The 115,343-nt window shown below is 39.3% G+C and carries 104 protein-coding genes and 1 tRNA gene (2 of these 105 running past the window's edge); 45 read left to right on the top strand and 60 right to left on the bottom strand.

Features of this window, described 5'->3' with window-relative positions:
* Positions 1 to 1,381, bottom strand: partial view of a RagB/SusD family nutrient uptake outer membrane protein gene (locus tag E4661_RS06300; RefSeq protein WP_136465976.1) — the 5' portion only. It extends 248 nt beyond the left edge of the window; only the first 1,381 of its 1,629 coding nucleotides appear in the window; it begins with the start codon at positions 1,379 to 1,381; its stop codon lies off the left edge, out of view.
* A gap of 18 nt (positions 1,382 to 1,399) precedes the next feature.
* Positions 1,400 to 4,558 (bottom strand): SusC/RagA family TonB-linked outer membrane protein, encoded by a 3,159-nt coding sequence (locus E4661_RS06295; protein WP_136465975.1) that lies wholly within the window; start codon positions 4,556 to 4,558, stop codon positions 1,400 to 1,402.
* A 381-nt stretch (positions 4,559 to 4,939) separates the two neighbouring features.
* On the opposite strand from E4661_RS06295, the gene E4661_RS06290 reads away from it, so the two are divergent.
* From E4661_RS06290 to E4661_RS06280, 3 genes are all read left to right on the top strand, one after another.
* Positions 4,940 to 5,959, top strand: coding sequence for a LacI family DNA-binding transcriptional regulator (locus E4661_RS06290; RefSeq protein ID WP_136466035.1), 1,020 nt, complete (start codon positions 4,940 to 4,942; stop codon positions 5,957 to 5,959).
* 62 nt (positions 5,960 to 6,021) lie between these two features.
* Positions 6,022 to 8,328 carry a glycoside hydrolase family 65 protein gene (locus E4661_RS06285; RefSeq protein ID WP_136465974.1) on the top strand — a complete coding sequence of 769 codons (2,307 nt, stop codon included), beginning with the start codon at positions 6,022 to 6,024 and terminating at the stop codon, positions 8,326 to 8,328.
* Between the two features lie 85 nt (positions 8,329 to 8,413).
* Positions 8,414 to 10,192, top strand: a complete 1,779-nt coding sequence (locus E4661_RS06280) for an alpha-amylase family protein (RefSeq protein WP_136465973.1) — start codon at positions 8,414 to 8,416, stop codon at positions 10,190 to 10,192.
* Positions 10,193 to 10,243: 51 nt separating this feature from the next.
* On the opposite strand, the gene E4661_RS06275 is transcribed toward E4661_RS06280, so the two are convergent.
* Positions 10,244 to 10,666: a hypothetical protein gene (locus E4661_RS06275; protein ID WP_136465972.1), complete on the bottom strand. Its 423-nt coding sequence runs from the start codon at positions 10,664 to 10,666 to the stop codon at positions 10,244 to 10,246.
* Positions 10,667 to 10,854: 188 nt separating this feature from the next.
* Between E4661_RS06275 and E4661_RS06270 the strand changes: the two genes are divergently transcribed.
* Positions 10,855 to 11,604, top strand: coding sequence for a glycerophosphodiester phosphodiesterase (locus E4661_RS06270; RefSeq protein ID WP_136465971.1), 750 nt, complete (start codon positions 10,855 to 10,857; stop codon positions 11,602 to 11,604).
* A complete protein-coding gene (locus E4661_RS06265; RefSeq protein WP_136465970.1) occupies positions 11,604 to 12,881 on the top strand; it encodes a BaiN/RdsA family NAD(P)/FAD-dependent oxidoreductase in 1,278 nt (425 codons plus the stop codon). Before E4661_RS06270 ends, E4661_RS06265 begins: the two co-directional genes overlap by 1 nt.
* Here the strand turns inward: E4661_RS06265 and E4661_RS06260 are convergent.
* Together E4661_RS06260 and glpK are read right to left on the bottom strand one after the other, a co-directional pair.
* Positions 12,878 to 13,606 carry an MIP/aquaporin family protein gene (locus E4661_RS06260; protein ID WP_136465969.1) on the bottom strand — a complete coding sequence of 243 codons (729 nt, stop codon included), beginning with the start codon at positions 13,604 to 13,606 and terminating at the stop codon, positions 12,878 to 12,880. The genes E4661_RS06265 and E4661_RS06260 overlap by 4 nt on opposite strands.
* Before the next feature lie 13 nt (positions 13,607 to 13,619).
* A complete protein-coding gene (gene glpK / locus E4661_RS06255) occupies positions 13,620 to 15,116 on the bottom strand; it encodes a glycerol kinase GlpK (protein ID WP_136465968.1) in 1,497 nt (498 codons plus the stop codon).
* A gap of 72 nt (positions 15,117 to 15,188) precedes the next feature.
* On the opposite strand from glpK, the gene E4661_RS06250 reads away from it, so the two are divergent.
* A complete protein-coding gene (locus tag E4661_RS06250) occupies positions 15,189 to 15,722 on the top strand; it encodes a DUF1697 domain-containing protein (RefSeq protein ID WP_136465967.1) in 534 nt (177 codons plus the stop codon).
* A 10-nt stretch (positions 15,723 to 15,732) separates the two neighbouring features.
* On the opposite strand, the gene E4661_RS06245 is transcribed toward E4661_RS06250, so the two are convergent.
* On the bottom strand, positions 15,733 to 16,209 hold the full coding sequence (locus E4661_RS06245) for a TspO/MBR family protein (RefSeq protein WP_136466034.1): 477 nt from the start codon (positions 16,207 to 16,209) through the stop codon (positions 15,733 to 15,735).
* 94 nt (positions 16,210 to 16,303) lie between these two features.
* On the opposite strand from E4661_RS06245, the gene mvaD reads away from it, so the two are divergent.
* The 4 genes from mvaD (at position 16,304) to E4661_RS06225 (ending at position 20,269) form a co-directional block, all read left to right on the top strand.
* On the top strand, positions 16,304 to 17,398 hold the full coding sequence (gene mvaD, locus E4661_RS06240; RefSeq protein ID WP_136465966.1) for a diphosphomevalonate decarboxylase: 1,095 nt from the start codon (positions 16,304 to 16,306) through the stop codon (positions 17,396 to 17,398).
* Positions 17,399 to 17,462: 64 nt separating this feature from the next.
* The gene (locus tag E4661_RS06235) at positions 17,463 to 18,401 is read left to right on the top strand and encodes a mevalonate kinase family protein (protein WP_136465965.1); all 939 of its coding nucleotides are present in this window, start codon (positions 17,463 to 17,465) and stop codon (positions 18,399 to 18,401) included.
* A gap of 9 nt (positions 18,402 to 18,410) precedes the next feature.
* Entirely contained in the window at positions 18,411 to 19,316 is a 906-nt protein-coding gene (locus E4661_RS06230; protein WP_136465964.1) for a geranylgeranylglycerol-phosphate geranylgeranyltransferase, read from the top strand.
* Entirely contained in the window at positions 19,316 to 20,269 is a 954-nt protein-coding gene (locus E4661_RS06225; RefSeq protein WP_136465963.1) for a carbon-nitrogen hydrolase family protein, read from the top strand. The genes E4661_RS06230 and E4661_RS06225 overlap by 1 nt, the downstream gene beginning before the upstream one ends.
* A 16-nt stretch (positions 20,270 to 20,285) precedes the next feature.
* On the opposite strand, the gene E4661_RS06220 is transcribed toward E4661_RS06225, so the two are convergent.
* From E4661_RS06220 to E4661_RS06210, 3 genes are all read right to left on the bottom strand, one after another.
* Positions 20,286 to 20,981 (bottom strand): SH3 domain-containing protein, encoded by a 696-nt coding sequence (locus tag E4661_RS06220; protein ID WP_136465962.1) that lies wholly within the window; start codon positions 20,979 to 20,981, stop codon positions 20,286 to 20,288.
* Positions 20,982 to 21,044: 63 nt separating this feature from the next.
* A complete protein-coding gene (locus E4661_RS06215) occupies positions 21,045 to 22,034 on the bottom strand; it encodes a right-handed parallel beta-helix repeat-containing protein (RefSeq protein ID WP_136465961.1) in 990 nt (329 codons plus the stop codon).
* A 79-nt stretch (positions 22,035 to 22,113) separates the two neighbouring features.
* The gene (locus tag E4661_RS06210) at positions 22,114 to 22,746 is read right to left on the bottom strand and encodes an FkbM family methyltransferase (RefSeq protein ID WP_168796338.1); all 633 of its coding nucleotides are present in this window, start codon (positions 22,744 to 22,746) and stop codon (positions 22,114 to 22,116) included.
* 209 nt (positions 22,747 to 22,955) lie between these two features.
* Here E4661_RS06210 and E4661_RS06205 point away from each other — a divergent pair, with 209 nt between their 5' ends.
* Positions 22,956 to 23,798, top strand: coding sequence for a pseudouridine synthase (locus E4661_RS06205; RefSeq protein WP_136465959.1), 843 nt, complete (start codon positions 22,956 to 22,958; stop codon positions 23,796 to 23,798).
* A 12-nt stretch (positions 23,799 to 23,810) separates the two neighbouring features.
* Here E4661_RS06205 and E4661_RS06200 read toward each other — a convergent pair whose 3' ends face one another.
* The 19 genes from E4661_RS06200 to E4661_RS06110 all read right to left on the bottom strand — a co-directional run bounded on the left by E4661_RS06200 (position 23,811) and on the right by E4661_RS06110 (position 40,516).
* Positions 23,811 to 24,245, bottom strand: coding sequence for a VOC family protein (locus E4661_RS06200; protein WP_136465958.1), 435 nt, complete (start codon positions 24,243 to 24,245; stop codon positions 23,811 to 23,813).
* A 98-nt stretch (positions 24,246 to 24,343) separates the two neighbouring features.
* Positions 24,344 to 24,742 (bottom strand): helix-turn-helix transcriptional regulator, encoded by a 399-nt coding sequence (locus tag E4661_RS06195; protein WP_205728929.1) that lies wholly within the window; start codon positions 24,740 to 24,742, stop codon positions 24,344 to 24,346.
* Positions 24,739 to 25,278, bottom strand: coding sequence for a GAF domain-containing protein (locus E4661_RS06190; protein ID WP_136465957.1), 540 nt, complete (start codon positions 25,276 to 25,278; stop codon positions 24,739 to 24,741). Before E4661_RS06190 ends, E4661_RS06195 begins: the two co-directional genes overlap by 4 nt.
* Before the next feature lie 280 nt (positions 25,279 to 25,558).
* A complete protein-coding gene (locus E4661_RS06185) occupies positions 25,559 to 25,939 on the bottom strand; it encodes a hypothetical protein (protein ID WP_136465956.1) in 381 nt (126 codons plus the stop codon).
* A gap of 311 nt (positions 25,940 to 26,250) precedes the next feature.
* Positions 26,251 to 27,534, bottom strand: coding sequence for an argininosuccinate lyase (gene argH, locus E4661_RS06180; protein WP_136465955.1), 1,284 nt, complete (start codon positions 27,532 to 27,534; stop codon positions 26,251 to 26,253).
* Entirely contained in the window at positions 27,531 to 27,941 is a 411-nt protein-coding gene (locus E4661_RS06175; protein ID WP_136465954.1) for an ACT domain-containing protein, read from the bottom strand. The genes argH and E4661_RS06175 overlap by 4 nt, the downstream gene beginning before the upstream one ends.
* Positions 27,942 to 27,948: 7 nt before the next feature.
* On the bottom strand, positions 27,949 to 29,025 hold the full coding sequence (locus E4661_RS06170) for a M20 family metallo-hydrolase (protein WP_136465953.1): 1,077 nt from the start codon (positions 29,023 to 29,025) through the stop codon (positions 27,949 to 27,951).
* Positions 29,022 to 29,801 (bottom strand): acetylglutamate kinase, encoded by a 780-nt coding sequence (argB, locus tag E4661_RS06165; RefSeq protein ID WP_136465952.1) that lies wholly within the window; start codon positions 29,799 to 29,801, stop codon positions 29,022 to 29,024. The genes E4661_RS06170 and argB overlap by 4 nt, the downstream gene beginning before the upstream one ends.
* 1 nt (position 29,802) lies before the next feature.
* Positions 29,803 to 30,552 carry an SDR family NAD(P)-dependent oxidoreductase gene (locus E4661_RS06160; RefSeq protein WP_136465951.1) on the bottom strand — a complete coding sequence of 250 codons (750 nt, stop codon included), beginning with the start codon at positions 30,550 to 30,552 and terminating at the stop codon, positions 29,803 to 29,805.
* A 5-nt stretch (positions 30,553 to 30,557) separates the two neighbouring features.
* A complete protein-coding gene (locus tag E4661_RS06155; protein ID WP_136465950.1) occupies positions 30,558 to 31,499 on the bottom strand; it encodes a Rossmann-fold NAD(P)-binding domain-containing protein in 942 nt (313 codons plus the stop codon).
* Complete coding sequence (gene proB, locus E4661_RS06150) at positions 31,496 to 32,260, bottom strand: glutamate 5-kinase (RefSeq protein ID WP_136465949.1); 765 nt, start codon at positions 32,258 to 32,260, stop codon at positions 31,496 to 31,498. Before proB ends, E4661_RS06155 begins: the two co-directional genes overlap by 4 nt.
* Before the next feature lies 1 nt (position 32,261).
* On the bottom strand, positions 32,262 to 33,458 hold the full coding sequence (locus E4661_RS06145; RefSeq protein WP_136465948.1) for a glutamate-5-semialdehyde dehydrogenase: 1,197 nt from the start codon (positions 33,456 to 33,458) through the stop codon (positions 32,262 to 32,264).
* Positions 33,455 to 34,582: an aspartate aminotransferase family protein gene (locus E4661_RS06140; protein WP_136465947.1), complete on the bottom strand. Its 1,128-nt coding sequence runs from the start codon at positions 34,580 to 34,582 to the stop codon at positions 33,455 to 33,457. The genes E4661_RS06145 and E4661_RS06140 overlap by 4 nt, the downstream gene beginning before the upstream one ends.
* A gap of 34 nt (positions 34,583 to 34,616) precedes the next feature.
* Positions 34,617 to 35,411, bottom strand: coding sequence for a pyrroline-5-carboxylate reductase (gene proC, locus E4661_RS06135; RefSeq protein WP_136465946.1), 795 nt, complete (start codon positions 35,409 to 35,411; stop codon positions 34,617 to 34,619).
* A gap of 11 nt (positions 35,412 to 35,422) precedes the next feature.
* Positions 35,423 to 36,397 (bottom strand): N-acetyl-gamma-glutamyl-phosphate reductase, encoded by a 975-nt coding sequence (gene argC / locus E4661_RS06130; RefSeq protein ID WP_136465945.1) that lies wholly within the window; start codon positions 36,395 to 36,397, stop codon positions 35,423 to 35,425.
* Positions 36,390 to 37,580 carry an argininosuccinate synthase gene (locus tag E4661_RS06125; protein WP_136465944.1) on the bottom strand — a complete coding sequence of 397 codons (1,191 nt, stop codon included), beginning with the start codon at positions 37,578 to 37,580 and terminating at the stop codon, positions 36,390 to 36,392. The genes argC and E4661_RS06125 overlap by 8 nt, the downstream gene beginning before the upstream one ends.
* Positions 37,577 to 38,191 carry a GNAT family N-acetyltransferase gene (locus E4661_RS06120; RefSeq protein WP_136465943.1) on the bottom strand — a complete coding sequence of 205 codons (615 nt, stop codon included), beginning with the start codon at positions 38,189 to 38,191 and terminating at the stop codon, positions 37,577 to 37,579. Before E4661_RS06120 ends, E4661_RS06125 begins: the two co-directional genes overlap by 4 nt.
* Positions 38,192 to 38,408: 217 nt before the next feature.
* Complete coding sequence (gene mptB / locus E4661_RS06115) at positions 38,409 to 39,773, bottom strand: polyprenol phosphomannose-dependent alpha 1,6 mannosyltransferase MptB (protein WP_136465942.1); 1,365 nt, start codon at positions 39,771 to 39,773, stop codon at positions 38,409 to 38,411.
* A 284-nt stretch (positions 39,774 to 40,057) separates the two neighbouring features.
* Positions 40,058 to 40,516: a GyrI-like domain-containing protein gene (locus tag E4661_RS06110; protein ID WP_136465941.1), complete on the bottom strand. Its 459-nt coding sequence runs from the start codon at positions 40,514 to 40,516 to the stop codon at positions 40,058 to 40,060.
* A 706-nt stretch (positions 40,517 to 41,222) separates the two neighbouring features.
* Here E4661_RS06110 and E4661_RS19265 point away from each other — a divergent pair.
* Entirely contained in the window at positions 41,223 to 41,519 is a 297-nt protein-coding gene (locus tag E4661_RS19265; protein WP_205728928.1) for a YdeI/OmpD-associated family protein, read from the top strand.
* Positions 41,520 to 41,534: 15 nt separating this feature from the next.
* Positions 41,535 to 42,131 (top strand): type 1 glutamine amidotransferase family protein, encoded by a 597-nt coding sequence (locus E4661_RS06100; protein WP_205728927.1) that lies wholly within the window; start codon positions 41,535 to 41,537, stop codon positions 42,129 to 42,131.
* 175 nt (positions 42,132 to 42,306) lie between these two features.
* Here E4661_RS06100 and E4661_RS06095 read toward each other — a convergent pair whose 3' ends face one another.
* Positions 42,307 to 43,029, bottom strand: a complete 723-nt coding sequence (locus E4661_RS06095; protein WP_136465939.1) for a helix-turn-helix transcriptional regulator — start codon at positions 43,027 to 43,029, stop codon at positions 42,307 to 42,309.
* Positions 43,030 to 43,263: 234 nt separating this feature from the next.
* Here E4661_RS06095 and E4661_RS06090 point away from each other — a divergent pair, with 234 nt between their 5' ends.
* Genes E4661_RS06090 through E4661_RS06080 form a run of 3 tightly spaced genes read left to right on the top strand, consistent with a single transcriptional unit; the run spans position 43,264 to position 46,932 of the window.
* Entirely contained in the window at positions 43,264 to 45,201 is a 1,938-nt protein-coding gene (locus E4661_RS06090) for a hypothetical protein (RefSeq protein WP_136465938.1), read from the top strand.
* Positions 45,202 to 45,208: 7 nt separating this feature from the next.
* A complete protein-coding gene (locus E4661_RS06085; RefSeq protein WP_136465937.1) occupies positions 45,209 to 46,036 on the top strand; it encodes a DUF2490 domain-containing protein in 828 nt (275 codons plus the stop codon).
* Positions 46,037 to 46,074: 38 nt separating this feature from the next.
* Positions 46,075 to 46,932, top strand: coding sequence for an MORN repeat-containing protein (locus tag E4661_RS06080; RefSeq protein ID WP_136465936.1), 858 nt, complete (start codon positions 46,075 to 46,077; stop codon positions 46,930 to 46,932).
* A gap of 339 nt (positions 46,933 to 47,271) precedes the next feature.
* Here the strand turns inward: E4661_RS06080 and E4661_RS06075 are convergent, their stop codons facing one another.
* The 5 genes from E4661_RS06075 to E4661_RS06055 are packed head-to-tail and all read right to left on the bottom strand — an operon-like array spanning position 47,272 to position 52,890.
* Positions 47,272 to 48,756, bottom strand: coding sequence for a cellulose synthase family protein (locus E4661_RS06075; RefSeq protein WP_136465935.1), 1,485 nt, complete (start codon positions 48,754 to 48,756; stop codon positions 47,272 to 47,274).
* A gap of 1 nt (position 48,757) precedes the next feature.
* The gene (locus E4661_RS06070) at positions 48,758 to 49,447 is read right to left on the bottom strand and encodes a glycosyltransferase family 2 protein (protein WP_136465934.1); all 690 of its coding nucleotides are present in this window, start codon (positions 49,445 to 49,447) and stop codon (positions 48,758 to 48,760) included.
* Positions 49,448 to 49,924: a toxin-antitoxin system YwqK family antitoxin gene (locus E4661_RS06065; protein WP_136465933.1), complete on the bottom strand. Its 477-nt coding sequence runs from the start codon at positions 49,922 to 49,924 to the stop codon at positions 49,448 to 49,450.
* A gap of 1 nt (position 49,925) precedes the next feature.
* Positions 49,926 to 51,530 (bottom strand): 4Fe-4S binding protein, encoded by a 1,605-nt coding sequence (locus E4661_RS06060; RefSeq protein ID WP_136465932.1) that lies wholly within the window; start codon positions 51,528 to 51,530, stop codon positions 49,926 to 49,928.
* A 10-nt stretch (positions 51,531 to 51,540) separates the two neighbouring features.
* Positions 51,541 to 52,890: an NAD(P)/FAD-dependent oxidoreductase gene (locus E4661_RS06055; protein ID WP_136465931.1), complete on the bottom strand. Its 1,350-nt coding sequence runs from the start codon at positions 52,888 to 52,890 to the stop codon at positions 51,541 to 51,543.
* 233 nt (positions 52,891 to 53,123) lie between these two features.
* Here E4661_RS06055 and E4661_RS06050 point away from each other — a divergent pair, with 233 nt between their 5' ends.
* The 7 genes from E4661_RS06050 to E4661_RS06020 all read left to right on the top strand — a co-directional run bounded on the left by E4661_RS06050 (position 53,124) and on the right by E4661_RS06020 (position 59,932).
* Positions 53,124 to 53,849, top strand: coding sequence for a DUF547 domain-containing protein (locus E4661_RS06050; protein ID WP_417936347.1), 726 nt, complete (start codon positions 53,124 to 53,126; stop codon positions 53,847 to 53,849).
* Positions 53,850 to 53,867: 18 nt separating this feature from the next.
* On the top strand, positions 53,868 to 54,731 hold the full coding sequence (locus E4661_RS06045) for a hypothetical protein (protein ID WP_136465930.1): 864 nt from the start codon (positions 53,868 to 53,870) through the stop codon (positions 54,729 to 54,731).
* A gap of 46 nt (positions 54,732 to 54,777) precedes the next feature.
* On the top strand, positions 54,778 to 55,779 hold the full coding sequence (locus E4661_RS06040) for a glycoside hydrolase family 113 (RefSeq protein ID WP_136465929.1): 1,002 nt from the start codon (positions 54,778 to 54,780) through the stop codon (positions 55,777 to 55,779).
* A gap of 18 nt (positions 55,780 to 55,797) precedes the next feature.
* Positions 55,798 to 56,541 (top strand): hypothetical protein, encoded by a 744-nt coding sequence (locus tag E4661_RS06035; RefSeq protein WP_240751419.1) that lies wholly within the window; start codon positions 55,798 to 55,800, stop codon positions 56,539 to 56,541.
* A 103-nt stretch (positions 56,542 to 56,644) separates the two neighbouring features.
* A complete protein-coding gene (locus E4661_RS06030) occupies positions 56,645 to 57,886 on the top strand; it encodes a POTRA domain-containing protein (protein WP_240751418.1) in 1,242 nt (413 codons plus the stop codon).
* Positions 57,887 to 57,969: 83 nt separating this feature from the next.
* Complete coding sequence (locus E4661_RS06025) at positions 57,970 to 58,902, top strand: LysM peptidoglycan-binding domain-containing protein (protein ID WP_136465927.1); 933 nt, start codon at positions 57,970 to 57,972, stop codon at positions 58,900 to 58,902.
* 40 nt (positions 58,903 to 58,942) lie between these two features.
* Positions 58,943 to 59,932, top strand: coding sequence for an N-acetylmuramoyl-L-alanine amidase family protein (locus tag E4661_RS06020; protein WP_240751417.1), 990 nt, complete (start codon positions 58,943 to 58,945; stop codon positions 59,930 to 59,932).
* Here E4661_RS06020 and E4661_RS06015 read toward each other — a convergent pair.
* The 5 genes from E4661_RS06015 to E4661_RS05995 all read right to left on the bottom strand — a co-directional run bounded on the left by E4661_RS06015 (position 59,929) and on the right by E4661_RS05995 (position 63,992).
* Entirely contained in the window at positions 59,929 to 60,639 is a 711-nt protein-coding gene (locus E4661_RS06015) for a TIGR04283 family arsenosugar biosynthesis glycosyltransferase (RefSeq protein WP_136465925.1), read from the bottom strand. The genes E4661_RS06020 and E4661_RS06015 overlap by 4 nt on opposite strands.
* Positions 60,626 to 61,510 (bottom strand): DUF547 domain-containing protein, encoded by an 885-nt coding sequence (locus tag E4661_RS06010; protein WP_136465924.1) that lies wholly within the window; start codon positions 61,508 to 61,510, stop codon positions 60,626 to 60,628. Before E4661_RS06010 ends, E4661_RS06015 begins: the two co-directional genes overlap by 14 nt.
* An 87-nt stretch (positions 61,511 to 61,597) precedes the next feature.
* The gene (gene arsM / locus E4661_RS06005) at positions 61,598 to 62,563 is read right to left on the bottom strand and encodes an arsenosugar biosynthesis arsenite methyltransferase ArsM (protein ID WP_136465923.1); all 966 of its coding nucleotides are present in this window, start codon (positions 62,561 to 62,563) and stop codon (positions 61,598 to 61,600) included.
* Entirely contained in the window at positions 62,560 to 63,375 is an 816-nt protein-coding gene (locus E4661_RS06000; RefSeq protein ID WP_136465922.1) for a purine-nucleoside phosphorylase, read from the bottom strand. The genes arsM and E4661_RS06000 overlap by 4 nt, the downstream gene beginning before the upstream one ends.
* The gene (locus tag E4661_RS05995) at positions 63,372 to 63,992 is read right to left on the bottom strand and encodes a TIGR04282 family arsenosugar biosynthesis glycosyltransferase (RefSeq protein ID WP_240751416.1); all 621 of its coding nucleotides are present in this window, start codon (positions 63,990 to 63,992) and stop codon (positions 63,372 to 63,374) included. Before E4661_RS05995 ends, E4661_RS06000 begins: the two co-directional genes overlap by 4 nt.
* Positions 63,993 to 64,201: 209 nt before the next feature.
* On the opposite strand from E4661_RS05995, the gene gap reads away from it, so the two are divergent.
* Positions 64,202 to 65,194, top strand: coding sequence for a type I glyceraldehyde-3-phosphate dehydrogenase (gene gap / locus E4661_RS05990; protein WP_136465921.1), 993 nt, complete (start codon positions 64,202 to 64,204; stop codon positions 65,192 to 65,194).
* A gap of 365 nt (positions 65,195 to 65,559) precedes the next feature.
* On the opposite strand, the gene E4661_RS05985 is transcribed toward gap, so the two are convergent.
* On the bottom strand, positions 65,560 to 65,787 hold the full coding sequence (locus E4661_RS05985) for a hypothetical protein (protein ID WP_136465920.1): 228 nt from the start codon (positions 65,785 to 65,787) through the stop codon (positions 65,560 to 65,562).
* 181 nt (positions 65,788 to 65,968) lie between these two features.
* Between E4661_RS05985 and E4661_RS05980 the strand changes: the two genes are divergently transcribed.
* From E4661_RS05980 to E4661_RS05945, 8 genes are all read left to right on the top strand, one after another.
* Positions 65,969 to 66,715, top strand: coding sequence for a carbohydrate-binding family 9-like protein (locus E4661_RS05980; RefSeq protein WP_136465919.1), 747 nt, complete (start codon positions 65,969 to 65,971; stop codon positions 66,713 to 66,715).
* Between the two features lie 308 nt (positions 66,716 to 67,023).
* Positions 67,024 to 68,793, top strand: coding sequence for a PQQ-dependent sugar dehydrogenase (locus E4661_RS05975; protein WP_240751415.1), 1,770 nt, complete (start codon positions 67,024 to 67,026; stop codon positions 68,791 to 68,793).
* 68 nt (positions 68,794 to 68,861) lie between these two features.
* Complete coding sequence (locus E4661_RS05970; protein WP_136465918.1) at positions 68,862 to 70,112, top strand: amidohydrolase/deacetylase family metallohydrolase; 1,251 nt, start codon at positions 68,862 to 68,864, stop codon at positions 70,110 to 70,112.
* A 20-nt stretch (positions 70,113 to 70,132) separates the two neighbouring features.
* Positions 70,133 to 71,233, top strand: a complete 1,101-nt coding sequence (locus E4661_RS05965) for a bile acid:sodium symporter family protein (protein ID WP_136465917.1) — start codon at positions 70,133 to 70,135, stop codon at positions 71,231 to 71,233.
* 31 nt (positions 71,234 to 71,264) lie between these two features.
* On the top strand, positions 71,265 to 72,194 hold the full coding sequence (locus E4661_RS05960) for an RraA family protein (protein ID WP_136465916.1): 930 nt from the start codon (positions 71,265 to 71,267) through the stop codon (positions 72,192 to 72,194).
* Positions 72,195 to 72,243: 49 nt separating this feature from the next.
* Positions 72,244 to 72,711, top strand: a complete 468-nt coding sequence (locus E4661_RS05955; protein ID WP_136465915.1) for a RidA family protein — start codon at positions 72,244 to 72,246, stop codon at positions 72,709 to 72,711.
* Positions 72,712 to 72,735: 24 nt separating this feature from the next.
* Entirely contained in the window at positions 72,736 to 73,950 is a 1,215-nt protein-coding gene (locus E4661_RS05950) for an aminotransferase class V-fold PLP-dependent enzyme (protein WP_136465914.1), read from the top strand.
* Positions 73,951 to 73,979: 29 nt separating this feature from the next.
* Positions 73,980 to 74,564 carry a RidA family protein gene (locus E4661_RS05945; RefSeq protein WP_136465913.1) on the top strand — a complete coding sequence of 195 codons (585 nt, stop codon included), beginning with the start codon at positions 73,980 to 73,982 and terminating at the stop codon, positions 74,562 to 74,564.
* 71 nt (positions 74,565 to 74,635) lie between these two features.
* Here E4661_RS05945 and E4661_RS05940 read toward each other — a convergent pair.
* Positions 74,636 to 74,708 (bottom strand) — tRNA-Phe (locus E4661_RS05940).
* 101 nt (positions 74,709 to 74,809) lie between these two features.
* Here E4661_RS05940 and E4661_RS05935 point away from each other — a divergent pair.
* The 7 genes from E4661_RS05935 to E4661_RS05905 all read left to right on the top strand — a co-directional run bounded on the left by E4661_RS05935 (position 74,810) and on the right by E4661_RS05905 (position 82,762).
* A complete protein-coding gene (locus tag E4661_RS05935; protein ID WP_136465912.1) occupies positions 74,810 to 75,538 on the top strand; it encodes a type III pantothenate kinase in 729 nt (242 codons plus the stop codon).
* Positions 75,539 to 76,804, top strand: coding sequence for a BamG family beta-barrel-assembly machinery protein (locus E4661_RS05930; protein ID WP_136465911.1), 1,266 nt, complete (start codon positions 75,539 to 75,541; stop codon positions 76,802 to 76,804).
* A 106-nt stretch (positions 76,805 to 76,910) separates the two neighbouring features.
* Positions 76,911 to 78,281, top strand: a complete 1,371-nt coding sequence (locus tag E4661_RS05925; RefSeq protein WP_136465910.1) for a tetratricopeptide repeat protein — start codon at positions 76,911 to 76,913, stop codon at positions 78,279 to 78,281.
* A 1-nt stretch (position 78,282) separates the two neighbouring features.
* Positions 78,283 to 78,888: an LPS export ABC transporter periplasmic protein LptC gene (lptC, locus tag E4661_RS05920; protein WP_136465909.1), complete on the top strand. Its 606-nt coding sequence runs from the start codon at positions 78,283 to 78,285 to the stop codon at positions 78,886 to 78,888.
* Entirely contained in the window at positions 78,885 to 79,085 is a 201-nt protein-coding gene (locus tag E4661_RS05915; protein ID WP_136465908.1) for a hypothetical protein, read from the top strand. Before lptC ends, E4661_RS05915 begins: the two co-directional genes overlap by 4 nt.
* A 9-nt stretch (positions 79,086 to 79,094) precedes the next feature.
* Positions 79,095 to 80,384 carry a hemolysin family protein gene (locus E4661_RS05910; protein WP_136465907.1) on the top strand — a complete coding sequence of 430 codons (1,290 nt, stop codon included), beginning with the start codon at positions 79,095 to 79,097 and terminating at the stop codon, positions 80,382 to 80,384.
* A 248-nt stretch (positions 80,385 to 80,632) separates the two neighbouring features.
* Positions 80,633 to 82,762: a peptidylprolyl isomerase gene (locus E4661_RS05905; RefSeq protein WP_136465906.1), complete on the top strand. Its 2,130-nt coding sequence runs from the start codon at positions 80,633 to 80,635 to the stop codon at positions 82,760 to 82,762.
* A gap of 79 nt (positions 82,763 to 82,841) precedes the next feature.
* Here E4661_RS05905 and E4661_RS05900 read toward each other — a convergent pair whose 3' ends face one another.
* From E4661_RS05900 to E4661_RS05875, 6 genes are all read right to left on the bottom strand, one after another.
* Positions 82,842 to 83,717 (bottom strand): DPP IV N-terminal domain-containing protein, encoded by an 876-nt coding sequence (locus tag E4661_RS05900; protein ID WP_136465905.1) that lies wholly within the window; start codon positions 83,715 to 83,717, stop codon positions 82,842 to 82,844.
* A 132-nt stretch (positions 83,718 to 83,849) separates the two neighbouring features.
* Positions 83,850 to 85,319 carry a RagB/SusD family nutrient uptake outer membrane protein gene (locus tag E4661_RS05895; protein ID WP_136465904.1) on the bottom strand — a complete coding sequence of 490 codons (1,470 nt, stop codon included), beginning with the start codon at positions 85,317 to 85,319 and terminating at the stop codon, positions 83,850 to 83,852.
* An 11-nt stretch (positions 85,320 to 85,330) separates the two neighbouring features.
* Complete coding sequence (locus E4661_RS05890; protein WP_136465903.1) at positions 85,331 to 88,594, bottom strand: SusC/RagA family TonB-linked outer membrane protein; 3,264 nt, start codon at positions 88,592 to 88,594, stop codon at positions 85,331 to 85,333.
* Between the two features lie 376 nt (positions 88,595 to 88,970).
* Entirely contained in the window at positions 88,971 to 89,618 is a 648-nt protein-coding gene (locus E4661_RS05885; RefSeq protein ID WP_136465902.1) for a helix-turn-helix domain-containing protein, read from the bottom strand.
* A 51-nt stretch (positions 89,619 to 89,669) separates the two neighbouring features.
* Entirely contained in the window at positions 89,670 to 90,596 is a 927-nt protein-coding gene (locus E4661_RS05880) for a GYDIA family GHMP kinase (RefSeq protein WP_136465901.1), read from the bottom strand.
* A 2-nt stretch (positions 90,597 to 90,598) separates the two neighbouring features.
* A complete protein-coding gene (locus tag E4661_RS05875; protein ID WP_136465900.1) occupies positions 90,599 to 91,912 on the bottom strand; it encodes a hydroxymethylglutaryl-CoA reductase, degradative in 1,314 nt (437 codons plus the stop codon).
* A 155-nt stretch (positions 91,913 to 92,067) separates the two neighbouring features.
* Here E4661_RS05875 and E4661_RS05870 point away from each other — a divergent pair, with 155 nt between their 5' ends.
* Both E4661_RS05870 and E4661_RS05865 read left to right on the top strand, forming a co-directional pair.
* Positions 92,068 to 94,227: a S9 family peptidase gene (locus E4661_RS05870; protein ID WP_136465899.1), complete on the top strand. Its 2,160-nt coding sequence runs from the start codon at positions 92,068 to 92,070 to the stop codon at positions 94,225 to 94,227.
* Between the two features lie 19 nt (positions 94,228 to 94,246).
* Entirely contained in the window at positions 94,247 to 95,779 is a 1,533-nt protein-coding gene (locus E4661_RS05865) for a peptide MFS transporter (protein ID WP_136465898.1), read from the top strand.
* Here E4661_RS05865 and E4661_RS05860 read toward each other — a convergent pair whose 3' ends face one another.
* From E4661_RS05860 to surE, 5 genes are read right to left on the bottom strand one after another with little or no spacing between them, the layout of a single operon-like run.
* Positions 95,780 to 97,786, bottom strand: coding sequence for a ComEC/Rec2 family competence protein (locus tag E4661_RS05860; protein WP_136465897.1), 2,007 nt, complete (start codon positions 97,784 to 97,786; stop codon positions 95,780 to 95,782).
* On the bottom strand, positions 97,786 to 98,337 hold the full coding sequence (locus tag E4661_RS05855; RefSeq protein WP_136465896.1) for a C40 family peptidase: 552 nt from the start codon (positions 98,335 to 98,337) through the stop codon (positions 97,786 to 97,788). Before E4661_RS05855 ends, E4661_RS05860 begins: the two co-directional genes overlap by 1 nt.
* Positions 98,338 to 98,368: 31 nt before the next feature.
* Complete coding sequence (gene lpxB / locus E4661_RS05850) at positions 98,369 to 99,478, bottom strand: lipid-A-disaccharide synthase (protein WP_136465895.1); 1,110 nt, start codon at positions 99,476 to 99,478, stop codon at positions 98,369 to 98,371.
* Entirely contained in the window at positions 99,479 to 99,766 is a 288-nt protein-coding gene (locus E4661_RS05845) for a hypothetical protein (RefSeq protein WP_136465894.1), read from the bottom strand.
* Positions 99,756 to 100,535 (bottom strand): 5'/3'-nucleotidase SurE, encoded by a 780-nt coding sequence (surE, locus tag E4661_RS05840; protein WP_136465893.1) that lies wholly within the window; start codon positions 100,533 to 100,535, stop codon positions 99,756 to 99,758. The genes E4661_RS05845 and surE overlap by 11 nt, the downstream gene beginning before the upstream one ends.
* Before the next feature lie 202 nt (positions 100,536 to 100,737).
* Between surE and E4661_RS05835 the strand changes: the two genes are divergently transcribed.
* A complete protein-coding gene (locus E4661_RS05835; protein ID WP_136465892.1) occupies positions 100,738 to 102,939 on the top strand; it encodes a carboxy terminal-processing peptidase in 2,202 nt (733 codons plus the stop codon).
* A gap of 90 nt (positions 102,940 to 103,029) precedes the next feature.
* Positions 103,030 to 103,830, top strand: coding sequence for a DNA/RNA non-specific endonuclease (locus E4661_RS05830; RefSeq protein ID WP_136465891.1), 801 nt, complete (start codon positions 103,030 to 103,032; stop codon positions 103,828 to 103,830).
* Here the strand turns inward: E4661_RS05830 and rodA are convergent.
* The 8 genes from rodA to E4661_RS05790 form a co-directional block, all read right to left on the bottom strand.
* Positions 103,827 to 105,110 (bottom strand): rod shape-determining protein RodA, encoded by a 1,284-nt coding sequence (gene rodA, locus E4661_RS05825; protein WP_136465890.1) that lies wholly within the window; start codon positions 105,108 to 105,110, stop codon positions 103,827 to 103,829. The genes E4661_RS05830 and rodA overlap by 4 nt on opposite strands.
* Positions 105,100 to 106,968, bottom strand: coding sequence for a peptidoglycan D,D-transpeptidase FtsI family protein (locus E4661_RS05820; protein ID WP_136465889.1), 1,869 nt, complete (start codon positions 106,966 to 106,968; stop codon positions 105,100 to 105,102). The genes rodA and E4661_RS05820 overlap by 11 nt, the downstream gene beginning before the upstream one ends.
* Before the next feature lie 55 nt (positions 106,969 to 107,023).
* A complete protein-coding gene (locus E4661_RS05815; RefSeq protein WP_313779311.1) occupies positions 107,024 to 107,446 on the bottom strand; it encodes a rod shape-determining protein MreD in 423 nt (140 codons plus the stop codon).
* 76 nt (positions 107,447 to 107,522) lie between these two features.
* Positions 107,523 to 108,338 (bottom strand): rod shape-determining protein MreC, encoded by an 816-nt coding sequence (gene mreC, locus E4661_RS05810; RefSeq protein WP_136465887.1) that lies wholly within the window; start codon positions 108,336 to 108,338, stop codon positions 107,523 to 107,525.
* Between the two features lie 66 nt (positions 108,339 to 108,404).
* Positions 108,405 to 109,433, bottom strand: a complete 1,029-nt coding sequence (locus E4661_RS05805; protein WP_136465886.1) for a rod shape-determining protein — start codon at positions 109,431 to 109,433, stop codon at positions 108,405 to 108,407.
* 55 nt (positions 109,434 to 109,488) lie between these two features.
* Positions 109,489 to 111,021, bottom strand: a complete 1,533-nt coding sequence (gene purH, locus E4661_RS05800; RefSeq protein WP_136465885.1) for a bifunctional phosphoribosylaminoimidazolecarboxamide formyltransferase/IMP cyclohydrolase — start codon at positions 111,019 to 111,021, stop codon at positions 109,489 to 109,491.
* A gap of 92 nt (positions 111,022 to 111,113) precedes the next feature.
* Positions 111,114 to 111,566, bottom strand: coding sequence for a GAF domain-containing protein (locus tag E4661_RS05795; RefSeq protein ID WP_136465884.1), 453 nt, complete (start codon positions 111,564 to 111,566; stop codon positions 111,114 to 111,116).
* Between the two features lie 74 nt (positions 111,567 to 111,640).
* A complete protein-coding gene (locus E4661_RS05790) occupies positions 111,641 to 112,825 on the bottom strand; it encodes a C40 family peptidase (protein ID WP_136465883.1) in 1,185 nt (394 codons plus the stop codon).
* Positions 112,826 to 113,085: 260 nt separating this feature from the next.
* Here E4661_RS05790 and E4661_RS05785 point away from each other — a divergent pair, with 260 nt between their 5' ends.
* Positions 113,086 to 113,496 carry an HYC_CC_PP family protein gene (locus tag E4661_RS05785; protein ID WP_240751414.1) on the top strand — a complete coding sequence of 137 codons (411 nt, stop codon included), beginning with the start codon at positions 113,086 to 113,088 and terminating at the stop codon, positions 113,494 to 113,496.
* A gap of 80 nt (positions 113,497 to 113,576) precedes the next feature.
* A protein-coding gene (locus tag E4661_RS05780) for a TonB-dependent receptor (RefSeq protein ID WP_136465882.1) crosses the window boundary here: on the top strand, positions 113,577 to 115,343 show its 5' portion. It continues 468 nt past the right edge of the window; the window shows 1,767 of its 2,235 coding nt (coding positions 1-1,767); the start codon lies at positions 113,577 to 113,579; its stop codon lies beyond the right edge, outside the window.

Genomic DNA, 115,343 nt, shown 5'->3' with positions numbered 1-115,343 from the left:
CGTTTACCATGGAAGTGGGATCTCCACCGGTTCTTAATATGGCCTCTGCCTTCATTAGGTGGGCATCAGCATATCTAAACTGAACACTATGATTGGTAAAACCTCCAAAACGCGGATTGTACTTCATTACACGTATACCGGTCTTTTCGTCATTGTTGATAAGGCTGGCAGCTCCTTCTCCATCAACAAAATCTCTTGAAAAAACTAGTGGGGCGCCCTGACGATCTTGCAATTGACTTCCATCCAAATCATACTGCTGACCCAATAAGAACCCAAACCCTACATTGGATCCATCTTCAAATCCACCATCAGTTTCGGTAGTACCATCCCTATCTGTAAATGGTAAACCTTCATTGGGCACACCTCCTCTACGTTCTTCTTGGCTATCCAAAGGAGTTAAATCCAATTCTACTCTGTTGTTGTCCGAATCACCTTCAAATAAATCGAAATACTCTGCCAAGGTGCTAAACCCATTCCAACCACCTCCACCGATGCTTGTTGAGTTATAGTGTAATCCATTAAAGATTCGGTTGCCCACGCCTGATTCTGTCCACCATATAGTTTCGTTATCAGGACTAGTTTTGAAGATATCGAAATAACCACTTTCTATGGCAAAGCCATCGGCTGTAATTTCGTCTACCAAAGAAATTACTTGAGTCATGTTTGCTGCATCTGGTGAACCACTAGATCCAGTTAATTGATTGTCATAGATGTGGCGATTAAGCAATACTTTGGCTTTTAGAAATCTAGCTGCCGCTTTGCTTCCTCTTTTCAAAGATTCTCCACTACCGGCAGTTTCAGTAGGTAATCCGGCAATCGCAGCATCCAAATCCGCCAAGATAAAATCTACTGCCTCGGCACCGGTAAGCACTTCTGGTATTGCTATAGATGGTAATTGTGTATCTCTAAAAGGTACTTGCCCGTAAAGATCTAAAATCGACCACATGGCATATGCTCTTATAAAATGGGCATCGGCTGCATCAGCTGCAGAAGGGCCACTCCTTGAATCCAAAATTTGGGAGGCTTGGAGTTGTCTTGCGTTCCAGTTATCAAATGGTGTAATAATATCAACCTCTTCAAGACCCCATTCATGTTGGTGTAATTTCCTCCATCGTCCATTGTCACCCCAGTCAGCACCTCTGGTAGGAATCAAAAGTGCATCTGTAGTAACCTCTCTTAAGGCATAAATATTAGCTTGGTCTCCCAAGTGTCCACTTACGTCACCATACATTTGGGTGACTGCAGAAGAGGAATTGGCTAACCCTTGAAAACCCTCATCTATAAAGGAATCCGTTTCTTCAATTTCCAAGTTAGTGCATGAAGAAAACCCGATTACCGATAATAGGGTCAATAAATAAATGTTAATTTGATCTCTTTTCATGATTATACAATTTTTTAATTAAAAGGATGCGTTTATGCCAAAGGTGATAGTCCTTGGATTAGGGAAAGAAGTCCAATCAATACCCCTACTTGGCAAAGCCGCCTGGTTTAATTGGCCTGTGTTAACAGTTACCTCTGGGTCAATACCACTATAATCAGTAATTAAAAACAGATTTTGACCGGTAACGGATAGTTTAAGGCTCTTTAAAACGTTATCACTACTTAGAGGAACATTGTATCCAATGGTTGCATTTTGAAATCTTACAAAATCACCTTTTTCCAAGAATCTTGTGGAGACCGCTGTGGAAGCATTTGGAGATTCACCAGCATTGGCAGCAGCTACGGTAACGTTTCTGGAGGTGTTCAATTGTCCAGCATTGAATAAGGCATTCGCCGTATTGTTGTAAACGGAAAAACCAAATTGGCCTGCAAAATAGGTGCTAATGTCCCAGTTTTTATGACTGAAATTTAAAGAAAGACCAGAAGTGACATCAGGGAGTCCATCTTCCCCTACGAATACTTTGTCCGCATCAGGATCTCCAACTCCATTTCCATCAATGTCCACATAAGTAGGATTTCCGTCTTCAAACCCATCAAAAATAGCCATGTAGTATGAGAAAAGCGGTCGTCCTGCTTCAAAACGTTGGGCAAAAGCTCCCGAAAGACCAGGTCCGTTTATGGGACCTAGATTTATTTCACCAGCAAAATCTTTTATTTCATTTTCATTATAGGCAATGTTGAACGAAGCACTGAAATTGGTGTCATCCGATTGTATAAAATCGTAGTTCAATCCTAGTTCTATACCTTGGTTAACAACACTGGCATCAACGTTTCCAAATTGAAATGGATTGGTAGAAGGTGCAGCCGGCGGGGTCTGAAGCAAAATGTCACTAGTGTTTTTATGATAAACATCTATGCTTCCACTAAACCTATCGTTATTGAAGCCAAAATCCAAACCAACATTGATGTCTAGGGTTTGTTCCCAGCGCAAATCAGGTTGGTCTGTTGCAACTATCGCCAAACCATTATCATTGTCAATGGTTCCTCCATTGCTTATGTTGTCCTCAAGAGTAAGGGCGGCATAGCGCTGTCTTGCAACAAACTGTCCGTATCCAAGACCATCTTGATTACCTGTTATACCAGCACTTAATCGTAGTTTCAATGTTGAAACGTTGTCTCCAATAAAATCTTCTTCCGCTATTTGCCAAGCAAAAGCACCAGAGGGGAAATAACCATACTGGTTTTCTGGTCCAAATCGGGAAGATCCATCTGCTCGCATGGTTGCTGTAAACAGATACTTGTTGTTGAGGCTGTAATTAATCCTTCCGAAAAATGACTGAAGCTCATCTGTATTGTCAAAATTATCATACACTAATGCACTGACGCCTCTTGAGAATCCGAAACCAATATTGTCAATACGAGCTTCAGGTAACAAGCGATTAACGGTTAAATCAGGACGATTTGGAGCATAATAATATTGTTGAAAAGAACCGCTAATAGAGTTTGTTGCCGCATTTACGGTCTCGACCAACGCTGAACCCATCTCGTTTAAATCGGTTGAGCTAAATCCTCTTGCAGCTGTATTGAAACCAAATGTTCTAAAGTCTTGGTAGGCGTAGCCGACAATTACATCAAGATTGGAGTTGTCAAATTCCTTCTTGTAGTTTACGGTTGCCTCAAGTAGCTTGTTTTGACGTTCGAGACGATTAAAAGTTCCTGCGCCAATGCCCTGAACCCCATCTACATTAAATATGTCTGCAGACAATACGGAAACATTATCGCTATCAGAAGCATCATACCCCAAGTTCACTTTACCTGTTATTTCAGAAGTAAAATCGTACTCAACGGATCCGTTTAAAAGAAACCTGTTTGTATTAGTAAGATTAGATGTATTCTGTAAATAGTTAGCTGGATTGAGGAGGCCACCTCCTGGATCTATATTGGGATTGTTGGGAATAGTTGGGTTGGCCGAATATGCCGCACCTAAAATATCACCTCTAAATCCGGAGCCACCCTCAAGAGGGGGTTGGCTTCTATTGGTTCTTGAAACAGAAGTCTGGACAGCCAATTTTAATTTATCATCTAAAAAACGGTGATTCCAGTTCAATCTTCCTGTAATTCTTTCAAAATCTGACTTCTCAACAACACCAAATTGTTTTTGATAACCAAAAGTGGCCCTGATGTTACCGGAGCCATAATTTTGCGAATATGCAAGGTTGTTAGAGGTGGAGGTCGCTCTTCGTAATATTGCATTCTGCCAGTTGGTGTTTCCTCCAAAATCAACACTTGCAGCATTACCGCCAGATTGTGTGATGGCACTTAGGAAGGCGCTTCTGCCCAATAGGTCATATTCTCTAACAGGAGATGAAATACTCAAATTAGAACTAAACTCAAACGAACCTCCTGAACCGGCTTTTCCACTTTTTGTGGTAATGATTACTACTCCATTGGCACCTCTGGATCCATAAATCGCGGTTGCGGAAGCATCCTTAAGAATACTGATACTTTCTATGTCATTTGGGTTTAAGAAATTTAATGGGTTTCCAGTTGCTGCATTTCCGCTAACCCCTGGAGTACTACTAATTCCTGAAGTACCTCGAGCATCCGTGTTTTGACCAAACAATGGAACACCATCTACTACAAATAACGGATTGTTGTTGGCTCGCACGGAATTAGCACCTCTGATATTCACTTGGATACCAGCACCAGGTTCACCACTAGTTTGGGAAATGTTTACACCCGCCGTTTTACCTTGAATCAGCTGCTCGGGTGATGAAATGACGCCGCCGTTGAAATCTTCAGAGGTAACTGCAGCTACTGAACCAGTTGCATCTTTAACCGTGGTTGTTCCGTAACCTATGATTACTACCTCGTCAAGGGCAGTTGCATCCTCTTGAAGTGTTACATTGATGGTTGCTTGTCCATTATACGTGATTTCTTGACTGCTGAAACCAATATAACTGAAGACCAAAACCGAACCATTGTCCACATCGTTAAGTGTGTAATTACCGTCAAAATCGGATTGGGTACCGTTTGTGGTACCTTTTACCAAGACACTTGCTCCCGGTAACGGACCATTGGCATCAGAAACAGTACCTGATACCGTCTGAGCCTTTACTGTATTGAAGCATATAAATGCCCCAAGCAGCAGCAAGCTTTTAAGTAGCGTAATCTTCATAAATAATTAATTTTAAGTTTAGTTAATTTTAATTCAAGTGTTAAACATATGCAAAAAAAGTATTAATAAAAATGCATCTGTTTCAAAGCGGTCTACGAAAACGGTTTCGTGTTAATAACTTTAATGGTTGTAAAATCTTGGTAGTATTTGCGAGACGATTTTATTTAAATCGTAACTTTATAGCAATTTTTTAAGAATAATGTAATTTTTTTGACTAAGATACTATTTTTTATTTTTTGCCGAACTTTATTTTTAAAAGTTCTTTTGTACTCTTTTTTTTACATTTCTTTCTCAGTTTCAGTCAAAATTGTATTGTTGTGGCCAGATGGCACATAATTTAAAATTTAACATTAAATTGTACCTTTAAAATATTGCACTTTGTTGAAGACGAAAATTACATTGAAAGACATTGCACGGGAGTTGGAGGTTTCTATTTCCACAGTTTCCAAAGCATTAAAAAATAGTGAGGAAATAAGTAGGGATACCAAGGAAAAAGTGCAGGCCTTTGCTAAGTTATACAACTACAAGCCGAACAATATTGCCATTAGCCTTAAGAATAAGAGAACAAAGAATATTGGGGTTGTAATTCCGGCTATTGTGCATCATTTTTTTACAACAGTAATACGAGGTATCGAAAAGTATGCCAACGCTAGGGGTTACAATGTCATAGTGTGTCTGTCCGAAGAGTCCTTTGACAAGGAGGTAATAAATATGGAAATGTTGGCCAATGGTAGCATTGACGGATTTATTATGTCACTTTCCTCGGAAACTCAACAAAAAGGTGACTTTAACCATTTAAAGGAAGTTACAGAACAAGGAATACCAGTAGTTCTATTTGATCGGATTACAAATGAAATTGATTGTGATAAGGTAATTATCGATGATCAGTTAGGAGCCTATAATGCCACCAAAAAGCTCATTGATGAAGGGCGGAAAAGAATAGCACACATTACCACGGATGATTATTTAAGTGTCAGTAAGGAAAGAACCAAAGGGTACTTAAAAGCATTGCAGGACAACGGATTGGAGGCTGATGAATCAAGAATACTCAAATTGTCCACTATGGAAATAGATGAGGAAAGAATCAAAGAATTTCTGGATGCCAATGACTTTGATGCAGTGTTTTGTGTAAACGAGATTTTTACGGTCTATAGCATGCGGCTAGTGCAAACGAAGGGACTTAGGATACCCGAAGATGTTTCGTTTATCGGGTTTACCGACGGGCTTTTATCAAGGTATTCCAATCCAAGTTTGACCATGGTCGCCCAGCATGGTGAAAAAATGGGGGAAATTTCTGCCCAGATGCTCATAGACAAGGTGGAAAGCGAAAAGGAAGAAGAAACCTTTCAAACCAAAATTTTAGAACCTACCCTTGTCATAAGAAATTCTACTGTTAATTAAGAGAGGGAGCTTCTGTATGCCAGAAGCTATGTTTGTCGATTTTCAAACTAACAAATTCAAAAATGAACCAAGATTATATACAGGTGGACCCTTGGTCCATCATAGAAAGTAGTTTTGATCCTGAAACGGTCAAATCCTCCGAAAGCCTATTTAGTTTGGGCAATGGTGCCATGGGGCAAAGAGCCAATTTTGAAGAACAATACTCTGGTGAAACATTTCAGGGAAGCTATATTGCTGGAGTTTACTACCCAGATAAAACTCGGGTAGGATGGTGGAAAAATGGATATCCGGAGTACTTCGCTAAAGTGTTGAACGCACCCAATTGGATTGGCATTGAGGTGTTGGTAGATGGTGAACCGTTAGATCTTCACAAATGTAAATCAGTCAAAGATTTTAAGAGGGAGCTAAACATGCGGGAAGGCTGGTATCAGCGTAGTTTTACAGCTCAATTGCAAAATGGAATTGAAATGTCAGTCCAATCAACAAGATTTTTAAGTCTTGAATTGGATGAGGTAGGTGCAATCAAGTATGAAATTACTCCGCTTAATCAAAATGTTGAAATAATATTATGCCCTTATTTGGATAGTGGTATTACCAATGAAGATAGTAATTGGGATGATCAATTCTGGAATACAACCAAAGTGTTTTCAGAGGGAAATCAGGCTTTTATTGAAGCCCATACCATGAAGACCAATTTTGCGACATGTACTTTTATGGAAGCTAGAGCCTTTTATAAAGGTACGCAGCTTAACTCTTCTCTTAATGAAAAGAAGGATGGGAATTCCGTCGGCTTATGTTTTGTTACAGAAGTCGAGAAAGACGAAAGCATTGAACTTCACAAATTTGGTGGATATACGGTTTCTCGAAACCATAAAGAATCCGACTTGGTCAGCGCGGCCAAGCATGTTCTAAAACAGGCTACGGAAATTGGATTCGATGCATTGCTTCAAATGCAAAAGGAAACTTGGAGCAAGATTTGGGAGATGAGCGATATTACCATTGAAGGAGATACAAAAGCCCAGCAGGGAATCCGCTTCAATATCTTTCAGCTTAACCAAACCTATTTGGGGAAGGATTCGGGGCTCAATATTGGCCCTAAAGGTTTTACGGGCGAAAAATATGGCGGAAGCACCTATTGGGATACCGAAGCCTATTGTTTGCCATTTTATATGGCTACCAAAAACCAGAAAGTTGCATGGAACCTGTTGGAGTATCGTTATAAACACTTGGACAAAGCCATTGAAAATGCCGAAAAACTTGGGTTTTCGAATGGAGCTGCACTTTACCCAATGGTCACCATGAATGGCGAAGAATGTCATAACGAATGGGAGATTACCTTTGAGGAAATCCATAGAAATGGAGCAATAGCATTTGCCATATACAATTACCACAGGTTTACCGGAGACTACAGTTATATCCCCAAAATGGGATTAGAGGTACTCATTGGGATTGCACGTTTTTGGCACCAAAGAGTCAATTTCTCTAAAGACAAGCAAAAATATGTAATGCTCGGGGTCACGGGCCCAAATGAATATGAAAACAACGTCAATAACAACTGGTACACAAATTACTTGGCTAAATGGTGCTTGGAGTACGCTGCTGAACAATTAAGTGCTGTGGAGAAAGAATATCCTACCGATTTTCAACGTGTAATTAAAAAAACAAACCTTTCCCATAAAGAAGCCAATGATTGGATGGATGTTGCCAAAAACATGTACTTCCCGCACTCAGAAAAGTACGAAGTGTTTTTACAGCAAGATGGTTTTTTGGATAAGGAGTTGACTAAGGTCAGTGAACTTGATAAGTCAGAAAGACCTATCAACCAAAAATGGAGTTGGGACAGAATATTACGTTCCCCGTATATAAAGCAGGCCGATGTGCTTCAGGGGTTCTATTTCTTTGAAGACGATTTCAGTATGAAAGAATTGGAAAAACATTTCGATTTTTATGAACCCTTTACTGTTCATGAATCTTCACTTTCTCCATGTGTCCATAGCATTCAGGCGGCAAAATTGGGTAGAATGGACCAGGCTTATACTTTTTATTTGCGAACCTCACGATTGGATTTGGATGATTACAACAAAGAAGTTGAAGAGGGGCTACATATCACTTCAATGGCCGGTACTTGGATGAGCATTGTAGAAGGTTTTGGCGGAATGCGCATTGTGAACAATACCCTTTGCTTTACCCCTCAAATACCTCAACAGTGGAAATCGTACTCGTTTAAGGTCAATTTTAGGGATCAAGTTGTTACCGCAACCGTTTCGGAAAAAGGTGCGGGCTTCCAAATCTCAGGAGATAAGGAACTGTTGGTTAAGGTCAACAACAAAGTTTTGAGTTTACTGCCTGGGGAAACTGTTTATGCGTAAAAGGTTGCCGTCGTAATATTGGTTTACAAATATTAGAAAGTATTTTTGCCCCTCGCGAAAATGATAAAGTGCACATCTTCACCCCATGAAAAAGAAAACCGTTGTATATCAAGTCTTCACTAGACTTTTTGGAAATACAAATAAAACCAACAACCCTTGGGGGACCATTAAAGAAAATGGGGTTGGCAAATTTGCCGATTTTACCGAAAAGGCACTCTCAGAAATCAAGGATTTGGGTGTCACACATATCTGGTACACTGGAGTACCTCATCATGCATTAATCAATGATTATTCAAGATATGGTATTTCCAGTGATTACCCCGAAGTGGTAAAGGGGCGAGCGGGATCACCTTATGCGGTAAAAGATTATTATAATGTAAACCCTGATTTGGCGGCTGATCCATCTAAAAGATTGGAAGAGTTCAAAGAACTTATAGATCGCACCCATAATGTTGGATTAAAAGTGTTGATAGATATTGTTCCAAATCATGTGGCCCGCAATTATAAAGGCTTGACCAACCCTGATGGGATTTCTGATTTTGGAACAGATGATAACACCTCAGTGGAATATCATGTCAATAATAACTTTTATTATATTCCCAATTCCGAGTTCAAAACACCTGAATGGCAAGAAGGATACTTACCACTAGGAGGCCAAGAATCTCAAATTGCTGATAGCAGGTTTCAGGAAATACCCGCTAAATGGACAGGAAATGGATCAAGATTGGCACAGCCCCATTTTAATGACTGGTACGAAACCGTAAAAATAAACTATGGGGTTAGACCTGATGGCACAAAGGATTTTGATGAACTGCCTGATGGATTTAATAAAGAAAGCCACGAAGCACATTTCAATTTTTGGAAGGATAAAAAGGTTCCCGACTCTTGGATCAAGTTCAGAGACATAACATGGTATTGGTTGGATTTTGGCGTTGACGGTTTTCGATTTGATATGGCCGAAATGGTTCCTGTTGAATTTTGGAGCTTTCTGAATTCCAATATTAAAGCAAAAAAACCAGAGGCTTTTTTATTGGCAGAAGTGTACAATCCCAATCTGTATCGAGATTACATACATAAAGGAAAAATGGACTATCTCTACGATAAGGTGGATTTATATGATGGTTTAAAACACATCATGAAGGGGTATGGCTGGACGGATCACATCCCTGTTGCACAGCGTGAAGTGCTGGATATTGAACATCACATGCTACATTTTTTGGAAAATCATGATGAACAACGGATAGCTAGTTCTGATTTTGTCGGCAATGCAGAAATTGCGAAACCAGCGATGGTGGTTTCCGCTACTTTGAGCACCTCGCCAACAATGATTTATTTTGGGCAAGAAGTTGGTGAACCTGCCGCTGAGGATGCCGGCTTCGGAAAGCCGACCCGTACATCAATTTTCGACTATATAGGTGTTCCACATCATCAACGTTGGATGAATAACGGAACGTTCGATGGAGGACAACTTTCTGAAAACGAAAAGCTACTTAGGGATTTCTACAAGCGACTTTTGAACTTCACCATTGATAGTGAGGCCCTTATGGGAGAGTATCGAGAGATTCATTTTTTCAACAAAGACAATACTGAAAACTATGACCATCGCGTATTGTCTTATGTGCGTTGGAGTTCAAACGAAAAATTGATTATTGTTTCCAATTTTGATGTTGAAAAATCCTATGAATTTAATTTAAAAATACCTCATGACGTAATTTCTAAGTGGAATTTGAAAGATGGCAAATATGCTTTGACCGAGGAGTTGTACGGTGATACGGAATTGACTTTGGTAGTTGTTGATGGTTTTGGAAGGATAAGTCTTCAATTAAAACCATTACGATCATTCATTCTTCGTGTTAAAAAATAAAAGGCGGATTGCTTTTGCAATCCGCCTAAAGTTTTGGTCGGTTAGTACTGTTTACCCTTCTTTAGTAGCAGTTTTTTGATAAATTAATCCAATAACAGCGCCAATTATCCCATAGAAGACAATGTAGACAATTCCGTTGACCAAAAACCCGGTCATGTCCATAAGCCCCATAATGGCGTGGTTTAAAAGCCCCATTCCGAAACCCATAAAAATACCAATCCACGCACCATATTGAAAGCCTTCTTTGGCACTATGATGACCTCTGGCCCATTTACTGTAAACAGAGCTAAGCACAAAAGCCATAATTACATTGGCTACTGCTATTAATGCCATATTCATCTCCTCTTGCATAAAATTTTTGAGTGTATGCCCGGCAAAGAAGTCAGCCAGTAAAACCTCCCAAATTCCATACCCTAATAAAAACATGGTGATGAATGCCCCAAGAGTGGCCAATAAGTTTGATTTTGAAAACATGTTAGTTGATGTATTGGTTATTAATCTAATAAATGTATTAAATTATCTTTAACGAATTGTTAAAAATAGATACTAAAAATTAGTAATTACACATTTTGTTAAAAAAACCTATGCTTTATCACTTGAATCAGCACATGGAATTTCATTTCAAATCGTATTTTTAAGAACGAAAACAAACCAAAATAAAAATGAAAAATAACCTACTACGGTCCATTATGGCTGTTTTTATATTAAATAGTTGTGATATGGCAAACAATACTTTGGCGATTGGGCATCGTGGAGCAATGGGACATGAAACAGAGAACACCCTTGCTTCAATTCAGAAAGCTTTGGACATTGGAGTGGATATGATTGAAATTGATGTTTTTAAAATTGAAAGCGGTGAAATAGTAGTGTTTCATGATGAAAGGGTAGAAAGATTGACAAATGGGGGAGGTAGTATCGAAGAATTTAATATAATTCAAGTGAAACAACTCATCTTGGATGGTAATCATAAAATTCCCCAGTTGCAAGATGTACTTAAACTGATTGACAACCAGGTCGCCCTAAATATTGAGTTGAAGGGTTCTAATACCGCCGACAGGGTAAACTTTATTGTTGATTATTATATTAGAGATAGAGGGTGGGATGCAAACAATTTCATTATCTCAAGTTTTAAATGGGACGAATTGAAAAAAATGCGCGAGCTAAATAAAAACATCAAAATAGCTGTTTTAACGGAACAAGACCCACTTGATGCCATTACAGTGGCAAAGGAATTAGACGCAGTAGCGATCAATCCCAACTTTAAGAAGTTGACACAGGAAAACGTGAGCAAGATTCAAGAAGAAGGCTTAAAGGTGTACACTTGGACCGTTAACACACCTGAGGATATCCAAAAGATGAAGGATTTTGGAGTAGATGGGATTATTTCCAATTACCCTGAGCGCGTCCACTAATGTTTGATGTTATAATTGTGGGAGGTGGAGCCGCAGGGTTCTATGCAGCCATTCAAATAGCCGAGAAAGCACCTGATCTTAAAATTGCCATTTTTGAAAGAGGGAAGACTGTACTTTCTAAAGTCAAAGTTTCAGGAGGAGGGCGTTGTAATGTAACGCATGGGGAGTTTTCTCCTCATGAATTGGTTACGAATTACCCAAGGGGCAAAAAAGAACTATTGGGACCATTTCATAAACATGCTCCAGGAGATGTAATGTCTTTTTTTGAACAAAGGGGAATCTCGTTAAAAATAGAGGAGGATGGAAGGATTTTTCCTGTTAGCGATTCTTCCCAAACTATCATTGATTGCTTTATTGCTGAAACCAAACGGTTAGGGGTTAAAATCTTAAAGAACAGCGCTGTAAAACGTATCCAAAAATCCGAAAATGGGCAGGGCTGGCAAGTTACTACAATGAACAGGCACTACATAGGCAAAAAATTACTTTTGGCGACCGGGAGCAATCCTAAAATTTGGAATCAACTGGCGGAAATGGGACACACTATTATACCTCCAGTTCCATCTTTGTTTACTTTTAATATCAATGATGAAAGAATTAGGGGTATTCAAGGTATAAGCGTAGATGCTTCCGTAGAGATTCCGCCGAAAAAGGCTTTTTCCTCCAAAGTGCAAATCAAACTTAAAAGTGCGCTTAAGGAAGAACCCATTCTTGAGTCAGAAGGCTCCGTTTTAATAACCCATTGGGGTTTGAGCGGTCCTGCGATTCTAAAACTGTCGGCTTGGGGAGCAAATATTTTGCACGGATTTAACTACCAATTCAGGATCAACGTAAACTGGACACCTGAATACACCACGGGGTCCATGGAAAATTATTTATGGAAGGTCAAAGAAACAGAAACCAAAAAAACGATTCTTCGAACTCGGGCGGTCGAGATACCTAGGAGGTTATGGACTAATTTGGTTCGTGAATCAGGAATTGAAAAAGATTTAAAGTGGAGCGATGTCACAAAAGAAAAACTTCAAAAGTTGGCTTTACAACTTACAGCTTGCTCTTTCAAAGTAGAAGGAAAGAGCACCTTTAAAGAAGAGTTTGTTACAGCAGGTGGGGTAGATTTAAAGGAAATCAACTTCAAAACATTCGCGAGTAAATTGCTTCCCAATATTTATTTTGCAGGTGAAATCATCAATGTTGATGCGATAACGGGGGGCTTCAACTTTCAGAATGCTTGGACGGGAGCGTATATTGCATCGCAGGCTATTGCTGAAGACCTGCGTTAGGCAAGTGTCATTGCAAGCCAGGCCGCGACAGCTGCTCCGAAAATAGGGCCTACTACTGGAATCCAAGAGTATCCCCATCCGTTCGAGCCTTTATCTTTAATGGGTAAAAGCGCATGAACAATTCGAGGTCCTAGATCTCTGGCCGGATTAATGGCATACCCGGTGGTGCCACCCAAGGATAGTCCAATTCCCCAAATAATAATGGCTACTGGGAGGGCACCTAAAGATCCCAATCCAATTATCGTATTGTCTTTGGTTGAGACGGCATCAGTAAAATACAATACGGCGAACACCAGTACAAATGTCCCCACTACCTCGGTCAATATATTTGAAAACAAGTTGTTAATAGCAGGGGCATTGCAAAAGACCGCTCTTTTGGTATCTCCGTCCTCGGTTGTATCAAAATGTGGTTTGTGAATTAGCCATACTACAAACGCTCCAAGCATAGCTCCGATAAATTGGGCTAAAATATAGTTTGGTACGTCAAAGAGTGAGAATTCACCGGCCAGTGCAAGGCCAATCGTAACGGCTGGATTCATGTGGGCTCCACTATACGGGCCAGCCACTACAACACCGGTATAAACGGCAAACGCCCATCCAGTGGTAATCACAATCCAACCTGAACTACTTCCGTAGGTTCCTTTTAGTGAAACATTGGCATTAACACCACAGCCTAATAAAATTAAAAGAAAAGTACCTACAATCTCTGCGATAAAGGGAGTCATATCGTTTTTTGGTTTAGTTATTTTTGGTCCAATGTTCCAAGGCACTTATCGCCCTGTACCACCCTTTGATAGCACGTTCAATATCTTCCCTTTTTTGGGTTGGATTAAAACGGATATCGGTTTGCCAAATATCTTGAATTTCTTCCTGATTTTTCCAAAAACCTACGGCTAAACCTGCAAGATAAGCTGCGCCCATAACCGTGGTCTCGATAATTTTGGGACGAACGGTTGTAGTATCCAGAACATCAGCTTGAAACTGCATCAACATATTGTTCACTGTGGCGCCCCCATCTACCCGAAGTTCTTGAACCGAAATACCCGAATCGGCCTCCATCGCCTTTAAAACATCCATGGTCTGATACGCGATGGATTCTAGTGACGCTCTAGCGATATGGGCATCGGTACTTCCCCTGGTCAATCCAAAAATAGTGCCTTGGGCATGTTGATTCCAATGCGGAGCACCCAACCCCGCAAAGGCTGGAACAAAGTAGACTCCTTCAGAGTTTTCAACCGAACTGGCCAACTGTTCAACCTCTGAAGAAGCTGAAATAATTTTCAGACTGTCTCGGAGCCATTGTACAACGGCACCTGCTATAAAAATGCTTCCTTCTAGGGCGTATGTGGTTTTTCCATTGATTTTCCAGGCGATGGTTGTAAGCAAATTGTTTTTGGAAATAATAGGATTTTCTCCAATGTTCATTAACATAAAACAACCCGTTCCATAAGTATTCTTGACCATGCCTTGTTGGTTACACATTTGGCCAAATAGGGCCGCCTGTTGGTCACCTGCAATACCAGCTATTGGAACATTGGGCGCAAATGAGCTTGTATTTGTTTCGCCATAAATCTCGCTGGATTGTTTTACATCTGGGAGCATACTTGCGGGAATATTCAATAAATCCAAAAGCTCCTTATCCCATTCCAAGGTGTTTATATTATATAATAATGTACGAGAAGCGTTTGTTGCATCTGTAATGTGTAAGGCTCCATGGGTCATTTTCCAAATGAGCCAAGTATCGATGGTACCCATAATCAATTCCCCTGATTGGGCTTTTTCCCTAGCCCCATCAACGTTATCAAGAATCCATTTGACCTTTGTGCCTGAAAAATAGGAGTCAATGACCAATCCTGTTTTTTCGCGGATCATTTGTGACTTTCCCTGACTTTTAAGCTGATCACAGTAATCAGCTGTGCGCTTGTCTTGCCAAACGATGGCATTGTAAATCGGGTTTCCGGTATTTTTATCCCAAACCACAACAGTTTCACGTTGGTTGGTAATGCCAATTGCCGCGATTTGCTGACCCGAAAGACCTTTTTTGCCCAAAGCAGCTGAAGCCATCCCTGACTGTGTCTCCCAAATTTCCATAGGGTCGTGTTCTACCCAACCCGGTTTTGGAAAAATTTGCGTAAACTCTTTTTGGGCGACAGAAACGATACTTCCCTTTTTATCAAAAACCACAGCACGGGAACTCGTGGTTCCTTGATCTAAGGCTAGGACATATTCACTCATTGTGGTTACTTTTGATGAGCTTGAATTTAAGAAAAATTAATTGCGTTGAACAAATTGAACAATTAAGAAAACATGAAATCTTATATAGCATTACTAAGGGGAATCAACGTGAGCGGACAAAAGAAAATAAAGATGGCCGACTTGACCCAATCTTTGAAACGTGAAGGATTTTGTAAGGTTAGAACTTATATTCAAAGCGGAAATGTTGTCTTTGCCAGTGACAAAAATGACGTGGAGAAGCTTCAAAATAATATGCATAAAGTGATTCTGGATGATTTTGGTTTTGAAGTTCCCGTATTGATTTTAACCGTTGAAGAACTAGTGCAGGTTTTAAAAGAGAGTCCCTACGCAGATGAACCAAATGAGAAAGGTTTGTATTATGTGTTGTTGAAAACGGTTCCTGATGACAAGTTGGTCAAGACATTCAATCAGCTGGATTTTGAAAATGAAGATTTTCATGTAACAGAAAGGTGCGTTTACCTTAATTGTAAAGCAGGATTTGGAAAAGCGAAGCTCAACAACAACTTTGTAGAACGGAAACTAAAAGTGGAGGCCACAACACGAAACTTAAAAACCATGCAAAAGCTGGTCGAAATGGCTGGGTAAGCCAGTTTTTTCAATTTAATAGCCAAATATTATAATTCAATACCGCCGCGAAACACACCCATAAAAGGTAGGGAATCAACAAATAAGCAGCTATTTTACTTACCACCTTGAACCATTTAATGGTCAACATAATCAAAGTCAGCAAGGTTAGAATAATCAAAAGTGCCAGCAGTGGGCTTTTTAATCCGAAAAAGACAATGCTCCATAAGGCATTGAACAAGAGCTGAAACGCAAAATGGTATAAAGCTGTTTTAACCCAGATATGATGGAATCCTTTGGACCAAACAATTCCGGCCGAGATTCCCATCAAAGTGTACAGTATCGTCCATACAGGAGCGAAAATTTCATTAGGGGGATTAAAGCTCGGTTTGTTCAAGGTGAGATACCAATCATTTACTGAACTTTGGGTGGCAAAGCTAGACAGAAAGCCGATCAAGAGGCAAACAATTACGGCAATTCCAATATTGACAATTTTCTTTTTTTTCATGGTCGGTGCTACTCCATCTAAAATTAAGAATTTATTTGTATCCATTGCCGATGAAGACGTGTGCTTCGTTTATATTTGCCCAAAGCTTATGTCAATGAACCCGAAAGACTTTCTGCCTAACCCTTATAGAGATTTACCAGCAGAAGGGAAAGTAGCTTGGAAGGCTCCTAGCAATATTGCTTTGGTGAAATATTGGGGAAAGAAAGCGAATCAGATTCCTGCAAACCCATCTATAAGCTTTACTTTGGATGCGTGTGCAACTACGACTTCGATTGTTTATTCACGAAAAGAAGAAAGCTCACAGTTTTCATTTGACTTGCTTTTGGATGGAAGGCCCAAAGATGATTTCAAGCCCAAAATCCAAACTTTCTTTGAACGGATTGTAGATTATGTTCCTTTTTTGACCTCGTATCACTTTAAAATAGAGACTTCAAATTCCTTTCCGCATAGCAGCGGAATTGCTTCTTCGGCAAGTGGAATGGCCGCACTGGCTCTATGCTTGCTTGATATTGAAAGAAAACTGGACGCTAAAATGGACGATGTTTTCTTCAACAAAAAAGCTTCATTTTTGGCCCGATTGGGCTCGGGGAGTGCCTGTAGAAGTATTGAAGGCGACTTGATTCAATGGGGAATACATCAAGAAATTCCAACAAGTTCAGATTTGTTTGGAATAAAGTATCCATTCGATGTTGATTCCGTTTTTAATAATTTTCATGATACTATTCTGTTGGTACATAAAGGGGAAAAGCAAGTTAGCAGTACGGTTGGACATAATTTAATGCATGATCATCCTTATGCAGCTAGACGCTTTCAACAAGCACATGATAATCTCAATAAATTAAAGGAGGTTTTTTCAAAGGGAGATTTGGAAAGTTTCATTCAGATTGTGGAGAGTGAGGCATTGACTCTTCATGCCATGATGATGACCAGTAATCCTTATTTTATTTTGATGAAGCCCGACACTTTAGAAATCATCAATAAAATATGGGTGTATCGGAAAGAGACTAAAACCCCCATTTGCTTTACGCTCGATGCCGGAGCTAATGTTCATGTGCTTTATCCAAAGTCGGTTAAAGAGAAGGCAATTCAATTTATTCAGAATGAATTGGTTGCGCATTGCGAGAATGGACATTATATTTGCGATCGAATTGGTAAAGGTGCTCGAAAATTAGTGGAGAACACCCAATGATCGGCCCCGTTTGACGTTAGAAGGTACAATCAAGGGCAAATATTTGTATTTTTAGAAAGTACATATGAAAGGACCACTTTTTTATTCTAAGATTCTTTTGTTTGGAGAGTATGGAATCATCAAAGATTCCAAAGGACTTTCCATACCCTATAATTTTTTTAAGGGAGCGCTCAAAACTGAGGATCATTTTTCTGATCAAGCTAAAGAGTCTAATGAGAGCCTAAAAGATTTTGCTTTGTATTTAAGAAACCTCGAAAGGGAAGAACAAGGTTTAGTGTCCTTTGATCTGGAAGCTTTGGAAAGCGATGTGGAGCAGGGAATGTACTTCGATAGTTCCATTCCACAAGGCTATGGTATTGGTAGTAGTGGGGCTCTCGTTGCGGCCATATACGATAAATATGCGACCGAAAAGATTACCGTTCTGGAGAACTTAACTAGAGAGAAACTGTTGAAACTTAAGGAGATATTTGGCAAAATGGAATCCTTTTTCCATGGAAAATCTTCTGGGCTAGATCCTTTGAACAGTTATTTGAGTTTACCTATTCTGATAAATTCAAAAGATAATATTGAGTCTACAAGTCTACCTTCCCAAAATAAAGAAGGAAAAGGTGCTGTATTCTTATTGGATAGCGGAATGACTGGAGAAACCGCCCCCATGGTGCAGATTTTTATGGAGAAAATGAAACAAGAAGGCTTTAGGAGCATGATTAAAAACCAATTTGTGAAGCATACCGATGCCTGTGTGGAAGATTTCTTGAACGGAAATGTCAAATCCCTTTTCAGAAACCTGAAACAGCTTTCACACGTTGCCTTGGATCATTTCAAACCTATGATTCCTTCTAAATTTCATCAGCTTTGGCAGCAAGGAATCGAATCCAATGACTATTATCTAAAACTCTGTGGGTCAGGAGGTGGAGGTTATATTTTGGGCTTTACCCAAGATTTTGAGAAGGCTCAAAAAGCGCTTGCAGGACACAAATTGGAAGTGGTTTACCACTTCTAAACCCATCACATGCTTAGTAGAAAAAATAGACTGTTGCTGTTTAAGCTGCTGAGTCTGTTTTCAGTAGTTCGAGGTTATAACATTCTTGTGATTACCATTGCGCAATATTTGGCTTCCATTTATATTCTATCCCCAAACCTTCCCTTAAGGGAAGTGGTCTTTGATCTAAACCTCTTTTTGATTGTGACTGCTTCGGCTTTAGTGATTGCCAGTGGTTATATCATCAACAATTTTTATGATGCCGAAAAAGACTTGATTAATAAGCCCCGAAAAAGCATGCTCGACAGATTGGTGAGCCAGCGCTTTAAGTTGACCACTTACTTTATTCTTAATCTATTGGCAGTTTTTGCGGCAAGTTATATTTCCTTTAGGGCGGTACTTTTCTTTTCTTCCTATATTTTCGGGATTTGGTTGTACTCCCATAAGTTGAAACGAATTCCTTTTATTGGTAATTTGGTTTCTGCTTCCTTGGCAATCGCTCCATTTTTTGTGGTTTTTGTGTACTATCAAAACTTTGAAAAAGTCATTTTTGTGCATGGTCTATTTCTTACGCTATTAATATTGGCCCGTGAAATGATTAAGGATCTTGAGAACATGGCTGGTGATATGGCGCAAAACTATAAGACCATTCCCATATTGTATGGCTCGAAAACTTCGAAAATATTGATAGGTTTATTAATTCTATTGACATTGGTTCCGGCTTTATTACTCATCCAATATTTTGATGTGGGCTATATGTATATTTACTTTTATGGGTGCATCATATTACTACTGATATTTACCATTCTATTGGCAAAGGCCAAACGCAAAAAACACTATGTTTGGTTACACAATATCCTCAAGTTCATTATCGTGGCTGGAGTTTTTAGCATCTTATTGATTGACGTGGATTTGGTCTTAAATCGGATTTTATAATGGAAAACCTTTTAAAAGTGGCCTTGGCGCAAATTGCACCGGTTTGGCTGGATAAAAAAGCAACAATTCAAAAAATCGAAACCACCATTAAAGAAGCTGCATCCAATGAAGCTGAACTAGTGGTATTCGGAGAAGCTTTTTTACCTGGATATCCGTTTTGGTTAGCCTATACCGATGGAGCTTCTTGGGATTTAAAAATAAATAAGGAACTCCATGCCCACTACGCCCGAAATTCCATTCAGATTGAAGTTGGAGATTTGGATTCGATATGTGAGCTGGCAAAGGCGCATAAAATTGCCATTTATTTGGGCATGATAGAACGCGCAAAAGACCGTGGAGGCCACAGTTTATATTGTTCTCTGGTCTATATCAATGCTGAAGGTGAGATAAAATCCGTGCATCGTAAGTTGCAACCTACTTACGATGAGCGCTTGACCTGGGCCCCGGGAGATGGGAACGGACTTAAAGTACATCCATTAAAACAATTTACAGTGGGAGGACTTAATTGCTGGGAAAATTGGATGCCCTTGCCTAGGACCGCTCTTTATGGCCAAGGTGAAAATTTGCATGTGGCAGTATGGCCAGGAGGGTTGCACAATACCAAGGACATAACCCGTTTTATCGCTCGAGAATCACGAAGTTTTGTGATTTCTGTCTCTTCGTTGATGCGCACCTCGGATTTTCCAGAGGAAACTCCGCATTTAGATAAAATTCTTAAAAAGGCACCTGATATGCTGGCTAATGGAGGTTCGTGTATTGCCGGACCGGATGGCGAATGGATCATTGAGCCTTTGGTGGGCCAAGAAGGGTTGATTTATGAAACACTGGATTTTAATCGTGTTTACGAAGAACGCCAAAACTTTGACCCAGTTGGACACTATTCCCGACCCGATGTGACCAAATTGACCGTAAATCGAGAACGGCAATCTACGGTTATATATGAAGGGGAATAGTAAGCAGAGTTATTTTTCAACACCCAGCTGTCCAATGTATTATGGTAAAGTCACCTAAAACGGTAATCGAAAAATCGCAGCCAACATCATCTCTAAAAACCATTATTGTGGGCAGTGGAGTTTCAAAATATTTTGTTTCAAAATCTTTATAACTAGGGCAGAAAATAGTTGCTAAAGTAAAAGCTTGTAAAATATTAAAATTGGGGATGCTCAAAGAACCTGAAAAACCACCTTCATTAAAAAAACTATAGCTGATGCCTTCTTTATAGCTTGCAACTCCTGAACTAATACAATGGTCATCGTCGGTGGTGCAATCTTCATATCTAGATAATATGTGAGTATCTATCTTTGAAAAACTATCATTTAAATACTCTAAAAGCGGATAATTTTCATGAAGCTCTGGTGGTTTTATGGTCGATAGGTAGCCCATAAAAGAATATCCGATAAAATCCTTATACTTTATTTTGACCCAGTTATCGGTATAGTCAAAGCCTGGAAATTCAGTGACCGTTAGGAGTATTCCTGAATCGGAAATTATGCTGACCTCAGATTTATATGGAATGATTGTAATCTTTTCGGCATTTGCACTTGGAGATTCTCGTAAGCTTAATCCACTTTTGGCCCAGATGTAGTAGGGCTTTGCAGAACTTTCTTGAGAGTTCGCAGCTACTATTTGAAAAATGAAAAATATATAGGGTATAATTGACTTCATGTTATTTTTTTCAATATGGCTCACTAACGGGTGGATATATCTGTTGGTTTAGCTCTTATATTATTATAAAGAGTTGATATTAAAAGATTTTTTTTGCTCATCTGTGATGGTGAAATTGATGTTGTCCAATATTTTACAATTTTTAAACTTGATGGAGCTTTTATTATCAATATCGATAAAAGGAGCAATACTTTCACTAGTGTTTTTTGTGATTACGGTTCTTATTACTTCAACATCACTATCAATAAGGTAGAAGATACTTGGCCCATCATTATATTCCGCATTTGCATCGAGATTATTTAAATAAACTTCACAGTTGTCTACCATAACGTTCTTGCTGTTCTCAAAACTAAGACCTCTTTTGTTACAGTTAAATATCTCAGTGTTAACAATCTCTAAATTTTCAATTCCATTTGTATAGATACCTTCCGTACCGCTTCCATTGAGCTTACAGTTATCGACAATAATATTTATAGCATCATAAAATGTGATTACTGGAGCAAATTCGCCACAGCCTCCATTCGTTTCAGGTCTATGAAATATCTGTAAATTTTGAAGCTTGAAATTTGTTAAAGAATCAAATCGTATAACTTCATCATTAGCCTGGTTTAAAATAATATTTGAAGAATTATGGGTTGTAATGGTTAAGTTATATGCTTTTTTAATGACCAAGATTATAGGATTTTCAAGAAATTCTTTAAAATCATTTTTGCTTAATGATTCTTTAGTGTCCACTGAAGACAAGTATGGCCCTTCTATATTATAAAATTCATTGACATACTCTGGCGAAAACCAATCTTTGGAAGTTGAGCCATTATAGAGTTTACAGGTGTCTGTGACAACCGTGCTTAACTCTTCCTTTATGTGAATGTCATTGGTTATAATGATCTTTCTGTTGTTTCCCAGAGCATCTAAAAATTCTTTTAAGTTGGAGACGACATGGGTGGTTTGTTGCTGATTTCCACCTAAGATTACTTTGTCGCTTGGTATGAAACCAACGGTGCATAACAATATAAGTAGGAGAGGTATAAAGCCTTGTTTTATTGTTTTCATATTCAATGGATTATTTAAAAGTTTAATAAAAACGGGATTGTCAATCTATGCTGAGCTTGTTTCAGAGTAACGAAGCCCTCTATAACCATGACAAATTGATATTGTCGATTTCCTTTTCTTTGATAAGCTCTCTTAATCGGTCGGTTTTCTTTTTTTGCCCGTCAATTTTTCTGTCATGCGTTTCAACCAAGGTTAGGGTCACCTTTTTGTACAATTCTTTTTTTATAAATTTTTCCAATAATTCGCACTCAGCCCCTTCAATATCTATTTTTAAAAGATCTACTTTTTTGTCGAGTCGGTCGATAAATTCTGTTAAGTCAATAATTTCAACTTCTATTGATCTTTCTTTATCAACATTCCCTTTGGCTTTTACAATTGAAGAACCGAAAGACCAAAATGCCTCGTCATTTTCAGCTTGGTTGTGAAAATATAGTTTGGTTACCGTGTTTTTATCCCAAACGCCTTTATTGTACGGAGTTACGTTTTTGTAATCTTTCACCTTATCAATTAACTCCTTGTAGGCAAACGGGTTGGGTTCAAAAGCAAATACTTGGGCACCGGTTTTGGCCAACTTTAAACTAATATCACCAACATTGGCACCACAGTCGATGGCAATACTGTTTTTATCGAGTTTGGTGAGAAAACGGTTGAAAAAGAGATTTATCAACTGGTTTTGTACCACATTTTTAAGCTGCTGTATTGATTTTTTCACACCAAGGCTATTATTATGGTTTTTTGAACAATGAGAATTAAATTCCACATTTCGGACATAAGAAAATGACCTCAATTGACGAATGATGGGTTTGGGTTGACGAATGGGGTTTAAGGATTGACCCTACACCTTTCATCTTTTGTTTTTATAATCTGGTCAAGTATACTTTGGGGAAGAAAAAACGCTACCTTTGCAAAAATTTATGACTGATGGCGAAATCAGACTATAGCAGAGGCAGAAGGCCTTCTGGAAACTCCCAAAAAAGGAATCCTAAGAAACCATTCTTCAAGAAAGAAGGATTTCAATCAAAACCCCAAAAGCAGGTAAAAAAATCCAATCCCAATGAGATTCGGTTGAATCGCTATATTGCCAACGCCGGAATTTGTTCTAGGAGAGAAGCAGACACTTATATTGCAGCGGGGAATGTTACCGTAAACGGAAAGGTAATTACCGAAATGGGTTACAAAGTAAAGTTGACGGATGATGTCCGATTCGATGGCCGAAAACTGAACCCGGAAAAGAAGGAGTATGTGCTTTTGAATAAACCCAAAAACTTTATCACTACCACTAGTGATGAAAAGGGTAGGCGAACGGTAATGGAGTTGGTATCCAGTGCTTCCAATTCACGTTTATTGCCCGTAGGCCGTTTAGATCGCAACACCACAGGGCTTTTACTTTTTACCAATGATGGTGATTTAACTAAAAAATTGACTCATCCCACACATGGTGTTCGCAAGATTTATCATGTGTTTTTGAATAAAAACCTGGCTATGTCCGATTTACATAAAATCCAAGAGGGGCTTAAACTTGATGATGGCCCTGTAACTGTAGATGACATTAGCTATATCCAAGGTTCACCAAAGAAAGAAGTAGGGGTTGAAATCCACAGCGGTCGTAACCGCATAGTTCGTCGAATTTTTGAACATCTAGGTTATCATGTGACCAAATTGGATCGGGTAATTTTCGCCGGACTTACCAAAAAAGACCTCCCGCGTGGACATTGGCGCCATTTGACCGAACAGGAGGTTGTGAATTTAAAAATGATTAAGTAATTCGCTTTTTGATTATACTGAAACTTGTTTGTTGTAACTATTTCGTTCTTCTGGCAGTTCACTTAGGTATTGTACAAACTCGAATTGGTTGCCATCGGCATCAGCAAAATAGTCGCGAATTCTAAATTGCTCCACTTCTTTGGGAAAATCCCGTTTGTAACCTGCCTTTAGAAGATTATTGGCTATTTCCTCCACATCCTCAACTACAAAACCTATGTGGTTGATTCCGATTTTGCCATAGTTCTTGTCCCTTTTTAATTCGCTGTACTGCGCTTGATTAATGGCGATGTAAGTGTTATCATCTCCAAAGTGTACCCATTCCCTAGTTTCATTTTCTCCTCCTCTTATCTTAAAATGCGGGAAAGCGGTTTGGAAAAAATTTATGGCTTCTTGGAGGTCATTGACCGTGATATTGGCGTGCTCTAAATAGATGTTTGAATTTCTCATGCTATTGTGTTTTAGTGAATAGCAAATATCTAGAGATAATGAAATCAGCAAAACGAACTTCCGTACAGAAAACAACCTGTACTTTAGTACAGCAATTTTTAAATACTAAAAAGCCCTCGTTTCAAGGCAATATCTACAGCTTCGGTTCTATTGTCGGCATTAAGCTTGGAAAGGATGGAGGTTATATGGAATTTCACCGTTCTTTCGGTAATGTAAAGTTGCTTCCCTATCTGTTCGTTGGTCAACCCTTTTTTTATGAGCTTCAATACTTCCAACTCCCTTTTAGTAAGAGGCATTTCGGGATAGTGGAGTTGATTGGATGTGTTATTTTCGGCATATCGCTCTGTCTCTTGTAGCAGTGTTTTAAGCTGTTTTTGAAGGTCAGTAGTTCTTTTAAGAGCCTCCGTTACCTTGTCGGCATCATTTTTAGAACTTTCCAAACCTGAGATAATGGCATTCATTTTTGGTATGTAAACACGATCCAATATATCTTTCACGGAGGTGTTGGATTCATTTTTTTGGTAGGGTACGATTGTTGCAATCGGGTACGTTGAACGGCAGTTCCCACTAACTCACTAATGGTGTTAAGAACCATGAGTTCCCTTTCACTGAGCTCCCGGGTTTCCTTGCTCAATAAATTGATGAGCCCCACTTTTTGGTCATTGATGATAATCGGAATGGTGGCATGAAATTTAAGGCCTTCGGTTCCAGAATTAATATTCTTTAATCGGGTACAGGCAATCTCGCTAATGTTCAGTGGTTGGTCTATGTCATCTGACAGGTATTGGTTGATGCAAAAGCATCCCCCCGATAGTCGTTCTGGGTGTTTGCTCAATGCCGGAGGCAGATTATAAGATGCCGCTAAGTAAACGGATTTGTTATCTGCTTCAGTGAGCCATACCCAACCCGTATCCAAATCAAGGATTTCCACCATCTGCTCTAAAGATTTACAAAGGGCAGAACGCAATGAAAACTCCTTGTTCAGAAGACGCGCTATCTCGTAGAGATATGAAAAATAATCGGAATCCTTCATTACCGAAAGCTAAGAATAAAAAGGGGATTATGGTTATAAATCTCTTTTTGTTGAGTAAAAACAGAACATCTTAGCCTTATGGACTAAAATTGGGATATGGCAAAGGCTTTTGAAGAAAAATCTTTACGGAAATTTGAGGTGCACTTGTCGGTCTCGTGTAGGAGTATTAACGGATTTCTACTCACAAACCTTTCGGTTTTGCACTGACCTTTGTTTCATGTTCATACTTTACTTTTATTACTTAAACCGTTATTACTTATACACATTGTTATATGGTATTTTATTCTTTTTCAATTGCATTAAATTCATCAACATCCTGAGAGTAAGACCAAATAAGCTTTTCAGAATTATCAAAATGTATTCGTAGAAGTTGTTCATTTTTTTCAATAGCACTGCCTGAATCTGTATCACGTCTTAGTATATAGGCTAATGAAAATCCAATAACATTATCAGATTCAGCCTTCTTAAATTTATAAGTCAAGTTGGCCTCATCAGGTTGAGTCATTAATTTGATTACGTCTACTTTTGCCATTCCCTTTTTTAGTTTATTCATATTATTAAGGATAAGCATCTTTCTTTTTTCTGATGCACTATAAGGGTATTCAATATTTTTTTGGAAAAGTTCAGTTTTGTCTATACCCATCCCTTTATCGTCTTTCATATCACAACTAAATAAAGATATTTGAAATAATGTTATTAAAGCTATTAGTAGTCTTGTCATTTCGTTTAATACCATATAACTAAAAGGATATGAATCGGTTTTAATGATTTATATCTTACGATACTGAATCACTGAAATAAATTCAGTGTAAGCATGTTCAGCACAGGTAGGTGAAGTTCGGGAGATTTCTACAAAAAATCTAAGGCCAATTGATGGAGACCTGCTTTGAATTAACGAATGAGCAAAATAATCTAAGATCCCTTTCCGTCCACCTTAGCTGACACCTTTCCAAAAGGGAAAGGAGCTTGTTTTTATTTCAGTACATTTTCCATTTTTATCTGGATCTCCTCTAAACATAAATTGCCCAAACTCCCTTCATGGGTATGGTCAATATCTTTTTTAGGGGTAAAAGTACCTTCTTCAATATCCTTGCCCATATTTTTATAGGCATCTCGGAAGGGCATACCACTTTTTACAAGCTCATTTAGCGTATCCACACTAAATAGGTAATCGTATTTTGGGTCATCAAGGATTTGCGTATTTACCTGGATTTCCTTTAAACTGAACACCATCATTTCCAAACAAGCTTTGATATCTTGAATAGCGGGTACAATGACTTCCTTTACCAATTGTAGGTCTCTGTGGTAACCACTAGGCAAATTGTTGGTAATCAGTGTTAATTGGTTGGGAATGGATTGAATCTTGTTGCACTTACCTCGAATCAATTCAAAAACATCTGGATTTTTCTTGTGCGGCATGATACTGCTGCCCGTGGTCAACTCATCAGGGAATGAGATAAAATCAAAATTTTGGCTCATGTACAGACAGACGTCCATGGCTAATTTGGAAAGAGTCGCTGCTATGCTTGAGATTCCAAAGGCAGTGGCTTTTTCTACCTTGCCTCGACCCATTTGAGCGGCAACCACATTGTATTTTAAAGTGTCGAAACCTATTTCTTCCGTGGTAAAATTTCTGTCAATAGGAAAAGAGCTTCCATAACCTGCGGCACTTCCCAAAGGGTTTTGGTCCGCAATTTTATAGGCTGCCTGTACAAAATACAGATCATCTACCAAGCTTTCGGCATAGGCCGAAAACCACAATCCGAATGAGGATGGCATGGCAATTTGTAAGTGGGTGTAACCAGGTAGAAGTACAGATTTGTGTTTTTCTGCAAGCTTTAGTAAAAGATCAAAAAGCGATTTGACCTCATTTTTAATTTCTGTGAGCTCATTTTTCAAATAGAGCTGCATGGCTACCAAAACCTGATCGTTTCGTGATCTGGCAGTATGGATTTTTTTACCAACATCGCCTAGTCGTTGGGTAAGAACGAATTCAATTTTGGAATGCATGTCCTCAAAATCATCCTCAATGGTGAAAACCCCATCTTCGATACAATTGGTAATTTTGTCCAGTTCTTCGATCAACTTTTTAGTTTCCTCCTCTGTAATTAACCCTACCTTGCCCAACATTTTGGTATGGGCCTTGGAGGCAATCACGTCATATTTTGCCAAGAGCAAATCGAGTTTTCTATCATTGCCTACGGTAAAATGGTCTATTTTCTTATCGGTGCTAAAACCTTTGTCCCAGAGTTTCATTTTTTTGAATTGTTTTTGTTTGACAATTGGAGCAAAACATTCATGGCTTTTTTGGCATCTTGTTTATCCACAAAAATATGATCGTGATAAAATGCGGCGACCACATTACAACTTATATTTTCCTTTGCTAGGGCGTTTGAAACTGCCGCAGTAAGTCCTACCATTTCCAAAGAAGAGTGTACATCTAACGTAATGCAGGAAGCCATATAGTTATATTTTAAGTTGATGCTATCGGCAATCTCTTTTTTCAGAATCAAGGTGATACCTTCTTTTTCTCTAAAAATTCCATGGACCAAGTTGAGGTCAAATTGAAAGGAGTCGTCCACGCTTGCGAAAACAAAATCTCCTTGGTTAAGAACTGGCTGTAATTTGGATAATAAGGTGGAAAGGTTGGTTTCTCCTGACATTATTGTGTTATTGGGGGATTAAGAATCCAGATAAAATTTTAAAATACAAATCTATTCCTTCTTCAATTTCTTTCACATAAATAAATTCGTTGGCGGAATGGGAACGGGTACTGTCCCCTGGACCCAACTTTACCGATTGACAGCTCAATGCTGCTTGATCTGATAAGGTTGGGGAACCATAGGTTTTTCTTCCCAATGCGATTCCGCTTTTGACCAAATCGTGATTAGGGTCAATGGCGGACGAGTTTAATCGGAGTGAACGCGGAGTCATTTTGCAGGGAGCTTCCTTATCCAAAATAGCTGCAATTTCTTGGTTGGAATAGCAATCGTTTACCCGTACGTCCACCACCAAATCCACTTTTGCTGGGACCACATTATGTTGGTTTCCCGCATTGATCTGGGTAACCGTCAATTTCACTTTGCCCAAGGCTTCAGATTCTTTTTCAAAAGAACAGTTTTTGAACCAGTTTAAAACCTCAATGGTATTATAAATGGAATTGTTGTTGTTTGGATGTGCCGCATGGGAAGGCGTTCCTTCGACCACAGCATCAAAAACAATCAATCCTTTTTCCGCAATGGCGAGATCCAGCAAGGTAGGTTCACCGACTACCGCGACATCAATTTTGGGAAGTTCGGGCAAAAGGCCTCGCAGGCTTTTTTCACCAGCACTCTCTTCTTCGGCCGTCGCGGCCATAATTATATTATGGTTCAGGTTCTTTTCTTCATAAAAATGAACAAAAGTGGCTAAAAGCGAAACCAAACATCCACCCGCGTCATTGCTGCCCAAGCCATACAACTTTCCATCTTCGATATGAGGATGAAAAGGGTCTTTGGTATAGGCACTGTTCGGCTTTACCGTATCGTGATGCGAATTCAGTAGGAGGGTAGGTTTGTTTTCATCAAAATGCTTGTTGAAAGCATAAATGTTGTTGAATTGACGTTGTGTTTCCACACCAAAATCCGATAACCATTTTTGAATGGCATCCCCTGTTTTATCCTCCTCACTAGAAAAAGAAGGAATTGCAATCAGTTGTTGCAATAGCTGTATAGCACTTTTGGTCAGTTGTTCTTGATTTGGTTTCATAGCGTTAAGGTCGTAAAATTTGAGCTTGTTTTTTGAAGCATATCACTATCACCGATACAAACTTGTTTTACATTATGATTCAGGGCATGAAAGCAATTGTGCATTTTTGGCAGCATTCCATCGGCAATTACCTCTTCATCTAAAAGCGCTTTGTAGGTCTCGGAGTTGATATGTTGAATTACTGAATTTTCATCTTCAACATCTCGGAGGACACCCTTTTTCTCAAAACAGTAATATAGTGTGGTCTCGAATTCTGTAGACATTCCTATGGCCAACTCTGAAGCAATTGTATCTGCATTGGTATTGAACAATTGCCCATTGCCATCGTGGGTCAATGCACAAAATACAGGGGTGAACCCAGCAAGCAACAATTTTGAGATTCCATCCGAATTTACTCCATCAACATCGCCAACCCAGCCAAAATCCACCTTTTTGATGGGTCTTTTGTGGGCGTGGATGGCATTGGCATCAGCTCCGCTCATCCCTAAAGCGTTACAACCGAGTGCCTGTAACAGGGCAGTGATTTTTTTGCTAACAAGCCCTCCATAGACCATAATGGCTACATCTAAACTTTTAGCATCCGTGATTCTTCGACCATTGGTCATTTTGGCTTCAATGCCCAACCTATTTCCAACTTCTGTGGCTTTTTTACCACCTCCATGAACCAATATTTTGTGTCCATCCATTTGGGAAAACAGCTCAAGGGTATGCGAAAGATTCTTTGGATTTTCTATGACATTGCCGCCAATTTTTATTATAGAAAGTTTTGGTTTCATTTCACGCATTTAATATTCCACCATCAATCGTCATAGCTGTTCCGGTAATCCAAGAGGAGTCATCCGAAAGAAGAAAAAGGGCCAATTTGGCCACATCTTCGGGAGTACCCAATCTTTTTAATAAAGTGGCGTCCGCGGCATTTTGTACAGCTGCTTCTGGGTCTTCAAAAGCTTTGGCTGAATCCCAAATCAGAGGGGTGTCCACAGGTCCTGGGCAAATGGCATTGACCCGAATCTTTGGAGCGTATTCAACTGCCATTTGCTTCATTAAGGCCACAGTGGCACCTTTAGTGGCGCAATAGACGGGGTGATTGGGAAAACTCTTGTAGGCCGCAATAGATGCATTAATCAAAATATTTCCTGCTTCTGCTTTTTGAAGATGCGGAATGGCATATTTTGAGATATAAAAGATGGAACTTAAGTTAATATCCAAAGTGTTTTGCCAAGAGGATACCGACAGTTCAACCACATTTCCCAATCCAAGAATGCCAGCATTTAGGGACAGGATGTCCAACTTTCCGAATTGATCTATAGCAGCTTTGACCAGTTTTTCATTGTATTCGGGTTGGGCCACATCCCCGGGAACAAATACGGAACCTTTAAGTTTAGCTTTGAGGTCATTTCCTCTTTCCTCATTACGACCGGATAGAACCAATTTGGCTCCTTCGGCGTGTAACATTTCGGCAATACCCTTTCCCATGCCGCTGGTGGCACCGGTAACAATACATACTTTGTCTTTTAACTTTGCCATACCTGCTATTTTAGGTTTTCCAAGATTTTCTTCAGCACAATTTGTGCAGTATAGGTTCTGTTGTTTGCCTGTTCAATAACCAAGGATTGATTTCCATCCAAAATTGCATCTTCCACCACAACATTTCTTCTCACCGGAAGGCAGTGCATAAATTTTGCCTTCCCCAGTTTTTGAATTGTCATCATCCAGTTCGAATCTTGATTCAAAACCTTTCCATAATCTGAGTAACTGCTCCAATTTTTCACATAAACAAAATCAGCATTCCCCAACGCTTTTTCTTGATCATGTTCAATGGTGCATCCCTTGGTAATTTCCGGGTCTAAATCATAACCTTCAGGATTTGTGATAACAAAATCGGCATCCTGCAATTGCATCATCTTAACGAATGAGTTTGCTACAGCATGAGGCAAAGCTTTAGGGTGTGGCGCCCAAGACAAAACAACCTTTGGTTTGCTTTTGGAGTTGTTTTCTGCCAAGGTTATAGCATCGGCCAATGCCTGTAAGGGGTGAGCGGTGGAACTTTCCATGTTCACAATGGGAATAGAAGTATGTTTGGTAAAACCGTTCAAAACTTCTTCGGCTTCATCTTTGGCTCTATCCTCCAGTTTCGCAAATGCCCTAATGGCAACGACATCACAAAATTGGGAAACCACTTGTGCGGCTTCTTTGATATGTTCTGAAGTACCTTGATTCATGATAGTTCCATCACCATATTCCAAAGCCCAGCCTTCGCTACCGAAATTCATGACCATAACGTCCATTCCTAAATTCATGGCCGCTTTTTGTGTGCTCAATCGTGTTCGCAACGAATTGTTGAAAAACAAAAGGCAAATGGTTTTCCCTTCACCCAGTGCTTTGAATTTTTTTGGCGCGGCTTTTAGCGCTCTGGCCTCTTCTACCCATTCGGACAGATTGTCCACATCATTTATGGAGAGGTAATGTTTCATGACTTGATTTTTGTGTAGTTAATGGAATTTTGAAGTGCATCTTGGATGAAATTCTCATTCAAACCATTCACAATCCAAGTTTCAATACTGGCTTTTTGCGCTATGGTAGCCGCCTCAATTTTAGATTGCATACCCCCAGTTCCGTGCGTGGATTTACCATTACCGATTTCTTTGACCAGATTTGAAAGGTCATTTACGGTTGCGATGGTTTTGGGATGATTGTTTTCCAATGATTCCTTGGTGTAGATTCCGTTGGTGTTGGTGGCAATCAATAATAAGTCAGCGTCCAAAAGGGAAGCTGTTAATGCTGCTAATTTATCATTATCACCGAATTTGATTTCGTCCGTTGCTACCGTATCATTCTCATTAATAATGGGCACAAAATTATTGGCCACCAAAACATTAATGGTGTTTTTAATGTTGACTCTGGAGTCCGAATTCTCAAAATCTGAATAGGATAACAAACATTGTGAGGTGAGCAAACCCAATTCCCTAAAACTTTCTTGGAAAATGCGCATTAAATGAGGTTGACCAATCGCTGCCAGAGCTTGCTTTACGTTGATTTCAGGACCGGTGTGTTCCAGTTTTACAAATTGCTTTGCTGCTGCAATAGCGCCCGAACTCACAATAATAAATTCGTAATCAGAGGAAAGTTGAGCGATTTGCCTACCTATATCCTCCACTTTGCCCCGGGAAATATGATTGGTTTCCTTGGTCAAGGTATTTGAACCTATTTTGAGCAGTATTCGTTTCTTTTTCATCTTATCTGGTTTGGCCATTGCCTGTAATGTACCACTTGTTGCTTACCAAATGCTGAAGCCCGATAGGGCCTCTCTGGTGCAATTTATCCGTGCTAATAGCAAGTTCTCCGCCTAACCCAAACTGACCTCCATCGGTAAATCGGGTAGAGGCATTATGGTAAACAGCCGCAGAGTCTACGGATTGCATAAATGCTTTAGCTTTTTCGTTATTTGCTGTAATAATAGCCGCAGAATGCCCTCCACTATATGTGTTTATTTTGGTGATGGCTTCTTCTAAATCTGTGACTTGCCCAAGTACAATTTTATAATCCAAAAATTCCTCATACCAGATGGAATCATCCTCTATTTCCTTGGTTTTTGAAAGACTTGACAAAGATTTATCGGTATGGATTTGTACGTTACTTTTTTGAAGTTGTTGGGCCAACTGCAGTAAAAATTCCTGTTTTCGAGGAAGATCAGCAGCAACGAGTACTTTGTCCAAAGCATTACAGGCCGATATTTTAGTGGTTTTTGCGTTTAGGATGACATCCAATGCGATTTCTAGATCTGCCTCAGAATCCACAAATAAGAAGTTGTTCCCTCTACCACTCACGATTACGGGGCAAGTAGCGTGTTGTTTTACAAAAGCAATCAGTTTTTCACCTCCTCGGGGAACTATTAGGTCAATTTTTTGTGAAGGATTCTCCAAAAAGCTCTGTGTCCGTGCTCTGTCAAATTCTAAGTATGAGACCCAATCCGTTGAACAATCATGTTCTTCCAATGCTTTGTGCCACAATTGAACCAGAACTAAATTACTGTTGAGTGACTCCTTTCCTCCTTTGAGCAAGATTTTATTTCCTGATTTGAACGCAATGCCAGCTGCTTCAATGGTCACATCGGGTCTAGATTCGTAAATGATTAAAATGGTTCCGAAAGGAGCTGTTTTATTGCTGATATGGATGCCATTTTCATGGGTAAACTGAAAACGCTCCACGCCTAAAGGATCTTGCTGGGATGCCAGTTGTTGAAGTGATAGTACCATGCCATCTATTTTAGAGGCATCTACTTTTAGCCGATCACCCATGGCCAAATCTTCTCCTGAATAACCGTCAAGGTCTTTTTTATTGGCTCCCAGAACTTTGGATTGTTCCAACTTTACCAATTCTGACATAGTGGTCAAAACGGCGTTTCGCTTTTCTAAGGATAATATCAAACTCATTGTAATTCTGCTTTAAGTGCTTCAAAAAATAGGTCGATATGTTGTTTTGTGATATTCAACGCGGGAAGAATTCGAAGTACATGTTTGTCTTTGGCTCCTCCTGTGAACAGTTTTTGATTGAAAATCAATTTTTTTCGCAGTTTGGCCACTTCAAAATCAAATTCAAGCCCTAACATTAGTCCTCTTCCTTTGATTTGTTTTACTTGTGGAATCTCTGCTGCCTTTTCTTTGAAATAACTTCCTAATTCATCCGCATTGGAGAGTAGGTTTTCATTTTCCAGAACTTCAAGAACTGCCAAGGTTGCAGCACAGGCCAGATGGTTACCACCAAAGGTGGTTCCTAAAAGACCATAAGATGCCTTAAAGGATTCATGAATCAAAATACCCCCCACAGGAAAGCCATTCCCCATACCCTTGGCCATGGAAATGATATCGGGTTGAATATTATGATGTTGAAAAGCAAAGAACTTTCCACTTCTCCCAAATCCGCATTGAATTTCATCCGCAATGAAGACTATTTCTTTTGCTTTGGATTTTTCAGCTATAAACTGGATAAACTCGGTCGTAGGTTCGTCCAAACCGCCAATACCTTGAATGGTTTCTAGGATTACGGCGCAATAGTCATCGGATTGAATGGCACTTTCAAAAGCCTCAAAATCATTCAACGGTAAAAAAGTAACCTCTTGCTGTAGATTGATAGGAGCATTTATCGATGGATTGTCCGTCGTGGCTACAGCAGCTGAAGTCCTTCCATGAAAACCATTTTTAAAGGCAATGACCTTGGATTTACCGGTATGGAACGATGCCAATTTTAAAGCATTTTCGTTGGCTTCCGCTCCTGAATTGCACATGAAAAGGTAATAATCCTCGCAATTGGAAAGTTTCCCAAGCTTTTCCGCCAATTGATGCTGCAACGGATTTTGGATGGAATTACTATAAAATCCAATCTTATCCAATTGCTCTTTAAGTCGGTTTACGTAATGGGGATGGGAATGCCCAATGGAAATTACCGCATGGCCTCCGTAAAAATCGAGATAAGTGGTCCCTTTGTCGTCTGTGACTTCTATTCCTTTGGCGGAAACCGGGGTTACATTGTACAACGGATATACATCGAATAGTTTCATAGTTTTATGTGTTGTTTCGATAACTGCCACGAGCTTATCCTTTTCTGATTTTACTTATTTTTTCGAAAGAAGTCACAATACCTCTTATTAGGGACGAGCTTAATCCTTGGTGTTCCATTTCGTTCAATCCCTCTATGGTGCATCCTTTGGGTGTGGTCACACGGTCGATTTCCTCTTCCGGATGGTTTCCGGACTCAATCAATAGACTAGCGGCTCCATTACAGGTATGCATGGCCAATTCTTGGGCTTCTTTGGCGTCAAATCCAAGTTGAATGGCTCCTTGCGTTGTAGCTCGAATTAAGCGCATCCAGAAGGCAATCCCACTGGCGCAAATTACTGTTGCCGCCTGCATTTGTTCTTCTGGAATTTCCAAGGTATGCCCCATTCTGTTGAAAATAGCTTTGGCCAAATCAATTCGTTTTTTGCCCAATTCATTGCTACAAATGCAGGTCATGGAATTTCCTACCGAAATGGCTGTATTAGGCATACTTCGGATGATATATTTATCCGAACCGATGATTTCTTCAATTTTTGAAATACTGAAACCAGTTATGGTACTGATGATCACATGGTTTTCGGTCAAAAGGTCTTTTACTTCTTCCAAAATGGAACCGAAATGCCCTGGCTGCACCGCAAAAATCAAAGTATCTGAATTTTGGATAGCCTCTTTGTTATCCGATGTAACGGTTACGTTGCCATACTTTTCAAATTCCTTGATTTCCGACGTGTTTCTTTTGGTCAGGTACATGGTTGTGGCTCCATTGCTGTGTAAAACACCTTTTGCTATGGACAATCCCAAATTTCCCGCTCCTATGATTGTTATTTTCATCTGTTATTTTTTTAAAACACTCCTGCTTTTAGTTGTAATCCTTGTGTTTCTTCCAATCCAAACATCAAATTCATGTTTTGGACCGCCTGCCCGGAAGCTCCTTTTAATAAGTTGTCAATGGCCGAAGTCACCAATAAAGTATCCTCGTGTTTGTGCAAATGCACATGGCATTGGTTGGTGTTTACCACTTGTTTTAAGTGAATGGGTTCATCCGAAACGTGGGTAAAGACATCATTTTTATAAAAATCTTGATACAATTGTTGCGCGTCTTCCAGGCTACCATCAAATTCGGTATAACTGGTTGCTAAAATACCTCTCGTAAAATTCCCCCGGTTAGGCAAGAAGAACAATTTTCCTGATTTGTTTCCAAAGGAATCCAGACTTTCCCCAATTTCACCCAAATGTTGATGGGTAAAGGGTTTGTACCATGAAACGTTATTATTTCGCCAGCTAAAATGTGAGGTCGAGGAAAGTCCAACCCCTGCTCCCGTGCTACCAGTCACGGCGTTGACGTGCACTTGGTTTTGCAACAAGTCTGCTTTTGCCAAAGGAAGTAACCCCAATTGAATGGTAGTGGCAAAGCATCCAGGATTTGCAATATTGTCTGCCGACACGATATTTTCTTTGTACAATTCTGGAAGACCATAGACAAATGTTTTTCCTTGAAAAGTAGCATCGGCTTTTAATCTAAACTCGTTGCTTAGATCTACAATCTTGGTTTTGGAATCAAAGTCATTTTCTTTCAAAAATTTTGACGAATTGCCATGACCCAAGCACAAGAAAACCACATCTACACTAGGATTTACCTTGCCAGTAAATTCCAAACTGGTTACGCCCAACAAATCCGCATGGGCAGAGGTAATTGGTTTTCCAGCTCTAGTAGTACTGAAAACAAAATCAATTTCTGCATCAGGATGGTTGAGGAGTAATCGAATCAATTCACCTCCTGTATAACCAGACCCTCCAATAATACCAACTTTAATCATGATTTTGGTTTACGTGGTTCGCAATTTTTCCTGGGTTGGACAGAATTTTAATAAATCCTTTGGCATCATCCGCGGTCCAGCCTTTGTTCATCTCACCATAACTTCCGAAGGAAGCATTCATTAAATCGTGTGGAGAGGAAACCCCGTCCAAATCAAATCGATAAGGGTGAAGAGTCACAAAAACATCTCCAGAAACGTTCTTTTGGGTATCGGCCAAAAACGCTTCAATATTTCGCATCACTTCATCCAGATAGTTTCCTTCATGCAATAGCATCCCATAAAAGTTGGCCATTTGCTCCTTTTGATATTGTTGCCATTTGCTTAAGGTGTGCTTTTCCAACAAATGGTGCGCTTTTATGATGATAAGGGGAGCCGCCGCTTCAAAACCAACCCTTCCTTTTATACCGATGATGGTATCACCCACATGGATGTCCCTGCCAATGGCATATTTGGATGCGATATCCTCCAATTTTTCAATATTGTCTACAGGATTTCCAGTTTCTCCATCAACAGCAACCAATTCTCCTTTGTTGAAAGTCAATTTGAGTTGCTTGGAACTTTGCTTTTCCAATTGACTAGGATAGGCAGTTTCTGGCAGTGGCAAATGAGAGGTCAAAGTCTCATCTCCACCTACCGAGGTACCCCAAAGGCCTCTGTTAACGGAATATTTGGCTTTCTCCCATGGGTAATCCACTCCATTTTGCTGGAGATATTCTATTTCAGCTTCTCTGGATAATTTGTTGTCCCTAATAGGAGTGATAATCTCAATTTCGGGAGCGATGGTCTGAAAAATCATGTCGAACCGCACCTGGTCATTCCCAGCGCCTGTGGAGCCGTGGGCGATGTATTTGGCTCCTATTTTTTTGGCGTAATTGACGATTTCAACGGCTTGTACAATTCGCTCCGCACTTACCGATAGTGGATAGGTGTTGTTTCTGAGCACATTTCCGAAGATGAGATATTTGACCACTTTTTCGTAAAAGGTGGACACCGCATCCAAGGAGGTGTAGGACGTAGCTCCAAGTTCGATGGCTTTCTGCTCAATTTCCTTGATTTCTTCCTGGGTAAACCCACCAGTGTTCACACTTACCGCATGCACCTCATAGCCTTCCTCTTTTGAAAGATGTTTTGCGCAATATGAAGTGTCTAATCCACCGCTATAGGCCAGTACTAGTTTTTTCATTTTGATTTCTTTTTTAGGAAAAGGGTTTCCTTGATGCTTTTTAATCGTTTAAAAGCTTTTCCGTTTAATTTTTTTGATTCAGGTTTTTGACCATCGGGGTCATACAACATTCCGGTGCAAAGGCACATGTTCCTTTCCGTACGCGTTAGGATATCGAAGTTTTTGCAGGTTTGACACCCTTTCCAGAATTCGGGGTCATCGGTCAACTCAGAAAAGGTAACAGGTTTGTAGCCAAGCTCATAGTTCATCTTCATTACAGCCAATCCGGTAGTGATTCCGAAAATTTTGGCATCTGGGAATTTTTCTTTGGACAACTCAAAAATGGCTTTCTTGATTTTTTTGGCCAATCCTTGATTTCTGTAATCTGGGTGGACGATCAGTCCTGAATTGGCAACAAAGTTCTTGTTTCCCCAAACCTCAATATAACAGAAGCCAGCAAAAGTATCGCCATCCAAAGCGATGACCGCATTGCCATTCTGCAATCGCTTCGTGATATATTCGGGAGTTCGTTGGGCAATACCAGTACCTCTAACCTTTGCGGATTCGGTAATGGTATCGCTAATGGTTTTGGCGTATTTATAATGTGACTCGTTAGCAATTATGATTTCCATTGCTATTGGATTATTGACTAAAAACTAAAATTTGATCTTGTGATTTTGCGGAAATGGACTCACCTATTTCCATAGACTGATGTGCACCCTTACGGGCGACGGCGACGTGGGAATGGACGAACTGGAGCTTGGATGCTCATTGGAGTTAATATGTATGCTTGTCCTCTCATTACGGGATTAAAAGTACAAATTAATTCCAATCGACCTAGATTGACGTTTATTTTTTGAAGAAATCTAACTTTTTTCCTCCTTTAGCCATTAATTCATAAATCAAAAAGCCAATAACCGCGATATACTCAATGCTCAATAGCCAAAGATTCTCTTCGTATTCCCCGTTGGAGTATGCCCAGTAACTAAGGATAATCAATAACGACCATACTATGGCATAACGATATTCCGTAAAGATGGCCAGTACTAAAAGGAAGATAACATACCAAGGATGCACCGTGCTCGACAACAAATAATAAGTGGTAAGAACCATTAACATCGAGGTAATCAAAGTGCCCAAATTTTGGTTTTTCCTTAGAAAAGCTATCAAAATAGTGGCTACTACTACGAATATTGCCACTAGTTTACCATAGTCTTTGACCAAAATCCAGGGTTTGGCATCAAAAAAGTTTACTCCTATATGTTTCACTAGGTTGTAGATGCCGGCATTGAATTCAAAATTGGAAAACCAAAGACCCACCGTCTCCGAATAATTATCGATAAACGAGGATGAATAAAAAGGGAGTAGGAGAAGTATACAGGAAATACCAACCGCTGCATAAAAGAGCGTGCTTTTTTTGAATCCGAAATATTTCAGGAACAACGGGAGGAACAAAATGGGAACCAACTTGACCATTATGGACATGGCGTAGATGGGGCCAGCCACCAACCATTTCTTATTCGCGATCAAATACAAAGCCCAGACAAAAAAGAACAACATTACCCCTTCAAAGTGGAGGTTGCCGGTTAATTCGATAATGACCAATGGGTTTAGGAAATACCAAAAGGCCATATGGTTGGACTTGTTCAGCTTTTGAAGCAATTTTCTTCCGAAATATAGGATTCCGATGTCTGCCAGAATAATGGTCAGACGCATGACGATAATGGAACCAAGCACACTTCCACCTCCCAAAAAAGCGGCTATGGTAAATATAATTTGATTGAGTGGGGGGTAGTTGCTAAAGTGTTTTGCGCTCAAACTTCCCATACCATCATAAAGTTGTTGGGCATTGGCGATGGGCAAATTGGATTGTGTAATTAAATCGTTGGGGACGTTTAAATAGGGATTGATGCCATTTTTTATCAATTCCCCATCCCAAATAAAGCGGTAAAAATCTTGGGACAGATTGGGTTCGGCCAAAAGAAAAACCAATCGAAACAGAATACCTGAAATCAATAGAAACTTAAAGTTCCATTTTTGGAACTGAATCAACTTAAAATGGAGGAAAAAGAGGGCGATAAAAAGACCCAATAGCTTTGGAAAATCTGTCCGGTTTAAGTCATAAGCAAAGCTTACATAAAACAGCATGCTAGCAAATGACAGGAGCAATGGGATTTTATGAAGCTTCCAAAGTTTTATGATGTTATGAGGCATTGCTAACCAACATTTTTAGGTCAGCAAAAATTATGAAAATATATTTTGAATGGGTCTAATGTCCAATATATTTTACTGGAATTCGTCAGTTTGAGTGAATTTTTCACTGTTGACACGTGAAAAATTTGTATCGAAAACAAGAATTTCGATTCGAATACAGTTCTCGATACGATTTTTTGACTTCGACTATGCTTACACTAAAGCTTTAGCGATAAGCGTTCGCTCAGCCAACAAAAAATCACTCGAACTGACGTTTCATTGCGTGAATTATTTATCTGTCAAAACTATTCCGTAGCAACTAGAATCTCAGCTTCACCATCTTTTGGATTCATGGCTTTTTCCCCGTAGACTTCAATATCCGTGGTGTATGCCCTTTTAAGATTAGCATTCCAGATTTTCATCCAAGTATTGATCACAGCATCTTTGGTAAGGTCGCCTTTGGCAGTGAATAGGGTGTAATTGGATTCGGGAATCATTTTGACGGTCATATCTTCGGGAATGTTGTCGAGCTTGGAAACGTTGCAGCCAATGACCATGGTATAGGGTTGGGTGTGATCTCCCTCATAATCCGTATAAATGGCATATAATGTTTCATCGACTTTATTGGGAATTCTATTTACGGTATTCTCATCCATAAACCTGTGCCAAAGTTTTGGGATGTCATTATCTGCTTTCCCTGGGTCGTTGGAAGTTCTAATGGATAAGCCAACAATGGTTAATTCGTCTCTTTTTGTGCTTGTCATGATAAATGCGTTTTTAAGATTTACACAAAACTATTTAGGGTTTATGACAAGGGTGTGTCAGGGGTGTTTTGGATTGGTCAATTTAAGTCCAGTATCCGTCAATTTCGGATGACTTTTTAATCCAAAAACTTCGAACTTCACTTATCGGACGCTAAGGAATCATTAAAACGATTCTTAGCTTAGACGTTGTGTGTCAGCTAAAGAAAGACCGTGCATTTATTCAATTAGGAAGTAAAAAATGAGTGAACTAACAACTAACCTGAGTTCGATTTCTAACATACTGATATTTAATCCATTGTATTTTCCTGCAAGGTTTTTAAAACCTTGTAGGTATTTTTGGGTAAATTGAATCAAACCTACAAGGTCAAAAAGACCTTGCAGGACATTCAAGTTTATTTTACAGCCTTATAGTCAGACTGTTGTGCCATAAATTATTAATCGAATTCAGGTAACTAAATATTTCACCGACAGAAAAGAATGGAGAAAGTGGCTTGAAGATAACTTTAAGACCGAAGATGATATTTGGTTAGAGTATCCTTTAAAGAAAACGAACAAAAAGCGAATACTTTATAATGATGCCGTTGAAGAGGCTCTCTGCTTTGGTTGGATTGACAGTACCGTTAAGTCGTTGAATGAAACGACATCTATTCAAAGATTTTGTAAAAGAAGAAAGAAGTCAAACTTTTCACAACCAAACATTGAACGGTTGAAATGGCTTTCTGAAAACAACTTAATTCACAGTTTAATTAAAGACGAAGTTAAAAATGTCGTTCAACAAAATTTCATTTTCTCTGAGGACATAATAACGAAGTTAAGAGCAGATAATGAAGTTTGGGGAAATTTTCAAAACTTTACAGAACCATATAAACGAATTAGAATTGCGTACATTGAAAGTGCAAGAAAAAGACCTGATGAATTTGAAAAGCGATTAAATAATTTTGTTAGTAAGACAAAAGACAATAAATTAATAAAAGGCTTTGGGGGAATTGAGAAATACTATTGACCTCTAACGTTTAGTATGAAAATAAAAGGAAAGAATATGAAAAAAATATGTGTATTTATATTTAACGGATTCTCGGATTGGGAACTTGCTTACTTGACCCCTGAAATTAATAAAAGTGAGCAGTTCGAATTGATCTATTTCTCTGTCGATGGAGATTTGGTAACATCGATGGGAGGATTGCAGGTAAAGCCGACAACTTCACTCAAAGAAATAAATACTGAAAATGTTGATTTATTAATTCTTCCTGGAGGTACAGCTTGGGAAAAAAGAGAGATAAAAGCTATTGATAATCTTGTAAAAGAACTGGCTGACAATGAAAAGCCAATTGCTGTAATTTGTGGAGCAACTTTCTATCTAGGACAGTTAGGACTTTTGGATAATGTACATCATACAAGTAATGACTTAGGATATTTAAAGGCAGTTGTTCCAGAATATAATGGACAAGAGAATTATCAAAACCAATTAGCTGTGACCGACAGAAATATCATTACAGCAAATGGAATTGCTCCAATTGAATTTGCAGTTGAGATATTTAAGAAGATACAACTGAAACCTAATGATGAAATTGAGAAATGGTTTCAATTATTTAAAAATGGAATTTGGAGTGAATAATAAAAGCCGAACACACAACACTTTGTATAGTGCATAGCGGGTTCAGTGCTGATTTTGAGCATTATCACTCGCCCGAGCATTAGTGGTAATTTGAAAGAAAAACTCACGTAACCCGCTACGACACCATACAATTCACCGATAAGTGCCATTGAAAAAACCACACTTTTTTCTCCTTTCATTTCCCATTGAGCTCCGGATGATCCTGATAATAGGCATCATACGATTTATAATATTCTTCCAAGGTCATATTGTGCGATTCAAATTGCACGTAGGTGTTGGTGATTTTTTGGATGAGGTCTATTCGAAACACCCGGAACGCTTTTCTAAGGCGACAATAGGCAATAAGCAACCATTTTTCTTGGGTGCTATATAAGGCGAAGGGTTCTATGTCCCGGTTCGTGAAATCCTTGTTCAAGGAGAGGTAATCAATGTTCAAAACCTGAAAATTGATCAAGGCCGACTGAATGCGCATGAGATAGTTACTGGTCCTTTGGTGTAAAAAGTTATCGGTAAAGTAAACACGATCCGTAAGCAAACTAGCCTTGTCTTTTTGAGAACCTTTAAGCAGCGCTTTTATTTTTAGAATGGCTTCTGAATAATGTTGCACAAAAGAGGCATCCTTATTTTTTAGGATTAATTGTTCAGCGGTTATCAGTGCATTGGCCTCATCTTCCGTAAACATAATCGGGGGCAATTGATAGCCTTCCATCATGGAATACCCTTTTCCTTCTTCGGTGATAATCGGAACCCCTGACTTTTCCAAAGTGCGAATATCCCGGTATATGGTTCGGATACTCACATCATGCTTTTCAGCCAATGTTTTTGCTGTTACAATCCTTGAGGATTGTAACTGGGTCAAAATAGCTGTAAGTCGCGAGAGTCTAGGTTTTTCTTCCATTCAAATTTATAGTGCACTTGTTACTCATGGTCTGCTGAACGAAACCAAATCGAACAGCATAAATGTAACTATTTTGATTTTTGAAAGTGAAGAATTGGTTGTCGGGATTTAAGGGTTTATGAATAGAGTGTATTGTAATGAGTTGATTTTGAGGTTTTTTTCAAACAAAATGCATAACTTTTTAAAGAGTCAAGATCCAATGTCAGTGCAAATACGTAAACATATATGTTTAAAATGGGGGATATCAAATCTTATTTAAAATTGTTTTTGTTGTCGATGGTGTTATCCCAGGTGATATACGCTCAAGAACGGCACAAATTTGAAGGGCCTTTGAAAGTTGGAAAATTTGAGGGACAAGCTGAGTACACCTATGTTTTAAAAGATACTGATACGGTTTTAGATGGAAACTTTAATCTACACAGGTCCAATTTAAATGCACTGCTCCAGAACACCGATGACTTCTTTTCATTTAAAGGCGGTTTTCAGAATGGATATCCAGCAGGAAGGTGGACATTTCAGTTTGGGGAGTTTCAATCGGGCAGTGAGACCGAAGTAGTAGGCTACCAATACCGGGTAAAGGTTAACGGCAAACAAACCGAAACCCAAGGAAACATTGTTCAGGGAAAACCTGATGGAGTATGGACCTATCAAATCAAAGAAATTGAGGATTCAGAGGCAAAACAAATCTTGTTTGCAAGTACTTTAGAATTTGATCAAGGTATTCCGCAGAAAAGCTTCAGGATAGAAAACGAACATAACAGCATGGTCGGAAGGTTTCTTAGAAACGGGCTGGCCCATGATGTTTGGACACTCTACTCTGATGAGGATTCCAATATATCGGAAAGTTGGTATTTCAACGAAGGATTTCTTCAAAAAATGGAGTATAGTTCGGCAGATGGAAATACAATCTCAAAGGATTTCGGTGCTATACCAGGGCAAACTAAAATCATAAGTTTAGATGACCGTTTTATTGAGCTGATTAAAATAAAACAACAAAAGCCCGAAATATCCTTTACCATCAAAGACGGAATACAGCAATTGTTGACGGAGAATCTGAGACATTATAAGGAGTTGGATACTTTTTTGTCGGTTTTGGGAAAATCTGAGTTTACCCCCGGGTTCAAGGTCAAGGTGGCGTACTTTCCATTGGATTCAGTTGAAAATAGCCAATTGCAGACAATTGGTACTCAATATGCAATTTCTAAAAAAACAAGTGAATCACTGCTCGAAAACACGCAACTGAACATTTTAAGGCGCTCAGATAAAGAGGCGGAGTTTTTATACGGGGCTGCTTCAAAAATTTCGAAAAGATTTTTAAACCCTATTGGTAAAATAATCCAATACCAAAATCAAGATATCCTTGAGTTCTTGCCGAGGGAGCAATTGTTTGACAATCTTTGGCTTGATGGAATCCCCTCCAAGACAATTTTAGTTAATGTTGAGGGAAAAGATAGGACCTATGTTGGGCCGAAGGCAGACGAATTTGATTTTTCAGGAAACGACATAGCTGCTTTACATCAAATTACCGAGTATGCAGCCTTGAGCCTTGAAAGTATCGCAAGGATATTGAACGAAAAACTGTTGAAGGAAAGCAAACAGCAAGAGTTTATAGCTCTTGAAGAACAAATGATTGCCCTCTCCAATCATATTACCCAAGTAGTAGATTCTGCTAATCAAGGATTGTCCATATCAGAAAGAGCTGCAATGAAGAGCATTCAAGATTTGGCGGATGCTCAATTGGAGCAGTATGCAACAATGAAAGACGAAAGCACTAAAATCGATTTTGGCAACAAAGTAATCGAATGTCTGCAACAGTTGGATGGACTTACCAAAACCATAGCGATACAGCCTGAGCGGTGGAAAAGTATAGAAGAAAAATACCAAGATGATGTATGGAATCCGTTTATGGCCACTATTATGAACGAGGAGGTAAAAAAACGGGTCACAAATGCATATCGAAACGTACTTGTGCCATTTCTGCTGGATGAGGTGACATTGAATCTGAGTTGTGAAAATACTGAAGAACTCAAACAGTTATTGGATGATTCGTATCAGCGGATGTTACAGATGCGTGATGAGAATACATCCAAGTTAGAGCGAAAACTTAAAAAAGCACAAGACCCTAAAGTGGTCTTACAATTGTTCAACCTGAAATCTTCGGAAAACAAGTAGACTTGTAATGAAATCGGCCTTGAACAAATACACATATATTTCGGTCCTGCTTGTCATGCTCTTTGTGCTGCCGCAAGAGTCCAAGGCGCAAGAGGTTTTGCCATCTAAATCAAAGTTTAAGGATGCCAAGACAAAGGTATGGTTCAATACGTATGGAAAAATTAGAATATCAAAACGATTGTACTGGGATGCACAGACTCACTTTCGTTTCCAAGAAACTGAGGACACCCCTTTTATTGGACAAATAGGACAGGTTTACAACAGGCATGCCATTGGGTACATTTATTCCAAGAAAACCAATTTTAGTCTTGGAGGTGTGGTTCGAGTAAACTTTAACACCGATGAATCCTCCACTGCACGAAAAGTGGTGCCCGAATGGCGTATTTGGCACCAATATCAATTTGCGCAACCGCTGTACAGTGCCATGATCTATCATCGTATTCGTATTGAACATCGTTGGACCCAAGGCTTTGAAGAGAACAGCGAGTACATTTTTAGAAACCGTTGGCGATACATGTTACGTGCAAAAGTTCCGTTGAACAATTATAAACTTGAGTCTAAAACACTTTATGTTTCCCCAGAGGCAGAGTTGATTATGCAAAGCGGGAAAGCTGTAGTGGGCAGTGTTATGGAAGACCTTCGACTAACTACCACGCTCGGTTATATTCTAACCCCTCGTGTAACAGTTGCGGCTGGTTTAATGTATTCTCAAGGACAAACTTTTGATAATCCAGGAATTTTTAAACAAAACTGGACTATGCGGTTCCATGTGTACTTCTCTCCTGATATCAGAAAAGTAAAAAATAAGCTTCCCGCAATCCATTTTGATGATTAATACGTACATGTTACTATAAACCGTGCACAGTAATCATCATGGGAAACATAAAAACCACCTATCTGCTCTGTCTTTTGTTGGCTTTGACAATGGGAATTACCGTCTCATTATTGTTTAAAACCAAAGGTTTGCAGAATGACCTTCAAGAACAAATAACAACGCACGAACGATTTTCGGAACAAATAGCACTACATCAGCAATTATTGGATATAGATTCTCTTCTGGTAGATGGTAATTACCAACAAGCTTTGCAATCTTATCGCGAGCAGGATCGTTTGTTCAAGGAAATTAGTGATTCTAGAATAGGATTGCGTATAGCTCTTGCCGAAAAGATGGATGATATGCACCGTCAGATTGTAACCGATTCGTTTCAAGAGACTGAAAAGTCTATTGACACAAATCAAGTTCATATGGTAGCCACTCCCCGAGAGATTAAACAATATGATTCGATAAGTTTTGCTTTGGAGAAGGCCAAAGTACAGTTATCACGGATGAGGCGTTTGGTACAACAAAAATCGTTTGGAGAGTATCTTACTTTTACCAGCAGCAAAGGGAGTCAAGTGCATTATGTTGGACAGGTTAAAAACGGCAAGGCTCAAGGACAGGGTGTTGCTATTTTAAGCACTGGGAGTCGTTATGAAGGTGAGTGGAAAAACAATCTACGTCATGGAAATGGCACCTTTTATTGGGCTGATGGACAGTCGTACGAAGGAGAGTACAGTAATGATAAGCGTCATGGCATAGGAACATACCACTGGTCAAATGGCGAGAAGTTTGTAGGATTGTGGAAAGATGATCAACGAACAGGTGAAGGCACCTTTTATGGAAAGGATGGAAAAGTTGTAGCAAGTGGTATTTGGGAAGATGACAAACTGATTGCAGCCAATAAACCGTAACCAACCTTAGCTTTTTAAAATAACTCGTGGTTCACTTGGATGAAAATTCGTCAACTCGAGTGTTTTTTCAGGAAAGAATCCTGAAAAATTGTATCGAGAATTAGAATTTTAGGACAAAAACCTTGTTCTCGATACTTTTTTCTTGGAAAAAACTAGAACTGACGGTTTTTTGAATTAAGGAATTTCCAAACACACTATGGGTTAGAATAGAAACAAAGTATCCCAATCTATATTTTTGTTGACCCCAACAATCTAATAAGCTGCGAAACTTAAGTCAGGTTACTCATTACCGCAAATCAATCTTTTTGCGAAAGACTAAAACCCCACTAAAGTAAAAGATTAAGCTTTTGAAGTCAAGGACTTGAAGAACACGAAACCAAAGCCCAAGAATAACATAAGGTGGAATGGGAAAAGTCCGAAATCGTTGAATGGAACCGCCAGGTACATTCCGTATAGGAAATATATCATTAAAGCAAATTCTATTACCATATTTGGCGAAAGCTTTTTAGCCAAATACTTGTTCCCTTTCCAGCTATCGGTAAGGTTATTGATATTGAATTTTGGTGTTCGAACAAATTCACTTCGTTTACCCATATGGCCTTCCAAAACTGCAATGGAATTGTGCAGTGAGAAGCCCAACGCGACAGAGAAGAAGGTAAAGAACAATTTAATGTAATCCACAAAATTATCAAAGCCACTCCCCTGAATGCTCCTGTAGGTAAACCAGTAACATACGAACAAGATAACTGTACTGATAATAAAGAATCTGTTTACATCAAAAACCCACGCTAAATGTCCGAAAGAGTTCTTGATATACAACATTGGAATGCTCAAAATCGCAACAGTGAACATGCAAAGGAACATAGAGCTGTTCAAAAGGTGCATTACTCCGTGAAATTTGGTTTTGAAATCAATATTCTTTGCTGTAACGACACTCCAAACAGATTTTCTAAAGTTTTCCGCACCACCTTTGTTCCATCGAAACTGCTGTGATCTAGCTGCACTGATTACCACCGGAAGTTCTGCAGGAGTTTCAACGTCTTCCAAATACTTGAACTTCCAATTTTTTAGTTGCGCACGATAGCTCAGGTCCAAATCCTCGGTAAGAGTATCACCTTCCCAATTACCGGCATCGATGATGCAATCCTTTCTCCAGATTCCGGCCGTGCCATTAAAATTGATGAAATGGCCTTTGGAGTTTCTGCCTACTTGTTCTAAAGTAAAATGAGCATCCAAAGCGAATGCTTGAATTTTTGTCAAGGTGGAATAATCCCTATTAATATGTCCCCATCTTGTTTGAACCACTCCTATTTCTTCATCCTTAAAATAAGGAACCGTCTTTTTAAGCCAATCACTTTCAGGAAGAAAATCAGCATCAAAAATGGCGATAAACTCTCCCTTTGCAATGGCCAACCCTTCTTTAAGAGCGCCGGCTTTAAAACCTTGGCGGTTTTCCCTTCTTATATGTTGGATGTCCAGTCCAGTTTCCTGAAGTTCCTTTATTCTTTCTGCAGTATCAATTACAGTATCATCTGTGGAATCATCCAAAACCTGAATTTCCAGTTTACTTTTTGGATATTCGATTTTGGAAATATTGTCAAGAAGGCGTTCCATTACATATTCCTCATTGTAAATGGGAAGTTGAATGGTAACGAAAGGGATTTCTTTTGGGTCTAAAAGGTTGAATTTTGGGGCTTCCTCATTTCTTCTTTTATTGCCTAGATAGTTTATCAGAAGATTGAGCTGAGCCAAGCTGTAAAAGAAAATCAAAATCAAGGCTGTACTATAAATAGCGATAATTAAAATAGCAATAGTTAGTCCCATATTATTTTAAACTGTATTTAAATATCCAACCTAGGATTTTTATGCCTGCAAATATAGTACCTTTTATGGTACCTGATACTTTTGAAACGCCTATTCTGCGTTTATAACGTACTGGTACTTCGGTATATGACATTTTTTTTCTCAGGACTTTTAACTGCATTTCCACGGTCCAACCATAGGTTTTGTCCTGCATGTCCAATGCCCTTAATTTGTCATATTTTATCGCCCTAAAAGGCCCTAGGTCTGTAAATTTTGCCCTAAAGAACAAGCGCATTAAAAATGTGGCCAATTGGTTGCCAAAAACCTGTTGAGGTGTCATGGAACCCGGTTCGCGAAGGGATTTTTTCCTCGCTCCGATCACAAAATCAATGTCCTTTTCCAATATTGGAGCTACTACTTTATCCAGTTCTTCGGGATAGTCTGAGTAATCTCCGTCAATAAATACGATAATGTCGGGGTGTTTGGATTGTTTTGCTATATAATCTATACCTTTTAAACAGGCGAATCCATATCCCCGTTGATTTTCAGTGAGCACCGTGGCTCCAGCTTTTTGGGCATTTTCAAGGGTGTCATCCGTGGATCCATTGTTGACCACAATGATTTCTGAAACAAAGTCAGGTAGCTCCGATACCACTTTCCCAATGGAATCACCCTCATTTACAGCCGGAATAATGACTTTGATATCTGCCATTTACTTTAAATCGGATAATTTGTTTTCTTTTTTAAAGCTTCTGAAATCAAACCATTCTTTTACTTTTTTGCCTTTGGCATATTTTTCTGCTGAGGTCAACTTTTCGTTTTTATATTTTAGGCAATATCCGTTTTTTACTCCTTTCTGGAGCTGACATTTGTGATTTATTTTTCCATGCTCATCATAAAATAACCACCACATGGCCATCTTTCCCTGTTTATAATGTCCTTCCATTTCAGGTCTTCCACCTAGGTCATAAAAATACCAATAGCCTACTTTTTGGTCATGTTTAAAATGTCCTTTTTCCATGATTTTACCATTGGGATGATAAAACTTCCAGAAGTCCTCTTTAAATTCTCCTTTTTTCCATCCTTCCGATTTTAATAAACCGTTGGAATGATATTCTCTATGGTATTCCTTTTTGGCGAAAGCAAAGGAATTCAGGAAAAACAATCCAGCCAAGAAAAGTCGCAGCATCTTATTTTTGGTTCACAAGGTCCATTAAATCAACATCATTGCCTAACAAAACTTGGTTGCTGTCGATTCTTCCTTTTAAAGGCCCATTTTCCAACTTTAAAACTCCTCGAGGGCAAACCGCAGAGCAGATACCACATCCCACACAGCTGGAACGAACAATGTTTTCGCCTTTTTGGGCATAGGCACGGACATCGATTCCCATCTCACAATACGTAGAGCAGTTACCACAAGAGATACATTGACCACCATTTGTGGTGATTCTAAATCGTGAGAACAAACGTTGTTGGAAGCCCATCATGGCAGCCATAGGGCAGCCAAAGCGACACCAAACCCTGTTGCCAAAAATGGGATAGAACCCAGTTCCAATAACTCCAGAAAAGATGCTTCCTATTAAAAAGGAATACGATTTGCGCAGTGTTTCTGATTTAAATAAAAAGACATTGCCATCTCCGCTAAAGAAATGCATTCCAATAAGCGCCATGATAATCACAAAATATCCGATGGCCCCATATTGGGCATCTTTTTGCAATTGTTTACGCTTAAATAACATGACCCAAGCAAAAACAACAGTAAGTAACACTGTAACTCCAATCAGAAAAGTACTTTTGGTCAACCAATATTTGCTGGTATCATGTCCCAAATAGGAATAAACAACGGCAGTGGTCATCAAGGTAACGAATACCACAACACTGTGTACTACCCAACGCTCCACGTTCCAGGCTTTTACTGTTTTGTCACTTAAGTGTCTGAATGAATCCCCGGCAGTTTCGGCCAATCCACCACATCCGCATACCCAAGAGCAGTACCATCTTTTTCCGAATTTATAAGTAAGTATGGGGGTGATCACAAAAACGGACAGGATTCCAAAAATCAGAAGGGCGAAGCCAATATCTCCTGAGCTTAAAAACCCTTTGATGCGATATCCCTCGAAGTTATAATAATTCAGGGGCCATACATTTTTAAGGTCATAATACGGAAGACTACCGCCGTTTAGGATTTTGTCACCGTTTAAACGGGCCATTAATTCTGGAATGATGAATGCAAAAGCTGTCTGGAAAAACATCACGCTCATGGTACGGATGCGTTCGTAACGATTATGTCGATATTTCCACATGAATTTAATACCGAAAGCCAATATCGCTACCGTATAGAGTGTACCATAAACAAACCACTGACTTGCAGGATTTCCACTTAAAGCTTTGCTTAATGGGTCAAACAAAGCAATAACACCCTTATTTTCTCCTCCCTTGACCAATCCCAAATATTCAGGATAGAAATACAGGATAATATAGAATCCTGTCAACGCAATTCCGGCTATCCATCCCCAGAATCCTTTGCTAGAAATGGACTTGAACCAAACCCCATCATTCTTTATCCCAGGCAGCTTTTGGGAATAGGCATCCCAAGAAAACCATAAGGTTCCTACAGTTATCGCCGATAAAGAGATGGAGAGCCATAGGGTTTTGTTGGGAAAGCTAACATTAAATGCCGCTAACAAAATGACTGCCAAACCAAACATGCCCACAAGGGTTGCCAACTTTTGGTTTCGGCTCAATATTTTTGGAGGTTGCCCGGTAAGGGCCATACTTTTATCGTAAGTGCTCATTTTGGTTTTATTAAGCAGTTTGGAAAATTCGTTTTAGGCTTCGCTTTTTGGCTTTGATGGATTTACCAAAATCTGAATTGTACTTGGATGCAATGTCAGCTTCGTAGTTTTTATAGAACTCGGGGTCAAAGTTGGCATCCGCAAGATGCTCCATGACATAATCGATATCTCTACCCTCCGTCAGCCATCGGTCAAAAACTTCATGACGCATGCGTATCCCGAAGGTGTTCAAGCCCAAAAACTGGTTAGTGTCCTTATGGAAAGCAGCAGTAATGCAGATTTTTTCCTCAGGATGTCGCCAATGGAAATGAGCTTCATATTCCTTTTTTCCTTTACTTGAAAATACCCAACCATAGGTTTGATATTCAATATCCAAGAATTTTGCGGAGTTGAACCAATGCCCGGGTTTGTACTCGATTCGATTGCCGCAAATAGTCTGGGCAACCGTTTCTCCCATCATACGACCTGTGTACCAAACCGCTTCAATGGGTCGCCTATTCCCAATGGCTTCATGCTGCTCGGCACAATCGCCAATAGCATAAACGTCCTTCATATTGGTTTCAAGAAATCTATCGACCTTTACTCCACGTCCTAATTCTATTCCGGAATCTTTTAGGAAATCGACATTGGGCGAAACTCCAGCCGTCAAGCCGACCATGTCACAAGGAAGTTCTTCTCCTGTTTCCGTTATTATGATGGATTTTACCCTTCCGTTTTCGTCGGCCACAATCTCTTTGAGATTGGTGCCTAATCTAAGATCGATATGGTGATCTAGGATATGTTCATTGATCATGGCAGATTCCCCGTTAGGTAAAACACCATTCCAAAAGCTTTCTTCCCGAACCAAAAAGGTGACTGGAATGTCACGACTTCTTAGCATTTCGGCCAATTCAATTCCAATTAAACCACCACCAACAATCACCGCTCTTTTGCATACATCTTTGTTGGGCGCATTTACTTCAAGTAGATCCAAATCTTGTTTGGAATACAATCCTTGAACACCATGGAGGTCTTGGCCGGGCCATCCAAACTTGTTAGGTTTGGATCCTGTGGCAATGATTAATTTGTCATACTGAACCGCTCTTGAGCCGTCGATTTGAAGTTGTTTGGTTTCGGTATCGACATGGGTCACATAACCTCTGACCAATTCGATACGATTTTTTTCCCAAAACCAGTTTTCATACGGTTGTATGTGTTCAAATTTCATGTGCCCCATGTACACATACATTAAGGCAGTTCTTGAAAAGAAATAATCAGTCTCTGCCGAGATGACGATGATTCTTTTATCTGATAGTTTTCGAATGTGACGTGCAGCAGAAATTCCAGCGATTCCGTTTCCGATGATTACAATATTCTCCATGGGTTTAATGGGTTGTTGGCTAATGTGTCGTCCTTAAATATATGAACTTAACGCTGTCACTTAATTTAGAAAGAGTTTAAATTCTGGGATGGCTGTAAGGTTTTTAGCAAATTTTCGTACGCCAACAAGCTGATTTATAATTTCTTAAATTAATCATAAAAATCGGGTTCCAATTGTATGGCATCTCGGATACATTCGACAGATGCATCAGTTTTAACCGTCATAAAAATTCAATGATGAATATCAAAAAAACACTGACCGTACTTGCACTGGTAGTTTTTGCCGGCACCCTTTCGGCCCAGGATGTTTCTACTTTTTTTACTAAAGCTGATGCCTTTTTCAAGACTTATGTAAAAAACGGAAGAGTGGCCTATAAAGAAATCAAAGCCAACCCTAATGGGCTAGATGAATTGATAACATTGGCCAAAGACATCAATGTTTCAAAAAACGATGCCAAAACCTATCAAGCTTTTTGGATCAATGGATATAATCTTTCAGTAATAAAAGGTATAGTGGAGCATTATCCGCTTAAATCTCCTTTGGATGTCAATGGTTTTTTTGATAAAACCAAACATAGTATTGGAGGGAAGGACATCACATTGAATGATATCGAGAACAAGCTACTTCGTGGGAATTTCCCCGAAGAAGCGCGGTTCCACTTTGTTCTGGTCTGTGCAGGCCTTGGCTGTCCTCCTATTATAAATAAAGCGTATGTGCCCAATACTTTGGATGCACAATTGCAGCATCAAACCGAGTTGGCCTTGAATGACCCAAATTTTGTCAGAATCAAAGGAAAGCGGGTGAATCTCTCTCAAATTTTTGAATGGTATAAGGGTGATTTCACCCAAGGAGGCAAAAGTCTTGTGGACTATGTCAACCTATACCGAAAAGAAAAACTAGAAACCAAAACCAAAGTGGGTTATTACCCTTACGACTGGACCTTAAACGAAATCAAGTAAAATATTAATACAACTAACATGAAACAATTTAAAAGCCACATCATTGCGGCAGCATTTTTAATTTCTTCTTTGGCAGGATTTGCCCAAGATGACCAAACTGGAAGTAATATTCAGAACTTAACCCCATCCAAACTGATCGGAAAAGGACAGTGGGATATTAAGCTATTCAATAATCTTTATACCCAAGATGATAGTACGTTTGAGTCCGATAAGGGAATTCGACAAAATTTCTTTACTTCAACTTTAGAGGTTTTTACGGGAGTGTCGGATACACGAAGAGTTAATGTAGGGGTAATCGCAGAGTATCGAGCAAACGGTCGGGATTTTCTACAGAATGATGGAAGTTTTGAAAGACGAAACACTTCAGGACTTACTTCAATCGCACCATCCATTAAATTTGTTCCCTTCAAGAATGCGGGTAATTTTTCAATCTTAAGTTCTTTATCCATTCCATTGGTCAGTAATGAAAATGATGAGGATACAGGGGTGTTCTTGGATCAAAAAGGATTCACCTGGCAAAATCGTTTCTTTTACGACTACACTTTTCCAGGTAAAAAATGGCAATTGTTTACTGAACTAAATACAGAATTAAATTTTGGGGATAAGGAAGAAAGTTTTGCCAATAATAGTTTAAATCTAGTCCCAGGAGTGTTTCTGAGTTATTTTCCAAGTTCAAAATTTACAGTTTTGGTTTTGGCGCAACATAACCAACGGTTAGATTTAGGGAACAATTTTACGCAAAACTTCACGGCACTTGGTGGTGGTGCCAAATATCAACTTACCAATGAATTAAATCTAGAAGTACTCTATACAAACTTTGTTAGAGGTGAGAATACAGGTCTTGGACAAACATTTAACATAGGATTACGAGCCGTGCTATAGCCTAAAACATATAAAACAGTATTTTAGGAGTCTTAATTTTTTATCTATGAAAAGATTAGGGCTCCTTTTTTTATGCCTGCTCCAATTTTCATGCAATAGTCAACGGATCGAAAAAATCAATGGCGTAAGCTTTGTGGGCTCTCGGGAAAAAGCGGAACAACACCATGTAGATCCTGTTGTTGAGGTACAAGCTAATTACGCCGCCGTAATGCCCTTCGGATTTGCTAGGGACCTCAATTCACCTAACATAATTTTTGATACCGAAAGACAGTGGTACGGGGAAACCAGGAAAGGAGCAAAACAATACATTCAGCTATTACAACAGAATGGAGTAAAAGTGATGTTAAAACCCCAAATCTGGATATGGAGAGGTGAATTTACAGGGGATATGGCCATGAACTCTGAGGAAGATTGGAAGATTCTTGAAGATTCATATAGCAAATTTGCCCTTACCTATGCCCAACTAGCGGAGGAAACCCAATCGGATATTTATTGTATCGGAACGGAGCTCGAGGAGTTTGTGAAAAATCGACCCGATTTCTGGATGAATCTCATCGAGGAAATCAAGAAAATTTATTCTGGTAAATTAACCTATGCTGCCAATTGGGATGAATATTCACGGGTGCCTTTTTGGGATAAGTTGGATTTCATCGGGGTAGACGCCTATTTTCCGCTATCAGAAAAGCAACACCCGACCAAAGAAGAGTTGAGGTCAGGTTGGCAACGATGGAAGAGCAAGTTGGAAGATTTGTCCGAAGAATATAACAAACCCACCCTTTTTACTGAATTTGGTTATCGAAGTATGGATTATACGGCCAAAAAACCTTGGCTAGTGGATCGTAATCAAATGGATGTGAACCTGGAAGCCCAGGCCAATGCCACTTTGGCCATTTTAGAAGAGTTTTGGACAGAGGAATGGTTTGCCGGAGGATTTGTTTGGAAATGGTTTATTCACCACAATGATTCAGGGGGTGATGAGGATAATCGTTTTACACCGCAAAACAAACCGGCAGAAAATGTAATTCGAAACTTTTATAGCGACTATTAGGTTAGATTTACCAAATAGATGATTCGTAACTTAAGCATTTCAGGTTTTTTTATTGTTTTCTTGACCCTGGTTTCTTGTAGTTCAGATAAGGAGGAATTGTTCCTGGAGGGAACCTTGGCAAGAGACATTAATGGGAAAGAGATTGTAAGAAGCAACGTAATAGCTTGTGCCGCAAGTAATGAAGACCCAGATGTGGTCAGTATTTTTGTGTATCCCCGAGAAGGAGCTTCCAACATCAACTTTTATGAAACTGAATCTGTTGAGGTAGATGAAAACGATTTTTCAACCTACAGCAAAGGTGATGCGAGTTTAATAGATGTCTTCAACGGCTATCTGTTGAAGTACGAAATCACTCCGATTCGTGAAAAATGGGTAATCGTAACCTTTGAAGAAGATGGAAAAACCCACCTTTCCAATCCGATCCGATTAAAGCAAATCGCAAAACCCACCGAATATTTACCTCAAAATGTGATGTTGGATGATTCTGGAGTGATGCCGATTTTTTCATGGGAGGATGGAACTATTGACGATTCTGTAATTTACTTTCAGGTAGTTTCCAATGAAAACAACGATTTATTATCAGGAACCTATACAGTGGATCAAATGTTTCAATATTATAAATTGGATAATGTGGTATTGAATATTACCATTGAGGAGCCACCTACACTCGTTACAAATAATGAATATAACTTCACATTGTTGGCAGTTAGCGAAGATAATTGGGTAAATCTCTTCGCTGAGGTAAATTTTACTTTAAAATAGTAAGATAATGTCCAATACTTTTTGATTCTGTGATACTCTTTATAATCTATTCGTCTATATTTAAAGCTGAAAATTGAAAGCTGCTATGAAAAGTTGTTTGTCCATGTTACTCCTTTTGTTTGTGGTTCATGGATATTCCCAAAATACAATAGCGGATGTAAAGATCCAAGGAAATAAAAGGACTAGGACGGCATTCATCAAAAAAATAGCACGACTTAAACCCGGAATGGAGCTTGACTCCACGCTTATTGCCGAGGATATTTACCGCCTTAAACGCTTACCATCCGTGTCCCATGCATATTTTCAGGTATTCCCGGCTAACGAAGAGGGTAGTTACAATGTTTTTTATGGTATAGAGGAAAACTTTACCTTGATTCCCTTTGCCAGTGTTTATACTTCCAATAATGATGAGTTTGCCTTTCGTGTTGGACTACAGGAATTTAATGTCTTGGGAAATAATATCACTTTGGGCGGTTTTTATCAGAAGGATATTTTCGATTCATTCGGAGCACATATCAGAGCTCCATATTTGTTCAGCAATAAATTTGGATTGGCATTTAATTATCAGGATTTAACCACCCAAGAGCCCGTTTTTTTGGATGACGGAACTGCAGATTACAGATACAATAATGAATCTTTTGAGATTTTGGGCTTGTACGAGTTCAATTTTAAGCATCGGGTTGAACTGGGCCTAAATTTTTTTACTGAAGATTACACCTATCTTTTTGGTAGTACAGACCCAAGCGTTCCCCAACGATTAAATGTGAATAAATATCTGTACAAACTGATTTATAATTACGATGCCATTGAGTATTATTACCAATATCTATCTGGATTCAAAAGCAGTTTAAATTTTCAGTATGTGCATAGCGCTAGTCAAACCCTTCCAGATTTTATAGTGGGGTTTAACGATTTTACATATTATGCCAGGGTTGGTGAAAAAGGAAACTGGGCCAATAGGTTGCGCCTTGGACTTTCAAGTAATATGGATACCCCTTTTGCTCCATTTGCTGTAGACAATAACCTAAACATTCGAGGTGTGGGTAATATTATCGATAGAGGCACGGCGGCCATAATTTTGAATACAGAATATAGATACTCACTCATTGATAAGGATTGGTTTGTATTACAAAGCAATGTTTTTATCGATGGTGGCTCATGGCGGAACCCAGGAGGAGATTTTGGGGATTTTGCTGAAAGTCAAAACATTAGAATATATCCCGGTTTTGGCATAAGATTCATCCATAAAAAAATCTTCAATGCTATTTTTCGGATAGATTATGGCCATGGAATTACAAAAGATGCCACCAAAGGAATAGTATTTGGAATCGGTCAATATTTTTAAATTTTAGGTATTTCATCGATGATTTTTGCATTTCATCGATTTTTTCTCATATTTGTATAGCACTCCAGCATCAAAATTCAACTATGAGACTTTTACCGACATTTTTGTTGTGGGTGAGTATTACCTGTACCCTATTTGCGCAATCCGATTACTATACTGTAAAGGCCGAACCTGGTGATGGTATTTACTCCATTCTTCGAAAGCAAGGGCTTGATCCTGTTACCCATTATGAGAAGTTTATTAAGTTAAACATCAAGAATATCAAAGATGGAAGTAGGTTGCATGTTGGACGGGAATATAAAATTCCCAATGTATTAGATTCCTTTAAAAAGACAGGTGTGGTGGTTAAACTTGAATCTGAAGGGGAAACACCTATTTTTGATGAGGAACTTGGTCAAATGTCACTTAAGAGCAGAACCTTAAAGGATGCGGTTTATTATTTAATTGTCGAGAGCGCATCCATGAAAAACAACTTCATTACAGATATAACCAAAAACCTTGCAGCTTCTTTGATGGTACATGGTGCACAGGTTTTTGTATTTGGGAACATTAAGGTCAACACATCTACCGGGCAACCCGAGAATACAGAAAAGGAAAAACTAGAGGAGTATATCGATGCAATAAATAAACGTTATCTTCAAAATGCGGGGAAATATCAAAGGTTGTTGGTAATTAGGGCCAATGGCTCTGTTGAAAATGGTAAAATGGATGTCGCGGTGTACCATCATGGTAAAAGCAAAAATGGCGAACGATTTGCCAAAAACATACAAGAAGCGTTCAAAAACAATAGCATAGAAAGTCGTTCTTACAAAAATGTGGAACGCATCTTTCAAGATCAAAATAGTTTATACCTAGCTACCAACACCTTGCCCGCTGTTAGTCTTTTGACCATTGATAACGGTTCCAAAACTTTGAAAAAAGATGGAATTAAGTTGCGTTCGGACAAAAAGGCTTTTGCCAATTGGATTACAAATGGTATTTTAAGGGACTATGCCGAAATTACGATCGACGAATAATCGATTCTTGTTTCTTGGGAATACCTTTAAGTACCTTTTGTTGTTCATTTTATGTGGCCATTCGTTAGCCTTGGCACAAGATTCCATTCAACAGGTTGAAGCGATTGAAGGTGATGGTATTTACTCCCTGTTAAGAAGGCACGGTTTTGCTCCTTCCAAATACTATCAGGAATTTATTGAATTGAATAAAGAAAAACTGAAGGAAACTAACCAACTGTATGCCGGTGGTTTGTATAAAATTCCTGATTCTACTCTTGCTAAAGCACAGACAGAGGTTGAAACAACAACCGAGAAGGAGTATCCAATTTTTGGTGAGAAACATGCCAAGGTTGAGCGTTCCAGTAATAGACTGCAGAACACGGTCTATTATTTGATTTCTGGGCATGGTGGGCCAGACCCAGGTGCTGTTGAAAGGTACAAAGGCAAAACGATTGCCGAAGATGAATACGCATATGACGTTACCCTTCGAATGGCCAAAGAGTTATTGTCCCATGGTGCCGAAGTGTTTCTTATAGTTCGTGATGAAAATGATGGCATCCGGGATGATAGAATTTTGGAAATAGACCATGATGAGGTCGTTTACCCAGATAAAGTTATTCCTTTAAACCATGTCCAAAGGTTAAAACAAAGAACCGAAGTAGTGAATCAGCTGTATCAAAAAAACCGTGGAAAATATCAGCGATTGATAGTGACCCACGTGGACGGACGGACCAAAGGGACAAATATCGACGTATTCTTTTACCATCACCATAAAAGCAAAAATGGGAAACGCTTGGCGGAGAGTATTCACGAAACTTTTAAGAAGAAATACAAAAAATTTCAACCCAATCGAAAATATACGGGCACCTTCAAAGATAGAAGCGGCCTTTATTTGATACGAAATACACTTCCAGCTATTGCGTATATCGAAATAGGCAACATACGGAGTAAAAAAGATCAACGCAGATTTTTAGATCCCGACAATCGTCAAGCTCTGGCCAAATGGATTTCAGAAGGTATTTTACTCGACTATGAGACTAGGCTAGATTAATAGTTCATAATGTTTTTAATATAATACTGGTACAATTCTTCTGGCCCTGCTCCCAAATAGTTTTTTAAATGTATCATCCCGAAATGGAACTGGACTTTGATCCATCCTTTTTCCCGATACTTGCGTGCTGAGGTAATAACTGCTTCAGAAAGTACTTTGAACTTGGTTTGCTTGTACAGTCGGGTTATAAATTCGGTATCCTCATAAATTCGATAGTTCTCATTAAAACCTTTGTTCTTTTCGAACAATCTTTTTGCAATAAACAAGGATTGATCCCCTCCTCGGCATAACGTATGATTTATTCGAGACATCGAGGCAAAAAGTCGAAGTATGGGATTTTTTGTATCAAAACGCATTCGAAAGCAGCCAGACTCATATCCTTGCTCAATGGCATTCAGAATTATAGTGTCAAAATGTTTTGGGGTAAAAGTATCGGCATGTAAAAAATAGAGTATTTCTCCTTGGGCATGTTTTGCCCCGGTATTCATCTGCGTGGCTCTGCCTTTTTCTGATTCAATGACCTTAGCTCCCTCAGCTTTTATAACCTGTATTGTATTGTCGCCACTACCTCCATCTACACAAATAATTTCCTTCACATTATCCGCAGAACATGTAGCTTTTATGTGATCCAATACTTTTCCAATGAAGCGCTCTTCGTTGAGTACTGGAATTATAATACTTATTGAAGGGGCTTTATCTTGCTTCATTCAAACTCCAATCATAATCCAAATATTCAACTTTAGCTTTTTTGCTTACTGGATTTTCCAAATACTGGTTTATGTATTCCAGCAACGGGACATTTTCCGTAAAATCACCTTTATACCATTTGAATATTTTGGATAACTGCGCTTTTTCATTATCAAAACGGTTTCGGGACTTATCGTTTACAAAATCCACGGTAGTTTTAGAAAGCAACCGTTCCATACTTTGAGGTGTAAACGCCACATTTAACAACTTTGGACAAGAATAAGAAGCACAGTTTATGGCAAAGTGAATTCGGGGCTCCTTCATTTTACGCAATATTTCATGTTCTATGTTATTTAGGGAGGTGACTTCATTTCCTACTTTGATCCATTTTTTCTTCCAACGATTTGGGATATCCTTGATGCTTTTAAGTGGATAATGATCTACAATCAATTTCACTGTTGCGGCATTGTACAGGTTGATATAATAAGCAAGCTTGTCATTTTTGGCCCAGTGATTTGTTGGAGGGTTTTTAGCGAGAAGTTCTAAATACTCATCCAGTTCACCAATATCCTTTTTGAATCCTGCATAATCAACATTGCCAGAGTCGTCCACAAACCTTTTTAACAAGTCGCCCCAAATGGAATGCTCTGGGATTGGAGCCACAACCGGTTTTTTCTCTTCCGTTTTGTTATGAGAAGGGGAATTGACTTCTTTTACTTCATATGTTTTTATGGAAGTTTCAAGAGTGTCCTTGTTTTCATTGGAAATTACTTCTTCTGGAATAGAAACCGTAACTACATCCTTTTTTGGATTGTCATCACTTCGCTCTTGAATCTTTTCATTGCAAGAAAACAGTGAGATTCCCAACAATACATTGAGTATTACATTCATGGGCAATGCCTTTTTAGTTCAATAATTACTGATAGAACAGTCTGGGAAATGCGTATAACCTTTCACTACTGAGCATCAAAATTTGAACTAACAGCAACCCCCACCATCATAATGCCAAGTACTTTCGCTAATATGGATTTCGTCCGATGCCTTTCCCAAAGCTGCAGCAGTTTTATCACAAACGGCCAAAGGTTGATTTTGAAGCAAAACATGGCCTAAACCATCATCAAAATATTCTTCTCCACCATAATAAATAGCTGTTTTTCCGGTAAAGATACAAGGGCCATCTGCTGGCATAGGGTCTTTTATGGCTGCTATTTCAATGGACTCGATATGAATCAATTCATCAGTTGGATAATGGTTAGGCGATAAAACGCGATAAGATTTCCTAGCTCGGATTTCAATGGTCCCGAACCCAGCATCTGTCAACACCTTTACATAATCCTTAATTGGAATACTTCCACTTAGACAAAGCGCTCTTAGTCGGTCATCGTTTCTTAACTCATCGTTCATGGGCTGTTCGCACGTAGGATCACTCATGACCAGTCGACCATGAGGTTTGAGCACACGGTACATTTCGGATACCGCCTTTTTCAAATCTTCCATTTTAAAGATGTTGAAAAGACAGTTTTGTGCCGCTACATCGATGCTCTCGTCTTCGACAGGAAGATTTAGGGCATCCCCTTTGACCAAGCTTACAAATTCGCTTTTAAACCAATCGTTTTCCTCCTCGGCAACCTTAAAATTATTACGGGATGCTTCCAACATTTCATCTACAGAATCCACACCAATAACTCCGCCATTCTGCCTTGAGAAGTATGCGAATTGGAGCAATTCCATTCCACCTCCCACGCCAACATAAAGTACCTTGGGGTCGTTTACAAGATCTTGTGCTGAAACCGTACTTCCGCAACCGTAGTTCATATCCTGCATAATTTTTGGAATAGACAGACCCGGGAATTGCCAAATGGGATTTGTGGTGCAACAAAGACCAACATCTGGGGTCAAGGCCGCTTCTTTGTATAAATCTTGGGTGGCATCTAAATAGCTCATATAAGTTGAATTAGTTCTTTAAATAATGTTATCATTTTTGGCTCTGTCTTTCCTGCTATCTTAATAATTTCTTGAATATCAATGGGTTGTAAATTGTCTGGATCACATTCATCCGTTAAGACAGAAACCGCTACAATAGGTAGTCGTAAATGATTGGCAACAATTACTTCTGGTACGGTACTCATGCCAACGGCATCTGCTCCTAAAATTTTTAGCATGCGATATTCGGCCTTGGTTTCTAATTGTGGCCCGACCACTGAAGCGTACACCCCTTTTTGCAATGAAATACCCTCTTTTTTGGCAATAGTTTCTAATTTTTGACGCATGTCAACATCATAAGGCTCCGCCATGTCCACAAATCTGTCACCAAAATCGGAAACATTTTTAAAGGCAAGAGGAGAGCCTCCTTGTAAGTTAATATGGTCTTCAATCAACATAACATCTCCCTTTTTGAAGTCAAGATTAATGGCTCCCGAAGCATTGGAAACGAAGAGTTTTTTAATTCCGAGTTGGTGCATTACGCGAATAGGATAAGTGATATCAAGAAAATCATAACCTTCGTACAAATGGAACCTTCCTTGCATTACCACCACTTTTTTATCTGCGATGGTGCCGTAGATAAGTTTACCAGAATGGAACTCCACTGTGGCCAAGGGGAAATAGGGAATATGATTGTAGTGTGCTTCTACCGGTTGTTTTATTTCATTTACCAATTGCCCAAGACCGGTTCCCAGCACAATTCCGATTTCAGGAGTGTCAAATCCTTTTTTCTTTAGGTATTCAACGGATTCGTCAAGTTGTTTTTTGGTCATCCTTTTATATGTTTTATATAGGGTTGAAAAGCTTCAATATCTTTTATGTCTTCGTAATGGTCCACATCGTTTTTAACTTGAAGGAGACAAACATCTTCACCTTCAAGATTTTCCAGGGTATCCTTCAGTACAGTTTTGGTTCCCCAAGATTTGTCTTGGAATAACTCCTTCTTTAAAGTAGTCATACCTAGCAAGTAATAGCCACCATCTTCAGCAGGACCTACTACAAAATCGTGGTCTTGCAGCTTTAAGAAGGCTTCTTCCAGGTCTGCTGGTGCAAGGTCATACATATCGCTTCCAATGATAATGATTTTTTTGAAACCCAAATTAAACCCACTCTCGAAAGCGTTGTACATTCGTGCTCCAAGATTTTCGCCTTTCTGCAATTTTTTTTGATAGACTTGATTGTCCCAAATATCGTTTTTCCAAATGTTTTCGGAATAGTAGACTTGTTTTTCGGCATTAAGGTTTTTGGTAAGTACGGCAGTATGCTTTAATAAGAACTTGTATACGTTCAAGGCCGCTTCATTACCTATTTTTGATGCAAGTCTGGTTTTGCATTTTCCCAACTCTGGATTTCGGGTAAAAATAAGCAGTAGGTTTTCTTTTCTGTTCAAGAATATGCTCTTTTCGGTTACTAAAATCTTGTATTGGTCTTTCAACGTACCAATTACTTACTTGGGGCTGTAGTATGTCAAAGATAAGGCTTTGAGATTCTTGATTAAAGATAATTATAAAGGGTTTATATCAATGGGCTCCATGTAATTTGAGAGGTTGTTTTCAGACTAATTGAATGCAAACAATTAATAATTTAAGAACAATTAATATGAGAATTGGAATAAACGGAATGGGCCGAATAGGTAGAGCTGCTTTAAAGGTCATCAATGACACTCCTGGATTGGAGGTTGTGGCTGTCAACGATATAGTTTCTGTAGAAAACACGGCGTACTTACTGAAATATGATACAGTCTATGGGGTATACGAGAAAGAGGTTTCCCATGAACCAGATATACTTATGGTCGATGGTCAAAAAATTCATTATACCTCCATAAGAAATCCGGAAGAATTACCATGGAAAGAGCACCAGGTGGATTTGGTAATTGAAAGTACAGGTGTCTTTACCAAAGGTGAAGATGCAGGGCGGCATTTAAAGGCTGGAGCCAAGACTGTTGTTATTTCCGCACCTACGAAGAGCGAGGATACGCCTACTGTGGTACATGGAGTCAACGGCGAAGATGGGAATACAAGTATTTTTTCCTGTGCCAGTTGTACCACAAATAATATTAGCCCTGTTGTGGAAGTTCTGGGTAGAAGAATCGGTATAAAAAAAGCGATTATGACCACAGTGCATGCTTATACGGCTTCGCAAGGAATTGTGGACACCCCTTCCGGAAAGAACTTTAGAATGGGAAGAGCAGGTGCGCAAAACTTGATTCCAACAACAACTGGGGCGGCCATTGCTACTACCAAAGCGTTACCTGAATATACTGGAAAGTTTGACGGAGTGGCGATTCGTGTACCAGTACCCGTAGGTTCTATTTCAGACATGACATTTGTTACAGAAAAATCGGTAACAGCTAAAGAAGTAAATAAAATATTGATGGAAGAGTCCAAAACGGAGCGTTATGCCAAGGTGCTAGATGTAACGGATGAACCCATTGTATCGTCGGATATAATTAAGAGTCCATATGCGTCAACCGTGGATTTGGCCATGACAAGGGTTGTGGACGGGGACTTACTAAAAGTAATGACCTGGTATGACAATGAATGGGGATTTACGAATCAGATGATTCGTCAAATTCTTGAAATAAAAGGATAGATTAAACCCAAAAAAGCTCGAACCTAGGTTCGAGCTTTTTTTGACGCTATAAATAATTAAGGTAAATATTGTTTACAAATTCAAAATGACTTCGTAAACCAAATGATCAATTAAAATAATGGTACAAACTATTAATGAGTGAGCATACGGAACAGGCTATCACGAAGTACCAAAAAATATAGCCCATTTTTTCCTCAATAGTGTTCATTGTCAATGTGTTTGTTCTTGGTTGAGATTTTATACCCCTAAATTATTGAAACAAACACTTCAAAAATTTACATTTTTATTTCTTGCAGGGAAAAAGATGTAATTGGTAACAATTGTATTGTGAATGGTATTTTGTCTATTTGCAATTTAAGAATGGATTACACCAAAGGAGTACCCTTTAAGCGTTTTTCAATCTTACGTTTTTTCTCGGTAAGAGTTTTCATTACATCCATTAAATTAGGATCCTTGGTCTCCTTGTAAATTTCGTTTATGGAAAGTATTAAACTCTTTGCTTCACGTGAGGCGGCTACCCTATCACTAGTGGACATATGACTTAAAGTCCTGTTTTCAAACTCTTTTGCCTTTTCTAATAAATCCTCGGACATTTTTATTTAAAATTAATCTAGATTGGCTAAATATAAGCCTTAGTTTCATATTTTCTACCTATAGTGGTATTCGATTTTCATATTTATGAAATAATTATGAACCTGCAATAGTATAAAGGAAAAATAGAATATCCAAAAAGAGAGACATTTTGTACATTTAAGACCAACAATCAACCTAGGCATGTACAAAACAGCGCATTTTTACTTTTTGATATGTATTGTATTGGTCTCATGTAATAAAAGAACAATTCCATTGAAAAACCCCGTTCAGGAACAAAAAGTGTTGAAAGTAAAAGAAATTCGTCATGATGGTGTTGTTGATTTTCAAAATATATCTAGGCTGCTGGATGAGAAAGTTGAAACAAATTATGTAGACATAAGAAACTGGTCCGCTTTTCCATATGAGCCTAAAGTAAGCTTTAAAATTGCACATAGTGACAACCAAATATGGTTAAAATGGCAGGTAGAAGAAGAAAATATTCTTGCAGAAAGGACTGAGCCAAATAGTTATGTGTTCAAAGATAGTTGTGTGGAGTTTTTCTTCGATCCAATGGCCGATGGCAATTATTATAATTTTGAAACCAATTGTATCGGTACAATCCTTTCAGCTTATGGTCCTCAACGAAAACCTAGAGAGTATTTGTCCGCTGATACCATTAAAAACATAATACAAGTTGAATCTTCCTTGGGTTCACAATCCTTTTCCGAAAAAACTGGTGGTCATACGTGGGAAATGTTGATGGTAATACCTGCCGAAGTATTGACTCATAATCCAGATATCCAATTAAAGGGCCTTAAATCACGAGCGAACTTTTATAAATGTGGTGACGCTACCTCCAAACGTCACTATTTAAGTTGGAATCCAATTAGTACCCAAAAGCCTGATTTTCATCGTCCAGAGTTCTTCGGTGAATTAATATTTGAATGATTTCATACCCTTGATTATAATCAAACCAAATCGTTGTTCTTTCAATGGAAAACTCTTGTTCTGTTACCTTGTAAGCATTTTGTTTTGAGAGGGTTAAAAACCCATATTTAGAAGAATCATTTTTCCATATCTCCAAACGGTATCTATAATCGCAGATAATGGTTTTGGTTGTTTTGATGTCATTTATCAAATTTTGATGTCATATAAGTAAGTGTGTGCCAATCCCGTGTGCGGACACTGAAGAAATGAGGAAGATTTTTTGACAGGTTATCGCTTAAAATCTACGTTCTTATTTGACAACCTAAACCATGAAAAACCAATCAAAATACCAAATGGATTATGAAAAAGCATTCATAAATCCTCGCTTGCAGATTAGAAACATCCTATTTTATTTTGTGCTGCTTATTGGCTTTGTACAATGTGCAAAGGATAAGGAACAGATTAGTTCAGGACTTTATCTTCCTGATGGTTTTGAGGCAGTGGTGGTGGTGGACAGTACTGAGGGAAAAGTCAGGCATTTGGCTGTTTCTGATGATGGATATATTTACGCAAAACTGAGACATTCAAGTGCAGAAGGATCCATTACGGCCTTGGAGGACAGTAATGGCGATGGTGCTGCAGATAAAATTGAAAGTTTCGGGTCATATAGAACTAGTCAAAAGTGGAGCTATTCCACGGCCATGCGAATCTATAATGGCTATATTTATTTTAGCTCGGAGTTAATTGTCTACCGATACAAATTGAAACCTGGAACCTTGATTCCTGAAGGAGAGATGGAAATTGTGTTCACAGATGACCATCCTCACGGCAAACATGAACACATTGGAAAGCCCTTGGCTTTTGATGATGAAGGACATATGTATATCCCCTTTGGTGCACCCTCAAATGCATGTCAGAGCCCTAAAAGAACCCCCGGAGCTCCTGGGTTAGATCCCTGTCCACAACTGGAAGATCATGGTGGAATATGGCGTTTTGATGCCAACAAACTTGGACAGACACAGAAGGATGGTTATAAGTATGCTACTGGTATACGTAGTGTTGTGGCCATGGATTGGAATCCTGAGGATAAGAATCTCTATGTTGTAATGCATGGTAGGGACGATCTTTTAAGATTGTTTCCTGATCGTTATGACCCTTGGCAAAGTGCATTATTGCCTTCAGAGGAGTTTATAAAAGTAACAGAAGGCTCTGATTTTGGATGGCCCTACTGTTACTATGATCAAATGCAAGAAAAGAAAGTTCTTGCTCCGGAATATGGTGGGGATGGCAAGTTAATTGGGAGATGTGACCAATTCGAAGATCCTATAATTGGTTTTCCTGGGCATTGGGCACCTAACGACCTTGTGTTTTACCAAGGAGATGCTTTTCCAGAACGTTATAAAAATGGTGCTTTTATAGCATTTCATGGGTCAACAAATAGAGCGCCATATCCACAATCCGGTTATTTTGTAGGTTTTGTTCCTTTTAAAGGTGGCAAACCTTCAGGAGAATATGAGGTGTTCGTGGATGGTTTTGCGGGAGTTGACCCAATTGTAAGTGTCAATGATGCCGTTTACCGACCTATGGGAATTGCTTTTGGTCCCGATGGAGGAATGTACATTTCGGATTCCGTAAAAGGTAAAATCTGGAAAATCACTTTTACTGGAGACAAGGAAAATTTTGGTGAAGAGCAATTGGCACAAATGGAACAAAGGAAAACACTCTCCCATATCCGGACACCAGATAAGGTCAGGGATAATCTTATGAAAGATGATATCTCCGGTGGAGCAAAAACTTATTATACTTATTGTAGTGCTTGTCATCAAAAAGATGGAGGTGGCGCTACAGGAAGATTTCCTCCAATTGCCAACACAGATTGGGTAACCGGAGATAAAGAAAGACTTATAAAAATAATTCTTGAAGGCATGGAGGGCAGTATACAAGTTCACGGAGAAACTTACAATGGTGTTATGCCTCAGCATAGTTTTTTGTCTGATGAGGAAATAGCGGAAGTATTGACTTATATCCGATCAAATTTTGATAATAGAGCCAGCGCTGTTAGCATTAAAGAAGTGAATGAGGTTAGAGAAGGCCTATAATACGTAATTTAGTAGGGCATCAGATTGATAACCAACAGCGTGACCCGTCAAAACCAAAAAACCAAAAAATGAGAACACATTTTAAAAAAGTACTTCTAACGGTTTCAATTTTATTGTTAGGAAATCAGATGTTCGCTCAAGAGTATGACTTGCTGATTAATGACGGACACGTGATTGATGCAAAAAATGGTATTGACCAAGTTATGGATGTGGCTATTCATGAAGGAAAGATAGCTAAGGTTGATGCGAGAATAGCGGAAAGAAGTGCTAAAAAAGTAATTAATGCCAAAGGACTCTATGTAGTACCGGGTCTGTTGGATATCCATACTCATAATTTTCATGGAACGGTGCCATTTGGCTATTTAAACAATAGCTTTTCTGCACTTCCCCCAGATGGTTTTACATTCCGGAGTGGTGTAACAACAGTAGCGGATGCAGGAAGCTCCGGTTGGAGAGATTTCCGAAAATTTAAAGAACAAGTCATAGATCGTTCCAAGACAAGGGTGCTGGCGTTTTTGAATATTGTAGGTTTGGGAATGAAAGGAGGGGCAATAGAACAAGATTTGGCAGATATGGACCCTAAGTTGACCGCCATGATCGCCAAACAATACCCAGATATGATTGTAGGGGTAAAGCTTGCTCATTACAGTGGATTTGATTGGACACCAACAGAACGGGCAGTTGAGGCTGGCAAATTGGCCGGGATTCCAGTCATGATTGATTTTGGTGGGAGCGACCCAGAACTTTCAATAGAGACCTTATTTATGGAAAAACTGAGGCCTGGGGATATTTTCACCCACGCTTATGCCCATGTCAAAGGGAGAACCCCAATTGTAGATGGGAACGGAAAGGTTAGGGATTTTGTTTTTGCATCTCAAAAACGTGGGATAAATTTTGATGTTGGCCATGGTGGTGGAAGTTTTTTGTTTGAACAAGCTATTCCAGCTGTGGAACAGGGTTTAAAGCCAAATTCTATAAGTACGGATTTACATACCGGAAGTATGAACGGAGGAATGAAAACCCAAATCAATGTAATGTCTAAATTTCTGAATATGAACATGCCCTTAAAAGAGGTCATTGCAAAATCAACATGGGAGCCTGCCAAAATTATTCAAAGGGAAGATTTAGGCCATCTTTCTGAGGAAGCAGTGGCTGATGTTGCTATTTTGAATCTTAAAAAAGGGGATTTTGGCTTTATTGATGTAAGGCGAAAAAAAATGAACGGAGATAAAAAATTGGAATGTGAACTCACCCTTAGGGAAGGCCAAGTGGTTTGGGATTTGAATGGATTGGCAAGCGAACCTTGGAATGAAAAGTAATAAAAACCAAAAACCAACCAATGCAAAAACCTTATAAATTATTATTGATTGCTTCCCTTGTTTGTTTAATTGTAGCAATAGCCATGCTGATTATGGGATATGGGTCACAAAGTGGCACGGCCGTTGTGTTCTTTTTTTTGTTACTGGCCTTGGCTATTCGTGGACACAAAAAATTCAAAGGCTTTTCGTTTACAGTTTTGGTGTTTGCGGCAGTAAGTGCTTCCATGTTCTATCCCTCTTTTTTCACCAACATTGGTGAGTTTCAACTGAAATCATTGATAGTTCCACTTTTACAACTTATAATGTTTGGAATGGGAACAGCAATGAGTATAAAAGATTTTGCTGGGGTGGTCAAAATGCCCAAAGGAGTATTGGTTGGATTGGTTTGTCAGTTCACCATTATGCCAGTTCTTGGGTTTGCAATAGCAAGTCTATTCAGGTTTCCACCGGAGATTGCCGCAGGAGTGGTCTTGATAGGATCATCTCCAAGTGGATTGGCATCCAATGTAATGGCTTATCTAGCTAAGGCGAATTTAGCATTGTCCGTTACATTGACAGCTGTTTCTACGGTGTTGGCTCCCTTAATGACTCCTTTATTAATGGAGACCTTTGCAGGGCAGTTTGTCCCAATCGATTTCGTGGGGATGATGATGAGTATTGTCAAAATTGTGATTTTACCCATAATTGCCGGATTACTGTTCAACTACTTTTTCCACGGAAAAGCAAAATGGTTGGATAAAGCAATGCCAATTGTTTCCATGGCGGGAATAGCATTGATCATAGCGATAATTACAGCAGCAGGTCGAGATAGTTTATTGACCATAGGGCTTTTCCTAATCTTGGCTGCCATTATACATAACATTGCTGGGTACTTTTTAGGGTATTGGTCGTGTAGAGCTTTAAAAATGAAAGAACAAGATTGTCGTACCATTGCCTTGGAGGTTGGAATGCAAAATGGCGGATTGGCCTCTGGCATTGCCTTGGAAATGGGTAAAGTAGCTACTATCGGATTGGCACCGGCCGTATTTGGGCCATGGATGAATATTTCTGGTTCTTCGTTGGCGACTTGGTGGCGGGACAGAGATCCAGAAAAGAAAACAGATGAATCCAAAGAAGTTTAAATATCAAATGAACACAACCAAATTTTTCAACATGACATCAATCTATAAACTATCATTTTCCATAGGTCTTCTACTATTTACCTTTGGCAACGTATTGGCCCAGACCATGACAAAGGAACAAATGTTGTTTTTAACACCTCAATGGACTGGAGAACGGTTTGAGGACGGACGACCAAAAGTGGCCGATGATGTTCTGGAACGTATGAAAAACGTTACCATAGAAGAGGCGTGGGGCGTATTACGGAATGAAGGCTACCATAACCAGTTTGAAAGTGGATGGCAACCGCTTCACGATGACGTTCCGGTCGTAGGTCGCGCATTAACCGTTCAATATATGCCCAACCGCCCAGATGTATCTGATCAGATTAAGAAAAAAGGAAAAGCAGACGGACGAATTGGAAATACCAATTCATGGCCTATCGATATGTTGGTCGAAGGCGACGTATATGTTGCAGATGCTTTCGGTAAAATAGTCAATGGAACGTTGATTGGGGATAATCTTGGAAATTCCATATATGCAAAATCCAAAAACGGAGTGGTGTTCAACGCGTCAAGCAGGGATATGGAAGGCTTATCAGAGATTGATGGATTCAATGCCTTTGTACGGGGGTGGGACCCATCGTTTCTTACCGAGGTAATGTTACTGAGCATTAATACGCCTATTCGCATAGGTGCCGCCACAGTACTTCCAGGGGATATTGTGTTGGCTAAGCGTGAAGGAATCATGTTTATTCCGTCGCATTTGGCGGAAAAAGTGGTGGTCACTTCGGAAGTGGTCAGACTTCGGGATTTGTTCGGAATTACGAGACTGAAAGAAGGCAAATACACTCCTGGACAAATCGATAACAAATGGTCAGAAGAAATAGAAAAAGATTTTTCTGATTGGCTAAGAAGCCATATTGATGAATTGCCTGTTCCAAAAGAACAAGTAAAAGAACTGTTGGAAAAAAGAATGTGGTAACAAACTATTAAAAAGATTAAAACAAATCATTAATTAAAGCACTATAAAAATGGAAAAAACAAATAGAAGATCAGCATTTAAAAAATTGGGGATGGGTGTGGCTGCACTCTTGGGTGTAGGTACCGTAAAAGCTATGGGCAAGGACCCAAAGCCTAAAAAAGAGGTTGTTGGTGAGATTGTTCAGGACAAGAAGATTCCATTGTTTTCAGGAGCTGTAAAGCATGGAAATACACTTTATGTGGCTGGTAAGGGTGCACATTTTGATGGGGATATTAAATCCCATACTGATCATGTACTTAAAGAGATTGAAAAGGAGCTTGTGAAAAACGGCTCTTCTATGGACAAGGTACTCAAGGTAAACGTGTATCTCCATGATTTGAATGATTACCATGGTATGAATGAGGTTTACAGAGGACGTTTTGGAGAGAAGCCTCCAGTACGCACTACAGTGGCTGTTTATGGAGGTGTTCCAGGAGACTCATTAGTAGAAATAGACTGTATTGCCGCAGTAGACTAGACTAAAATCAAAAAAACATACGATATGCTTACTAGAAGAAAACTATTAAAGACCCTTTCAAGTCTTCCTGTTGTTGGAGGATTGGTGGGGACAGGATTATTAACCCCGCAAATGATACAAGCGGCCGCAGAAACACCGGCATCACGCAACTTTTTTAAAGAATTGGGTCTAAGAACATTTATCAATGCGGCGGGTACATATACATCCATGACGGGATCGCAGATGCCAAAAGAAGTGTTGTCAGCAATCACTTTTGGAGCAACTGAATATGTGAATTTGGATGAATTGCAAGATAAAGTTGGCGAGCGCATAGCCGAATTATTGGATTGTGAGTATGCTACCGTGTCGTCGGGCGCATTTGGAGCCATGTCCATTGGTATGGCCGGGGTGCTTTCAGGAATGGATCAAAAAATTGTTACCCAATTACCAGATACCACAGGTATAAAAAACGAGGTGATTATTCAGGAGTCCCATAATATTGGATATTCAAAAGCTTTGACCAATGTTGGAGCCAAATTGGTCTGGGTAAAAACAGCAAAAGATTTGGAAAAAGCAATCAACAAAAATACTGCCATGCTGTGGTATTTGAATGCTAATACAGACCAAGGAGAAATAAGTCGAGAAGAATTCGTGGCATTGGGTAAAAAACATAATATACCCACCTTTATTGATTGTGCTGCTGATGTGCCTCCTGTGGAGAATTTGTTCAAATTCACTAAAATGGGGTTTGATTTAGTTGCTTTTTCGGGAGGAAAGGGAATCCGGGGCCCTCAAAGTGCAGGTCTATTGTTAGGGAAACGCAAGTACATAGAAGCCGCTAGATTACACACTCCGCCTCGAGGAACTACCATAGGTAGGGGAATGAAAGTAAACAAAGAAGAGGTATTGGGCATGTTGGTAGCTTTAGAAACCTATTTGCAAAAAGACCATGATGCCGAATGGAAGTTGTGGGAAGACCAGATTAAATTGATTAGTGATAGTGCATTGTCCGTGGACGGAGTTGAAACAGAGATTCATGTTCCTCCGTACGCAAACCATGTTCCATCATTAAAGATTACATGGAATCAAAATAAGGTCAAGATTTCAGCCAAGGAAGCAAGGAAACAGTTACAAGAAGGTCATCCTTCCATCGCTACGGTTGGGGGTGAGGATACGATAGGGATTACTACATGGATGATGGTCCCCGGTCAAGAAAGAATTGTGGCCCATAGAGTCAAAGAAGTATTGGAAAACGCTTAATTTTATAAAGAACTTATAAATCTTAGATCATGAAAACCCTTCTTCAAGGAATTTTTCTTGTGATGTTGTTGGCATCCTGTGTAATTTCTCATGAAAAAAAAGAAGAAACTTCCAAAACAGATATGGATACGGTTGTAGAAAAAAGTAATCCAGACTATAATCCGGAGGCTAAACTCAAAGCGTTGGAAATTGAATTAAGCACGCCTTCGGCTCCCGTAGCCAATTATGTAAATGCCGTTCGCACCGGTAATCTTATTTTTTTGGCAGGTAAAGGCCCTTTACAATCCAATGGGGAATACATAACAGGTAAGGTGGGAGAAGACCTATCCATTGAAGAAGGATATTATGCTGCTAGAGTGACTGCCATTAATCAATTGTCTGTGTTAAAAGCAGAGTTGGGAGATTTGAGCAAGGTGAAACGGATTGTCAAGGTGCTGGGTATGGTTAATGCTGCTCCTGATTTTACCGATCATCCAAAAGTCATTAACGGTTACTCAGATTTAATGGTCCAAGTGTTTGGCGAAAAAGGAAAACATGCTCGGGCTGCGGTAGGAATGGGCTCTCTTCCTACCAACATAGCTGTGGAAATTGAAATGATTGTTGAGGTGGAATAATTGCTTGTTAAAACCTCATAAAACAAGAAAACCGCAACATCTTGTTAAAAGATAATTGCGGTTTTTTCTTGTGGTACCTCCAGGAATCGAACCAGGGACACACGGATTTTCAGTCCGTTGCTCTACCAACTGAGCTAAGGTACCATGCTCAATAAGCGGGTGCAAATATAATTTCAAAATTAGGATATACAAACAAAAACTTGAAAAAAGGCAAGGGTTTTTTTTCAATTCTTCATCTTTGTAATATGAACCTTGTTATAGACATAGGGAATACATTGATAAAATACGCAGTTTTTGAGAATGGGAAGATGTTGTTTGATCAAAGCTCAGAATCGAGATTGTTCTTGTCTAAAGTTAAAGAACTATTTGAGCTTTATCCAAAGATAGACTACGCTATAATATCTTCTGTCGGACCTTTGGAAAACAGGGAGAGAGACATAGTCTCTTTATTCTGTAAAGTCCATGTTTTGTCAGGTGACTCAAAAATCCCATTTAAAAACAGCTATGCCACACCAAACACTTTGGGAATGGATCGGATTGCTTTGGCTACTTCGGCATTTTATCAAAACCCTAGAGGAAACACAATGGTAATCGATGCGGGAACGTGTATCACCTACGATATGATTAACAATACCGGAGAATATGTGGGTGGAGCGATTTCACCAGGGGTGCGAATGCGGTACAGAGCTATGCATGATCAAACTGCAAAACTACCAATACTATCACCGGAAGAAATTTTAGATTTTATTGGGAATTCCACCCAAACCAGCATACACAGTGGGGTTATGAACGGTATTTTACAAGAAATGGATGGAATTATTGATCAGTATAAAACCCGCTTCCAACATTTAACAGTTATTTTAACAGGCGGGGACTCCCATTTTTTTGCTAAACGACTAAAAAATACCATATTTGCGAATTCTAAATTTCTCTTGGAGGGGCTTAATTACTTGCTGGAATACAACAAACGCTAGATGGTAAAGAAATTTTTGATCACTATATTTTGCGTGGTCGCGCAAGGTGTTTTTGCACAGAACGGAACCGTATCACCTTATTCATATTTTGGAATAGGCGACCTTAGAAATAGTGGTACAGTTGAAAATCAAATGATGGGTGGCATCAGTATGTATGGAGATAGTATCCATTTGAACCTTACCAATCCGGCTGCATACTCCAAACTCAGAGTAACTACCTATACGGCAGGAATTTCTCGTACTGAGTTAAGGTTAAAGGATGCCAATGAACAACAAAACACATCTATTACGAATCTCGATTACCTGGCGATAGGCTTTCCTATTGCAAAAAAGACAGGTGTTGCCTTTGGTCTAATGCCTTTTTCTTCCGTAGGCTATAATTTAAGAGATGAAAGCACCAATTCCAATGGGCAAACCGTAACCAATGCCTTTACCGGAGAAGGTGGTTTGAATAGGGTCTTTCTATCTGTTGGATTTGAGCCAATCAAGAATTTAAGTTTGGGAGCAACAGCTAACTTCAATTTTGGCACCTTGACCTATCGAAGACTGCAAAGTGTAGAAAATGTACAGTTGGGAACTCTTGACACACGCGAATCCCGTATAAACGGATATGACTTTAATTACGCTCTCAACTATAATCCAACTATAAAGGACAAGTATACGCTGTATGTTTCGGCTTTGGTGAACACACAGGTAAACTTGGTGTCAAAAAATTCAGCTCGCTTGGGGTCGTTTTCAACAGTAAATGGAAGTGATGTAGAAGTGGTGGACGTAAATTTAGATGTTACCAATCGAAGAAACACCGAACTTAAGATTCCAACAAGAACTACCCTGGGCCTAGGTTTTGGTGAAAATAAAAAATGGTTGCTCGGAGGGGAATATAGTTTTCAAAAATTCGGGGAGTTCAAAAATGACTTTTTGGGATTGGAAAACGTAACATACAGCGATGCTTCAACTTTTGCTTTAGGGGGATATTATATTCCTGATTACAGATCTCTTTCCAGCTATTTTAAAAGAATTACCTATCGTGCCGGCTTAAGGTACGACAAGAGTGGGCTACAGGTAAATGGAAAAGAGATAAACGATTTTGGCATAACTTTTGGACTTGGCTTACCGTTGGGATATAATCTTTCCAATGTCAACGTAGGGTTCGAACTCGGAAGACGCGGAACAACCGATGCTAACCTTATAGAAGAAAGTTATCTTAAGGTCAATATTGGTTTGTCGCTTAATGATAGATGGTTCCAAAAAAGAAAAATAAATTAAGAACATCTATTTTTTTTGAAATATCCATAAATAACCACCAATATATGTCGCTTTAAGACGATTTTTTAATGAAAATTTGTACATTAACCGCTTTAAAATTAGTAAGATGAAGAAGAAACACTACTTAACCATGATAGCGATACTTTTGTCGATGGGATTAAGTATGGCCCAAGCTCAAAACCCTGAGTGCATGACCAATCTTTCCATTTACGCCGAACACGCAAAAGTTAAAAATTATGATGCAGCTTACGAACCTTGGAAAATGGTTTACGAAAGCTGTCCAGATATCAATAAGGCCAACTTTTCCTATGGAGAAAAAATCTTGGCATATAAAATCAAGAATTCTTCCGGGACGGACAAAGATGGATACATCCAAGATTTAATGTCTCTTTATGACAATAGTCTAAAGTATTTCCCGAATAAGTTCAGCAAAGCCGGTGTGGCGATTGATAAAGCTTTATTGTCTTATGACAACAAAATGGCTTCAGATGAACAGCTTTATGATATGTTGGGCAATGCCTTTAAAGAAGACAAGAAAAACTTTAAAAACCCAAAAGCACTTTACCTTTATTTCTCAAGCTTGGTAGATTTGCATGGCGAAGGGAAAAAGGATCTTCAAGAAGTTTTCGATGTTTATGATGATGTTACCGAAAAGGTAGAGGAAGAAAATAAAAAGCTTACCAACATTGTCACTAAATTGCTTCCAAAGGATTCATTGGGAACTTTGACCTCCAAGGAAAAAAGGCAATTTAAGGCCGCCACAATTAACTCCAAGTCTTATGGTAAAATCGCTGGAAGTATCGATTCAAAATTGGGTGCTTTGGCTGACTGTGGAAACCTGATTCCTCTTTATGAAAAAAGTTATGAAGAGAAAAAGGGTGATGTAAATTGGGTGAAACGTGCCGTAGGTAGAATGTTCTCCAAAGAATGTACCGACGACCCTATGTTTAGAAAACTATTTGAAGCCCAATTGGCTTTGGACCCATCTGCAGATGCATATATGTATGGAGGTGTTTTAAAACAAAAAGCAGGGGACAATAAAGGAGCTATAGCTGACTTTAACAAAGCAGTGGAATTGGAAACAGATTCTCATAGAAAATCCAATATCCTATATAAAATTGCTACAACTGTAAGAAGAAGCAGTAAATCCCAAGCTAGAAACTACGCGCTTAAAGCGGTTGATGCCAATCCAGCGAATGGAAAAGCTTACTTGCTGATTGCGAATCTATACGCGGGTAGTGCGAATGCTTGTGGAAATACTCCATTTGAGAAGAGGGCAATCTATTGGAAGGCTGCTGAAATGGCAAGAAAGGCTGGTCGTGTAGATCCATCTTTGAGCGGACGTGCTAGCAAATCGGCTGCAAGTTACGCAGCCAAAGCTCCTACCAAAGAAATGATCTTTAGTTCGGGAATGGCCGGTAAAAGAGTTACTTTCAGCTGTTGGGTAGGTGGCAGTGTAAAGGTGCCTAATCTATAATGTGAAACAAACATTTCAAAATATTTTAAAGTGTTTTGCCACGGTATCCACCGTGGCAATCCTTTTTATATCCTGTAAGGATAACTACCAAAGGATTGGAGAAGAGGCAGTTAAACCAGTTTTTCCTCAAGGGATAGCACAGAACTTTGAACTTACCTATACGGAAATACCAAAGGAATTGGCTTCAGAGGATGTTGATAGTTCTAAGGTAATCGCGATATTGACAAGTCCAATTTCTGAAGACTATGACAATCAAAATTTTAAATATCGTACCTTTCCTAATGGATTAAAGGTCGACTTTTTTGATTCTAAAAATCAGAAGAGTGTGGTCACTGCAGACTACGGAATAGTCTATACTCAAACGGATTTGATTGACCTTCGTGGAAACGTGGTTATTGAAACACATGAGGGCAGAAAACTAGAGACCTCCCAATTGTACGTTGACAGAAAAAACAACTGGATTTTCACTGAGAGGGAATTTTTGCACACAGATTTGAATGATGGTACAGTGATGCACGGAGAGGGAATAGACTTCAATAGGGACTTTAATTTTTTGAAGGCCCATAAAACATATGGTCTTAAAACGATAAAAGAAGAAGAACAATGATCAAGATTTTAAGATATACAGAATACCTGTATTTGGCGGTGGCCGTGGCTTCAATATATAAGATTGCTGAACTTTGGAGTGTTGATCCCAAAGAAACCTATATTTTTATATTCTTTGCGGTTGTGTCGATAGCAATGTTTTTGTTCCGTAGAAAATATCGTAAGCGTTTTGAACAGCGCAAAAAAGAAAACCAATAGCGAATTGCGTTGAGTCCGGCGATTGTAATTATAATACTCTCTTTATTGTTTTCGGCCTTCTTTTCCGGAATGGAGATTGCTTATGTGTCCGCTAACAGAATCCACATAGAAATTGAGAAAAAGCAAGAAGGCTTTTTTGCCAAAGTATTGACATGGCTAACGCAAAAACCTTCTAAATTTATTGCCACCATGCTGATTGGTAATAACATCGCCCTTGTCGTTTATGGCTTGTTCATGGGCGACTTGCTTATGGAATGGTTTCAACAGCTGCTTCCGACCACATCAGAATTTCTAAACGCACTGCTCACGGATTTTAGCTTGTTTTCCCAGACTATGATCTCCACTTTGATCATTTTGGTTACGGCGGAATTTTTGCCCAAAGTATTGTTTCAAATTTATTCCAACACCTTGTTGAAAGTGTTTGCGGTTCCAGCCTACATTTTCTATCTGTTGTTTTGGTTTTTTTCGTGGATTGTTATTAAAATATCTGACTTTATCCTCAAGGTTTTTTTTAAGACAGAAGGAGACCAAGTGCAATTGGCCTTTACCAAATTGGAGCTGGGAGATTATATTACCGAGCAAATGGAAACGGTAGAAGAAGAGGATGAGGTTGACTCTGAGATACAGATTTTTCAGAATGCGCTCGAATTCTCAACCGTAAAGGCGAGGGAAGTCATGGTACCACGAACCGAAATTATGGCCGTTGAACTCCACGAAACACCTAAAAATTTGGCAAAACTGTTCTCTGAAACTGGATATTCCAAAATATTGGTGTACAAAGAAAGCATAGATGAGATTATCGGGTATGTGCATTCTTATGAACTCTTCAAAAAACCCAAGACCATAAAAAGCATCTTATTACCGGTAGAGTTCGTTCCTGAGACCATGTTGATTCAGGATATACTCAATGTTTTGACCAAAAAGCGCAAAAGTATGGCGGTTGTCTTGGACGAATACGGAGGAACTTCTGGTATTATGACGGTCGAAGATATCGTGGAGGAACTATTTGGGGAAATTGAAGATGAGCATGATTCAACCGATCTGCATGAAGAACAGTTGAGCGAGAACGTATACAAATTCTCCGCCAGGATGGAAGTAGACTATATTAATGAAAACTATAGGCTTGAACTTCCGGAAAGTGAGGAATATGAAACTTTAGGCGGATTGATTATGAATGAAACTGGCGAAATACCAGAATTGGACTCAGAAATAAAGACTGAAAATTTCACTTTCCGTATTCTTGAGGTCTCCAATACCAAAATCGACTTGGTAAGTGTCCATGTGCATACCGAAGATTAACAATTTCAGTAGGTTATAGTGCTTTCCTATTTGAAAAGAAAATGGTATTTTCGCCCACTGAAATTATTGAACTCATTTAGGCTTTTTGGATTGAAGTGAAAATGAAAGGTTTTGATGCCAGATGAAGGCTTTTTCGCATTGCATAGCTGGGCTAAGGAATAAGAAAAAGGCGATGTATGGCGGCGAAACGGTAATTTTTTAACCAATTTGTAAAAGTTTAAAAGAGTTCACGGAAAACAAGCAGTAAAATGGCAATATTAGAGAATATTAGAAAACGGACCACTGTACTGATTTTGATCATTGGTATGGCATTGTTCGCATTTGTAATATCGGGAGTCTTTACCAGTAATGATCTTGGAGGTGCAAAAGTTGGCTCCGCTGTGGCAGAAATAAATGGGGAAAGTATTTCCATTGATGACTTTAGAAAAGAAGTGGAGAATGCTTCAAGAAGATACGGCCCAACCGTTTCCTCTACCCAATTGGTTAACACCATTTTTGACCAAGAGGTAAGAAGAACTATTTTGGAGCAACAATTCGAAGATTTGGGTATTGATGTGGAAAGTGACCAGATCATTGAATATGTGAAAACTTCGGGCTATGCACAGATTCCAGATTTTCAGGATGAAAACGGTTTCTTCAATGAAGAGGTGTTCCGAAGTGCGATTGCAGATTGGAAAGCCAATGACCCTTTGCGATATGATGCTTGGTTGCAAGATGAGGCTAGAATCATACAACTGGCCAAAGAACGTATGTACTTCAACTTGATTAAGGGAGGAGTTGCTGCTACGCTATCAGAAGGAGAGTTCGATTACAAAATGTCCAACGAAAAAGTGGACATTCAATATGTACGGGTGCCCTATACTTCCATAGCGGACAGCACCATTCAAGTTTCCAAAGATGATATCCAGGCCTATATCAACAATCACAAAGATGATTTTAAACAAGAGAAGGCAAGGGATATTCGTTTTGTTTATTTTGAAGAAAAGGCTTCTGTTGCCGATGAAAAAGCAGTGGAGGATGCCATTACGGCTCTTTTGGACGATTCTGTTGAGTATTCAGAGGAAAGAGATGCAACGGATACCATTCCAGGGTTTAGGAACACCCAAGATATGACTGCCTTTTTGGATAGAAACTCAGATAGCAAGTTCGATACCATTTACAAAGCTAAAAGCGACCTGCCCGCCGTGGCTTCCGATACTCTTTTGACTTTGGAAGTAGGTGAGGTTTATGGACCTTATCGAGATGGAGATTTCTTTAAGGTTTCCAAGATTATGGACAAGAAAAAAGATGGTTCCGTTAAATCGAGCCATATTCTTTTTGCGTACAAAGGTTCGGAAAGAGCAGGAGCAGATATTACTAGAACAAAAGAAGAAGCAGAAGCAGAAGCAAAAAAGATGCTGGTGGAGGCCAAAAAGGCCGATGCCAATTTTGCAGCATTGGCCAGAGAGCATTCAGACGAGCCCATGGCTGCGCAACGTGCCGGGGATATTGGTTATTTTCAGGAATCTAACCTAGGTTTGGCTGCGCCATATAGAGAATTCCTTTTTGCTAATGATTTAGGGGATATTGGTTTGGTTGAGACCGATTTCGGTTTTCATATCATCAAAATTGATGATAAGCAAGATATTGTTCAGGTAGCTACCCTATCAAGGGAAGTTGAGCCTTCAGAAGAAACTATCAATACATTGTTTACTGATGCGACCAAGTTTGAAATGGCTTCCATTGATGCGGAGGCAGAAGCTTTTGGTGATATTGCCAGAGAAAGCAATTATGTGGTAAGACCTGTGAACAAAATCAAGGAAATGGATGAGAATCTTCCAGGGTTATCCGCACAAAGGGGAGTGGTTCAATGGGCATTTAACGACGATACCAAAGTTGGTGATATCAAAAGATTTAATATCAATAACGGCTATGCTGTGGTACAACTTACCAAAAAGTACAAAGATGGCGTAATGTCCACCGAGGATGCCTCGGCAACAGCTTTACCAAAGATTAGAAAAGAGCGTAAAGCGGAACAAATTATCGCAAATAACACAGGTAAGACCATAGATGCTATTGCCAAGGATAATAATGTGAGTTTGTCCAATGCATCTGCACTGACCCTAAAATCTCCAACTATTCCCGGAGCAGGTCGTGAACCTTTGGTTGTTGGAACTGCCTTTACATTGGCAAAAGATGCTACATCCACACTTATTGAAGGAGAGACAGGAGTGTTTATGGTAAAGGTTACAAACAAAGAAGATGCTCCAAATGTGGACAATTTTAGTACCTATGCCAACACGCTTAAGACCAGTGCTTCAAATCAGGTAAATGCAGCGGTGTACAATGCGCTAAAAGAAGGAGCTGATATCGAAGATAAAAGAGCTACTTTCTATTAGTGGAAATCTAAAGTATAATGAAAAAGCCACCCTTTGAGGTGGCTTTCTTGTTTTCTGGATTTCGATAGTATAAGTAATCCTATTGCATCAACACGCAGATTTCATAATTACCATTTCTATAAGCTGTGATCAAAATTTTGTTTTGGGAAGGATGCCAGTTAGGGAGAGTTTCCCCGTTTTCATTATTTGTTATTCTTCGTTGGTTAGAACCATTAGCATTCATGATATAAATTTCTGGCCTTGTATTCTCCATGGAGGTTGTATAAACAATCTGGGTATCGTCAGCGGACCATGAGGGGCAAAAGTTATGCTTGTGCCAATAAGTCAATCTTTTTTTGAGACCAGACTTCAGATTGAGACTATAAATTTCGTCATCAATATTATCTGTGTCCATTCTCGAAAAAAACACAATTTCTGATCCATCTTTTGACCATTTAGGGTAAAAGTTTCGTTTGCCGTTATCGATCAGGGTATCCAATATTTTTCCCTTTTTGTTCAATAACACAAGATTACCCTGTTGTTCAGATTCTTGAATGCTTACAGCTATTCTTTTGCCGTTTGGAGAAAATGCTGCGAAGATAGGTTCTCCTTTTATGGAGAGCTGTTTGAACTTTTGTCGCTTTCCAGAATGTATTTTGATAGTATACAGTTCATTGACCCCGTTTTGGTTTGACTCAAACAACACTTTTTTGCCATTGGGGTGCCATGTGGGACGTCTATCATCGGTTGCGTTGTTTGTTAACCTTTCGACGTTTCCTCCTTTGCTGTCCATGAGATAGATTTCCCAATTCCCATCCCTGTTGGATTCAAATACGATTGAATTCCCGTCAGGAGAGTAGGAGGCATATCGGTCGTCAGCAGGGTTGTTGGTAAGGCATTCCTCTTTCCATCCTTCAACTTGACCAGATAGTAGGCATGGTATTAAGAGGATTTGTAAGAATGTCTTTTTGTTCATTTATCTCTTTATTGCCTAAAAAAGATAAGTATAAAATTAGAAGTTAATAGTAAAATTTAAATGTATCTAACAACAACAGGGAACTTAAGTAAGTTCCCTGTTTATCATTAGCTCATAAGAGATGGTGTGGTGTTATTCGTTTTGGTCTTCGATATTAATATTCGGATTGGAACTGATTTCTCCTTCTGGAATCTGGAATTTGAACAGAGGGCCGCCAGGAGCTTCATCAAGAATCCTAGCACTTTCTACGCCAAAGTCCAAATGGTTTCCTCCTGATCGCTGCAAAGGTTTTTTAAGTCTTTTGAGGTCAAGATACCCAAATCCTTCACCCCAAAGTTCGATTCTTCTTTGAAGATATATTTCTTCAACTAAATCGTCTCCTGTATTGGTTGATTTTACATATTCAGGGTCTCTTAAAGATATTAAGTCAAAAAGGATATCTGCAGCACTAGGATTCCCGTCTCTAGCCAAGGCCTCCGCTTCAATCAGCCACATCTCTGAAGCTCTCATGTACAAAAAGTCGCCTTCAAAAAATGTGGGATCTATGAATTTGATATTGGCATAACCTGGTATGTCAGGATAGTCTGCATTACCCTCAATGGGATCAATCCATGCCTGCCTTCTTAAATCGGTTGGGGAGATTTGTTCATATAAACGAGAGTCCATTAGTTTATACCCTCCTAAGTCACCACCATAGCCTACATTGCTACTGTCAAAATGTGAAAAGTATGAGTTATAGAAGCCCGTTAGTTGTGATGTGATTTCAGCTCCCCACATCCATTCTTTGTTGCTGATTTGGTCAAAGCCATCGGTTATCCATTCTTCTCCAGTCATCAAGCCATACCCTTGTTTAGCAGCATTAGCCATGGTAGCCGCTTCTGACCAGTTTCCTGTTTCTAAGTACACTTGAGCCAAAATACCCTGAGCTACTTGCCTGTCAATAGCCTGTTTAGAATCTCTGCTAAACCCATCTAGCAGGGTAATGGCTCTTTCAAGACTGGGAATTATCCAATCGTATACCTCTTTAACTGTTCCTCTTGGTTTTCCATCGAATTCTCTTTTATCTGGAATGGGAATTCCTGGAGAGTTCTCGTTGCCTATGTAAGTGTCGGAATAAACCCTGACCAAGTTAAACAAAGAAAACGCTTTTATCGCCAAAGCTTGTCCAAGTAGAAATTCCTCCTCTTGTGTCAAGCTTTCTTTTTCTTCTAGTCCCAGGATTACAGTGTTGGCATCTGCAATAAGGGTATAGTAGGTTGTCCAAATAATACTGGTTCGATCACTGGTAGCTATTCTTCCATTGAAATTGTAGAAAAAGATGTACCAGTTGAAGTTGTTCAGGACAACGTCATGTCCACACATATCCATCGCACTAAGGATTCCTTTGTGCCCATGGTCAACGTGCCGTGTTGTTCCTCCAATTCCTGTGGTTCTCATGTTTGCATAAATACCACTTACCAAGGCGGCATTCGCATCAGGGGAAGAGGCAACCTGTTCAGCTGAGATTGATCCTGCAGGTTCTGTATCCAAAAAATCTTCGCTACAAGATGTTATGTTGAGGAACAAGGATACTATTACAATGTAATTGATAATTCTTTTCATGATTTCTTTTTTTAGAATTTTACAGTAAGTCCTAAAGAGGTACTGCTTCCTAGTGAGTATTCATTGATAGATAAACCTGTAATACTTAGCCTGGGGTCATAACCCGTCCTTGCTTTTGTCCACAGGGCAACATTGCTAGCGGTAGCATAAATTCTCAAAGATTGTATTCCCAATGGATCAAGAATGCTCTTGCCGAAGTTGTATCCAAAGGTGATATCATTCAAACTAAGATATGAGGCATCCACTAAAAACAAAGTTGAGTTGTTGTTTTGGGTTATGTCTACAGTATCTATTCGCGGTAATGGAGCTGTGGTGTTTTCAGGGGTCCATGTTTGTGTTAGGACATCGGCATGCATATTGCTTCCTGGGGAGGAGGCTGATAGTAATCCTTGGTATACACCATCAAAACCATAACCACCTATTTGGTATGAAAAACCAACATTTAAATCAAAACCTTTGTAATCGAATCTGGTAGAGAAACCACCGAACAAATCTGGAATGGCACTTTTACCTACAAAAAATTGCGTTGCGGTATTTGCATTATCAGTTGTGGTTTCTCCTATAGTTGCATTTGGGTTGGAGTTTAGGTAAGGTGACAAATCCTGAATTACCGTATCGTCGGTATCCAGCTCTCCATTGCCGTTGGCATCATCGAAATACTGTGTCCAAGTGGCGTTACCATTTTCTGCATCGACACCTGCCCATTCTCTTGTGTAATACGCATATCTGGATTCGCCAACTTGCAAGGCTCTTATGCCTCCGTCTCGGATAAACTCATCTGGAAGGCGTGTAATTTCGTTTTTATAGTGCGTGCCATTCAGGCTTAGGCTCCAGTTAAAGCTGTCAGATCGGATAATATCACCAGAAATCTCCACTTCGATTCCATTGTTTTCCATGTCTCCAATGTTTTCCGGAATGGAACCAACACCTTCTGAATCCGCAATAGGATTAAAAAATAATAAATCTTCGACTTCTCTTTTGAAGTATTCAGCATTGATACTTAGTCTGTTACTGAATAAACCCAGTTCAATACCCGCATTGGTATTTGTTGAAGTTTCCCATACTAAGTCAGGATTGCCCAACTGGAAGAAAGTGATTCCAGGCACGTCATCTCCGGCATTGATTACATCAAATTGATCGGCATAGGCATAGTAATTTCTTCTATCTCTGTCACCAGGTGTACGCCTTCTATCGTCTTCATATAAAATGGCATCATTCCCTTGCTGGCCTGTACTAGCTTTTAATCTAAGTGTGTTCATCCATGAAAGGTTATCCATAAAGCCTTCTTTGTGAACAGACCATGCAGCGCCAAGACCATAAAAATTCCCCCATTTATTATCAGGACTAAAAACTGATGTGCCATCTCTTCTAAAACTTGCATTTACAAAATACTTGTCTTTGTAGCTGTAGTTTAATCGTGAGAAATACCCTTCGACATTGTAGTCTTTTTGATATCCAAAAGCTTCTTCAATAGCCACTGCATTATCCAATACTGGAAGTTGGTTTATAACAGTTTGTGTTTTTTGCCCCCCAAGAATCCTGAAGTTGTAATCATAACTTTCATGACCCAGCAGTATTGCCAAAGAATGTGGCCCAAGGTCTCTGTGCCAGTTCAAAAGTTGTTGATTGGTAAAAGTGATTCCTCTATTGGATCTAGCGGTCACCCTACCGTTTACCGATTCGGCACTTCCTCCTTCTGGTGTGTCGTATTGTGTGAAATTGCCTAAAGTAACATCGGCAGATACATTGTAAATGAAATCAAAATACTTCAAGAAACTGAACTTGGCATAAGCTCTGGCAGAAATATTATCATATATATTTTCTTCGGAACCTAAAAGAGTTGTTGCAATGGCGTTAGTATTAGCTACGAAGGAAGGTCGTTGACCAGGTGCCTGATCAGCTGGAGATCCATAATCATATACAGGGTTTCCTGTTTCGTCAAAGATTAAGGAACCATCGGCATTTCTACCAAAAATAGGATAAATTGGTGCCACGTTCCTTACCCAACCGAACAAATTGCTTAAAGTGCCAGAACCTAAACCTTGAATGGGAGAATCTTGGGAGGTATGTGCGTAATTGACATTTCCTCCTACGTTCAGCCAATTGTTTGGGGTGTAATCTGAGGAAAGTCGACCGGTAATCCTCTCAAATCCAGAGTTTATGGCAAACCCTTCATCTTTTAATTGGCCAAGAGATAAAAAGGTTCTGGATTTTTCTGACGAAGCATTTACACTAATATAGTTTTCGATTCTGGAACCTGTCCTGAAGGCAGCATCTTCCCAATCGTCATAATACAATAAATTGGCATTTGGGTTAAGTCTTCCTGTAGCGGGGTCGATTACTTGGTCATCGGGAACATTATAGCTGTTGTAGTTCAGGGAGTAATCACCTCCAGAAATTAATCCCGCGGCCGCTTCGGCCGCTGCATCTTCTTGGGTCGCTCCACTATTGATTAGTGCTAATCTCCATGCATTGAACCATGCTTCGTAATATTGTCCCGGCCCCTCAATTAAATCGTACTGGGGTACGGCTCTTCTATTGAAGCCCGCTTTACTATCGATGGTAATCTCGATTCCTTCCTTTTTACCTTTTTTGGTGGTAATAATTATTACTCCATTTGCTCCTCTGCTACCGTAAAGCGCATTTGCCGAAGCATCTTTCAAGAAGGTCATCGATTCAATGTCTTGAGATGCAATGGAGGTTATTTGGCCGTTAAAAACGTTGCCGTCAACAACATACAATGGTTCACTGGAAGAGTTGATGGACCCAATACCTCTAAAGCGTACCAATGGAGCATCTCCTGGCTGGCCCGTATTGTTTATAATTTGAACACCGGAAACTTTCCCTGACAGTCCTTGGGTAATATTACTAGTCTGGATTTGGGCCAAATCATCTGTCTTAAGCGTTGCAACAGAGCCTGCAATTTCCTCTTTCTTTTGGGTTCCGTAGGCAACGACTATAACCTCCTCAAGGGTTTGTGTATCCTCCTCCATTTGAACGTTGATGATACTGGTAGTACCAACTACTCTTTGGGCATCTTTTTGTCCTATGTAGGAGAAGATTAATGTTTGACCTTGACTTGCACTGATTGTGTAGTTGCCGTCAAAATCGGTTTGAGTGCCATTCGTGGTTCCATCAACGACAATATTGACACCAGGCAACGGGAGCCCGTTTTGGTCGGTAACGGTACCTGAAACATTTTTTTCTTGGGCCAGCGCTGTAGAAAATACGCATGAGAATAGCATTAGCGCCAGCCAAAAGTTTTTTGTAATCATAAATTATGTTTTAAGAGTTAGCAATGCAATCAGTCAAAGCAGGAGGAAAATCTTATTTGTAGGCTAATTCAAATAATCTTCCATGATGTCATGTCGAAAACAAAATCTCAGTAAGAAGAATTAAGATTTAGAGCTCCCACTTTGCAGATTGCATGGCAAAAAAAATGAAAGAAGGGATTGGAGTTGTAAAAGCTTAATAACCTTTACAAGTGTGCCGAAGCATATTAACATTTACACCAAAGTTGATTCCAACATCTGAACATATACGAAAGATAATATTGGTGTCAATCACACTTTGGAGGCTGGCCAGATGCATGGCAATATAACAATTCGGCATACTGCCATTTTGAATGCAAAACAAAATATTGAAACTTACTTAGGCAGCTTTTTTCTCAATAAACTGGGTAGGGGTGATTCGGGTTATCTTCTTAAAGGCTTTGTAAAAGGAAACCCGGTTGTTAAACCCACATTCGTAGGCAATGTCAGAAATTGATTGAGATGCATTGTTGTTTGTAGACAATTTACTTTTTGCATTTTCAATTCGGTAGGCATTTATATAATCGTAGAAATTCACCTTAAAGTTTTCGTTTATGACTTGGGATGCATGGTGTCTTGAGACATCCAATAATTCGGCAATATCATCTAACTTAAGGTTATGTTGTAAATATAATTGTTTGGTGTTCATTAAATATTCCAACTTGGTTTTAAGTTCAAGAGAAAAAGATTTGGAAAGTCCTGTTTTTCCATATTTATCCTTTTTATCCGGTGCTTGTGCGTCAATAGATGTTTGATTATTGTTTCTAAGGTGCTTCCATAGTATCCGAATTATGGCAACACATAGAAATAACGAAGTCCATTGCGAGTAATCCAGAAGGGGGAAATGCTCATTATCCAACTTTAACCAACCGTAAACCAATACAAAAATAATGTTCCCCAATAATGGCAGAAAAAGCAAAAGAAGTTTGTGGGTTAAGGAGCAGGAACTTTTTTTAAAGTAGGATAAAATGTGCTTCCAGAATGACATAGATAAAATCTTTTGGTCTTCTGGAAATGAAAGTGTGAAAAAAGTGCGAATTTATGGTAGGCCAATTGACGGATGCCCCATTTGAATATACGGAATGATGGTTTTATACCCTTTTGACATGAAATATGCCATGTTTTTTTCGTTTCCGACCACCAACATAAAATCACCACCCCAAGCACCAAGACTTTTAATAGTGCCAGGAAAATCTGGAAAGAGATTGTCTTTTATCGGAGGTAACCCCAGTATGTTAGATAGGGTTTCTTCATGCAGGTTTATAAGAGATTCGAATTCGTCCAAGGTTTTTGCCTCCACCATTGTCTTGGTGATTGACGAAACTTTTGAAATTAGAGTTTTTTTATCAAAATGTCGCTTTTGATAGGCAGCAATGGCCTCTTTGCTACTCTTTTTCTGGTTCAGATAGACAAAATAAAGCGAATCTTTAAATTCGGGGTCAAATGCGACTTCCTTTACTTTTGGTTGTTTATCAATTAATTGATAAAGAATGGGAGCATTATGTTTAGCACAAGCGATATCGTATCCGCTCCCTCCGAAGGCCTTCTGTAAAAGTTGATAAGCATTAACTTCTGCCCATTGGGCAATGTTGTTGATCAAGGTTGATGAAGAACCAAGTCCCCAAGCACGTGGAAAACTAAGTTTGGTCGCTACCACATAACCAGTTGGATTTTTCAAGAAGTTTGGATTTTGGGCCTTAGCTTCGGTAAGCAATTGTATTAGGGTAGCGGAGATTGATTTATCTGAACTTGAAATTTCGGCCAGATTGTCCAATGCATAAGTTCCTTCAAACCAAACATGGTCATTTTCATCAAAACTTTTCCAATCCAATAATCCGGATGAAGTTTCGGTCACCTCTAGGGATTGTCCATATTTAGTCGGAATAGCAAGTCCCATAGCTCCGTCTAAAATGGCATACTCTCCGGAGAGTAACAATTTGCCGTTGCTATAGAAGGTCCTTTGCATCACTAGGATTGTAGCTTTTCAAGTGCTTCTTTAACTGAAGCATTTGTCACAGCATGTGTTTTGAAGTATTGTACAAGCTGTTGCTTCTCACTTTCGGTGGCGCCCATTTGATTCAAGAGATTCAACAAGTGCATTTTCATATGCCCTTTTTGGATTCCTGTAGTGACCAATGATCGTACCGCTGCAAAATTTTGTGCCAATCCGGCAACGGCCACTATTTCCATCAATTCTTCAGCAGATGGCTGTTGAAGAATTTCCAAAGCCAATTTAACCAAGGGGTGCAGCGAGGTTAGACCACCTACAGTGCCAAGGGCCAGTGGAACTTCAATCCAAAATGTAAAAACGTCGTTTTCAATTTTCGCATGGGTCAAACTGGAATAGCTGCCATTTCTTGAGGCATAAGCATGTACTCCCGCCTCTATGGCCCTAAAGTCATTTCCCGTGGCCAAAATAACAGCATCAACGCCGTTCATAATTCCTTTGTTATGGGTCACGGCTCTATAAGATTCTACTTTGGCAATTTCTACAGCTCGGGCTAGTTTTTGGGCAAATTCTTTCGGAGGAATACCATCTTCGTTCAAGGCATTAACGGGACAGCTCACTTCGGCCTTTACCAAACAATTGGGAACATAGTTGGAAAGAATGCTCATAACAACCTCAATATCCTTTTCTTCAGAATTGAAACCAGCATATTCAAAAGCTTCCGTCTTTAGGGTAGCGGCGAATTGCTCCAAGCACGAGTTGATAAAGTTTGCCCCCATGGCATCCTTGGTCTCAAAGCCGCAGTGCAACTGATAGTACCCTTCGATTTTATCACTAAGATTTCGCAGTTCGATGTCCTTGATGCCCCCACCTCTTTTTTCCATGCTTTTGGTGATGGAAGCTGTGCTTTTAAAGAAATTTGGTTTGATTTCAGTAAAAAATGCTTGAAGTTTTGAAGAATCTCCATTGAAAATAAAGTGGACCTGCCCTACCTTTTCTGTTCCAATCACCTCAGTTTTAAACCCTCCTCGGTCTAGCCAAAATTTAGCCGCTTTGCTTGCCGCTGCCACTACAGAACTTTCCTCAATAGCCATAGGGATGGCATATAGCTTATCGTTGATTAAAAAATTGGGGGCTATTGCAAAAGGGAGATAATAGTTGGAGACCGTATTCTCTATAAACTCATCATGTACTTTTTGAACTTCCTTATCAGGATTCCAATATTGCTGAAGTAATTGTTTTGTTCGTTCTGGATTGTTCGTGAAATTAGAAGCTATCCAATCAATTTTTTCAGCCTTGGAAAGCTTTGAAAATCCTTCAACGGGAGTGTTCATCTTACTGGGTTAAAGGGCTCAAATATACGGATAATACAGATTTGGCTTTTTCAAGGCCCAATTTTGGTCGGTTCTTGCCACAAATGCAATAACAAAGTTTATTTTTTGAATAAATATTAGTAAACTTGACGGTTTTTAATCAATTTTCAATTTCAATGCAAAAACGGACCCTACTGTTCCTACTTACTTTTGGAGTTTTAACCTTATCTATAGCACAAAAGAAAAAAATCACCCTAGAAGATATTTGGGGAGGCGCATTCAGGACTGAATATATGGACGCGCTAAGATCCATGAAGAATGGAAAACAATATACAGTTCTAAATTTTAACCGTTCGCCAAGGTCTAGCAGCTTGGATAAATACAACTACGAAACTTTGGAAAAAGTAGAGACTATGGTTTCGTCTTCGGGTGATGTACCTTTCTTTACTTCTTACACCTTTAGCAAGGATGAATCTAAAGTATTGTTGGCAACCGAGATTGAAGCTATTTTTAGACATTCACGACTTGGGGTTTATTATGTCTACGATATCAAATCGAAAAAAATAACAAAGGTTTCTGATGATAAAATTCAGGAACCTTTGTTGTCTCCAGACGGTTCTAAAGTCGCTTATGTAAAGGAAAACAACATTTACATTTTTAATATTGGTACTGGGAACACGAAACAAATCACCACTGACGGAAGTAAAGGAACCATTATCAATGGTGTAACCGATTGGGTATATGAAGAGGAATTTGCCTTTGTAAGAGCTTTTGAGTGGAACAGTAATGGAACCAAAATAGGCTTTTTGCGATTTGATGAAACCAATGTACCGCATTTCTCTATGGATGTTTATGGCCAAAACCTATATCCATTTCAATATGAGTTCAAGTACCCTAAAGCGGGTGAAGAAAATGCAAAGGTATCTCTTCACATGTACGATGTGACCTCGGGTAGTATCTCCAATGTGAATTTGGGTGATGCCTATTACATTCCACGTATCAAATGGATGAACAATCCAAATCATTTGAGCGTCCAGACCTTGAACCGCCACCAGAACCACATGAAATTACATTCGGTAGATGCCACAGACAATTCAGTTTCTTTGCTTATGGAGGAGCGGGACGATGCCTATGTGGATGTAACGGATTATTTGACTTTCTTGTCTGATGACAGTTTTATTTGGATTAGCGAGGTAGATGGATTCAACCACATTTACCTTTATGGAAAAGATGGAAAGTTGAAAAATCAAATCACCGAAGGGGAATGGGAAGTAACCGATTATTATGGATATGACTCCAAGACAAAAAAGATTTTTTATCAGTCTACCGAAAATGAATCAATAAACCGAGATGTCTACAGTATTGGAACCAATGGTAAGAAAAAGAAACGGCTGACTCTTAAGGAAGGTACGAACGGAGCTGATTTCAGTACAGATTACACCTATTTTATCAATACATTTTCCAGTGCGACGACTCCTTATGAATTCACCTTGCATAAAGCCTCCGATGGGAAATTGTTGAAGGAAATCAAAAACAATCAAGCTCTTTTGAAAAAGTTGGAAGGTTATGAAATTAGTCCCAAAGAGTTTTCTACGATTAACATCAACGGGAATGATTTAAACATGTATATGATTAAACCGGTTGATTTTGATGAGAACAAAAAGTACCCTCTTTTCATGTACCAATATAGTGGCCCAGGGTCACAGCAGGTGGCAAACCGGTGGTTTGGTTCCAATGATTATTGGCACGAAATGCTAGCTTCGGAAGGATATATTATTGCTTGTGTGGATGGACGTGGAACCGGCTATAAAGGGCGTGATTTTAAAAAGGTCACTTATTTGAATCTTGTGAAATATGAAACGCAAGACCAGATTGCAGCGGCAAAAAAATTAAGCGAGCTTCCTTATATAGACAAAGATAGAACAGGAATCTGGGGTTGGAGCTACGGAGGTCACATGAGTACCAACTCCCTTTTAAAAGGTAATAGAGTTTTTGAAATGGCTATTGCTGTTGCTCCCGTTACATCATGGCGTTTTTATGATACCATTTATACAGAGCGTTTTATGCGTACCCCTCAGGAAAACCCAGGTGGATACGACAACGAGTCGCCGTTTAACTATCCAGAGTTGTTAAAAGGAAAATATTTGTTGGTGCACGGTTCGGGAGATGACAATGTACACGTTCAGAACTCCATGCGGATGATAGAAGCCTTGGTACAGGCCAACAAACCATTTGAATGGGCCATCTATCCGGATAGAAACCATGGAATCTATGGTGGAAATACGAGACTTCATCTATATACCAAGATGACTGATTTTGTAAAGAAAAACTTGTAATCTAACTAACTCATAATATATGTCAGATATTGTAAAACCAGCCAATGAAAAGCAACTTCTGGGCCACCCCCAGGGGCTTTTCTATTTGTTCTTTGCTGAGCTGTGGGAGCGTTTTAGTTTTTACGGAATGCGTGCATTGCTCACGCTATACATGGTCAATGTAATATTCGAGGCTTTGTCAACCAGGGATTATGCCGCTGCCGCAGTGTATGCTTCCTATGGTTCTTTGGTATATGCATCTACGGTAATAGGAGGGAAGATTTCGGACTCCATTCTTGGGATGCGTGCTTCCATCTTTTTGGGAGGAATTTTGATGGCTTTGGGGCATTTTGTACTGGCCATTGAAAATAACATGGCTTTCTTTTTGGCCTTGGCCTTTATTATTGTTGGGAACGGTTTTTTCAAACCTAATATTTCAACCTTTGTTGGAACCTTATACAAAGATGGTGACCCACGAAAAGATTCCGGATTTACCATATTTTATATGGGAATCAACATAGGAGGATTTATCTCTCCCTTGCTTTGCGGTTGGCTAGGTGAAACTTATGGATGGCACTATGGTTTTGGCCTTGCAGGGATTGGCATGTTAACTGGCTTGCTGTTTTTCTGGAGCGGAATCAAAAAGAATGTTTTTGGCGAAGGTGGGAAGCCACCAAGTGTTGAGGTATATGAAAAGAAGGTGATGGGAATCCCACAAAAACATTTGATTCCAATTTTAGCCTTTTTATCAGCACCATTGATTGCATTTTTGCTGCATTCATACAAATCATTGGGCGCAGAGGGAACTGCTTTTGCCGATACAAATATTGTAAACCTGTTATTCTATTTGGTAGGGATAGCGGTGTTGATTTATATGGCAACAATCATGGTTAAATCAACGGCAGATGAACGTAAAAAACTCTTTATGGCCTTGTTGATTACCTTTTTTATGACCATTTTCTGGGGCTTTCACGAACTGCATGGTAGTGTGATTACCTTGTTTGCGGCGAGAAATGTGGATCTGTCCTTGATCAATGCAAGTCAGACCAACGCTTTGAACTCCATGTTCATTGTTATTTTGTCGATTCCCATTTCCATCATGTGGACCTATATGGCCAAAAAGAAAATCAACCCTAGAACTCCCTACAAGTTTGGGATGGGGCTGGTGTTGGCAGGTTTGGCCTTCTATGTGGTGTCCTTGAGTGGTGGTAGTGCCGATGAAAATGGAATGGTTCCGTTCTCATATTTGCTCTGGTTGTATTTTATTATTTCCGTGGGAGAACTTTTTATGTCTCCGGTGGGACTTTCTAAAATAACCGATTTATCACCCAAACGTATTGTAGCTTTTATGATGGGAGTTTGGTTCCTATCTTCTGCCTATGCCTTCCAGATAGTTGGATTCATCTCCAAACAGTTGGCTATTGAAAGTACAGACAGCAATGTTGGTGGATTGGAGACTTTGAATGTCTACTTGGACGGTTTCCGATTGATTGCCATTTATGCCTTAGTGGCTGGTGCGGTGGTATTACTGTTTGGGCCTTTAATGAAACGCTTGATGGGCAACGTACACTAATTAATCCAAATCAAAAACATAAAATCCCTTTTCATTGGTATCATGAAAAGGGATTTCTTTTTTAAGGCAGGTTTGTTTCCACTGCTCAACATAACTTTTATAATTGCTTCCATCGGCCAATATCAATTTGGGTTTTATGGAATCAATCAAACGTTCCAGATTAATTTTCGGGGATTGGGTCAGCAATAGAAAATCCACATGTTTTTTGGGAGGATAAATGGCAAGGCTATCCATAATATATAAATGTCTATTGTTGATGTAGAAGCCATGAGTTAATGGATAATCTAAAATTTGGTCTATGCCTTCAGCTACTGCAAAATCCTTTGCAATGCGATTAGTTTTGATGTTGTCTGCTGTATAAAGATTCAAAGTATCTGCCTTTTGATAAAGCAATAAAGTATTTCGGTTTTTGTGGGCTACGATTAAAACTTCTTGTTGTTTCAGTTGAGATTGCTTCCAAATCCCCCAAGCTTGTAATACAATAATGGACAACATAAGCACTAAGGTGTTTTTCCATTTTGGCTTGGAAAGAAAAAGTGCCCCGCCAATTATGGTAACATACATGAACAGTAACTGAAAGACATCAAATGGGATGTCACGAATTACAAAATCTTCCTGTTTTGCAATCCAAGAAATCACCGTGTTCATGGTCTTTATGATGAAATTGTAACTATCGACCAAAAAATTGGGTAATAAATCTATCAGAGACAAAACAATTATCAAAATACCTTTCCCTAAGATGATGCCAAGAAAAGGAATGACAATAAGGTTGGAGATAAAAAAGAGTGCCGGAAATTGATGAAAGTAAAACAAGCTGATGGGTAATACACCCAGTTGGGCAGCCACACTTACAGAAAGTAATTGCCAAGCTTTACGAATAAAGATGTTGTTGGGGAACCAAAATCGTTGAAGCTTTGGATAAATCCAAACAATTGAAAATACTGCCGCATAGCTCATTTGAAAACCAACCTGAAACAAAAACAACGGCTTAACCAATAAAATGAAAAACATGGAAAGCGCCACGATATTGAATGAATTGGTCGGTCGATTCAAATACATGGCATAAGCTACAAAGTTGAACATGGTGACGGCCCTGACAATAGAAGGGGATAGTCCGGCGATGAAAGCGTAGCCCCAAAGCAATAGCACAACGCCGATTAGTTTTAAGGTCTTACCTTTAGGTAATCGTTCTAAAGGGGATAGGATAAATTGGAAAAGCAGCAATAAGATTCCAACATGAAGCCCTGAAACTGCAAGAATATGAATGGCTCCAGCATCTTTGTAATCATTATAAGTATCATTTGAAATATCCTCGCGTTGCCCCAATAACAATGCTTGGATTACGCCTAATTCTTCTTCTCCAAAACCCCTGCTTTTTAAACTTGAAATGATTTTTGTCCGCAGGGCAGAAGCTATTCCAAGTAAAGTTCTATCCGGATTTTTCTTGAGTAAGATTTGTTCAAAAGCCACCCTTATTTGATGATGGATTCCCTGTTTGCCTAAAAAAGCCTTATAATTAAATTGATGAGGATTTAGGGGAGGTTTAACAACTTCTGAAGGTGCGTTCACAAATAGTTCGTCATCAACCTTCAATCGCACGGAAATAGAATCATTGGGAATACTTATTAGTATTTTTCCGCAAGACTCAGTTTTTTCAAAAGAAAGAATTTGCGCAATATACCGCTGATTGTACGGATTGGATTTAAGAACTTCCGTGATTTTGATTTCCCAGAGTTTAGAACCTTTTAAGTCATTTAGTAAATAGTTGTTGGATAGTCGGAGCTGCACAACAAAAGTTCCCAACAATACAGAAATCAAGATTGTGGTCAATTCAAAATATAGAAAACCTTTTCGAGCTTGCTTTTTGTTGGACCAATATAAAAAGGGGAGCAGCCCAATAATGGCAAAAAAGGATATATGGGGATTTATTTCAAGATAAAATCCCAAAATAATCCCGACCACCAGACACAAGGTCAGTCGTATGGAAACAAAATCAAAAAATCGCACTATAAAATACGCATTGCCTTTACAAAAGCATGGTTCCAATATCCCTCCCGTAAGGAAGAGACAATTACACCCCTAGAGGTTGTAGAGTGTATAAATTTTATGTTGGATCCTTTTACATCGACAACCAGCCCCACATGGTTAATACGCTTTCCACGTTTGCTGGTCTTAAAGTAAAGGAGATCGCCTTTTTGTACTTGAGTAAGCTTTATTCGTTTCCCTTTTTCTGCCATTTGATAAGAAACCCTGGGAAAAAGAATATCGTTTTCTTTTAACGAAACAAAAATAAGGCCCGAACAATCCATGCCCTTTTTTGTGGTGCCGCCATATTTATATCGGGTTCCACTATATTTTAACGCAGTGGAAACAATGACTTTTGCTTTGGTATTCTTTCTTTTCTCTTTTTTGGATTCCTTTGGCGGAGCCACTTCCTCAGCAGAACCTTCTACCGATACGATTATAGGTTTGGGCTTGCTCTTGCTATACGTTCTTTTTTTTGAACCGCAGCTTGCGACTAATAGTAGGCTAAGAAAATAAAGGACTTTTTTTAACATCCAAGAATAAATTTTACTCTTGGCGTATAAATTAAGCATTTTCGATGATTAATTGGGCGGCCAATTGACTGGCGCCTTTTCCACCTAATTTTTCTTTAAGTGATTTGTAATCGGATAATATGCGTTCACGCTCCTTGCCTTCAGTTATTTTTAATAGTTCCTGTTTTAGGTTTTTTGAAGTTAAATCATTTTGAATCAATTCTTTAACTACTTCTTTGTCCATTATCAAGTTGACCAAGGAAATGTAATCGAGGGTAATAATTCGTTTCGCTATTTGATAGGAAATCCAATTGCCTTTGTAACAAACCACTTGAGGGATTTCAAAAAGGGCGGTTTCCAAAGTAGCCGTTCCACTTGTAACCAAAGCTGCATGGGAATGATTAAGCAAGGAGTAGGTTTGATTGGATACATAACCCACTTCTTCTTTTAAAAACGACATATAAAAGTCATCAGGCAAACTTGGGGCGCCAGCAATTACAAATTGATACTCAGGAAAGTCTTTTGTAACCGAAAGCATTACTGTCAACATTTTTTGAACTTCTTGCTTCCGGCTTCCGGGCAAAAGTGCGATTATTGGTTTTTGTGGATGAAGATGGTTTTCGTTTCTGAATGTAGCTTCATCTACAATTTCCGTGTTTTCAACCGCATCGATAAGAGGATGTCCCACAAAGTGCACCGGATAATTATGTTTTTTTTCGTAAAAATCTTTTTCGAAAGGAAGGATGACGTACATGTTGTCGATATCCCGTTTGATTTTTTTGATTCTACTCTCTCGTGAAGCCCATATTTGTGGGGAAATATAGTAGTTGGTTTTGAAACCATTTTTCTTGGCCCATTGGGCAATACGGAGGTTGAAGCCTGAAAAATCAATGAAAATAACTAGGTCTGGGTCGAATTTTTGAATATCCTCTTTGCAAAACGAAATGTTCTTGAAAATGGTTGGAATGTTTTTAAGGACTTCTAAAAATCCCATAAACGCCATTTCCTTGTAGTGTTTTGCCAAATCACCACCGGCTTTTAGCATTAAATCACCTCCCCAACACCTGATATTGGCCTCTTTGTCTTTTTTTCTAAGGGCCTTGATCAGATTGGAGCCATGAAGGTCTCCCGAAGCTTCACCAGCAATAATGTAGTATTTCATTTAAACAAAGACCTTATAATATAAAATGACCAAGGCTGTTAACAAAGTCGCTATCATGACACCTCTGGCTCGGTAATCTCTCTTTAATCGCAGAAATCCAAAAAAAGCGACCAGATTAAGAATGGCACCCAAGGCCAATATGCTGCCAACGTGTCCTTGTTCAACTGCCACATTAAAAGTTTCAATTATGCCTAAATCTGAAAAAAGTAAAATATACAACATGGTGCCAAAGACATTTGCAATGATTCCCACCACAAAACCTATCAAAATCTCTTTTTTATTCTTCATTTAAGTTCCAATTATTTACTGTTGAAATGACATGATGAGCTGTTAAGTCAAATTGAGTGGGGACAATGGAAACATAGCCGTTCGCCAATGCCCATTCATCGGTATCCTCACCTTTGTCCAATAGTTCAAATTCTCCGGATAGCCAATAATAGTCTTTTCCTGTTGGGCTTGTTCGCTTATCAAATTGCTCTTTCCAATTGGCTCTTGCTTGTCTACAGACCTTTATACCCTTGGGCTCAGTTTCAGTTTTTGGGATATTGACATTGAGCACGGTTCCTTTAGGAATTCCCTGATTTAATGCTTCTTGAACTATTCTCTTTATAGATATCACGGAATGTTCAAAATTGGCGTCCCAAGAATAATCGCAAAGTGAGAAGCCAATAGCTGGAATCCCCTCGATACCTGCCTCGATGGCAGCACTCATAGTGCCTGAATAAATGACATTGATGGAAGCATTGGAGCCATGATTTATGCCACTTACGCAGAGGTCAGGCTTTTTATCCAAAATTTCTTGCAACGCCAGTTTTACGCAATCTGCAGGAGTGCCACTGCAGCTATATTCACTTGGAGCCCCTTCCTCATGGTCAATGGTAACTTTTTTGGAATATAGCGTACTATCTATCGTAATGGCATGTCCCATGCCCGATTGTGGACTATCTGGGGCAACTACAACTACCTCTCCAATTTCCTTTATGGCCTTAATAAGAACCCTGAGCCCCGGAGCTGTTATGCCATCGTCGTTGGTGACTAAGATGAGCGGTTTTTTCATTTTGGATAATTAATGATGTAAAAATACGTTTTCATAAGGATATGATACACCCGTCGTTTAACAAAAAATTAAACGAGACGAACTGGAATGGCACGGTTTTTTCAGTATCTTAGGGAATTCGTATAAACAGAAACGGGGATGGATTTAATGAAGAACAGACTGTATTTGGTCACATAAATTAGCTCCCAATAAACACCATATTATGAAAAAGAATTTCACCTTAGCACTTTTGGTAATTCTTGTTGCAGTAGCCTCCTGCAGTTTTACAAACAAGTCTTTCGAAAACGATGACAAAGACAAATTACTTTTGGATTTGATTACCTATGTCCTCGAGCGAGGCCACTATGAACCAAAAGACTTAAACGATAATTTTTCTTCCAGTGTTTTTGACGATTTTATCGATATAATAGATCCAACAAAGCGATATTTTTTGGCTAGCGATATTCGTGAATTCGAGAAGTACAGGTTCATGATTGATGACGAAATCAAAAATACCGAAATCACTTTCTTTAATATTGTTTACCAACGTTTAATGAAGCGTATGGGTGAAGCCAAAGCAGTTTATGAAGAAGTATTGTCTGAACCGTTCGATTATAATGCAATAGAAGATATCAATATAGATTATAAAGAGCAGGAATATGCTTCTAACAAAAAGCAACTTAAAGAGCGTTGGAGAAAACAGTTAAAATACAACACTCTAGGCCTATATGACGAAAAGGTTGAAATTCGAGCAAATGCTATTTCCGCTGGGGGATCGGCAAATGGGAGTCCCGACTTGGCAAGTGTGGCGGTCAAAAAACCTTCTGAGCCTGAGCAAAAGCAGCTTAAGGATATGACCTTGGCTGAGGTGGAGCAATCTGCCAGAGAAAGTACAAAAACCACGCTGAATGAATTTTTCGATTTTGTCGATGGACTGGAGCGAAAAGATTGGTTTGTACAGTATATTAATACTATAGTAGATGAGTTTGACCCTCACACGTACTACTTTGCTCCTGATGATAAAGAGAAGTTTGATATCGGAATGTCGGGTAAGTTTGAAGGTATTGGGGCCAGATTGCAAAAGAAGCCCGAAGGTGCCCGTATTATGGAAGTTATTTCCGGAGGGCCTGTTTGGAGAGACCAAAGTCTAGAGGTTGGTGATGAGATTGTAAAAGTTGGTCAAGATGGCGAAGAACCCGTAGATATTGTGGGTATGCGTTTGGATGATGCGATAAAACTGATAAAAGGCCCAAAAGGAACTGTGGTGGATTTGACTGTTCGAAGAGTGGATGGTACAATTGAGGTGGTTTCAATCACTAGGGACATAGTGCAATTGGAAGAATCTTTTGCCAAATCGGCGACAGTTAAAAAGGATGGACACAAATACGGATTAATCAATCTACCTAAGTTTTATGTGGATTTTGAAGATTATACAGAAAGAAATGCCGCAACAGATGTTGCTAAAGAAGTAGAACGACTAAAGCAGTCCGGTGTTGAAGGAATTGTTTTGGATTTACGTGATAATGGAGGAGGGTCATTGAAAACCGTGGTTGAAATGGCGGGATTGTTCATTGAGGACGGTCCAATTGTTCAGGTGAGATCTTCTGGTCAACGAAAAGAAGTCCATGAAGATAAAGATGAGCGCATACAATGGGATGGGCCATTGGTAATCCTTGTAAATGAGTTGTCCGCTTCTGCTTCAGAGATTTTAGCGGCTGCTATGCAAGACTATAAACGTGCGGTGGTTATTGGAAGTAAGCAGACCTTCGGAAAGGGTACCGTTCAAAATGTTATTCCTTTGGATAATATTGTGCGCAGCAATGAACATGGAGACCTAGGTGCTATTAAGCTCACAACCCAAAAGTTTTACAGAATTAACGGTGGTTCTACCCAGTTGGAAGGTGTTAAGAGTGATATTGTTGTCCCTGACCGTTATAGCTATATAGATTTAGGCGAGAGGGATCAAGAAAACCCATTGGGTTGGGATAAAATTACTCCGGCAGATTATAAAATATGGGATGGCTATATCGATTTTGAAACCACAGTGGCTAATAGCAAGGCGAGAATGGCGAACAATGAGTATATCAAACTAATTGAAGAAAATGCCCAATGGTTGAAAGAACAGCAAGATGAGAATGTTATTTCATTGAATTATGATGACTATAAAAAGCGTGGCGAAGAAGCAAAAGAACGTTCTGAGCACTTTAAAAGCCTTAGGGAATATGATTCCAAGTTGACTTTTGAATCACTAAAGTATGAAACAGAATTGTTCACTCAAGACCCTATTCTAAGAGAAAAAAGAAATCGTTGGCACAAAGATTTGGCTAGAGATTTATACGTGGAAGAAGCTGTAAATGTGTTAAGGGATCTTCAGATAAACAATATTAAACATAACGAAAGAAAATTGGCCAGCGTAAAAGGATGATTTTCTTAGTTGAGAAATATAGAAGCCGACTATAAGTCGGCTTTTTTTGTTTGATAAGGATACTAAATTTGCTTATAGGAAAGAAAAGTTATGAATAGAAAGACCACATATACATTGCTCCTATTGGTTTGCATTATCGGTTTTTGGGTTTTTGAGAATTTTTATACCCCGGATACATACTCCTCACCTGCAAAAGAAGAAGCTCCAACTACTTTGCATAAGGATTTTTTGCCCAGTTCAACCACAGGTGAAATTGTGAGGCATCAACATTATATGTTGTCCTATAGCGAACCCCATGAGCAGGCCGAGTGGGTGGCGTATCAATTAAAAAAAGAGCATCTAACCTACGATGATAGAAAGCGACCCTACTTTATTGAAGACCCAAAGGTAAGTAGCAAATCCGCCGATTGGAGAAACTATAAAGGATCAGGATATGATAGAGGGCATTTGTGCCCCGCCGGTGATAGAAGATTTTCGGAACAGGCGTATAATGAAACCTTTTATACAAGTAACATAAGCCCCCAGGAGAGGGATTTTAATGCTGGGGTTTGGAACAGGTTAGAGCAGCAAATACGAAAGTGGTGTAAAAAATATGGCGACCTGACAATTATTACAGCAGGAGTTTTAAAGAATGGATTGGAAGAAATAGGTGATGAAGATGTTGATGTTCCAGAGGCATTTTATAAAATCGTTTTTAGAAATGATGGTGAGTCAATTCAGGTACTGTGTTTTTTAATTCCGAATAAAGAAAGTTCTGCAGGACTTAAGAGTTTTTTGATTCCTATCGATGAACTTGAAAAAATGACTGCTATTGACTTTTTTAAAAATCAATCTAGAGTTTGGCAGGAAAAAGTTGAAAGTGGCGTAAGAACTTCAAGTTGGAACTTTTAAATTCCGTCCTTTAACCGATTGGAATCCAACTTCAAAAAAATAAAAAGCAGCATAGTAAAAAAGATAAGACCTGAACCTCCATAACTAAAGAAGGGCAGTGGTATACCTATTGTTGGCAAAAGTCCGATTACCATTCCAATGTTCACAAAATAATGGATAAACAATATCGAGATAACCCCATAGCCATACATTCGACTAAAATCGCTTTTTTGACGTTCCGCAATAAAAATCAAACGCAGAAATAAAAAAGAAAATAGGAGGATTACAGTAGTGGTTCCCAAAAAGCCCCATTCTTCACCGACGGAGCTAAAAATATAATCTGTGTGCTGTTCAGGAACGAAATCTCCCTTTGTACGGGTGCCTTCCAAAAAACCTTTGCCAAAAAAACCTCCAGATTCAATAGCTTTTTCGGATTGATATGTATTGTACCCGATCGTTTTTCTGATTTCTTCCAATTTACCTTCATCTTTTTCCAAGCTGAGCCATAGCGCAAAACGATCTCGGTGTCGTTGTTCAAAAACGTTGTCAAAAACAAACCGAACGGACAGTGAAAATAACATGGAAACAATCAGTACCAAACTAAAAGGCAAAATCGGGATTTTGGTTGTAGCTCTTTTAAAGGTGAAAACCAACACGGTTGCTATTCCTAAACCGATGCCTACCCAAACAGTGCCAAACATAAGTGTGGTGGCGAACAAAACCACCGCAAATACGAGTATGCCCAAATAATATAGTGGAAAACCTTCTCTGAAAAGTACAAAGAACAATGAAAAATAGATTAACGAACTTCCGGGGTCTGGTTGCGGTAAAATCAGTAATGCTGGTAACAGTATAATGGTTAAGGCGTAAAGCTGATGTTTTCGGGTTTTAATGTCCGTTTGGATGTCACTCAAATATTTCGCCAGTGCAAGAGCTGTCGCCACTTTGGCCAATTCTGAGGGTTGAAGATTAAAAAAGCCCAAATCATACCAAGATGTTGCTCCGGCAATAGTCTTTCCAAAGGGGAATAAACCTATAAGTAGCAGTACTGCGCCGATATAGAAAATTGAAGCAAAACGTTCAAAAAAAATGGTTTCAATAAAAAGGACGAACACAATACCGATCAAGGCGAGTCCAATAAAAAAGAATTGTTTGCCGTATAAGGTTGAGAAATCAAAAATGGAAGTATGGGCATCCGTCATTGTGGTGGAATAAATATTCACCCACCCAATAAAAACCAAAAGGGCATAAATAAAAACAGTCAGCCAATCAATCCTTCCAAATAGGCCTCTACCAGACATATTCATTTATCTTGAAAGGTTCACCACTATAGGGCTTGGCATATTCATGTTCCAAGGTTTTCTCAAGCATGCGCTTTTCCAAATCTTTTCTGGTGATTTCTCCTTTTATATATTTTTCTATCAATAGTGATGCAATATGCCCCGCATAGCGAGAACCGTAATAGCCATTCTCAATATAAACCGCCAATGCGATTTTTGGATTATCAACCGGTGCAAACGCCACAAAAACAGAATGATCGGTCAACTGCATCCGCTCTCCATTTATCCTAGTAAAATTTTCCACGGTTCCTGTTTTTCCAGCTATTTCAATATCCGGAATCTGAACCCACCGGGCAGTTCCGTATTTATATACATTGGCCATCCCCTGAATTACCGGTTCGAAAAATTCACGGTCAATTGTTGTGTAATGGGGTTCGGTGTATTTTGGATCAATAGCACCCATGTTTCCAACGGTTTTAATGACATGAGGAGTATAATAGTATCCTCGATTGCCAATTGCTGCTGCCATATTTGCCAATTGCAATGGAGTAGCGGCAACTTCACCTTGGCCAATGGAGTTTGAGATAATTGTAGAAGATGCCCATCGTCCATCGCCGTACCACCTGTCATAAAAAGCCTTGCCAGGAATTCTTCCAGGCCGCCCTGTTGGGATATCGGTTCCCAAATAACTCCCAAGACCAAAGCTTTTCATATGCTTTTCCCAGACATCCATTCCCTCATCGGTTGATGGATATTTTTCAAATATCTTTCTAAAGGTCCCTGCAAAATAAGCGTTACAGGATTGGTATATCCCAGAATTCATATCCCTTACTCCACCTCCACAATGGCATCCTTTCTTTTGATTGCCTACATAAAATCCATTGTAACATCTAAACTTTGTTTTTTCGTCAATCACTCCTTCCTGTAGTGCTACCAAGGCATTCAGGGTTTTAAAAGGAGACCCGGGAGAGGGTTCGGCTGATATAGAGCGGTCAAATAATGGTTGGGCAATGGTGTCATAATGCAATTTGGTATAGTTTCTAGACCTCTCACGACCTACCAAAAGTGCTGGGTCATAGGTGGGGCCTGATATCATGGCAAGTATTTCGCCCGATTTGGGCTCAATGGCAACTATGCCGCCGCGTTTACCATGCATCAAGCGTTCTCCATATTCTTGTAGGGTTTTATCAAGGGTAATATGGATTTCTTTCCCTTGCTCGGGAAGGGTATCCAATTTTCCTCCTTTATAGGGGCCAATGTCCCTATTGAACCTATCCTTTTGGATATGTTTTACCCCTTTTTGTCCGCGAAGTATTTCTTCGTACTGTTTTTCAATACCGGTTTGTCCCTTTAATTCTCCTGCGACGTAATGTGGGTTGTTTTTTAGTTCCCATTCGTTTACTTCGCTAATATAGCCCAGTACATTGGCAGCACTATTGGTGGTATAATATCGCAAAGACCTCTTTTGGATATAAAAGCCCTCGAAATGGCGCATTTTTTCCTGGAGCCTTGCATAATCTTCTTTGGATAATTGAGGTACCAAAACAGAAGGAAGTCTAGGTGAGTACACCCTTGCTTTTTTCATTTTACTAATGAAACGTTCTTTGTCAATCTTTAAAAGGTTGCAGAATTCCAAGGTGTCTAAGGGCCTTACCTCACGGGGAATTACCATCACATCGTAAGCTGGTTGGTTGCCTACCATAAGTTCACCGTTTCTATCATAGATATAGCCGCGTTCGGGATAGTCGTGTATTTTTTTAATTGCGGGGTCATCCAGCAATTGATCAGGAGAGAAGCGAAAAAGCTGCAAATAGGAAAGCCTTCCTATAAACGTAAATCCGATGATGACAACAATGGAGGATAGCAGCAGTTTTTTCATGGATAATTATGTTTTGAGCATTTGGCCTTTGTATTTCAACGAGATAACTACTTTTTTATTCGCTCTTTGGACTAAAAAGTGAACTGAAAAGCGTGCACAGTACCAAAGTTACCACTCCTGTGGCAAAAACCTTTTTTAAAATTAAAAGGAAGTGCGAGATACTTAGAATTTCCAATGAAAAGAAAACTATCTGATGAACCAGAATCAACAAAGCCAAAAAGGTAATGCGTTGTACTTTGGTGGTATTCTTAAAACTGAAATTTTGAAACTCGTAGTTCACCCCAAAACAAAAACGCATAATTACTGGTCTTACGTATGCCACGGTCAGAGCAGCTATGGAGTGTAAAGCAAGGGTGTCGGAGAAAATGTCGATGATGAACCCTAGAAGAAATGAAGTAATCATGAATACGGCCCGATTACTCTTTAGGGGATACCAATAGAAGAAAATCACATAGACCAAAGGGTTTATGAATCCCATGAAGTTCAAAGTGTTGAAAATTAGAACTTGTGTTAGGACAAGTAATGTAAATCGAAGCGTATTTATGAAGATTGTACTATTCATTCTCGGTCATTGCTTCCAGTTCTTCAATCTCTTCCTTGTTCTTATGCTTGATCAAGTAGACGTTTTTAATGTTGGCCATGTCATTGAACAATTGCACATCTATATTGTAAAAACTTCGAGAAGTGTTCAAGTCATATTTTTTGATGACGCCAATGGGAATACCTTCGGGAAATATACTTGACATGGCTCCTGTAACAATTGTATCACCTACAACCAATGGCACCAATCTAGGAATGTCAATCAGTTGCGCTACGGAATAATCTTCTTCATTCCATACCAATGAACCAAAATATTCCGAGTTTTTGATTTTGGCATTAACGCTCGATTTGGTATTCAAAATACTCTGAACGGTGGCAAAATTTGAAGAAACATTCTCCACAATACCTAAGATTCCTTCAGTGGTGATTACACCCATATCTTGGGTTACTCCTTGGTTTTTACCTTTGTTGATGGTTAGGTAATTTCTTGGGGAAGAAAAGCTGTTTTTAATCAGATTGGCACTGATTACCTCATAATTAAGCGCGGTAGTGTCGACTTGTTGGGTGATTTCCTGTTTCGAATTAAAAAGTAACCTCCGTAACCTTTCGTTTTCTTGGACTAATCGTTGGTTTTCTTGCCTAAGCCCAAAATAGGAAGAAATATTTGCGGCAATGCCATAAATATTGCCTGTTAACCATTTGGAGGAATTAAAAAATCTGGATTGATGATATGAGTGCGACCGAATGGTCATGCTCAAAGCAATAATCATAAGAAAGCTATAGAGAAAAGCATTCCTATACCTTAGAATAAAATTGATGATCCGCTGCATGCAATCGTATCATTAAGGAAAGTCCGTAAACTTCCAATGGCCCCAAAACGGTTTTTACTACCGAATTTACTTTATCAATATACTTTTATAGCGTTCCAGATTTTTGAGAGCGATACCCGTTCCACGTACCACAGCTCTTAATGGATCTTCGGCAATATAAACGGGTAGGTCCGTTTTTTGCGAAAGCCTTCTATCCAACCCTCTCAACATGGATCCACCACCGGCAAGATAAATCCCAGTGTTGTAGATATCAGCTGCAAGTTCTGGAGGAGTTTGTGACAAGGTTTCCATAACGGCATCCTCTACTCTCAAAATACTTTTGTCCAATGCCTTGGCTATTTCACGATACGAAACATGAACTTGTTTTGGTTTTCCTGTCAAAAGATCCCTTCCTTGTATCGATTTATCATCTGGAGGGGATTTTAAATCTTCCGTGGCCGAACCAATTTCAATTTTAATGGCCTCAGCAGTACTTTCCCCAACGTAAAGGTTGTGCTGGGTACGCATATAATAGATGATGTCATTGGTAAATACATCACCCGCAATCTTTACCGACTTATCACAGACAATTCCACCCAAAGCAATAACCGCAATTTCCGTAGTTCCACCCCCTATATCCACAATCATATTTCCTTTGGGCTGCATAATATCAAGCCCAATACCGATTGCCGCCGCCATGGGCTCATGAATCAAATACACTTCTTTGCCATTTACCCTTTCTGCTGATTCCCGAACAGCGCGCATTTCCACCTCCGTAATCCCCGAAGGAATACAAATGACCATTCGTAAAGCCGGTGGGAACCATTTTTTCTTTAACGCAGGAATGTTTTTGATGAACATGTTGATCATCTTTTCCGAAGCATCAAAGTCAGCGATTACCCCATCCTTCAATGGTCGGATGGTTTTAATGTTTTCATGGGTTTTTCCCTGCATCATGTTAGCTTCTCTTCCCACAGCAATGATTTTTCCAGAGATTCTATCCCTGGCTACAATGGAAGGACTATCAACTACGACTTTATCTAAATGAATTATCAGGGTGTTTGCAGTACCAAGGTCAATAGCGATTTCCTCGGTCATGAAATCAAAAAATCCCATAAAAAGCGCTGGTTTTTCGGATTAACGGTAAATTTTATCGGCTAATGTACTAAAATTAATGTTTAAAATGCCGAGTCCCGGTCATTACCATTGCCAATCCGTTTTCGTTGCAATAATCAATGCTCAATTGATCCTTGATTGAACCTCCAGGTTGAATCACACTTTTTATTCCAGCTTTGTCTGCAATCTCAACGCAGTCGGGGAATGGGAAGAAGGCGTCACTGGCCATTACAGCGCCATCCAACTCAAAATTAAACGATTTAGCCTTGTGGATAGCTTGGTTTAAAGCATCTACACGTGAAGTTTGACCAGTTCCACTAGCGCAAAGCTGTTTGTTTTTGGCCAAAACAATGGTATTGCTTTTGGTATGCTTACACAATTTAGAAGCAAAGATTAAATCCTCGATTTCTTCGGAAGACGGTTTTTTGTCGGTTACTGATGTCAATTCTTCAGCAGAATCGGTTTTGAAATCTTTATCCTGAACCAATACGCCATTAAGACATGTTCGTACCAAAGTTTCAGGAAGTGCAACCTCATTCTGGATGAGGATGATACGGTTCTTTTTGCCTTTGAGGATTTCCAAAGCATCATCGGAATAAGATGGCGCAATAACCACTTCACAAAATAGCTTATGGATTTCTTCAGCTGTAGGAGCATCAATTTCAACATTGGAAATCAAAATGCCACCAAATGCGGATACAGGATCTCCGGCCAATGCATCTACATAAGCTTGTTTTATGGAACTTCTTGTAGCCAATCCGCACGCGTTGTTGTGCTTTAGAATGGCAAAAGTAGGGTCATCATTTTTGAATTCCCCCATAAGATTTACAGCAGCATCTACATCCAAAAGATTATTATAGGAAAGCTCTTTGCCATGCAGTTTGGTGAACATAGCTTCAAAATCACCGTAGAAATATCCTTTTTGATGTGGATTTTCACCATATCGAAGCACCTTCCCATTTTGCTCACTGATTTTGAGAGCGGTCTCATCACCATTTGCATTGAAATAATTGAAGATAGCTGAATCATAATGTGAAGAAACGTTGAAAGCCTTGGTGGCAAAACGTTTACGGTCTTCCATAGTTGTTGAGCCGTCTCCTTCAGAAATAACGTTCAAGAAATCGGCATAATCCTCCATGGAGGAAACACAAAGCACATCCTTGAAATTTTTGGCCGCGGCCCTGATCAGGGAAATACCTCCAATATCAATTTTTTCAATAATATCCTGTTCTGAAGCACCACTGGCGACAGTTTTTTCAAAAGGATAGAGGTCAACAATAACAATATCCAATTGGGGAATTTCAAATTCCTCCATTTGAGCAACATCACTTTCGTTGTCCTGACGGTTAAGAATTCCGCCGAAAACCTTTGGGTGAAGCGTTTTTACACGTCCGCCTAAAATGGAAGGATAACTTGTTACATCCTCAACAGGAACTACATCAATACCTAAATCACGGATAAATTTTTCGGTCCCTCCAGTGGAGTACAAGGTTACTCCAAGTTCATCCAATTTTTTGACGATGGGTTCCAAACCATCTTTGTGAAATACGGATATAAGTGCTGCGGAGGCTTTTTTGGTGGTGCTCATTTTGTGTCTTAAAAATCAAATTATTAAGCACACAAAAGTAGTTTTTTTGTCACTAAAAAGTTGGGCGGGTTATCAACAAAATGCCACTAGTTTTAAAGAATTTGTGATACTTTTTGATTGACAAATTCCAAAAAGCGTTCATCATCTTCAGAAAAGGGGTCAGGCGTGTTGGAATCGATGTCAATTTGACCAATATTCTCACCATCTTTGAACATTGGGATTACGATTTCAGATTTTACCGTAATGCTACAAGCGATATAGTTGTCCTGAGCAGCCACGTCAGGCACCACAAAGTTTTCATTGCTCACGGCAACCTGCCCGCAAATACCTTTCCCAAAGGGAATAATGGTATGATCTGTTGGCTCACCGGCATAGGGCCCCAATTTCAATTCCTCTTTATTACCATTTTTAAAATAAAACCCTACCCAGTCGTAATAATCGATGGCATCTCGTAGAAGATGGCAGACGGCCTCCAGACGATTTTCAACACTTTTTTTATTGTCAGAAAGAATTGTGGTTACTTCAGGTTTAAGGGCTGCTAACATTGAATTGTTTTTTGCAAATGTATTAGAAAAGGATCTTTTGATTTGAAAGTAAAGTTAAAATTCTGAATAGGTTCCTAGTCCTTAAAAATGGTCTGTTTCTTTAAGTTGATAAATCCAGTATTGGGTTGGTCAAGGTAACGTTTAGTCCGTAAGTAGCGATTTACATTGTATTCGTCATAGTTGTCGGAACCTGGTTCTGTGCTCGAAATTTTTACACGGCCAGCAGAATGTATGAACTTGTTGTTGCCGATCCACATGCCGACATGCACCACTTTTTCCTTGGTAGAATCAGTAGCTTTTTTTCCAAAAAAGAGTAAATCTCCCTTTTTTAGATTTTCAAAACTTCCGGCACTATCTAGGGGAATGCCGGCATTTACTTGTTGGGATGCATCACGCGGTATGACCATTCCGTTGAGAAAATATACAGTCTTGGTAAAACCACTACAATCGACTCCTTTAGTGGAGGTCCCGCCCCAAAGATAAGGAACGCCCATAAGGGTCTCGGCTGTCGCTACTAATTGGTTTTCTGTGGGATGTAATGATTCCAACCACAAGAGGTAGCGATCGGCTTCCCCTTTTTTTATGTAAGCTGTACGTCTGTCAGGGTACTCCACATAAAAGTAATCAGGGTGTTCTTCTATAATCTTTAAAATATCCCCTGCGACAAGATCCGAAACTATGTCGCCATTATTTTTATTTTGATATGAATGTCCATAGGTTTTGGTATAGATGAGTTTTTCGGCATTTTTCCATAAATCCAAATCTTTTTTTGGAAGCGGGATAATACCTCCATAATCCACCCAGGCCAGATAACCATCGGGGGTCTGTATCCAATACCATTCTCCTTCTTTTTTTAAGATATTGACCATAGTGCCCAAAGTGGCCTGAGTCGCCAGTTCTGCCGAGTGCTTTGGGTTGGAACGCAAATTGGCCACTGATACATTGATAACGCCTTGGGTAAGCCCGTTAAGGCTTTCATGGGGTAGAGGGGTGATACTGTCCAATATTGAAATTCCTTTGGCAGAAAGATTGTTGTGTAGGGCGTCAACCGCTTCAGGTAAATTACTTTCTCCTTTCAAAATATAAGTTTCCCCTTTTTTTTCAGCTTCTACTTGAAACCAGGCCACTCTTTTATCCGGAGCATATTGATATTGTATGTCTGATATAATTTTATCTACTGTGACCATTGATTTTTCCTCGGTAGAGCAGGAAATAACGAGTATTAGAACCAAAAGAAGTTGAGGCAACTTGTGAAACATAATAGAGAATTCAAATGAGAAAATAAATTTAAAGAAAATGAAGGCAAATCTGAGAATGTGGGTTATTAAAATCAAGCAACCGTTTTGAATTTTCATTTTAAAAAAGGCAGGAATTTAACTTGTTCCTATTTTGGTAATTACTTCTTGAAGCCTTTGTGCAGCTGCAAAGTGCCACTTGTAAACATTGTTGACTTCAGGCTGGTTTTTAAAAGTGTGTTAATGCTGGTAGTCGTGAAATTAGGTTTTCTTAACTTTGTGGTGTGAATGACATCCTTCGTAATATCGGTTCTATATCCCTAGCAATGATGGTGTTGCTGTCTACCATGTCGTGGACAGTGGATAAGCATTTGTGTATGGGCCGGGTTATGGATATTGCGTTCTTTGCCCATGCAGATAATTGTGGTATGGAAGAAGCAATGGCGGCTATGGAAACGGACGCGGATGACAACCATTGCTGTGATGACGAATCTTTTACGCTTGAAGGACAGGATGATTTAAAACTTTCCAATTCGGATTTGGATTTTGAGCACCAAGTTTTTTTGGTGGCCTTTGCCCATTCCTACCTTGATTTGTTCACCCCTGTTGAGGAACTTCCTGTTCCGCATGAAAAATATCCACCTCCCATTTTGGTCAGGGACATACATGTCTTGGACCAGGTCTTCTTGATTTGATGTATTGAATACTAATGATTTCCCCGTTTCATATGATTCGGGCATTGATTTTTATTTCAACAATTATTCAATACATAACAATGAAACATATTTTAATACTACTTTTTTGGCTTCCCATGCTGCTGACCGCCCAAGATAAAATTGAGGGTATGGTTATGGAGGCCAATGCAGAAAATAAACATATTGGCCTTGCTGGCGCCAATGTGTACTGGTTAAATTCACAATTAGGGACCATTACCAAAGAAAATGGAACCTTCAGTATTCCATATTCCAAAGATTACAACAAGCTTGTTATCAGTTTTGTGGGGTTCAAGACGGATACGTTAACCATTAATGAACCCAAAATGGTGCATCATTGGTTGGTGCCATCCAACCAATTGGATGAGGTCGTGGTGGAAAAAGAGCGCGATGCTGTGCAAAAGACCTTTTTTTCCACACAAAATGTAGTTACTGTGAATAGTGCAGAACTTTTAAAGGCAGCTTGTTGCAATCTGTCCGAAAGTTTTGAAACGAATCCGGCCATTGATGTCAATTTCAATGATGCACTAACTGGGACGAAGCAAATCCAGATGTTGGGGTTAACAAGTCCTTATTTGCTGATTACCCAAGAGAATATTCCCATGGTGCGAGGCGCTTCCCAAACCTATGGTTTGACCTTTACTCCGGGAACTTGGGTGGAAAGTATCCAAATTACCAAGGGAGCGGGTAGTGTGGTCAATGGATATGAAAGTATATCTGGCCAAATCAATACTGAACTTCAAAAACCTTTAACCGACACTCCCATTTTTGTTAATGGCTATGCCAATCTGAATGGAAGATTGGAACTGAACACACATCTTAATACAAAACTATCCGATAAATGGAGTACAGGATTGTATTTGCATGGAAACCGTAGAGATGTAGAAGTGGACAATAACGATGATGGATTTTTGGATAATCCCCTGGCCAATCAAATCAATATCATGAACCGATGGCAATACCAAAATCCTGAAAAGGGATGGGTGAGCTTTTTTAATGTGCGCTATCTGAATGATGAAAAACAGATTGGACAGACCGATTTTAATCCAGACACAGATAGGTTTACAACCAATGCCTGGGGAAGCGAAATAGATACCCGAAGATTCGATGGTTCGGTAAAATTGGGGTATGTTTTCCCTGAATTGCCATATCAGAGTTTCGGTTTCCAAACATCGTACAGCAGTCATAAACAAGACTCTTATTACGGATTCAATATTTATAATATTGATCATGAAAGTATTTATACCAATCTAATTTTCAATTCCATTATTGGGAATACGAAGAGTAAGTTCAAAACGGGTTTGACGTTCGCCTATGATGGATATGACGAATTGGTGAATACTCAAGAATTCAGTCGTACCGATATCTCCGCTGGGGCCTTTTTCGAATACAGTTATACCAATTTGGAAAAATTGAGCTTTACCGCTGGTTTGCGGTTGGATGCCCATAATCGATTGGGAACATTTTTTACACCACGATTCCATATCCGTTATACACCTTGGGAAAAGGGAAGTTTAAGAGGATCCTTTGGAATTGGTAGAAGGGTGGCCAATATCTTTGCCGAAAACCAACGCCTTTTCGCTTCTTCAAGAACCATTCAATTACAGACCAATGGAGGAGAGGTTTATGGTTTTGACCCTGAAAAAGCCTTAAACCTTGGGGTGAGTTTTATTCAAGGCTTCTCATTATTTGAAAGGCCAGGAAACTTTTCAGTGGATTTTTACCGAACCGATTTTAACAATCAAATTGTGGTGGATTGGGAGAACCCAAATGAGGTTGTTTTCTCTAATTTGGATGGAAAAAGTTATGCGAACAGCCTTCAGGTTGAA

Origin of the sequence: Flagellimonas onchidii (assembly GCF_004804315.1) — a bacterium.
Classification (GTDB): domain Bacteria; phylum Bacteroidota; class Bacteroidia; order Flavobacteriales; family Flavobacteriaceae; genus Flagellimonas; species Flagellimonas onchidii.
This window is presented reverse-complemented; position numbering and strand designations above follow the sequence as displayed.

Excerpts from the sequence above, each read along its gene's own strand:
- E4661_RS06295 (WP_136465975.1), bottom strand. The coding sequence starts at position 4,558 with ATGAAGATTACGCTACTTAAAAGCTTGCTGCTGCTTGGGGCATTTATA.
- E4661_RS06285 (WP_136465974.1), top strand. The coding sequence starts at position 6,022 with ATGAACCAAGATTATATACAGGTGGACCCTTGGTCCATCATAGAAAGT.
- E4661_RS06280 (WP_136465973.1), top strand. The coding sequence starts at position 8,414 with ATGAAAAAGAAAACCGTTGTATATCAAGTCTTCACTAGACTTTTTGGA.
- E4661_RS06275 (WP_136465972.1), bottom strand. The coding sequence starts at position 10,666 with ATGTTTTCAAAATCAAACTTATTGGCCACTCTTGGGGCATTCATCACC.
- E4661_RS06270 (WP_136465971.1), top strand. The coding sequence starts at position 10,855 with ATGAAAAATAACCTACTACGGTCCATTATGGCTGTTTTTATATTAAAT.
- E4661_RS06265 (WP_136465970.1), top strand. The coding sequence starts at position 11,604 with ATGTTTGATGTTATAATTGTGGGAGGTGGAGCCGCAGGGTTCTATGCA.
- E4661_RS06260 (WP_136465969.1), bottom strand. The coding sequence starts at position 13,606 with ATGACTCCCTTTATCGCAGAGATTGTAGGTACTTTTCTTTTAATTTTA.
- glpK (WP_136465968.1), bottom strand. The coding sequence starts at position 15,116 with ATGAGTGAATATGTCCTAGCCTTAGATCAAGGAACCACGAGTTCCCGT.
- E4661_RS06250 (WP_136465967.1), top strand. The coding sequence starts at position 15,189 with ATGAAATCTTATATAGCATTACTAAGGGGAATCAACGTGAGCGGACAA.
- E4661_RS06245 (WP_136466034.1), bottom strand. The coding sequence starts at position 16,209 with ATGAAAAAAAAGAAAATTGTCAATATTGGAATTGCCGTAATTGTTTGC.
- mvaD (WP_136465966.1), top strand. The coding sequence starts at position 16,304 with ATGAACCCGAAAGACTTTCTGCCTAACCCTTATAGAGATTTACCAGCA.
- E4661_RS06235 (WP_136465965.1), top strand. The coding sequence starts at position 17,463 with ATGAAAGGACCACTTTTTTATTCTAAGATTCTTTTGTTTGGAGAGTAT.
- E4661_RS06230 (WP_136465964.1), top strand. The coding sequence starts at position 18,411 with ATGCTTAGTAGAAAAAATAGACTGTTGCTGTTTAAGCTGCTGAGTCTG.
- E4661_RS06225 (WP_136465963.1), top strand. The coding sequence starts at position 19,316 with ATGGAAAACCTTTTAAAAGTGGCCTTGGCGCAAATTGCACCGGTTTGG.
- E4661_RS06220 (WP_136465962.1), bottom strand. The coding sequence starts at position 20,981 with ATGAAGTCAATTATACCCTATATATTTTTCATTTTTCAAATAGTAGCT.
- E4661_RS06215 (WP_136465961.1), bottom strand. The coding sequence starts at position 22,034 with ATGAAAACAATAAAACAAGGCTTTATACCTCTCCTACTTATATTGTTA.
- E4661_RS06205 (WP_136465959.1), top strand. The coding sequence starts at position 22,956 with ATGGCGAAATCAGACTATAGCAGAGGCAGAAGGCCTTCTGGAAACTCC.
- E4661_RS06200 (WP_136465958.1), bottom strand. The coding sequence starts at position 24,245 with ATGAGAAATTCAAACATCTATTTAGAGCACGCCAATATCACGGTCAAT.
- E4661_RS06190 (WP_136465957.1), bottom strand. The coding sequence starts at position 25,278 with ATGAAGGATTCCGATTATTTTTCATATCTCTACGAGATAGCGCGTCTT.
- E4661_RS06185 (WP_136465956.1), bottom strand. The coding sequence starts at position 25,939 with ATGAAAGACGATAAAGGGATGGGTATAGACAAAACTGAACTTTTCCAA.
- argH (WP_136465955.1), bottom strand. The coding sequence starts at position 27,534 with ATGAAACTCTGGGACAAAGGTTTTAGCACCGATAAGAAAATAGACCAT.
- E4661_RS06175 (WP_136465954.1), bottom strand. The coding sequence starts at position 27,941 with ATGTCAGGAGAAACCAACCTTTCCACCTTATTATCCAAATTACAGCCA.
- E4661_RS06170 (WP_136465953.1), bottom strand. The coding sequence starts at position 29,025 with ATGAAACCAAATCAAGAACAACTGACCAAAAGTGCTATACAGCTATTG.
- argB (WP_136465952.1), bottom strand. The coding sequence starts at position 29,801 with ATGAAACCAAAACTTTCTATAATAAAAATTGGCGGCAATGTCATAGAA.
- E4661_RS06160 (WP_136465951.1), bottom strand. The coding sequence starts at position 30,552 with ATGGCAAAGTTAAAAGACAAAGTATGTATTGTTACCGGTGCCACCAGC.
- E4661_RS06155 (WP_136465950.1), bottom strand. The coding sequence starts at position 31,499 with ATGAAACATTACCTCTCCATAAATGATGTGGACAATCTGTCCGAATGG.
- proB (WP_136465949.1), bottom strand. The coding sequence starts at position 32,260 with ATGAAAAAGAAACGAATACTGCTCAAAATAGGTTCAAATACCTTGACC.
- E4661_RS06145 (WP_136465948.1), bottom strand. The coding sequence starts at position 33,458 with ATGAGTTTGATATTATCCTTAGAAAAGCGAAACGCCGTTTTGACCACT.
- E4661_RS06140 (WP_136465947.1), bottom strand. The coding sequence starts at position 34,582 with ATGAAACTATTCGATGTATATCCGTTGTACAATGTAACCCCGGTTTCC.
- proC (WP_136465946.1), bottom strand. The coding sequence starts at position 35,411 with ATGAAAATAACAATCATAGGAGCGGGAAATTTGGGATTGTCCATAGCA.
- argC (WP_136465945.1), bottom strand. The coding sequence starts at position 36,397 with ATGATTAAAGTTGGTATTATTGGAGGGTCTGGTTATACAGGAGGTGAA.
- E4661_RS06125 (WP_136465944.1), bottom strand. The coding sequence starts at position 37,580 with ATGAAAAAACTAGTACTGGCCTATAGCGGTGGATTAGACACTTCATAT.
- E4661_RS06120 (WP_136465943.1), bottom strand. The coding sequence starts at position 38,191 with ATGGAAATCATAATTGCTAACGAGTCACATTATAAATACGCCAAAACC.
- mptB (WP_136465942.1), bottom strand. The coding sequence starts at position 39,773 with ATGCCTCATAACATCATAAAACTTTGGAAGCTTCATAAAATCCCATTG.
- E4661_RS06110 (WP_136465941.1), bottom strand. The coding sequence starts at position 40,516 with ATGACAAGCACAAAAAGAGACGAATTAACCATTGTTGGCTTATCCATT.
- E4661_RS06100 (WP_205728927.1), top strand. The coding sequence starts at position 41,535 with ATGAAAATAAAAGGAAAGAATATGAAAAAAATATGTGTATTTATATTT.
- E4661_RS06095 (WP_136465939.1), bottom strand. The coding sequence starts at position 43,029 with ATGGAAGAAAAACCTAGACTCTCGCGACTTACAGCTATTTTGACCCAG.
- E4661_RS06090 (WP_136465938.1), top strand. The coding sequence starts at position 43,264 with ATGGGGGATATCAAATCTTATTTAAAATTGTTTTTGTTGTCGATGGTG.
- E4661_RS06085 (WP_136465937.1), top strand. The coding sequence starts at position 45,209 with ATGAAATCGGCCTTGAACAAATACACATATATTTCGGTCCTGCTTGTC.
- E4661_RS06080 (WP_136465936.1), top strand. The coding sequence starts at position 46,075 with ATGGGAAACATAAAAACCACCTATCTGCTCTGTCTTTTGTTGGCTTTG.
- E4661_RS06075 (WP_136465935.1), bottom strand. The coding sequence starts at position 48,756 with ATGGGACTAACTATTGCTATTTTAATTATCGCTATTTATAGTACAGCC.
- E4661_RS06070 (WP_136465934.1), bottom strand. The coding sequence starts at position 49,447 with ATGGCAGATATCAAAGTCATTATTCCGGCTGTAAATGAGGGTGATTCC.
- E4661_RS06065 (WP_136465933.1), bottom strand. The coding sequence starts at position 49,924 with ATGCTGCGACTTTTCTTGGCTGGATTGTTTTTCCTGAATTCCTTTGCT.
- E4661_RS06060 (WP_136465932.1), bottom strand. The coding sequence starts at position 51,530 with ATGAGCACTTACGATAAAAGTATGGCCCTTACCGGGCAACCTCCAAAA.
- E4661_RS06055 (WP_136465931.1), bottom strand. The coding sequence starts at position 52,890 with ATGGAGAATATTGTAATCATCGGAAACGGAATCGCTGGAATTTCTGCT.
- E4661_RS06050 (WP_417936347.1), top strand. The coding sequence starts at position 53,124 with ATGATGAATATCAAAAAAACACTGACCGTACTTGCACTGGTAGTTTTT.
- E4661_RS06045 (WP_136465930.1), top strand. The coding sequence starts at position 53,868 with ATGAAACAATTTAAAAGCCACATCATTGCGGCAGCATTTTTAATTTCT.
- E4661_RS06040 (WP_136465929.1), top strand. The coding sequence starts at position 54,778 with ATGAAAAGATTAGGGCTCCTTTTTTTATGCCTGCTCCAATTTTCATGC.
- E4661_RS06035 (WP_240751419.1), top strand. The coding sequence starts at position 55,798 with ATGATTCGTAACTTAAGCATTTCAGGTTTTTTTATTGTTTTCTTGACC.
- E4661_RS06030 (WP_240751418.1), top strand. The coding sequence starts at position 56,645 with ATGTTACTCCTTTTGTTTGTGGTTCATGGATATTCCCAAAATACAATA.
- E4661_RS06025 (WP_136465927.1), top strand. The coding sequence starts at position 57,970 with ATGAGACTTTTACCGACATTTTTGTTGTGGGTGAGTATTACCTGTACC.
- E4661_RS06015 (WP_136465925.1), bottom strand. The coding sequence starts at position 60,639 with ATGAAGCAAGATAAAGCCCCTTCAATAAGTATTATAATTCCAGTACTC.
- E4661_RS06010 (WP_136465924.1), bottom strand. The coding sequence starts at position 61,510 with ATGAATGTAATACTCAATGTATTGTTGGGAATCTCACTGTTTTCTTGC.
- arsM (WP_136465923.1), bottom strand. The coding sequence starts at position 62,563 with ATGAGCTATTTAGATGCCACCCAAGATTTATACAAAGAAGCGGCCTTG.
- E4661_RS06000 (WP_136465922.1), bottom strand. The coding sequence starts at position 63,375 with ATGACCAAAAAACAACTTGACGAATCCGTTGAATACCTAAAGAAAAAA.
- gap (WP_136465921.1), top strand. The coding sequence starts at position 64,202 with ATGAGAATTGGAATAAACGGAATGGGCCGAATAGGTAGAGCTGCTTTA.
- E4661_RS05985 (WP_136465920.1), bottom strand. The coding sequence starts at position 65,787 with ATGTCCGAGGATTTATTAGAAAAGGCAAAAGAGTTTGAAAACAGGACT.
- E4661_RS05980 (WP_136465919.1), top strand. The coding sequence starts at position 65,969 with ATGTACAAAACAGCGCATTTTTACTTTTTGATATGTATTGTATTGGTC.
- E4661_RS05975 (WP_240751415.1), top strand. The coding sequence starts at position 67,024 with ATGAAAAACCAATCAAAATACCAAATGGATTATGAAAAAGCATTCATA.
- E4661_RS05970 (WP_136465918.1), top strand. The coding sequence starts at position 68,862 with ATGAGAACACATTTTAAAAAAGTACTTCTAACGGTTTCAATTTTATTG.
- E4661_RS05965 (WP_136465917.1), top strand. The coding sequence starts at position 70,133 with ATGCAAAAACCTTATAAATTATTATTGATTGCTTCCCTTGTTTGTTTA.
- E4661_RS05960 (WP_136465916.1), top strand. The coding sequence starts at position 71,265 with ATGACATCAATCTATAAACTATCATTTTCCATAGGTCTTCTACTATTT.
- E4661_RS05955 (WP_136465915.1), top strand. The coding sequence starts at position 72,244 with ATGGAAAAAACAAATAGAAGATCAGCATTTAAAAAATTGGGGATGGGT.
- E4661_RS05950 (WP_136465914.1), top strand. The coding sequence starts at position 72,736 with ATGCTTACTAGAAGAAAACTATTAAAGACCCTTTCAAGTCTTCCTGTT.
- E4661_RS05945 (WP_136465913.1), top strand. The coding sequence starts at position 73,980 with ATGAAAACCCTTCTTCAAGGAATTTTTCTTGTGATGTTGTTGGCATCC.
- E4661_RS05935 (WP_136465912.1), top strand. The coding sequence starts at position 74,810 with ATGAACCTTGTTATAGACATAGGGAATACATTGATAAAATACGCAGTT.
- E4661_RS05930 (WP_136465911.1), top strand. The coding sequence starts at position 75,539 with ATGGTAAAGAAATTTTTGATCACTATATTTTGCGTGGTCGCGCAAGGT.
- E4661_RS05925 (WP_136465910.1), top strand. The coding sequence starts at position 76,911 with ATGAAGAAGAAACACTACTTAACCATGATAGCGATACTTTTGTCGATG.
- E4661_RS05915 (WP_136465908.1), top strand. The coding sequence starts at position 78,885 with ATGATCAAGATTTTAAGATATACAGAATACCTGTATTTGGCGGTGGCC.
- E4661_RS05905 (WP_136465906.1), top strand. The coding sequence starts at position 80,633 with ATGGCAATATTAGAGAATATTAGAAAACGGACCACTGTACTGATTTTG.
- E4661_RS05900 (WP_136465905.1), bottom strand. The coding sequence starts at position 83,717 with ATGAACAAAAAGACATTCTTACAAATCCTCTTAATACCATGCCTACTA.
- E4661_RS05895 (WP_136465904.1), bottom strand. The coding sequence starts at position 85,319 with ATGAAAAGAATTATCAATTACATTGTAATAGTATCCTTGTTCCTCAAC.
- E4661_RS05890 (WP_136465903.1), bottom strand. The coding sequence starts at position 88,594 with ATGATTACAAAAAACTTTTGGCTGGCGCTAATGCTATTCTCATGCGTA.
- E4661_RS05885 (WP_136465902.1), bottom strand. The coding sequence starts at position 89,618 with ATGTCATTCTGGAAGCACATTTTATCCTACTTTAAAAAAAGTTCCTGC.
- E4661_RS05880 (WP_136465901.1), bottom strand. The coding sequence starts at position 90,596 with ATGCAAAGGACCTTCTATAGCAACGGCAAATTGTTACTCTCCGGAGAG.
- E4661_RS05875 (WP_136465900.1), bottom strand. The coding sequence starts at position 91,912 with ATGAACACTCCCGTTGAAGGATTTTCAAAGCTTTCCAAGGCTGAAAAA.
- E4661_RS05870 (WP_136465899.1), top strand. The coding sequence starts at position 92,068 with ATGCAAAAACGGACCCTACTGTTCCTACTTACTTTTGGAGTTTTAACC.
- E4661_RS05865 (WP_136465898.1), top strand. The coding sequence starts at position 94,247 with ATGTCAGATATTGTAAAACCAGCCAATGAAAAGCAACTTCTGGGCCAC.
- E4661_RS05855 (WP_136465896.1), bottom strand. The coding sequence starts at position 98,337 with ATGTTAAAAAAAGTCCTTTATTTTCTTAGCCTACTATTAGTCGCAAGC.
- lpxB (WP_136465895.1), bottom strand. The coding sequence starts at position 99,478 with ATGAAATACTACATTATTGCTGGTGAAGCTTCGGGAGACCTTCATGGC.
- E4661_RS05845 (WP_136465894.1), bottom strand. The coding sequence starts at position 99,766 with ATGAAGAATAAAAAAGAGATTTTGATAGGTTTTGTGGTGGGAATCATT.
- surE (WP_136465893.1), bottom strand. The coding sequence starts at position 100,535 with ATGAAAAAACCGCTCATCTTAGTCACCAACGACGATGGCATAACAGCT.
- E4661_RS05835 (WP_136465892.1), top strand. The coding sequence starts at position 100,738 with ATGAAAAAGAATTTCACCTTAGCACTTTTGGTAATTCTTGTTGCAGTA.
- E4661_RS05830 (WP_136465891.1), top strand. The coding sequence starts at position 103,030 with ATGAATAGAAAGACCACATATACATTGCTCCTATTGGTTTGCATTATC.
- rodA (WP_136465890.1), bottom strand. The coding sequence starts at position 105,110 with ATGTCTGGTAGAGGCCTATTTGGAAGGATTGATTGGCTGACTGTTTTT.
- E4661_RS05820 (WP_136465889.1), bottom strand. The coding sequence starts at position 106,968 with ATGAAAAAACTGCTGCTATCCTCCATTGTTGTCATCATCGGATTTACG.
- E4661_RS05815 (WP_313779311.1), bottom strand. The coding sequence starts at position 107,446 with ATGGGATTCATAAACCCTTTGGTCTATGTGATTTTCTTCTATTGGTAT.
- mreC (WP_136465887.1), bottom strand. The coding sequence starts at position 108,338 with ATGCAGCGGATCATCAATTTTATTCTAAGGTATAGGAATGCTTTTCTC.
- E4661_RS05805 (WP_136465886.1), bottom strand. The coding sequence starts at position 109,433 with ATGGGATTTTTTGATTTCATGACCGAGGAAATCGCTATTGACCTTGGT.
- purH (WP_136465885.1), bottom strand. The coding sequence starts at position 111,021 with ATGAGCACCACCAAAAAAGCCTCCGCAGCACTTATATCCGTATTTCAC.
- E4661_RS05795 (WP_136465884.1), bottom strand. The coding sequence starts at position 111,566 with ATGTTAGCAGCCCTTAAACCTGAAGTAACCACAATTCTTTCTGACAAT.
- E4661_RS05790 (WP_136465883.1), bottom strand. The coding sequence starts at position 112,825 with ATGTTTCACAAGTTGCCTCAACTTCTTTTGGTTCTAATACTCGTTATT.